Annotated in this window: 104 protein-coding genes, 1 tRNA gene, 1 other RNA gene and 1 riboswitch (2 of these 107 running past the window's edge); of the genes, 58 read left to right on the top strand and 48 right to left on the bottom strand. The window is 65.1% G+C overall.

The genetic code is table 11. The features are described from left to right. The 5 genes from ftsZ to IE126_RS02600 all read left to right on the top strand — a co-directional run. Window positions 1–795 carry the 3' portion of a cell division protein FtsZ gene (ftsZ, locus tag IE126_RS02620; RefSeq protein ID WP_108128278.1) on the top strand. It extends 855 nt beyond the left edge of the window, so only the last 795 of its 1,650 coding nucleotides appear in the window; its start codon lies beyond the left edge, outside the window; its stop codon occupies window positions 793–795. Between the two features lie 234 nt (window positions 796–1,029). Then, on the top strand, window positions 1,030–1,950 hold the full coding sequence (gene lpxC, locus IE126_RS02615; RefSeq protein ID WP_054301797.1) for a UDP-3-O-acyl-N-acetylglucosamine deacetylase: 921 nt from the start codon (window positions 1,030–1,032) through the stop codon (window positions 1,948–1,950). 162 nt (window positions 1,951–2,112) lie between these two features. Further along, complete coding sequence (locus IE126_RS02610; RefSeq protein ID WP_189380342.1) at window positions 2,113–2,964, top strand: outer membrane protein assembly factor BamD; 852 nt, start codon at window positions 2,113–2,115, stop codon at window positions 2,962–2,964. Between the two features lie 52 nt (window positions 2,965–3,016). Then, entirely contained in the window at window positions 3,017–4,660 is a 1,644-nt protein-coding gene (gene recN, locus IE126_RS02605) for a DNA repair protein RecN (protein WP_189380101.1), read from the top strand. 110 nt (window positions 4,661–4,770) lie between these two features. Further along, window positions 4,771–4,935, top strand: coding sequence for a DUF3563 family protein (locus IE126_RS02600; RefSeq protein ID WP_082400751.1), 165 nt, complete (start codon window positions 4,771–4,773; stop codon window positions 4,933–4,935). On the opposite strand, the gene IE126_RS02595 is transcribed toward IE126_RS02600, so the two are convergent. The 4 genes from IE126_RS02595 to IE126_RS02580 all read right to left on the bottom strand — a co-directional run bounded on the left by IE126_RS02595 (window position 4,936) and on the right by IE126_RS02580 (window position 8,193). After that, entirely contained in the window at window positions 4,936–5,337 is a 402-nt protein-coding gene (locus tag IE126_RS02595) for an SgcJ/EcaC family oxidoreductase (RefSeq protein WP_189380100.1), read from the bottom strand. It lies immediately after the preceding gene. After that, on the bottom strand, window positions 5,324–6,700 hold the full coding sequence (locus IE126_RS02590) for an FAD-binding oxidoreductase (RefSeq protein ID WP_189380099.1): 1,377 nt from the start codon (window positions 6,698–6,700) through the stop codon (window positions 5,324–5,326). Before IE126_RS02590 ends, IE126_RS02595 begins: the two co-directional genes overlap by 14 nt. 47 nt (window positions 6,701–6,747) lie before the next feature. Then, window positions 6,748–7,401: a DUF1638 domain-containing protein gene (locus IE126_RS02585; RefSeq protein ID WP_189380098.1), complete on the bottom strand. Its 654-nt coding sequence runs from the start codon at window positions 7,399–7,401 to the stop codon at window positions 6,748–6,750. Between the two features lie 99 nt (window positions 7,402–7,500). Continuing rightward, on the bottom strand, window positions 7,501–8,193 hold the full coding sequence (locus IE126_RS02580) for a corrinoid protein (protein WP_054301802.1): 693 nt from the start codon (window positions 8,191–8,193) through the stop codon (window positions 7,501–7,503). A 153-nt stretch (window positions 8,194–8,346) separates the two neighbouring features. Between IE126_RS02580 and IE126_RS02575 the strand changes: the two genes are divergently transcribed. Beyond that, entirely contained in the window at window positions 8,347–9,435 is a 1,089-nt protein-coding gene (locus tag IE126_RS02575; RefSeq protein ID WP_189380097.1) for a PA0069 family radical SAM protein, read from the top strand. On the opposite strand, the gene IE126_RS02570 is transcribed toward IE126_RS02575, so the two are convergent. Genes IE126_RS02570 through IE126_RS02560 form a run of 3 tightly spaced genes read right to left on the bottom strand, consistent with a single transcriptional unit; the run spans window position 9,417 to window position 11,211 of the window. Then, window positions 9,417–9,830, bottom strand: a complete 414-nt coding sequence (locus IE126_RS02570; RefSeq protein ID WP_229825189.1) for a DUF4260 domain-containing protein — start codon at window positions 9,828–9,830, stop codon at window positions 9,417–9,419. The genes IE126_RS02575 and IE126_RS02570 overlap by 19 nt on opposite strands. Then, window positions 9,823–10,836 carry a betaine--homocysteine S-methyltransferase gene (gene bmt / locus IE126_RS02565; protein ID WP_108128286.1) on the bottom strand — a complete coding sequence of 338 codons (1,014 nt, stop codon included), beginning with the start codon at window positions 10,834–10,836 and terminating at the stop codon, window positions 9,823–9,825. The genes IE126_RS02570 and bmt overlap by 8 nt, the downstream gene beginning before the upstream one ends. A 60-nt stretch (window positions 10,837–10,896) precedes the next feature. Beyond that, the gene (locus IE126_RS02560; RefSeq protein ID WP_108128287.1) at window positions 10,897–11,211 is read right to left on the bottom strand and encodes a DUF1476 domain-containing protein; all 315 of its coding nucleotides are present in this window, start codon (window positions 11,209–11,211) and stop codon (window positions 10,897–10,899) included. A gap of 193 nt (window positions 11,212–11,404) precedes the next feature. Between IE126_RS02560 and IE126_RS02555 the strand changes: the two genes are divergently transcribed. Both IE126_RS02555 and purS read left to right on the top strand, forming a co-directional pair. After that, window positions 11,405–12,181: a phosphoribosylaminoimidazolesuccinocarboxamide synthase gene (locus tag IE126_RS02555; RefSeq protein WP_054301858.1), complete on the top strand. Its 777-nt coding sequence runs from the start codon at window positions 11,405–11,407 to the stop codon at window positions 12,179–12,181. Window positions 12,182–12,193: 12 nt separating this feature from the next. Continuing rightward, window positions 12,194–12,433, top strand: a complete 240-nt coding sequence (purS, locus tag IE126_RS02550; protein ID WP_054301806.1) for a phosphoribosylformylglycinamidine synthase subunit PurS — start codon at window positions 12,194–12,196, stop codon at window positions 12,431–12,433. Between the two features lie 77 nt (window positions 12,434–12,510). Here purS and IE126_RS02545 read toward each other — a convergent pair whose 3' ends face one another. The 3 genes from IE126_RS02545 to IE126_RS02535 form a co-directional block, all read right to left on the bottom strand. Then, a complete protein-coding gene (locus IE126_RS02545) occupies window positions 12,511–13,890 on the bottom strand; it encodes a cytochrome P450 (protein WP_108128288.1) in 1,380 nt (459 codons plus the stop codon). After that, a complete protein-coding gene (locus IE126_RS02540) occupies window positions 13,887–15,134 on the bottom strand; it encodes a hypothetical protein (protein ID WP_189380341.1) in 1,248 nt (415 codons plus the stop codon). The genes IE126_RS02545 and IE126_RS02540 overlap by 4 nt, the downstream gene beginning before the upstream one ends. 102 nt (window positions 15,135–15,236) lie before the next feature. Beyond that, window positions 15,237–15,992: a cytochrome c biogenesis CcdA family protein gene (locus tag IE126_RS02535; RefSeq protein WP_054301808.1), complete on the bottom strand. Its 756-nt coding sequence runs from the start codon at window positions 15,990–15,992 to the stop codon at window positions 15,237–15,239. A gap of 136 nt (window positions 15,993–16,128) precedes the next feature. Here IE126_RS02535 and IE126_RS02530 point away from each other — a divergent pair, with 136 nt between their 5' ends. Beyond that, window positions 16,129–16,377: a sulfurtransferase TusA family protein gene (locus tag IE126_RS02530; protein ID WP_189380340.1), complete on the top strand. Its 249-nt coding sequence runs from the start codon at window positions 16,129–16,131 to the stop codon at window positions 16,375–16,377. A gap of 44 nt (window positions 16,378–16,421) precedes the next feature. On the opposite strand, the gene IE126_RS02525 is transcribed toward IE126_RS02530, so the two are convergent. After that, a complete protein-coding gene (locus tag IE126_RS02525) occupies window positions 16,422–19,274 on the bottom strand; it encodes an Rne/Rng family ribonuclease (protein ID WP_189380339.1) in 2,853 nt (950 codons plus the stop codon). Window positions 19,275–19,708: 434 nt separating this feature from the next. On the opposite strand from IE126_RS02525, the gene IE126_RS02520 reads away from it, so the two are divergent. Next, window positions 19,709–20,680 carry a calcium-binding protein gene (locus IE126_RS02520; protein ID WP_189380095.1) on the top strand — a complete coding sequence of 324 codons (972 nt, stop codon included), beginning with the start codon at window positions 19,709–19,711 and terminating at the stop codon, window positions 20,678–20,680. A 3-nt stretch (window positions 20,681–20,683) separates the two neighbouring features. On the opposite strand, the gene IE126_RS02515 is transcribed toward IE126_RS02520, so the two are convergent. From IE126_RS02515 to IE126_RS02495, 5 genes are all read right to left on the bottom strand, one after another. Further along, window positions 20,684–22,009: a sigma-54-dependent transcriptional regulator gene (locus IE126_RS02515; protein WP_054301810.1), complete on the bottom strand. Its 1,326-nt coding sequence runs from the start codon at window positions 22,007–22,009 to the stop codon at window positions 20,684–20,686. Between the two features lie 7 nt (window positions 22,010–22,016). Continuing rightward, window positions 22,017–23,780, bottom strand: a complete 1,764-nt coding sequence (locus IE126_RS02510; protein WP_054301811.1) for a sensor histidine kinase — start codon at window positions 23,778–23,780, stop codon at window positions 22,017–22,019. Between the two features lie 50 nt (window positions 23,781–23,830). After that, window positions 23,831–24,499 carry a phosphoribosylformylglycinamidine synthase subunit PurQ gene (purQ, locus tag IE126_RS02505; protein WP_108128290.1) on the bottom strand — a complete coding sequence of 223 codons (669 nt, stop codon included), beginning with the start codon at window positions 24,497–24,499 and terminating at the stop codon, window positions 23,831–23,833. Between the two features lie 131 nt (window positions 24,500–24,630). Next, window positions 24,631–24,984, bottom strand: a transfer-messenger RNA (tmRNA) gene (ssrA, locus tag IE126_RS02500). A gap of 54 nt (window positions 24,985–25,038) precedes the next feature. Next, window positions 25,039–26,085 (bottom strand): extracellular solute-binding protein, encoded by a 1,047-nt coding sequence (locus IE126_RS02495; RefSeq protein WP_189380094.1) that lies wholly within the window; start codon window positions 26,083–26,085, stop codon window positions 25,039–25,041. A 237-nt stretch (window positions 26,086–26,322) separates the two neighbouring features. On the opposite strand from IE126_RS02495, the gene IE126_RS02490 reads away from it, so the two are divergent. The 7 genes from IE126_RS02490 (at window position 26,323) to pepN (ending at window position 33,194) form a co-directional block, all read left to right on the top strand. After that, window positions 26,323–27,558 carry an aminotransferase class V-fold PLP-dependent enzyme gene (locus IE126_RS02490; RefSeq protein WP_189380093.1) on the top strand — a complete coding sequence of 412 codons (1,236 nt, stop codon included), beginning with the start codon at window positions 26,323–26,325 and terminating at the stop codon, window positions 27,556–27,558. 83 nt (window positions 27,559–27,641) lie between these two features. After that, the gene (locus IE126_RS02485; RefSeq protein WP_054301815.1) at window positions 27,642–28,103 is read left to right on the top strand and encodes an SspB family protein; all 462 of its coding nucleotides are present in this window, start codon (window positions 27,642–27,644) and stop codon (window positions 28,101–28,103) included. Between the two features lie 126 nt (window positions 28,104–28,229). After that, window positions 28,230–29,624 (top strand): class II fumarate hydratase, encoded by a 1,395-nt coding sequence (fumC, locus tag IE126_RS02480; RefSeq protein ID WP_054301816.1) that lies wholly within the window; start codon window positions 28,230–28,232, stop codon window positions 29,622–29,624. A gap of 192 nt (window positions 29,625–29,816) precedes the next feature. Beyond that, entirely contained in the window at window positions 29,817–30,002 is a 186-nt protein-coding gene (locus IE126_RS02475; RefSeq protein WP_054301817.1) for a DUF4169 family protein, read from the top strand. A gap of 46 nt (window positions 30,003–30,048) precedes the next feature. Beyond that, complete coding sequence (locus IE126_RS02470) at window positions 30,049–30,279, top strand: hypothetical protein (RefSeq protein ID WP_054301818.1); 231 nt, start codon at window positions 30,049–30,051, stop codon at window positions 30,277–30,279. Between the two features lie 86 nt (window positions 30,280–30,365). Next, window positions 30,366–30,587 carry a ribbon-helix-helix domain-containing protein gene (locus IE126_RS02465; protein WP_189380092.1) on the top strand — a complete coding sequence of 74 codons (222 nt, stop codon included), beginning with the start codon at window positions 30,366–30,368 and terminating at the stop codon, window positions 30,585–30,587. Between the two features lie 51 nt (window positions 30,588–30,638). Then, window positions 30,639–33,194, top strand: a complete 2,556-nt coding sequence (gene pepN, locus IE126_RS02460; RefSeq protein WP_189380091.1) for an aminopeptidase N — start codon at window positions 30,639–30,641, stop codon at window positions 33,192–33,194. 43 nt (window positions 33,195–33,237) lie between these two features. On the opposite strand, the gene IE126_RS02455 is transcribed toward pepN, so the two are convergent. Next, on the bottom strand, window positions 33,238–33,849 hold the full coding sequence (locus IE126_RS02455) for a transglycosylase SLT domain-containing protein (RefSeq protein WP_229825186.1): 612 nt from the start codon (window positions 33,847–33,849) through the stop codon (window positions 33,238–33,240). A 167-nt stretch (window positions 33,850–34,016) separates the two neighbouring features. On the opposite strand from IE126_RS02455, the gene gatB reads away from it, so the two are divergent. Both gatB and IE126_RS02445 read left to right on the top strand, forming a co-directional pair. Continuing rightward, window positions 34,017–35,528, top strand: a complete 1,512-nt coding sequence (gene gatB / locus IE126_RS02450) for an Asp-tRNA(Asn)/Glu-tRNA(Gln) amidotransferase subunit GatB (protein ID WP_189380090.1) — start codon at window positions 34,017–34,019, stop codon at window positions 35,526–35,528. A 155-nt stretch (window positions 35,529–35,683) separates the two neighbouring features. Beyond that, a complete protein-coding gene (locus IE126_RS02445; RefSeq protein ID WP_189380089.1) occupies window positions 35,684–36,073 on the top strand; it encodes a DUF4177 domain-containing protein in 390 nt (129 codons plus the stop codon). On the opposite strand, the gene IE126_RS02440 is transcribed toward IE126_RS02445, so the two are convergent. Together IE126_RS02440 and IE126_RS02435 are read right to left on the bottom strand one after the other, a co-directional pair. Continuing rightward, window positions 36,074–37,183 carry a pyridoxal phosphate-dependent aminotransferase gene (locus IE126_RS02440; protein WP_189380088.1) on the bottom strand — a complete coding sequence of 370 codons (1,110 nt, stop codon included), beginning with the start codon at window positions 37,181–37,183 and terminating at the stop codon, window positions 36,074–36,076. A gap of 37 nt (window positions 37,184–37,220) precedes the next feature. Beyond that, entirely contained in the window at window positions 37,221–37,553 is a 333-nt protein-coding gene (locus IE126_RS02435; protein WP_108128299.1) for a DnaJ family domain-containing protein, read from the bottom strand. Between the two features lie 119 nt (window positions 37,554–37,672). On the opposite strand from IE126_RS02435, the gene IE126_RS02430 reads away from it, so the two are divergent. Beyond that, the gene (locus tag IE126_RS02430) at window positions 37,673–39,301 is read left to right on the top strand and encodes an MFS transporter (protein WP_189380087.1); all 1,629 of its coding nucleotides are present in this window, start codon (window positions 37,673–37,675) and stop codon (window positions 39,299–39,301) included. A gap of 106 nt (window positions 39,302–39,407) precedes the next feature. Here the strand turns inward: IE126_RS02430 and IE126_RS02425 are convergent, their stop codons facing one another. The 3 genes from IE126_RS02425 to IE126_RS02415 form a co-directional block, all read right to left on the bottom strand. Continuing rightward, a complete protein-coding gene (locus tag IE126_RS02425) occupies window positions 39,408–42,515 on the bottom strand; it encodes a valine--tRNA ligase (protein ID WP_189380086.1) in 3,108 nt (1,035 codons plus the stop codon). Window positions 42,516–42,619: 104 nt separating this feature from the next. Beyond that, window positions 42,620–43,372 (bottom strand): VOC family protein, encoded by a 753-nt coding sequence (locus IE126_RS02420; RefSeq protein ID WP_054301827.1) that lies wholly within the window; start codon window positions 43,370–43,372, stop codon window positions 42,620–42,622. Next, complete coding sequence (locus IE126_RS02415; protein ID WP_054301828.1) at window positions 43,369–43,737, bottom strand: DUF1428 domain-containing protein; 369 nt, start codon at window positions 43,735–43,737, stop codon at window positions 43,369–43,371. The genes IE126_RS02420 and IE126_RS02415 overlap by 4 nt, the downstream gene beginning before the upstream one ends. A gap of 91 nt (window positions 43,738–43,828) precedes the next feature. Here IE126_RS02415 and IE126_RS02410 point away from each other — a divergent pair, with 91 nt between their 5' ends. Beyond that, a complete protein-coding gene (locus IE126_RS02410) occupies window positions 43,829–44,464 on the top strand; it encodes a winged helix-turn-helix transcriptional regulator (protein ID WP_189380085.1) in 636 nt (211 codons plus the stop codon). A gap of 75 nt (window positions 44,465–44,539) precedes the next feature. On the opposite strand, the gene IE126_RS02405 is transcribed toward IE126_RS02410, so the two are convergent. Continuing rightward, on the bottom strand, window positions 44,540–44,971 hold the full coding sequence (locus tag IE126_RS02405; RefSeq protein ID WP_054301830.1) for an Lrp/AsnC family transcriptional regulator: 432 nt from the start codon (window positions 44,969–44,971) through the stop codon (window positions 44,540–44,542). Window positions 44,972–45,185: 214 nt separating this feature from the next. On the opposite strand from IE126_RS02405, the gene IE126_RS02400 reads away from it, so the two are divergent. The 3 genes from IE126_RS02400 (at window position 45,186) to IE126_RS02390 (ending at window position 49,763) form a co-directional block, all read left to right on the top strand. Beyond that, window positions 45,186–46,331 (top strand): type III PLP-dependent enzyme, encoded by a 1,146-nt coding sequence (locus tag IE126_RS02400; RefSeq protein WP_054301831.1) that lies wholly within the window; start codon window positions 45,186–45,188, stop codon window positions 46,329–46,331. A 98-nt stretch (window positions 46,332–46,429) separates the two neighbouring features. Continuing rightward, entirely contained in the window at window positions 46,430–48,697 is a 2,268-nt protein-coding gene (locus IE126_RS02395) for a xanthine dehydrogenase family protein molybdopterin-binding subunit (RefSeq protein ID WP_189380084.1), read from the top strand. Beyond that, a complete protein-coding gene (locus IE126_RS02390) occupies window positions 48,684–49,763 on the top strand; it encodes a DUF2235 domain-containing protein (RefSeq protein ID WP_189380083.1) in 1,080 nt (359 codons plus the stop codon). Before IE126_RS02395 ends, IE126_RS02390 begins: the two co-directional genes overlap by 14 nt. Here the strand turns inward: IE126_RS02390 and IE126_RS02385 are convergent. Further along, a complete protein-coding gene (locus tag IE126_RS02385) occupies window positions 49,753–50,229 on the bottom strand; it encodes a PaaI family thioesterase (protein WP_108128366.1) in 477 nt (158 codons plus the stop codon). The genes IE126_RS02390 and IE126_RS02385 overlap by 11 nt on opposite strands. A gap of 108 nt (window positions 50,230–50,337) precedes the next feature. On the opposite strand from IE126_RS02385, the gene aguB reads away from it, so the two are divergent. After that, window positions 50,338–51,210, top strand: a complete 873-nt coding sequence (gene aguB, locus IE126_RS02380) for an N-carbamoylputrescine amidase (RefSeq protein WP_189380082.1) — start codon at window positions 50,338–50,340, stop codon at window positions 51,208–51,210. Here aguB and IE126_RS02375 read toward each other — a convergent pair. From IE126_RS02375 to gltX, 3 genes are all read right to left on the bottom strand, one after another. Then, window positions 51,207–51,926 carry a heparan-alpha-glucosaminide N-acetyltransferase gene (locus IE126_RS02375; RefSeq protein ID WP_054301835.1) on the bottom strand — a complete coding sequence of 240 codons (720 nt, stop codon included), beginning with the start codon at window positions 51,924–51,926 and terminating at the stop codon, window positions 51,207–51,209. The genes aguB and IE126_RS02375 overlap by 4 nt on opposite strands. A gap of 81 nt (window positions 51,927–52,007) precedes the next feature. Next, complete coding sequence (gene gltA, locus IE126_RS02370) at window positions 52,008–53,303, bottom strand: citrate synthase (protein WP_054301836.1); 1,296 nt, start codon at window positions 53,301–53,303, stop codon at window positions 52,008–52,010. Between the two features lie 77 nt (window positions 53,304–53,380). Beyond that, the gene (gene gltX / locus IE126_RS02365) at window positions 53,381–54,781 is read right to left on the bottom strand and encodes a glutamate--tRNA ligase (RefSeq protein WP_189380081.1); all 1,401 of its coding nucleotides are present in this window, start codon (window positions 54,779–54,781) and stop codon (window positions 53,381–53,383) included. A gap of 75 nt (window positions 54,782–54,856) precedes the next feature. On the opposite strand from gltX, the gene IE126_RS02360 reads away from it, so the two are divergent. Further along, window positions 54,857–56,965 carry a ComEC/Rec2 family competence protein gene (locus IE126_RS02360; RefSeq protein WP_189380080.1) on the top strand — a complete coding sequence of 703 codons (2,109 nt, stop codon included), beginning with the start codon at window positions 54,857–54,859 and terminating at the stop codon, window positions 56,963–56,965. On the opposite strand, the gene lexA is transcribed toward IE126_RS02360, so the two are convergent. The 7 genes from lexA to IE126_RS02325 form a co-directional block, all read right to left on the bottom strand. Beyond that, window positions 56,959–57,648, bottom strand: coding sequence for a transcriptional repressor LexA (gene lexA / locus IE126_RS02355; protein ID WP_054301839.1), 690 nt, complete (start codon window positions 57,646–57,648; stop codon window positions 56,959–56,961). The two genes, IE126_RS02360 and lexA, sit on opposite strands and share 7 nt — an antisense overlap. A 79-nt stretch (window positions 57,649–57,727) precedes the next feature. After that, complete coding sequence (locus IE126_RS02350; protein WP_189380079.1) at window positions 57,728–58,891, bottom strand: molybdopterin molybdotransferase MoeA; 1,164 nt, start codon at window positions 58,889–58,891, stop codon at window positions 57,728–57,730. Next, on the bottom strand, window positions 58,888–59,367 hold the full coding sequence (gene moaC / locus IE126_RS02345) for a cyclic pyranopterin monophosphate synthase MoaC (RefSeq protein WP_054301841.1): 480 nt from the start codon (window positions 59,365–59,367) through the stop codon (window positions 58,888–58,890). Before moaC ends, IE126_RS02350 begins: the two co-directional genes overlap by 4 nt. Before the next feature lies 1 nt (window position 59,368). Beyond that, a complete protein-coding gene (trpC, locus tag IE126_RS02340; protein ID WP_189380078.1) occupies window positions 59,369–60,181 on the bottom strand; it encodes an indole-3-glycerol phosphate synthase TrpC in 813 nt (270 codons plus the stop codon). Between the two features lie 53 nt (window positions 60,182–60,234). After that, window positions 60,235–60,876, bottom strand: a complete 642-nt coding sequence (locus IE126_RS02335) for a uracil-DNA glycosylase (RefSeq protein ID WP_189380077.1) — start codon at window positions 60,874–60,876, stop codon at window positions 60,235–60,237. Beyond that, a complete protein-coding gene (gene trpD, locus IE126_RS02330) occupies window positions 60,873–61,886 on the bottom strand; it encodes an anthranilate phosphoribosyltransferase (RefSeq protein ID WP_189380076.1) in 1,014 nt (337 codons plus the stop codon). Before trpD ends, IE126_RS02335 begins: the two co-directional genes overlap by 4 nt. After that, entirely contained in the window at window positions 61,883–62,464 is a 582-nt protein-coding gene (locus IE126_RS02325; protein ID WP_189380075.1) for an anthranilate synthase component II, read from the bottom strand. The genes trpD and IE126_RS02325 overlap by 4 nt, the downstream gene beginning before the upstream one ends. Window positions 62,465–62,954: 490 nt before the next feature. Here IE126_RS02325 and IE126_RS02320 point away from each other — a divergent pair, with 490 nt between their 5' ends. From IE126_RS02320 to IE126_RS02305, 4 genes are all read left to right on the top strand, one after another. After that, window positions 62,955–64,136 carry an aspartate aminotransferase family protein gene (locus tag IE126_RS02320; protein ID WP_189380074.1) on the top strand — a complete coding sequence of 394 codons (1,182 nt, stop codon included), beginning with the start codon at window positions 62,955–62,957 and terminating at the stop codon, window positions 64,134–64,136. Further along, window positions 64,099–64,638: a GNAT family N-acetyltransferase gene (locus tag IE126_RS02315; RefSeq protein ID WP_189380073.1), complete on the top strand. Its 540-nt coding sequence runs from the start codon at window positions 64,099–64,101 to the stop codon at window positions 64,636–64,638. Before IE126_RS02320 ends, IE126_RS02315 begins: the two co-directional genes overlap by 38 nt. A gap of 40 nt (window positions 64,639–64,678) precedes the next feature. After that, window positions 64,679–65,605 (top strand): ornithine carbamoyltransferase, encoded by a 927-nt coding sequence (argF, locus tag IE126_RS02310; RefSeq protein ID WP_108128314.1) that lies wholly within the window; start codon window positions 64,679–64,681, stop codon window positions 65,603–65,605. 192 nt (window positions 65,606–65,797) lie between these two features. Next, a complete protein-coding gene (locus IE126_RS02305; RefSeq protein WP_189380072.1) occupies window positions 65,798–67,078 on the top strand; it encodes a Hint domain-containing protein in 1,281 nt (426 codons plus the stop codon). A 4-nt stretch (window positions 67,079–67,082) separates the two neighbouring features. On the opposite strand, the gene hrpB is transcribed toward IE126_RS02305, so the two are convergent. Beyond that, a complete protein-coding gene (gene hrpB, locus IE126_RS02300) occupies window positions 67,083–69,536 on the bottom strand; it encodes an ATP-dependent helicase HrpB (protein ID WP_189380338.1) in 2,454 nt (817 codons plus the stop codon). 130 nt (window positions 69,537–69,666) lie between these two features. Between hrpB and IE126_RS02295 the strand changes: the two genes are divergently transcribed. The 4 genes from IE126_RS02295 to IE126_RS02280 are packed head-to-tail and all read left to right on the top strand — an operon-like array spanning window position 69,667 to window position 73,914. After that, complete coding sequence (locus tag IE126_RS02295) at window positions 69,667–71,079, top strand: cryptochrome/photolyase family protein (RefSeq protein WP_189380071.1); 1,413 nt, start codon at window positions 69,667–69,669, stop codon at window positions 71,077–71,079. A gap of 55 nt (window positions 71,080–71,134) precedes the next feature. Continuing rightward, complete coding sequence (locus tag IE126_RS02290) at window positions 71,135–72,346, top strand: SAM-dependent methyltransferase (protein ID WP_189380070.1); 1,212 nt, start codon at window positions 71,135–71,137, stop codon at window positions 72,344–72,346. 21 nt (window positions 72,347–72,367) lie between these two features. Continuing rightward, entirely contained in the window at window positions 72,368–72,811 is a 444-nt protein-coding gene (locus IE126_RS02285; protein ID WP_054301851.1) for a TrgA family protein, read from the top strand. Then, window positions 72,811–73,914: an NUDIX domain-containing protein gene (locus tag IE126_RS02280; RefSeq protein WP_268245789.1), complete on the top strand. Its 1,104-nt coding sequence runs from the start codon at window positions 72,811–72,813 to the stop codon at window positions 73,912–73,914. Before IE126_RS02285 ends, IE126_RS02280 begins: the two co-directional genes overlap by 1 nt. Window positions 73,915–73,926: 12 nt before the next feature. On the opposite strand, the gene IE126_RS02275 is transcribed toward IE126_RS02280, so the two are convergent. Then, window positions 73,927–74,883, bottom strand: a complete 957-nt coding sequence (locus IE126_RS02275) for a LysR family transcriptional regulator (protein ID WP_189380069.1) — start codon at window positions 74,881–74,883, stop codon at window positions 73,927–73,929. A 97-nt stretch (window positions 74,884–74,980) separates the two neighbouring features. On the opposite strand from IE126_RS02275, the gene IE126_RS02270 reads away from it, so the two are divergent. The 5 genes from IE126_RS02270 (at window position 74,981) to IE126_RS02250 (ending at window position 80,314) form a co-directional block, all read left to right on the top strand. Further along, window positions 74,981–76,312 carry an aminotransferase family protein gene (locus IE126_RS02270; protein WP_189380068.1) on the top strand — a complete coding sequence of 444 codons (1,332 nt, stop codon included), beginning with the start codon at window positions 74,981–74,983 and terminating at the stop codon, window positions 76,310–76,312. Beyond that, window positions 76,309–77,226: a BKACE family enzyme gene (locus IE126_RS02265; protein ID WP_189380067.1), complete on the top strand. Its 918-nt coding sequence runs from the start codon at window positions 76,309–76,311 to the stop codon at window positions 77,224–77,226. The genes IE126_RS02270 and IE126_RS02265 overlap by 4 nt, the downstream gene beginning before the upstream one ends. Next, the gene (locus tag IE126_RS02260; protein WP_189380066.1) at window positions 77,223–77,660 is read left to right on the top strand and encodes a GNAT family N-acetyltransferase; all 438 of its coding nucleotides are present in this window, start codon (window positions 77,223–77,225) and stop codon (window positions 77,658–77,660) included. Before IE126_RS02265 ends, IE126_RS02260 begins: the two co-directional genes overlap by 4 nt. Beyond that, on the top strand, window positions 77,657–78,670 hold the full coding sequence (locus IE126_RS02255) for a histone deacetylase family protein (protein WP_108128321.1): 1,014 nt from the start codon (window positions 77,657–77,659) through the stop codon (window positions 78,668–78,670). Before IE126_RS02260 ends, IE126_RS02255 begins: the two co-directional genes overlap by 4 nt. A gap of 300 nt (window positions 78,671–78,970) precedes the next feature. After that, a complete protein-coding gene (locus IE126_RS02250) occupies window positions 78,971–80,314 on the top strand; it encodes an NAD(P)-binding domain-containing protein (protein ID WP_189380065.1) in 1,344 nt (447 codons plus the stop codon). A 293-nt stretch (window positions 80,315–80,607) separates the two neighbouring features. Here the strand turns inward: IE126_RS02250 and glnT are convergent, their stop codons facing one another. The 4 genes from glnT to IE126_RS02230 are packed head-to-tail and all read right to left on the bottom strand — an operon-like array spanning window position 80,608 to window position 84,872. Continuing rightward, the gene (glnT, locus tag IE126_RS02245) at window positions 80,608–81,915 is read right to left on the bottom strand and encodes a type III glutamate--ammonia ligase (RefSeq protein ID WP_054301068.1); all 1,308 of its coding nucleotides are present in this window, start codon (window positions 81,913–81,915) and stop codon (window positions 80,608–80,610) included. Window positions 81,916–81,945: 30 nt separating this feature from the next. Further along, window positions 81,946–83,274 (bottom strand): FMN-binding glutamate synthase family protein, encoded by a 1,329-nt coding sequence (locus IE126_RS02240; RefSeq protein WP_054301002.1) that lies wholly within the window; start codon window positions 83,272–83,274, stop codon window positions 81,946–81,948. A gap of 9 nt (window positions 83,275–83,283) precedes the next feature. Then, window positions 83,284–83,973 (bottom strand): GltB/FmdC/FwdC-like GXGXG domain-containing protein, encoded by a 690-nt coding sequence (locus tag IE126_RS02235; RefSeq protein ID WP_108128322.1) that lies wholly within the window; start codon window positions 83,971–83,973, stop codon window positions 83,284–83,286. Window positions 83,974–83,975: 2 nt separating this feature from the next. Continuing rightward, the gene (locus IE126_RS02230) at window positions 83,976–84,872 is read right to left on the bottom strand and encodes a class II glutamine amidotransferase (RefSeq protein WP_054301004.1); all 897 of its coding nucleotides are present in this window, start codon (window positions 84,870–84,872) and stop codon (window positions 83,976–83,978) included. A 300-nt stretch (window positions 84,873–85,172) separates the two neighbouring features. On the opposite strand from IE126_RS02230, the gene IE126_RS02225 reads away from it, so the two are divergent. The 11 genes from IE126_RS02225 (at window position 85,173) to IE126_RS02175 (ending at window position 94,421) form a co-directional block, all read left to right on the top strand. Next, window positions 85,173–85,463: a hypothetical protein gene (locus IE126_RS02225; RefSeq protein ID WP_082400635.1), complete on the top strand. Its 291-nt coding sequence runs from the start codon at window positions 85,173–85,175 to the stop codon at window positions 85,461–85,463. Between the two features lie 3 nt (window positions 85,464–85,466). Further along, the gene (locus IE126_RS02220; RefSeq protein WP_054301006.1) at window positions 85,467–85,844 is read left to right on the top strand and encodes a hypothetical protein; all 378 of its coding nucleotides are present in this window, start codon (window positions 85,467–85,469) and stop codon (window positions 85,842–85,844) included. A gap of 3 nt (window positions 85,845–85,847) precedes the next feature. Next, window positions 85,848–86,018, top strand: coding sequence for a hypothetical protein (locus tag IE126_RS02215; RefSeq protein ID WP_170120537.1), 171 nt, complete (start codon window positions 85,848–85,850; stop codon window positions 86,016–86,018). A 1-nt stretch (window position 86,019) separates the two neighbouring features. Beyond that, entirely contained in the window at window positions 86,020–87,414 is a 1,395-nt protein-coding gene (locus IE126_RS02210; RefSeq protein ID WP_054301007.1) for an APC family permease, read from the top strand. Next, the gene (locus tag IE126_RS02205; RefSeq protein WP_189380064.1) at window positions 87,414–88,091 is read left to right on the top strand and encodes a hypothetical protein; all 678 of its coding nucleotides are present in this window, start codon (window positions 87,414–87,416) and stop codon (window positions 88,089–88,091) included. The genes IE126_RS02210 and IE126_RS02205 overlap by 1 nt, the downstream gene beginning before the upstream one ends. Further along, window positions 88,082–88,399 carry a hypothetical protein gene (locus IE126_RS02200; protein WP_108128324.1) on the top strand — a complete coding sequence of 106 codons (318 nt, stop codon included), beginning with the start codon at window positions 88,082–88,084 and terminating at the stop codon, window positions 88,397–88,399. The genes IE126_RS02205 and IE126_RS02200 overlap by 10 nt, the downstream gene beginning before the upstream one ends. 279 nt (window positions 88,400–88,678) lie before the next feature. Beyond that, window positions 88,679–90,361 carry an APC family permease gene (locus IE126_RS02195; RefSeq protein WP_054301010.1) on the top strand — a complete coding sequence of 561 codons (1,683 nt, stop codon included), beginning with the start codon at window positions 88,679–88,681 and terminating at the stop codon, window positions 90,359–90,361. 185 nt (window positions 90,362–90,546) lie between these two features. Further along, complete coding sequence (locus tag IE126_RS02190; RefSeq protein WP_054301011.1) at window positions 90,547–91,686, top strand: aminomethyltransferase family protein; 1,140 nt, start codon at window positions 90,547–90,549, stop codon at window positions 91,684–91,686. A gap of 105 nt (window positions 91,687–91,791) precedes the next feature. Further along, a complete protein-coding gene (locus tag IE126_RS02185; RefSeq protein ID WP_189380063.1) occupies window positions 91,792–92,400 on the top strand; it encodes a dimethylamine monooxygenase subunit DmmA family protein in 609 nt (202 codons plus the stop codon). Then, window positions 92,397–93,362: a PDR/VanB family oxidoreductase gene (locus IE126_RS02180; RefSeq protein ID WP_054301013.1), complete on the top strand. Its 966-nt coding sequence runs from the start codon at window positions 92,397–92,399 to the stop codon at window positions 93,360–93,362. Before IE126_RS02185 ends, IE126_RS02180 begins: the two co-directional genes overlap by 4 nt. A 9-nt stretch (window positions 93,363–93,371) precedes the next feature. Further along, window positions 93,372–94,421, top strand: a complete 1,050-nt coding sequence (locus IE126_RS02175; RefSeq protein ID WP_189380062.1) for a heme-dependent oxidative N-demethylase family protein — start codon at window positions 93,372–93,374, stop codon at window positions 94,419–94,421. A gap of 7 nt (window positions 94,422–94,428) precedes the next feature. Here IE126_RS02175 and IE126_RS02170 read toward each other — a convergent pair whose 3' ends face one another. After that, on the bottom strand, window positions 94,429–95,127 hold the full coding sequence (locus tag IE126_RS02170; protein WP_082400637.1) for a helix-turn-helix domain-containing protein: 699 nt from the start codon (window positions 95,125–95,127) through the stop codon (window positions 94,429–94,431). A gap of 77 nt (window positions 95,128–95,204) precedes the next feature. Here IE126_RS02170 and IE126_RS02165 point away from each other — a divergent pair, with 77 nt between their 5' ends. Continuing rightward, the gene (locus IE126_RS02165) at window positions 95,205–96,212 is read left to right on the top strand and encodes a GlxA family transcriptional regulator (protein WP_054301070.1); all 1,008 of its coding nucleotides are present in this window, start codon (window positions 95,205–95,207) and stop codon (window positions 96,210–96,212) included. Window positions 96,213–96,329: 117 nt separating this feature from the next. Here IE126_RS02165 and IE126_RS02160 read toward each other — a convergent pair whose 3' ends face one another. After that, a complete protein-coding gene (locus IE126_RS02160; protein ID WP_189380061.1) occupies window positions 96,330–96,719 on the bottom strand; it encodes a globin domain-containing protein in 390 nt (129 codons plus the stop codon). A 5-nt stretch (window positions 96,720–96,724) separates the two neighbouring features. Next, window positions 96,725–99,091, bottom strand: a complete 2,367-nt coding sequence (locus IE126_RS02155; protein WP_189380060.1) for a DUF1989 domain-containing protein — start codon at window positions 99,089–99,091, stop codon at window positions 96,725–96,727. A 122-nt stretch (window positions 99,092–99,213) separates the two neighbouring features. Here IE126_RS02155 and IE126_RS02150 point away from each other — a divergent pair, with 122 nt between their 5' ends. The 5 genes from IE126_RS02150 to IE126_RS02130 all read left to right on the top strand — a co-directional run bounded on the left by IE126_RS02150 (window position 99,214) and on the right by IE126_RS02130 (window position 105,182). Next, window positions 99,214–100,062, top strand: coding sequence for a DMT family transporter (locus IE126_RS02150; protein WP_189380059.1), 849 nt, complete (start codon window positions 99,214–99,216; stop codon window positions 100,060–100,062). Window positions 100,063–100,156: 94 nt separating this feature from the next. Beyond that, window positions 100,157–101,419, top strand: coding sequence for a sarcosine oxidase subunit beta family protein (locus tag IE126_RS02145; protein ID WP_108128331.1), 1,263 nt, complete (start codon window positions 100,157–100,159; stop codon window positions 101,417–101,419). A 10-nt stretch (window positions 101,420–101,429) separates the two neighbouring features. After that, window positions 101,430–101,717: a sarcosine oxidase subunit delta gene (locus tag IE126_RS02140; RefSeq protein ID WP_054301019.1), complete on the top strand. Its 288-nt coding sequence runs from the start codon at window positions 101,430–101,432 to the stop codon at window positions 101,715–101,717. Next, complete coding sequence (locus IE126_RS02135; RefSeq protein WP_189380058.1) at window positions 101,714–104,623, top strand: sarcosine oxidase subunit alpha family protein; 2,910 nt, start codon at window positions 101,714–101,716, stop codon at window positions 104,621–104,623. The genes IE126_RS02140 and IE126_RS02135 overlap by 4 nt, the downstream gene beginning before the upstream one ends. Then, complete coding sequence (locus IE126_RS02130; protein ID WP_108128333.1) at window positions 104,616–105,182, top strand: sarcosine oxidase subunit gamma; 567 nt, start codon at window positions 104,616–104,618, stop codon at window positions 105,180–105,182. Before IE126_RS02135 ends, IE126_RS02130 begins: the two co-directional genes overlap by 8 nt. 64 nt (window positions 105,183–105,246) lie before the next feature. Here the strand turns inward: IE126_RS02130 and cobF are convergent, their stop codons facing one another. Then, window positions 105,247–106,014 (bottom strand): precorrin-6A synthase (deacetylating), encoded by a 768-nt coding sequence (cobF, locus tag IE126_RS02125; protein ID WP_189380057.1) that lies wholly within the window; start codon window positions 106,012–106,014, stop codon window positions 105,247–105,249. A 51-nt stretch (window positions 106,015–106,065) separates the two neighbouring features. Continuing rightward, window positions 106,066–106,743, bottom strand: coding sequence for an energy-coupling factor ABC transporter permease (locus IE126_RS02120; protein ID WP_108128335.1), 678 nt, complete (start codon window positions 106,741–106,743; stop codon window positions 106,066–106,068). 36 nt (window positions 106,744–106,779) lie between these two features. Beyond that, window positions 106,780–106,997: riboswitch (cobalamin riboswitch) on the bottom strand. Between the two features lie 111 nt (window positions 106,998–107,108). Between IE126_RS02120 and xseA the strand changes: the two genes are divergently transcribed. Continuing rightward, window positions 107,109–108,710 (top strand): exodeoxyribonuclease VII large subunit, encoded by a 1,602-nt coding sequence (gene xseA, locus IE126_RS02115; RefSeq protein ID WP_108128336.1) that lies wholly within the window; start codon window positions 107,109–107,111, stop codon window positions 108,708–108,710. Window positions 108,711–108,967: 257 nt separating this feature from the next. Here the strand turns inward: xseA and IE126_RS02110 are convergent. Then, window positions 108,968–109,042, bottom strand: a tRNA-Asn gene (locus IE126_RS02110). A gap of 126 nt (window positions 109,043–109,168) precedes the next feature. Continuing rightward, the gene (locus tag IE126_RS02105; protein ID WP_189380056.1) at window positions 109,169–110,056 is read right to left on the bottom strand and encodes an MBL fold metallo-hydrolase; all 888 of its coding nucleotides are present in this window, start codon (window positions 110,054–110,056) and stop codon (window positions 109,169–109,171) included. 49 nt (window positions 110,057–110,105) lie between these two features. On the opposite strand from IE126_RS02105, the gene IE126_RS02100 reads away from it, so the two are divergent. Beyond that, window positions 110,106–111,407, top strand: coding sequence for an ATP-binding protein (locus IE126_RS02100; protein ID WP_189380055.1), 1,302 nt, complete (start codon window positions 110,106–110,108; stop codon window positions 111,405–111,407). Between the two features lie 3 nt (window positions 111,408–111,410). Here IE126_RS02100 and IE126_RS02095 read toward each other — a convergent pair whose 3' ends face one another. Beyond that, window positions 111,411–111,521, bottom strand: partial view of a CAP domain-containing protein gene (locus IE126_RS02095; RefSeq protein WP_189380054.1) — the end only. Its footprint extends 429 nt past the window's final position; the window shows 111 of its 540 coding nt (coding positions 430–540); its start codon lies off the right edge, out of view — the gene reads right to left on this strand; it ends in the stop codon at window positions 111,411–111,413.

Genomic DNA, 111,521 nt, shown 5'->3' with positions numbered 1-111,521 from the left:
ATCATCCGCGAAAAGGTGGACCCCGACGCCAATATCATCGTCGGCTCCACGCTCGACCCGGAAATGGAAGGCGCGATCCGCGTGTCGGTCGTGGCGACCGGCATCGACGCTTCGGCTTCGAACCGCGCCGAAACCCCGACCCGTCGCCCGATGGGCAGCGCTGCGCCCAGCTTCGCCCCGGCGCCCGAGCAGAAGCCGGAGCCGCGCGTCGAAGTCCGTGCCGCCGAGGCTCGCCCGGCTGTGACGGTGCAGGTAGTGCCCGCCCAGCAGGCCGCTGCGCCGGTCGCTCCGGCCCCGCAGCCGCAACAGGCCGCGCTGTTCGACACGCCCGCCGCCGGGTTCGAGCCGATGCACGAGGACGAGGCAGTGGACGACATGCCGCCCCCGGCCTACCGTCCGCAGCCTGCTGCGCCGCAACCGGCCCCGCAGTCCCGCAGCTTTGCCGCCCATGATGCCGATGCGGGCAATTTTGTTGCTCCGCGTCCGCGTGCCGCTGGTCAGCCTTCGCCCGAGGCGCTGGCCCGTCTGCAAGCCGCTGTCAGCAAGGCACCGCCCGCTGCACAGCGCCCGGCTGCGCCGCAAGCCCCGGCCGCCCCGGCGCGTGCGCAGGAAAAACCGCGCTTCGGCATCGGCTCGCTGATCAACCGCATGGCAGGCCATGCGGCGGAACCGGCAGCCGAACGTCCGGCGCCGCGTCAGCAGCCGCAGGTGCAGGCCTATGACGACGAGCCCGAGCTTTCGGCCGATCAGGAGCGGATCGAGATCCCGGCTTTCCTGCGCCGTCAGGCAAACTGACCCAGGGGCAGGTCACATTTTTTACACAAAAGGCCCGCGCAAGTGGGCCTTTTGTCTATTTAAAGCATGAGCTTAGTGCCGTGTCGGCGGAATGTCCCGCTGTGTTACGGCCAGTGTTACAACTCGTCACAATGTGTGAGTTGAGGTCTGATCCCATCGGAACTACCTAAACTGAGCGGTTTTGTGCCAGCCTTGGTGCAGTGCCGCGAGGGGAATAATCAAGGGTCACCTGACGTGCAGAACACGTTGAAATCCGCCGCTGTCTTTGATGGTCTTGGCCTGCATTCGGGCCAGCCGGTGCGCATGATCGTGCACCCGGCGGCCGAGGATTCGGGGATTCTGTTCCGCCGGACCGACCTGCCTGCCGCCGAGGCCGACATTCCTGCGCGCTGGGATGCCGTTGTCCCGTCGAAATTGTGCACACTGGTGGCCAATGTGGCCGGGTCCAGCGTTTCGACCATCGAACATATCATGGCCGCTCTTGCGGGATGTGCCATCCACAACGCCGTGATCGAGATTGACGGGCCGGAAGTGCCGATCCTCGACGGGTCGGCCGTGCCCTTTGTTGAAAAATTCCTTGAGGTCGGTCTGGTCGAACAGGCCGCCCGTGTACGTGCGATCCGCGTCCTGAAGCCGGTCGAAGTGCGCGAGGGGGATGCGGTTGCACGGCTTGAGCCCTCGGACATGCTGGAAATCGATTTCCGCATCGACTTTGCGGAAGCCGCGATCGGCAAGCAGACCAAGATGCTGAACATGGCGAACGGGGCCTTCGTGCGCGAATTGTGCGACAGCCGCACCTTCTGCCTTCAGGCCGATGTCGACCGGATGCGCGCCAACGGGCTGGCCCTGGGTGGCACGCTGGAAAATGCCGTGGTGTTTGAAAACGGCCAGGTGCTGAGCCCCGGTGGCCTGCGCCACGCGGATGAACCCGTGCGCCACAAGATGCTGGATGCGCTGGGGGATCTGGCGCTGGCCGGGGGGCCGATTCTTGGCCGCTACACCGGCATCCGGGCCGGTCACGCCATGACGAACCGCCTGCTGCGCGCCCTGTTCGCCGATCCGTCGGCCTGGATGTCGGTGGATTGCGGCACGGTGACGGGCTGCAAGCTGCCGGGCATGGGTGTGCATCCGGGCGATCTGCCCGTGCATCACTGACGCCGGGCGGATGCCGCGGGCTGGTGGCAAGAAAGGCGTTTTGCCTCTCCCGTTTTTCATGCTAGGACAAGCCGAACAGCCTTGGCGGGCCGCCGTCAGGGACCAAGCCGCGCGGGACTTTTGCCCGCAAGGGCCGGAAGTGACGAGGCAGATGTGCAAGAGATGACGGGCGGAAAATCGGGCGCGGCTGTTCTGGGCGGCCTGCTTCTGGTAGGTATGCTTGCCGGTTGCGGCGGGGGCGGCGGGGCTGCCAGCAAGGAAGTGCCGCTTGATACGCTCAGCGCGGAGCAGATTTACAAGAAGGGCGAGCTGACGCTGGAAGGCGAACGCAATCCCAAGAATGCCATCCACTATTTCACCGAGGTGGAGCGGCTCTATCCCTATTCCGACTGGGCCCGCCGTGCGCTGATCATGCAGGCCTTCACCTATCACAAGAACCGCGACTACGAAGAGGCGCGGCAGGCGGCACAGCGTTTCCTCGATTTCTATCCGGGTGACGAGGATGCGGCCTATGCCAAATACCTCATGGCGCTCAGCTATTATGACCAGATCGACGAAGTCGGCCGCGATCAGGGCCTGACTTTCCAGGCGCTTCAGGCGCTGCGCGAAGTGATCGAGCAGTATCCCGACAGCGAATATGCCCGTTCGGCGATGCTGAAATTCGATCTGGCCTTCGACCATCTGGCGGCGAAGGAAATGGAAATCGGCCGCTACTATCTGAAGCAGCGCCATTACACTGCTGCCATCAACCGCTTCCGCGTGGTGGTGCAGGATTTCCAGACCACCACCCATACCGCCGAGGCGCTGCATCGTCTGGTTGAAGCCTATCTGGGCCTTGGCCTGACGGACGAGGCGCAGACGGCAGGCGCGATTCTGGGCCATAACTACCAGTCCAGCCCGTTCTATGACGACAGCTACAAGCTGCTGACCAAGCGGGGGCTGGAGCCGAAGGCCAAGGGCAACAGCTGGCTGGCCAAGGTCTATCGCCAGATGATCAAGGGCGAGTGGCTGTAAGGGGGAGGGGGCCCACCCCTCTTCCGGTTCGGGCCCTTCTTTGGAACTGATGATGCTCCGCTCGCTCGACATCCGCGACATGCTTATCATCGACAGGCTCGCGCTGGCGTTCCAGCCGGGCCTGAACGTGCTGACCGGCGAAACCGGCGCGGGCAAGTCGATCCTGCTGGACAGCCTGGGATTCGTGCTTGGCTGGCGAGGCCGGGCCGAACTGGTGCGCGCTGGGGCCGAAAAGGGCGAGGTGACGGCGGTTTTCAATCTGGCGCCGGGCCATCCCGCCCATGCAGTGCTGGAGGAATATGGCATCGAGGCCGAGGACGAGCTGATCTTCCGCCGTGTGAACCATGCGGATGGCCGTAAGACCGCCTGGGTCAATGACCGCCGTGTGTCGGGCGAGGTGCTGCGGGCGCTGTCAGATACGCTGGTGGAACTGCATGGCCAGCATGACGACCGGGGTTTGCTGAACCCGCGGGGGCACCGGCAGATGCTGGACGCTTTCGCCGGGCTGGATCTGGCGTCCGCGCGCGCTGCCTGGGGCGCTCTGGGGCGGGCGCGGAAGCGGCTGGACGAGGCGCAGGCGGCGCTTGCCGCCGTGCAGGCGGAAGAGGATTTCCTGCGGCACGCGGTTGCGGAACTCGACAAGCTTGATCCCGAGCCGGGCGAAGAGGCGACGCTGGACGTCCGTCGCCGCACCATGCAGGCGGCCGAGAAAATCCGCTCCGATGTCGCGCGGGCGCATGAAGCACTGTCCGATCAGGGGGCCGAGGGTCTGCTGTTCGATGCGCTGCGCCGTCTGGAAGGGGCCGCCGATCAGGCCGAGGGCGCGCTGGAGGCTCCCTTGGCGGCGCTGAACCGGGCGCTGCATGAGTTGGCCGAAGCGCAGCAGGGTGTGGAACGCTGCCTGTCAGTGCTGGACGTCAACCCTGCCGAGCTTGAGGCGATCGAGGAGCGGCTGTTCGCCATTCGTGCGCTGGCGCGCAAGCATGGCGTGTTGCCCGACGATCTGGGCACCCACGCGATCACCCTGCGCAATCGTCTGGCGGCGCTGGATGGCGGGGCTGAAACCGTGGCGCGGCTGACGCGCGAGGTGACGCTGGCAGAAGATGCCTACGGGGCCGAGGCCGCGCGGCTGACCGAAGCGCGCAAGGCGGCGGCGGGGCGGCTGGATGCCGCCATGGCGGCGGAACTCGCACCGCTGAAGATGGAACGCGCGGTCTTTGCGACTGAGGTCGGACCGGGCGAGGCCGGGCCGGAGGGGCAGGATGCGGTGGCTTTCACCGTCGCCACCAATCCCGGTGCGCCCGCCGGGCCGCTTAACCGCATCGCCAGTGGCGGGGAACTCAGCCGCTTTCTGCTGGCGCTGAAAGTTTGCCTGACCGGCGACGCTCCCGGCATGACGCTGATTTTTGATGAGATCGACAGGGGTGTCGGAGGCGCGACCGCCGATGCCGTAGGGCGGCGGCTGAAGGCGCTGGCCGAGGGGGCTCAGGTTCTGGTCGTCACCCACAGTCCACAGGTGGCGGCTTTGGGGGCGCATCACTGGCGGGTGGAAAAGCGGGTCGAGGGGGACATGACGCTTTCGACCGTCACTCCGCTGGGCGCCGAAGCGCGGGTTGAGGAAATTGGCCGCATGCTCGCGGGCGATACCGTGTCCGATGCCGCGCGGGCGGCGGCGATGGCACTGCTCGACGGGTGATGCTGCGTTGCAGCAAGTGCAGGGCGGCAGGGCGCCGTTTGCAATTGTTCCGTCAGGTGTGCTGACCTATCTTGGGGTCAGGGAGGCTGAACCATCAAAAGGGTTTTGCCATGATGAACAAGATGTCCCGCTTCCTGCGGTCTTTCCGTATCCCCAGCACCGAGGAGCTGGAGATGGCCTATCTGGAAGGCGCGCGCGATCGCTACGATCTGGAATACCGGCAGCACGAGATCGACGCCGGTAAGTTCCGCCGCAATTTCGCTTACTATTACTGATCAACCCTCCGCCGCGCAGAATTGCAGCGCGGCGGCCCGCCAGCCTTGCGGGGTGATGATCAGCGTCGCCACCAGAACCACGCCTACGCGGCCCAGATCCGCGCCCTGCGGGTCGATCAGGCCGGACAACACGAAGCGTTGATGCAGCACGGCAATCTGCGGCCCCAGTTGCCGCAGCTTGGCCCGCCCCGTCACCAGACGGGCGCGGGCCAGCGTTCCGGCAAATTCGGCGGCGAAGGTCGTGGCGATGTCCTTGCGGCCCTCCGCCCAGCGGCCGGTCAGGCTGACCAGATCGCCGTCCTCGGCCATCAGATCGGCCAGCGCCTTGGCGTCCTGGGCCGTCCAGGCGCGGGCAAAGGCGCGGGCGAAATCATCGGCAGTGGTCGTTTCAGCCTTGGTCATGCGGCGGCACCAGCTTTCCGGGGTTCATCAGGTTCAGCGGATCAAGCGCGCGTTTCACCGCGCCCATGGCCGCCCAGGCAGGCCCGTGTTCGGCAGGCATGTAATCAAGCTTGCCCATCCCGATCCCGTGTTCGCCGGTGATCGTGCCTCCCAGTCGTAACGCACGATCTGCCATGCGCGCGGCCAGCGCCTTGGCGGTGGCGCGTTCGTCGGCCGAAGCCGGGTCGATCAGGAGGATGGCATGGAAATTACCGTCGCCGACATGGCCCAGAATCGGGCCGGGCAGGCCGCTGGCTTTGATGTCGGCGCGGGTTTCCTCCACGGCCTCGGCCAGACGGGAGATCGGAACGCAGACATCGGTGACGATGGCCGTGGCGCCGGGGCGGGCGGCAAGGCAGGCCGGATAGGCATTGTGCCGCATTTTCCACAGCGCATTGCGATCTTCGGTCTTTTCCGCCCAGCGGAAACCGGCAGAGCCGTGGCTGGCCGCAATCTCGCCAAAGCGCTGCGCCTGTTCGGCAACGCCTGCGGCAGAGCCGTGAAACTCCACCATCAGATGCGGCATTGCGGGCAGATCCTGCCTGGCATGGGCATTGCAGGCGGCAACGGCTGCGGTATCGAGAAACTCGATCCTCGCCATCGGAATGCCGCTCTGGATCGTTTCGATCACGCAATCGACAGCACCGGACATATCGGCAAAGCCGCAGACGGCGGCAGAGACCGCTTCGGGCTGGCCGTGCAGGCGCAGGGTCAGTTCGGTGATCAGCGCCAGCGTGCCTTCTGACCCGACCAGCAGGGCGGTCAGGTCATAGCCCGCGCTGGATTTCGGCGCGGCGCTGCCGGTGCGAATGACAGTGCCATCGGCCAGCACCGCCTCCAGCCCCAGCACGGCTTGTCGCATCGTGCCATAGCGCACCGCAGTGGTGCCCGAGGCACGGGTAGCCGCCATCCCGCCCAGCGTCGCATTGGCGCCGGGATCGACCGGAAAGAACAGCCCCGTCGCGCGGAGTTCGCGGTTCAGATCCTCGCGGGTGATGCCGGGCTGCACGCGCACCAGCATATCTTCGGGGCGCAACTCGACGATGCGGGTCATGCGGGTGAAATCGACGCAGATCCCGCCATGAAGGGCCAGCGCATGCCCCTCCAGCGAGGTGCCAGCACCCCAGCCCACCACGGGCAGGCGATGGGCGTGGCAGATCCGCAGGATCGCCGCGACCTCCCCGGTGGTTTCCGGCCAGGCCACGCCCTCGGGCGGGCCGGCGCTGACATGGGTTTCGCTGTGCGCATGGGCGTCGCACTCGGCGGCGCTGCGGCTGTAGCGGGGGCCCAGCAGGGCGGACAGTTCGGAATGCGCGTCATTCATGCCGCGACATTAGGCCTGGGCCTCCGCGAGGGGAAGGGGGCGCCACCTCAGCGCGCGGCAATCCGCTCGATTTCCACGGCCAGATCGCCGTATCCGGTGAAGCGCCGTTCATAGGCCAGACCCAGCCGCTCCGCCGCCTCTTGCGCCCTGGCATCCAGAACCGGGTCGTCTGTCTGCGCCTGATAGACCAGCTTGTCGTAATTGCCGAACATCATCTGGATCAGTTCGGGGTGTTTGTCGAAGCCCATGGGCCGCCAGACGAAGGCATCGAACTGCCGGACAAGGAAATCGGTCAGGTAAAAGGCGGTGATCTCGGTCTCGGCGATTTCGGCGAACCGCGCGTTGCCTTCAAAAAACGAATAACAATGCGGGCCTGCCAGCATCTCAACACCCAGTTGCTTGCACTTTTCCTGCAAGAGACCGCCTGTACCGCAATCGGCGTACAGGATGAAGACCTGCTGGTAGGCGCCCTTTGCTTCGGTGACTGCGCGCTCCACAGCGGCGGGAATGCGGTCGGGCCAGAGATGCAGGTTGGCGGGCAGGCATTGCAGATCCAGATGATCCCAGCCTCCCGCACGTTTCACCGCCAGCACCTCATGCGCCAGTGCGCCACAGGCGATCAGCAGCACGCGGCCCGCGTGCGCCTCGGGCGCAAGCCCGGCCTCGGTCAGGGTGATATCGTCGGGCAGCGTGACGGTCATCGCGGGCTCCGTATCTGACAGAGATATGGGGACTGGCCCCGAAACGAAAAGGCCCCGGACGTTCGCACGCCGGGGCCTTGATCCGCAGTGACTGCGGGATCAGAGCGTGTTGTGCTTGCGCGCAACCATGGTCTTTGCGGTTTCCACCGCCACGGCCGCGTCGCGGCAATAGGCGTCGGCACCGATCGCCTTGCCGAATTCCTCGTTCAGCGGTGCGCCACCGACCAGAACGATGTAATCCTCGCGCATGCCCTTTTCCTTCATCGTGTCGATCACGACTTTCATGTAGGGCATTGTGGTGGTCAGCAGGGCCGACATGCCGAGGATGTCGGGCTGTTCTGCTTCCAGCGCCTCGAGGTATTTCTCGACCGAGTTGTTGATGCCCAGATCCAGCACCTCGAACCCGGCGCCTTCCATCATCATGCCGACAAGGTTCTTGCCGATGTCGTGGATATCGCCCTTCACGGTGCCGATGACCATCTTGCCCATGCGCGGCGCGCCGGTTTCGGCCAGGAGCGGCTTGAGGATCGCCATGCCCGCTTTCATGGCGTTGGCTGCCAGAAGCACTTCGGGAACGAACAGGATACCGTCGCGGAAGTCGGCGCCGACAATGGTCATGCCAGCGACCAGCGCCTTGGTCAGCACGTCATAGGGGGCCCAGCCGCGTTCCAGCAGGATGTTCACGCCCTCTTCGATCTCTTCCTTCAGACCGTCATAGAGGTCGTCATGCATCTGAAGGACAAGCTCTTCGTCATTCAGCTCGGACAGGATGATATCGTCTTCGTCGGCCATCGGCGCGCTCCTGCGGAAAGTGTTATCGCTTCAATGCGACGGAAGCGACGCGGGGACTTTTCGCTTTGCGACATCGGGCTGAACAAAGACGACAGCGGCCCGAATCGTCGGACGGGGGGTTGCGATTTGTTCGCTTTATGTTCTAATTCGGAAATGACCGGAAAAGACACCACCCTCAGGCCGGAACTGCGTCTGCGTGCGCGTGGCGCCCTGGCGAATGAAAGCGGCCGGTTTGAACCCGGACGCCGCGTGGCGGAAGATGATGGCTGGGATCTGATCGAGGAGGAGCGGCTGCTGGAAACCGAGGTGCAGGTGGAACGGCCGCGTTCGGCCCTGAACTGGAACAAGTCGCCCGATCTGCCCTTTGACCGCAGCGTAAACCCCTATCGTGGCTGCGAGCATGGCTGCATCTATTGTTTCGCCCGTCCGACCCACGCCTATCTGAACCTGTCGCCGGGGCTGGATTTCGAGACCCGGCTGATCGCGCGTCCCGGTATTGGCGCGGTGCTGGAACGCGAGATCGGCCGCAAGGACTATGTCGTGGCGCCGCTGGCGCTTGGCACCAATACCGACCCCTATCAGCCCGTGGAAAAGACCTATCGGGTCACGCGCGAGGTGGTGCAGGTGATGCATGACTGGCAGCACCCTCTGGCGATCACCACGCGCGGCGCGCTGATCGAACGTGACCTGGACCTGCTGGCGCCCATGGCTGCGCTGGGGCTGGCGCGGGTGGGGATCACCGTCACCACGCTGGATGCAGGCCTGGCCCGCGCGATGGAGCCGCGCGCACCCACACCTGCCCGGCGGCTGGAGGCGATCCGCCGTCTCAGCGTAGCGGGGGTGCCGGTGCGCGTCATGGTGGCGCCGGTTATCCCTGGCCTGACCGACCCGGAGCTTGAGGCGATCCTGTCCGCCGCCCGCGATGCCGGGGCCGTGGCGGCGAGCTGGATCATGCTGCGCCTGCCGCTGGAGGTGGCCCCTCTGGTCGAGGAATGGTTGCGTGCGCGGGTGCCGGGCCGGGCCGAAAAGGTGCTGGCGCGCATCCGCGAATTGCACGGCGGCAAGCTTTACGATGCGCATTGGGGGCGCCGCATGCGGGGCGAGGGGATCTGGTCCGACCTTGTGGCGCAGCGTTTTGACAAGGCGGTGGCGCGGCTGGGGCTGACCGTGCCGCAACCGCCGCTGCGCCGCGACCTGTTTCGCCCGCCACCGCGTGCGGGTGATCAGTTGTCGCTGTTCTGAACGGGACGGGCTTTGCCGATACGCCCCAGATGGGTGAAGCCAAAGCCCCGCGTCTCTTTCAGCCCGTAACCCAGCATCCGGTCGAAGCCGACATGCGCGAGCCAGAGCAGCCCAAGACTTGCCATCAGGTCAGTCTGGAACCAGTTGCCCAGAGCCAGCAGCAGCGCCCCCAACCCATAATTGTGAACGCAGTTATAGCCGAAGGCCCCGATGCGCGGCCCGGCCAGATAGGCAAAAAAGCTCAGGTCCGGGGCAAGGAACAGCGGCAGAAGCGTGACCATGGGCAGCGGCTGTGGCCCTGTGAAATATAACAGAAGGGCGCAGAGGAATACCCCCGCGCCCTCGGCTTTCTGCCAAAGGATCGTGCCCCGGTCGCAGATGCGCCGGTCAGCCACGCCGCCCGCGCCGCTCACGCCGCGCGCTGCCCGCATCCTCGCCCGTGCCGTCCGACGCGGAGGAGAAGCCGCCCAGATGCGCAGAGATATCCTCCAGCGTCGGGCGCGGGCCCTTGGGGCGGCTTTCCAGCGCGGCACGCATGGCGCGCAGATGCTCGGGCATGGTGCCGCAGCAGCCGCCGATGATGCGCACACCGGCATCGCGCGCCAGCACGGCATATTCGGCCATCAACTCGGGCGTGCCGTCATAGACGATGGCGCCATCCTTGTATTTCGGGATGCCGGCATTGCCTTTGGCGATCACCGGACGCTCGGTGCCCTGGGCGAAGAAACCCAGAACGGTGCGCATGAGGTCGGAGGCCCCCACGCCGCAATTGGCACCGAAGGCCAGCGGCGGGTTCGGCAGCTTTTCCACCAGCGTCGCCAGATCGGCCGAAGTCACGCCCATCATGGTGCGGCCCGCGGTGTCAAAGCTCATGGTGCCGCACCAGGGCATATCGGCACGCGCTGCTGCCTCTGCGGCGGCCTTGAATTCTTCGGGGGCCGAAATGGTTTCCACCCACAGAACATCGGCGCCGCCTTCCTTCAGGCCTTCGGCCTGTTCGTGGAAGATCTCCACCGCCAGCTCATGCGTCAGGCTGCCCATCGGTGCCATGATCTCGCCGGTCGGACCGACCGAACCCGCGACGACAACGGTGCGGCCCGAGGCATCGGCGATCTCGCGGCCAAGGGCGGCACCCACGCGGTTCAGCTCGCGCACGCGGCCCTGCGCCCCGTGCAGCTTCAGACGGCTGGCATTGCCGCCGAACGTATTGGTCAGAAAAATATCGGACCCGGCTTCGACCGCGCCACGATACAGCGCGCGGATGTTCTCGGGCTGATCGGTGTTCCACAATTCGGGGGCATCACCCGAGGACAGCCCCATGTTGAACAGGTTGGTGCCGGTTGCGCCATCGGCCATCAGCCAGTCGCGCGACGCCAGAAGGCGGGAAAGTGCGTCGGTCATATCGCCTCGCAAGGGTAGGCTGCCCGAACGCCGGGCAGCCGGGAAATCGGAGATAGGGAATTACTGTTCCGACATCAGCTGCGCCTTGGCGACCGGCAGCAGCTCGGCGAGCTTGGCGCGGATCGCATCGGCGCTGGCGCGGTCGCCCAGATCTGCGGACAGCTTGCGCACCACATCTTCGGAGCCCGCTTCCTCGAAATCGGCGGCGACGATGGTCATCGCATATTCGGCGGCCTCGTCACCCGATTTGCCCAGCAGCCCGGCAGCCCAGAGGCCGGCCAGCTTGTTGCGGCGGGCTTCGGCCCTGAACTGCATGTCGGCGTCATGGGCGAATTTGGCTTCGAATGCCTGTTCGCGGTCGTCGAAGGTGGTCATGGCAAGGCCCCCTGAATGAATTGGTTCCGGTTTCCTTCCATATGCCCGCCCGTGGCCCCTGCCGCAAGGGCCGAGAGGAGGGACCGGGCGGGCGATGGCGCTAAACCTTGCGGCGGCGCGGCGCTTCCACTATGACGCGCGCAGACGGGCGGGGGTGCAATACCTTCCGCCCCAGCGCGATTCGGGAAAGTTCATGGCACGTCGGAAGAAGGTCTACGAAGGCAAGGCGAAGATCCTTTACGAAGGGCCGGAGCCGGGCACCCTGATCCAGTATTTCAAGGATGATGCCGCCCAGTCCGAACAGGCACCTGCTCAGGGGGCCGAAGGGAAGGGGCTGGAAGGCAAGGGGGTGCTGAACAACCGCCTGTCCGAATTCTTCATGGCCGGGCTCAATGCCATCGGCGTGCCGACGCATTTCATGCGGCGGCTGAACATGCGCGAACAGCTTGTCCGCATGGCGGAAATCCTGCCGGTGGATGTGGTGGTGCGCAACTTCGCCGCAGGCGATATCTCGCAACGCCTTGGCATTCCCGAAGGCACCGCCCTGCCGCGGCCGATCGTGGAATATTACTACAAGGACGAAAAGCTCGGCTCTCCCATGGTCGCCGAAGAACATATCGTCGCCTTCGGCTGGGCCAACCAGCAGGATCTGGACGATATGGTTGCGCTGGCACTGCGGGTGAACGATTTCCTGTCGGGCGTGATGCTGGGTGTCGGCGTTCGGCTGATGGATTTCCGCATCGAAGTCGGCCGGATCTGGGAAGGCGATTACATGCGCCTGATCGTCGCCGATGAGATCAGCCCCGACAATTGCCGCCTGTGGGATCTGCGCGGGCTGGAAACCCCGGACCGCGAAGGGCAGGTGCGCGAGCCCGGTCCGCTGAATGATGTCTATACAGAACTCGCACGGCGGCTGGGCGTTCTGCCCTCCAACGTGACCCATACCACCAAGCCGACCCTCATCAACTGAAAGGCCCTGACGATGAAAGCGCGTGTGACCGTGATGCTGAAAACCGGCGTTCTGGATGTGCAGGGCGAGGCCGTGCGCCGCGCGTTGGGTACGCTCGGCTTCGAAGGGGTCGAGGCGGTGCGTCAGGGCAAGGTGATCGAACTGGACCTGACCGCGACGGATCGCGCCAGGGCCGAGGAAGAGGTGAAGGCCATGTGTGAGAAGCTGCTGGCCAATACCGTGATCGAGAAATATTCGGTCGAATTGATCTGACGCCGGAGGGACGTGCAAATTTCTTTCTGAAGAAATTTGCAAATCTTTTCGGGAAAAGATTTGCGGCGCGCGGGCGGTCAGCTCGTGCGCCGTTCCAGTTTCAGCCAGATTCCATTGGCAGACCGTACCGTCAGATGCGCGGCGGGCACCGGCACGCGGTCGGGTAGGGCGGTCAGGCGGAAATCGCGCAGCACCATTGCCAGCAGGAGCGGCCCTTCCACCATGGCAAAGCCCGCGCCGGGACAGACGCGCGGCCCGGCTGAGAAGGGGATATAGGCATGGCGCAGCCCCTCGCGCCCGTTTTCCGTCTCAAACCGTGCGGGGTCGAAACCGTCGGGATTGTCCCACAGCCGTTCATGGCGGTGCAGGTGCCATGGTGACAGCACGATCTGCGCGCCAGCCGGGGCCTCGCGGTCACGCAGGCGCACCGGGCAGCGGGTTTGCCGCACCATCATCGGCACCGGCGGGTAAAGTCGCATCGCCTCGCGGAAGACGGCGCGGGCGAGTTTCAGTCGCCCCATCACGGTGAAATCCGCGGTTTCGCCCAGTTGCTCCTGTGCTTCGGCTGCCAGTCTTTCCTGCCAGTCGGGGTGTGTCGCCAGCAGATAAAGAGCCCAGGCGAGGGCAGAGGCCGAGGTCTCATGCCCCGCCAGAAAGAAGATCGCCACCTGATCCACCATTTCGGCGGTATCAAAGCGTGAGCCGGTCTGCGGGTCTGGGAAGGTCATGATCTTGGTTGCCAGATCATCCGGCGCGGTGCCCGTGGCGATTTCGGCGGCGCGGGCCGCGGTGAGGCTTTCGATGAGCTGGCGGATACGGGCGGCCGTTTGGCGGGTGGTACGGCTGTGAAAACGCGGCATCCAGCGCGGCAGCGGCAGGAAGGCCGCGAGGTTCAGGATCGGCTGCTCCTGCTGGTGGCGGCGGAACTCGTGGAACACTGCACTGGCGGTCGCATCCTCGATGGGAATGGAAAACAGCGTGCGGAAAATGACGTCGGCGGCGGCGTGGCTGGCCTCGAACTCCATCTCTACCGGCTTGCCATCGGCGCGGGGGGCGAGCCGGGCCAGCATCGCCTCGGCCGCGGCGCGCATGGCGGGGAAGGTATCGCGCAGGCGGCCGCCTTCGAAGGCGGGGTCGATGATGCGGCGCTGGCGTTCCCATGTCTCGCCATTGGTAACGAAGACAGAATTGCCCAGAAGCGGGGTCAACCCCTCGCGGATGCGGTTGGATTTCGGGAAATCGCGGGGACGCTCTTTCAGCACCAGATCGACCAGTGCCGGGTCGTTGCACATGTAGCTGCGAAAGAACGGGGTGCGGAATTCGGCCATCCATGCCCGGTAAAGCCGGGCGGGCTGGGCCGAGAGGATGTCGCGCCGGAACAGCCGCAGATAGCGCCACAGCGACACCCGGTCGGGGCGGGCGGGCGGCTTCGGGGGCAGGGGCGGTGCTGCGGTCATGCCACCGTGGTAAAGCGGTTGGCGGCACGGTCAATGCGGCTTTTCGACTCGGGCCGTCCGGCAAACCTGTCCGCCAGCGTCAGTGGCCCGGCGGTGACGCGGAAATAGTCGTAATCCCAGGGGGCGCCGGGCAGGTTGTCGAAGGCGCAGAGGTACTGGAAGTGCAGCCGGAAATAGCGCCGCTTCAACGCCGCCCAGGTTTCGGGCTTCAGGGTCTGCGTGAAAGCTGCGGAATAGATGCGTGGCCAGATCTGTTCTTCGGGTGCCACGCCCGACACCGCCACCGGATCGCAGAGCGCGAAGGCGCAGCCGTCGCCGGGGGCCGTCACGTCGATCCATGTGAGTTCGGGGCGCGTGGAAAGAAAGGCCAGATCGCCGCGCAGGCGCTTCGCCTCGGGCAGGTAGCTGACCATGGGCACCACCTGGCCCAGTGACAGGAAAGACAGCACAGGGCGCTGCTCCGGCAGCCCCTCGCGGATCAGGTCGGCAAGAATCGACACCGCCAGATGCGCGCCCGAGGAATGGCCGACCACCAGCACCTCGTCATAGGGGCCGGTCAGAGCCTCGGCAATGGTGTGGCGAAAGGCCGTCATACGGGCCTCAAGCTCCGGCGGGTTGGCGCCTTTCGACTGGGCCGAAAAAGCATAGTCGTGCATCAGGTAATAGGCATAGAACTTGCCGTCCTTGCGCTTGAACCAGCGCAGGATCAGCCCGGCCACTGCGAGGCCCAGGGCAAAACCGCCGATCCGCCCCGGCCAGCCGGGCAGCACGCTACGGGTGATCCACCACAGAGCGCCCCCGACGGCCAGCGCCAGCACCAGTTGCAGCAGCAGCGCAACGATGGGGTAAAGTGCCGCGATGATCGGCCCCCTGCGCAGCCGCATCAGCCGGAACAGCGCGCCGGAACCGATATAGGCCCACGCGGTGCGTACAAGCTGCACATAGGTCGCCGGGATCGAATTGCGCATCGAATGCCGCACGATGTCCGACCAGACCAGCACCTCGATATCAGCTTCGACCGGCTGCCCCTCGACCGTGGCCCGCACCTGCCAGCCATAGGGGCCGCGCACGCGTTTGGGCTTCAGTTCCAGCGTATTGCCGGAGAGGGTGGCCTGTGCCGCGCCTTCCTTGCGGTATAATTCGCGGTAGCGGCGCGGATGGATGGGATCGTAGCCGGGAATATAGAAAACCCGACGGCGGAACGTGCCACCATCCTTCGGGTCGTTCGGCTGATCATCCTGCATATCGCGCATCCGCATCCTCCGGCGGGCAGCCTGCCGGGCCAATCTGGCGAAAATAGGGTAGCGGCTGGGAGGACAAAGGCCAAGCCCGGCGGGGCAGGCGGGTCAGCCCAGCGTGGCGAGGAAGGGGAAAGTATCCAGCAGCCAGAACGAGAAATCCGACAGCGCGCCCGTCACCAGTGCCAGCCCCACGAGGACCAGCAGCAGGCCCATCATCCGCTCGATGGTCTTCATGTAGGGTTTCAGGCGGGTCATCACGCCCATCGCCCGCTCGATGAAAATGGCGGCCAGCAGGAAGGGCAGGCCCAGACCCAGCGCATAGACCGCCAGCAGCGCAGTGCCGCGCGCCAGATTGGCCTCGTTCGCGGCCAGAGAGAGGATGGCGCCCAGTTGCGGGCCGATGCAGGGGGTCCAGCCGAAGGCGAAGGCAAGACCCAGAAGATAGGCCCCGGCGGCCGAGCCGCCCCGGTCGCCCGCATCCAGCCGTGCCTCGCGGTCAAGGATCGGAATGCGGAACAGGCCAAGGAAATGCAGGCCCAGCACGATGACCACCGCGCCCGAGATGCGGGCGAAGATTTCCTGATTTTTCAGGAAGAAAGCACCGAAGGCCGAGGCGGTGAAGCCCAGAAACAGGAACACGGTCGACAGGCCCAGCACGAAGAACAGCGCGGGCAGGATGATGCGGCGGCGTGCGGCGGCCTGGCCGTCGCGCAGCTCGGGCATGGAAATCCCACCCATATAAGCAAGGTAGGGCGGCACGATAGGCAACACGCAGGGGCTGAGGAAGGACAGAATGCCCCCGGCCAGCGCCACGATCATGGCGGGCAACAGGCCCGCGTCAAATATGTCGATGCCGAACATGAGGTCTCCGTCCTGTCGGGATGGTGATAGACCAAAGCCGCCCGGTCGTCACCGGGGCGACTCGTCGCGGTGCATCACTAAGCCGTCAGATGCGTTTCATCTGGTGCGGATGCGCGCGCGGGTCTATGCCGGGCGCATGGAATATGATGTCGATCTGGATTGCGAGGGGCTGTTGTGCCCGCTGCCGGTCTTGCGGGCGCGCAAGCGGCTGATGGCGCTGCGGCCCGGACAGGTGCTGCGCGTGCGGGCGACCGACGGCATGGCCGCCGTAGACCTGCCGCATTTCTGCACCGGCGCGGGGCATGCCTATCTTGGCGCGGTGCCCGAGGGAGGCGCCACCGCCCATTTCATCCGCCGAGGAGAGAACCGGCCCGAACCGGAATGAAAAACGCCGGGCAGATGCCCGGCGTTCTGGTCTTTTCGGTTGTGTCAGCGGTTCACCGACCACCAGCCGCTGCGCTTGGGCCGGTCGTCGTCGGCTTCGGGCGCCTCTGCCTCGGCTGGGTCCGCCTGAACGGCGGCAGCGGTTTCCAGCGCGCCGGGATCGGCTTGCAGCGCGGGATGCTCCGGTGCGGCGACCGGCGCCGGTTCGGTTTGAGCCGGTTCGCTCGTCACCGCCACAGCGGCGACGGGGATTGCGGCAGCGGCGGCTTCTGCGACAGCCGGAGCTTCGGTCTGCGGCGCTTCGGCAGCCGCGGGCTCTTCCCCGGTTGCGGCCTTGGCCTTTGCCTTGGCGCTGCTGCTGCGCGAGCCAGTGCTGCGGGGCTTGGCGGCGGGTTTGGTCTTGACGGGTTCGTCCGCCTCGGCCGGTGCCGCAGCCTCACCCTCTGAGGGCACTTCCGCTTCGGCAGCCTTGGCCTTGGCCTTGGACTTGCTGCGCGAGCTGGTGGTCTTCTTCGCAGCAGGCTTCGCCTCGCCGTCCTTCGCAGGGGCCTTGCGGCTGCGCGTGGTCTTGGGCTTCTGCGGTGCAGCCTCGGCCGGGGTCTCTGCGGCAACGGTTTCGGCAGCTTCGGTTGCCTCTGCGGCCACGGGAGCAGGAGCTTCAGCCGGAGCTTCCGGCGTCTCGGTCAGCGGCTCGGGTTGCGAAGCGGCAGCTTCGTCCTCGGCACCTTCCTCGTCTGCGCCTTCATCGGCGGCGTCGTCCCCGGCTTCTGCCTCGGACCCGCCTTCCTTGTACTTGGAGCCACCCCGACGGCGCGAACGGCGGCGGCGCTTCTTCTTCGAGCCACCCTCGCCATTCCCTGCGCCTTCTTCCCGCGCCTCGGTCTCGGCTTCGGCTTCCGCCTCGTCCAGATCCTCGTCCAGCGGCAGTTCCGGATCGTCCTCGTCCTCATCCACCGGGGCGCCCATCAGTGCGGCATTACCCGAGATCACCGAAGACGGTTCGGGCACCATGCGGGTGGCGGTTTTGAACTTTTCGATGCTGTAATCGGGCGAGATCAGATGCGGGTCGGCCTCCAGCCGGACCGCCATGCCATAGCGCGCCTCGATCAGCGCGATATGTTCGCGCTTGTGGTTGATCAGGTAGTTGATCACCGCGACCGGCGCCTTCAGCAGCACCTCGCGGCTGCGCTTGCGGGTGCCTTCTTCCTCCAGCGCGCGCAGGATGGTCAGCGCGAGGCTGTCGTCAGACCGGATCAGGCCGGTGCCGTGGCAATGGGCGCAAGGCTGGGTCGTCGATTCCAGCATGCCGGGGCGCAGGCGCTGGCGGCTCATCTCCATCAGGCCGAAGCCCGAGATGCGACCGACCTGAATGCGCGCGCGGTCGGTTTTCAGCTTGTCTTTCAGGCGCTTCTCGACCGCGACATTGTTGCGCCGCTCTTCCATGTCGATGAAGTCGATCACGATGAGGCCCGCAAGGTCGCGCAGCCGGAGCTGGCGCGCCACTTCGTCCGCCGCCTCAAGGTTGGTCTTGAGCGCCGTATCCTCGATCGAGCCTTCCTTGGTGGCCCGGCCCGAGTTCACGTCGATCGCCACCAGCGCCTCGGTGACGCCAATCACGATATAGCCGCCGGATTTCAGCTGTACGACCGGGTTGAACATGCCCGAAAGGTAGCTTTCCACCTGAAAGCGCGCGAACAGCGGCATCTGATCGGTATAGCGCTGCACCACCCGCGCATGGGCAGGCATGATCATGCGCATGAAATCCTTGGCGGTGCGGTAGCCGGTTTCGCCCTCGACCAGGATTTCCTCGATCTCGCGGTTATAGAGGTCGCGGATCGAGCGTTTGATCAGATCGCCTTCCTCGTAGATCGGGGCGGGGGCGATGGATTTCAGCGTCAGTTCGCGAACCTGTTCCCACAGGCGCATGAGATATTCGTAATCGCGGCGGATTTCCGGCTTGGTGCGCTTGGCGCCCGCCGTGCGGATGATCAGGCCGGCGCCTTCCGGCACCTCCATCTCGCCCGCGATTTCCTTCAGCTTCTTGCGGTCGGCGGCATTGGTGATCTTGCGGCTGATGCCACCGCCACGCGCAGTATTGGGCATGAGCACGCAGTAGCGGCCCGCGAGGCTGAGGTAGGTCGTCAGCGCGGCGCCCTTGTTGCCGCGTTCTTCCTTCACCACCTGCACCAGCATGATCTGGCGCACCTTGATGACTTCCTGGATCTTGTAGCGGCGCTGGCGCGGTTTACGCGGCGCGCGGATTTCTTCGGTCACGTCTTCTTCGGCAACCGATTCAATCTCGTCATCGACGGGGGCTTCGGCCTCGTCCTCGGCGGCGGTCTCGGTTTCCGCGCTGTCGGTTTCGGGGGCGGTGTCGAAGGTGGGTTGGTCATCCGCTTCGCGGCTTTCAGCGGCAACGGGTTCCGCTGCGCTGAACAGTGCATCCGCGCCGGTTTCCTCGCCCAGATCGACGACATCCATGCCCGTGATCTGCGGGGCCTCGGCATGCACAACGGCATCAGCCACAGCGGCTTCGGCTTTCGGGGCAGGGCGTTTGTGCGAGGACGGCCGCTTGCGGCTGCGGTTCTCTTCCTCTTCCTCGGCGCGGGCGAGGGCGCGCTCTTCCTCGATCAGCGCCTTCCGGTCTGCGACGGGGATCTGATAGTAATCGGGGTGAATTTCGGCGAAAGCCAGAAATCCGTGGCGGTTGCCGCCGTAATCGACGAAAGCCGCCTGAAGCGAGGGTTCCACCCGCGTGACTTTCGCGAGGTAGATGTTCCCCTGAAGCTGACGCTTGTTTACCGTCTCAAAGTCGAATTCCTCAACCTTGTTTCCGTCCACCACGACAACCCGGGTCTCCTCCGGGTGCGTGGCGTCGATGAGCATTTTCTTGGCCATGGTGTTCCATTGCGCCATGGCCCGTCCACCCCTCCGTCGGGGGTACCGTGGAAGATGCGGGCGGGCAGATGGCGGCTTGTAAGGGCGTGGCTGCGGCATGCGCAGGCCGCAGGCAGGCGCGAAAGCCCCCCGTCGGTCATCAGTGCATCAGGCGCGCGGCTCATCGCGGTTCGTAGTCCCGGGTGACGAAGCACCCAAATGATGCGCCGGGCACCAGGGCGACCGGCGAATTGGCGGCCTTTCGGCCAGTGATTTCTGCGGGGATCAGCGCTGTCGGACCCTTGGCCCCACCCGCGCTTCCGGCAGCGAAACTGGTTTGCGGGGCTTCGCATGTAACGAAATGGCACCCGTCGCGTGACAATAAGGGGAGGTGCCCTCAAAATACAATGGCAAAATTGCCGGGGATTCGATCCGGGCGACAGCGGGGGTGGACGATGGTGCAACTGTTCGTGGCGGGGGATCAGGTGGTCGCCAACAATGGCCATTTGCAGATCCTGCGCCGTCTGGCGGGGGAATGGGTGGAAATCGAGGTGCAGCCGCAGGGGTTTCTGGCCTGGGGTAACTGGGATTTCCGGCCGGCAGGACAGCCGCACAACCTGCCGGAAGAGGGCGAGCTTTATGGGCGTTTGCCCTTGCCGTTGCGCCCCGCGCAGGATGGCGCGCATGTCTGGGAACTGCTGGTCAGGCTGCGCGATGCGCTGGCTGAAAGTGGCGCGGGGACCGATTTCATCCTGACCGAACAGAACAGCAATTCCTACATTCGGACGCTGCTATACATCATCGGGGACGGGCGCGACTGGTCGGCGAAGTTCGGGGACGTGGGGCTGACCGCCTTTCCGGGCTTTGCCCGTAACGTGCTGTTCGGGGTGGAGGTTGACGGCGAGTGGCAGCGTGGCCTGTCGCTGGATGTGACCGGGACTGTCGGGAATGATGTGATTCGTGCCGGATTGGCGCGGGACCGGCTGTCAGGCGCGGCGGGGAACGATACGCTGGTCGGCTCGGGCGGGGCCGATACGCTGTCGGGCGGGGCCGGGGCGGATGTGCTGCGTGCCGGGCGCGGAGCGGATGTGGTGACGGGGGGCGCCGGGGCGGATCTGATCGGCCTTGGCCGCGACGTTGCGCGCGATACCGTGGTGCTGCGTGCGGTGTCGGACAGTGCGACAGGGGCGGCGGACAGTCTGAGCGGCTTCGACCCTTCCCGCGACGTCATCGACCTGCGCCGGATCGACGCTGACACCGACCTGCCAGGCAATCAGCCTTTGCATTTCGGGCCCGGCGCCGTCTGGTTCGATACCGATGGCGCCGATACCCTGCTGCGGGCCGATGTCACCGGCGACGGAGCGGCGGATCTGGAAATCCGCCTGCTTGCCGTCACCGGGCTGAGTGCTGACGATCTTCTGCTGTAACGCTCAGGTATAATCCGAGCGCTGAAGCCCGTATTTCGCCATTTTCTCGTTCAGCGTGCGGCGCGGCAGGCAGAGTTCCTCCATCACCGCGACAATGCTGCCCTTGTGGCGACGCATGGTGTTGTCAATCAGCATCCGCTCGAAAGCATCCACATATTCCTTCAGCGGCTTGCCCTCTGTGGTCATCGCCGGGCCTGCCGCCTCGTTATCCGCCATCAGAAGCGAGGCGATGGAGCCGGAGCCGCGTCGGTTTTGCAGCACCGCCCGTTCTGCGATGTTCACCAACTGGCGCACATTGCCTGGCCAGGGAGCCTGCAACAGTTGCGCGGCCTCCTGCGCGGTCACCGGCGGGGCGTCACAGCCATATTCCTCGGCGAATTGTTCCGACATGCGGGTGAACAGCGTCAGAATGTCCTCGCCCCGCGCGCGCAAGGGCGGCAGCACGATGGTCATGGCGCCCAGCCGATAGAACAGATCGCTGCGCAGAAGTTGCTCCAGCGTCTTGTCAGGGGCGTGTTCGTTGCAGATGGCGATGACGCGGGTTTCCGGCGGCGTGCCCTGATCGTTGATCATGGTCAGCAGGCGCGATTGCAGCGCGTGGCTGAGGCTTTCGATATCTTCCAGACACAGCGTCCCACCGCGCGCCTCTTCCACCAGCGGCACGCCATCTTCGGTCGGGCCGAACAGCTTGGCGGCAAGCTGATCTTCGGACCAGGCCGCGCAGGAGACGGTGACAAATTTCTTTGACGCCCGCGGCCCCACGGCATGCAGCGCATGGGCGACCAGCGTCTTGCCGGTGCCGGTTTCGCCGTCAATCAGCACATGGCTGTCGGCCTGACCGAGATCGAGAATATCCTCGCGCAGCCGTTCGATCGCGGGGGAGGCACCGATCAGCTTCTTCATGATGGTGGAGCCGTCGGACAGTTCCTTGCGCAGTGCCCGGTTGTCCAGCGTCATGCGCCGCGCGTGAGTGGCGCGCTTTGCCAGTTCGGTCATCCGGTCGGGATTGAACGGCTTTTCCAGAAAGTCGAAGGCGCCCAGACGCATCGCCTCTACCGCCATGGGCACGTCGCCATGGCCGGTGATCATGATGACCGGAAGCGCGCTGTCCATCCCCATCAGGCGTTTGAGGAAGGCCATGCCATCCATGCCGGGCATGCGGATGTCTGAGACGATCACGCCCGGAAAATCGCCGGTAATGGCGGCGAGGGCATCCTCGGCGCTGCCATAGGTTTCGGTGTCGAACCCCGAAAGGGCAAGCCACTGGCTGATCGACTGGCGCATGTCCGCCTCGTCATCCACGATGGCGATCTTCATTGCACGGGCCATTTGGTCCTCATTCTGCTGCCCTGGCTTCGCCGGTCAATATGGGAAGCTGCATTTCGAATACAGCCCCCCCGCCGTCCGCATTCCGCGCGGTCAGCCGGCCGCCAAGGTCGGTGACGATCCCCGAGGAGATGGCAAGGCCCAGCCCCACCCCCTCGCCGGGTTTCTTGGTTGTGTAGAAAGGCTCGAACACGTTTTCGAGTTCCTTGATCCCGTGCCCGTTGTCGCGCACGTTCAGGATGGCGGTTTCGCCTGCCGACAGCAGCAGGTCGATCTGCGGCTGCCGGGTTTCCTTCGTGGCGTCCAGCGCATTGCGCAGAAGGTTGATGATGACCTGTTCCAGACGGATCCGGTCGGCCATCACCATGACGGGCGTGCGGGGCAGGGTGCGGGTGATGCGCACGGTGCGCGCCTTCAGTTGCGGTTCCATCATCGCCAGCGCGTTGGAGACAGAGTTGCGCAGGTCCACCGGCTCGAACGCCTCGCCGCCCTTGCGGGCATAGGATTTCAGCTGCCGGGTGATCGCGCCCATGCGGTCGATCAGATCGTCGATGCGCTGGAAGGAAGACAGTGCCTCCTCCGGCCGTTTGCGTTGCAAGAGCAGCCGCGCGCCCGCCAGATAGGTTTTCATCGCGGCAAGCGGCTGGTTGAGCTCGTGGCTGACGGCCGCCGACATCTCGCCCAAGGCGGCAAGTTTCGACGATTGCGCCAGCGTCAGTTCCGCCACGGCAAGGTTTTTCTGTACCTTCTCGCGCTCCGCGATCTCGCGTTGCAGCCGGGCGTTCAGCAGCCGCAGTTCCGCGCTTTCGCGCTGATAGGTGACGCTGCGCGACCAGGCGCGGCGTGACAGCATGTAGAAGGTCACGGCCAGCAGGATGGCAAAACCCATGATTTCCAGCGCGATGACGCCATTCACCCGCTCGCGCACCGAATCGTAGGCGGTATAGGTGATGATGCGCCAGCCGCGGAAGGCGACGCGGGTTTCGGTCTTCATCACCGCCTCGCCGCTGAGATAGGCGTCCGGCGGTTCCTGCGCCCAGTCGGCGGCGCCCTGGAGCGCGCGGCGGATGGCAGAGGGCGCATCCCGCGCCTCCAGCGCGCGGGCCAGCGGCAGGCCACGCCAGCGGGGTTCGGTGGCCAGAAGCACCGTGCCCTCGCTGTCGGTCACCAGAACCGCATCCTGCAACCCGGCCCAGGCGCGTTCATATTTCATCAGATCGACCGCGACGACGATGACGCCCAGAACCTGATTGTCAGACCGGACGGCGCGGGAATAGGTGAAATCGAAGCCCGGCGTTTCGCGCGGGGCCACGGTGAAGATCGTGTCTTTGGCCCGCTGCGCCTCGATATACTGGGGCGCGCTGCGCAGGTTGGCGCCAAGCTGGTTGCGGTTGGTCGCGCCGACGATCCGTCCCTCGGCATCCAGAAGGATGATCGAGGCGGCGCCGATCTCGCTTTGAAACGAGATGAGGCGGGCGGAGGTGGCGGAATATTCCTTCCGCGTCAGCGCGCCGATCAGTTCGGGGTCGCGCGCCAGCAAGAGCGGCACCACCGAGGTGCGCTGCAACTCCGAAATCATGTTGCCGGAGTAAAGTGCCAGCCGCAGTTCGGCCCGGTTGCGGGTGACTTCGGTAAAGCGTTCCGACAGCCAGCGGTTGGTGACCAGAACCACAACGGCGCCGAAGATGACCAGCAGCAGCACGACAAGCTTCAGGCGCCAGGAAATCCCGGCGTTTTCGGCTTTCATCTCGGGCTCGGGTGCGGCGTCCTGCATGATCGGCGCAGTCTAGGCGCGGCGCCGGGGGGCCTCAAGGCCGCAGCGCGTCAGGCCAGCGCCATCTTGCCGACCAGCGCCGCAAACAGCGCCGCGCCATCGGCCCCGCCCTGCGCGGCCTCGACCGCGCGTTCGGGGTGGGGCATCATGCCCAGCACGCGGCGGTTGGCCGAAAGGATACCCGCGATATCCTCCATCGAGCCGTTGGGATTGGCGGTGTAGCGGAAGGCCACGCGATCCTCGCCCTTCAGGCGCGCCAGCGTTTCGACATCGGCGGTATAGTTGCCATCGTGATGCGCGACCGGGAAGCTGACCTTCTGGCCGGCGCTGTAGCCTGCGGTAAAGGCGCTGTCGGTGGTGGCCACGGTCATCTCTACCGGCTTGCAGATGAATTTCAGCCCCGCATTGCGCATCAGCGCGCCCGGCAGCAGGTGCATTTCGGTCAGCACCTGAAAGCCGTTGCAGATGCCGATAACATAGCCGCCCCGGTCGGCATGGGCCTTGACCGCGGGAGCGATGGGCGATTGCGCGGCAATCGCGCCGCAGCGCAGATAGTCACCAAAGGAAAAGCCACCGGGCACGCCCACGACATCGACGCCCGCAGGCAGTTCGCTGTCCTTGTGCCAGATGCGCACGACCTCGGCCCCTGCCTTTTCGAAGGCGACGGCAAGGTCGCGGTCGCAGTTGGAACCGGGGAAGGTGACGACGGCGGCTTTCATTGGGCGATCCTTTCAGGGGCAGGCCGCAGGGCAGTAAAAGCGCGGCGGCCGAGGATGCGCAGCCCATAACGCAAAGCCCCTGCCGCTTCCAGCCCCTTCGCGGGCGGATGCTGCGGAAATGAGAAGGGAAAGGTGCCGGATTCTGTTGCCAGGCTCCGGCGGGCCCCGCCTTAGGCGGCTAAGCGTAAGGACTTAAGTTTCGGTTACCCGAGCTGCTTACGCAGCCAGAGCGACCGGAGCACGGTTGTCGTTGGCAACTGTACTTTTGGACCGATAACGGTGGTACCTCACCGAGCGAAAGCTGGCCTCTTTAGACGTCCGTCGATCCTGTTTCGGCCCCCGCCACGCCCAACGAGCGGTGAATGGTGGAGCCGCCGGGTACCGCCCCCGGGTCCGATCCGTTTATTACAGGTGCGTTTATCGCCATAGTCCGGGCGAACCCGAACGCGCCAGATATAGGCGGGGCGGGGCGGGGGCGCAAGCGGCGCAATGAAAAAGGCCCGGTGGATGCACCGGGCCTTTCGCAAGGATGGCGTGGATCAGAAGCCCGCCTTGATCGCCTCGAATTCCTCGATCATCTTGGCGCGCATCTCTGCCGGGACCGGGGTCTGAGCCAGAATCGGCCCCTCGACCGGATCGACGTAAGCCGCCTTGAGCTCCTCGGCCGGGATTTCCTTCATCGCGGCGTCGTTCGACAGCGCATAGCCCAGCTCTTCCAGCAGTGCCGGAGCCGACGAGGGCGCCAGCAGGCTGTTGATGAAGTCATAGGCCTTGTCTTCCTTGCCGGGCGCGTCCTTCATGTTGACGTAGCCGCAGAACCAGGTCGTCGCGCCCTCAGTGGGGGTGCGCTGGAAGCCGACCGGGAAATCCTCGGCCTTCAGCGTCGCCACGCCGTCGTTCCACGACCAGGCCACCAGAACCTCGCCCGTGGCCATCAGTTGTGCCATTTCGGCCGGGTCGGACCAGTAGGCGCGGACATTCGGATGCACTTCGCGCAGCCAGTCGGCAGCGGCCGTGAACTGCTCGTCCGTCACATTGTCCCACTGGGTCAGGCCGGTGGCGAGGAAGGCCAGAGACCACACATCGTCGGTGCTGTCCGGCAGCGAGATGCGGCCCGCGTATTTCGGGTCCTTGAACACCTGAAGCGAGGCCACATCGGCCTCAGGCACTTCCTTGGTGTTGTAGGCGATAGCGGTGTAAGCGTAATCGGTCGGGATGAACCAGACGCCCGCGTCATCCTTGAAGATGGGCGAGTTCAGCAGGCGCGGCGCGATATTGCCGAATTCCGGGATCTTGGCCGGGTCCCACGGTTCGATCAGCCCGGCGTCGCGATAGCGCCCGACATGGGCGGCGCAGGGGTGGACCACATCGGTCTTGAACCCGGACGAGGCCTTCTGGAACGCTTCGTCATCATCGGCGAAGAAGCTGTAGGTGGGTTTGTCGCCATTCTTGGCGACATAGCTGGTCAGAACGCCGTCGATTTCCCAGCCGGCCCAGTCGAGCACGGTGAACTCCGGGTCGGCGGCAAGGGCGGGCGCGGCCAGCAGGACGGCGGCACTGGACAGGATAAGGCTGCGAAAGGTCATGGGTGTTCCTCGGCTGTTGGTCACGGCCCACTCCCCCAAGCGGCCATGTCGGGGACGAAGCTAAGCGAGGGGATTCGGTGTCTCAAGCGGAAATTCCGCTTCCGGGGTCTGGGGTTGCGAAAAAATGCGCATTTTGATCAAAAAATCGGCGCAGGCGGTGCCGGGTGAAGGCTGTGGCGCTTGCGGTGTCTGCGGCTCTGGGTCAGGATCGCGCCGGAACATCAGCAAGAGGGTGATATGCCGCTGGATATTGATTTCGTGCGCCGCCAGTTTCCGGCGTTTCAAAGCGCGGCGCTTCAGGGGCAGGCGTTTTTCGAGAATGCGGGCGGTTCCTACACCTGCAAGCCGGTGATCGACCGGCTGTTCCGCTTTTACCATGACCGGAAGGTGCAGCCCTATGCGCCCTACGAAGCCAGTCAACTGGGCGGGGCCGAGATGGATGAAGCCCGTGCGCGGCTTGCCGCGATGATGGGGGTAGAACGGGACGAACTGTCCTTCGGCCCCTCGACCAGCGCCAATACCTTCGTGCTGGCCAATGCAGTACGGCAATGGCTGCGCGGCAAGAAGGCCGCTATCGTCGTGACGAACCAGGATCACGAGGCCAACAGCGGGGTCTGGCGCCGTCTGGCGGACGAGGGCATCGAGGTGCGGGAATGGCGGATCGACCCGCAGACCGGCCATCTGGACCCGGCCGCGCTGGCGCCGCTGCTGGAGGACGGCCGCGTCAAGCTGGTCTGCTTCCCGCACTGTTCCAACGTGGTGGCCGAGATCAATCCGGTGGCCGAAATCTGCGCCATGGCGCATGCGGCGGGGGCTTTCACCTGTGTCGATGGCGTCAGCTACGCGCCGCACGGCTTTCCCGACATGGCGGCGCTGGGGGCGGATGTCTACCTGTTTTCCGCCTACAAGACCTATGGCCCGCATCAGGGCATTATGGTGATCCGCCGCAAGTTCGGGGAAACCCTGCCCAATCAGGCGCATTTCTTCAATGGCGGTACGCTTTACAAGCGCTTTACCCCGGCCGGGCCGGATCATGCGCAGGTCGCGGCCTGTGCGGGGATGGCCGATTATATCGACGCGATTTACACCCACCATCATGGCGAGGCGGCGCATGCCACGCCGCTGGCGCGCAACAATGCGGTCCACGCGCTCATGCGCGCACATGAGGAAGAGGTTCTGCAACCGCTGCTGGATCATCTGGCCGCGCGCAACGATCTGCGGCTGATCGGCCCGCGTCAGGCGGCTGGCCGCGCACCTACAGTCGCCGTTGCGCTGGACCGCCCGGCCGAGCCGGTGGCGGCAGCGCTGGCCGCGCATGGCATCATGGCCGGTGGCGGCGATTTCTATGCCGTCCGGCCGCTGGAGGCCCTGGGCGTCGATCTGTCCCGCGGCGTGCTCCGGCTCAGCTTCGTGCACTACACCACCGCCGCAGAGGTGCAGAAACTGATGGGCGCACTGGACCGCGTGCTCTGACCCTTGCGTGGAAAGGGGCGGGTAAGCCCCTTTCCAACCGCGCGACCCGGCCCTATGGTGGGGGCAAGACGAGAGGGGACCGAATGGCGCGCACGATCGACTATGGCAACCTGATGCACCGCGCGATGCGGGGTCTGATCCAGACCGTGCTGGAGGATGTGGCCGAACATGGTCTGCCCGGTGCGCACCATTTCTTTATTACCTTCGACACCAATCATCCGGGCGTCGAGATCGCCGACTGGCTGCGTGCGCGTTACCCCGATGAAATGACCGTTGTTCTCCAGCACTGGTTTGAAAACCTTGTGGTCACGCCCGAAGGGTTTTCCGTCACGCTGAACTTCGGCAACAGCCCCGAACCGCTGATTATCCCCTTCGACGCCGTGCGCACTTTCGTCGATCCTTCGGTCGAATTCGGCCTGCGTTTTGAAACGCATGAGGACGAAGACGACGAAGAGGATGAGGAAGACGGCGAGGAAGAAGCCGCCGCGCCGGAAGAACGCCCGCGCGAGGCCGAGGTTGTCAGCCTCGACAAGTTCCGCAAGTAATCCGGCATTTTGTCGGGTCTTCTTCGGGCCGGAATTTCCGGCCTGTTAGCGGTATACATCCGTATACCAATTGATTTCGCGCGCGGTGCCGCCTAGAAGAAGCCAACCTTTCAAGGAGGCTTGCCCATGACCGCCACCCGCACCGAAACCGACAGCTTTGGCCCGCTGGAAGTTCCTGCCGATAAATACTGGGGCGCACAGACGCAGCGTTCCATCATCAACTTCCCGATCGGCTGGGAACGTCAGCCGGTGCCGATCATCCGGGCGCTGGGCGTTATCAAGAAGGCCTGTGCTCTGGTGAACAAGGCGCAGGGCGACATGCCTGCCGAGCTGGCCGACGCCATTGCCGCCGCCGCGACCGAAGTGATCGAGGGCAAGTTTGACGACAACTTCCCGCTGGTGGTCTGGCAGACCGGCTCGGGTACCCAGTCGAACATGAACGCGAACGAGGTGATCTCGAACCGCGCGATCGAGATGCTGGGCGGCGTGATGGGGTCGAAGAAACCCGTTCACCCGAACGACCATTGCAACATGGGCCAGTCCTCGAACGACACCTTCCCGACCGCGATGCATGTCGCCATCGGGATGCTGGCGCGTGACGTGCTGCTGCCGGGGCTGGAAAAGCTGCATGCTGCGCTGGCTGCCAAGGCCGAGGAATTCAAGGACATCATCAAGATCGGCCGCACCCATACGCAGGATGCGACGCCGCTGACGCTGGGTCAGGAGTTTTCGGGCTATGCCAAGCAGGTGGAGCGCGGGATCGAGCGGGTGAAGATGTGCCTGCCGCATATCTACGAACTGGCGCAGGGCGGCACCGCCGTCGGCACCGGGCTGAACACCCGTGTGGGCTGGGATACCCGTGTGGCCGCGCAGATCGCCGACATCACCGGGCTGCCCTTTGTCACCGCGCCGAACAAGTTCGAGGCGCTGGCCGCGCATGACGCCATGGTCATGTTCTCCGGCGCGCTGAAGACGGTGGCGGCGAGCCTGTTCAAGATCGCCAACGACCTGCGCCTCCTGGGCTCCGGCCCGCGCTCGGGTCTGGGCGAACTGATCCTGCCGGAGAACGAGCCGGGCTCCTCGATCATGCCTGGCAAGGTGAACCCGACACAGGCCGAGGCGCTGACCATGGTCTGCGCGCATGTCATGGGCAATGACGCTGCCGTTGGTTTCGCAGGTTCGCAAGGGCATTTCGAGCTGAACGTCTACAACCCGATGATGTCCTACAACGTGCTGCAATCCATGCAGCTTCTGGGCGATTCGGCTTCGGCCTTCACCGACAATATGGTGGTGGGCACGCAGGCGAATGTGGCGCGCATCGACAAGCTGATGAAGGAAAGCCTGATGCTGGTGACGGCGCTGGCGCCGACCATCGGCTATGACAATGCCACCAAGGTCGCCAAGACCGCGCACAAGAACGGCACGACGCTGAAGGAAGAGGCGATCGCGCTGGGCTTCGTGGACGAAGAAACCTTCGACCGCGTGGTGCGCCCCGAAGACATGATCTCGCCGAAGGGGTGAGATGAGGTCGGGCGCGTAAGGCGCCCCCGATGAAACGCTCCGGTGGAGCGTTTCAAGCATCGAACGCCCGCGCACGCTTGCGCGGGCCGGAAGAGGATCGTCTCGGCATTTGCAGGCCAAGCGCTTGCATTGCGCACGAACCGCGAGAAAATGGAGCCGGGGCCATGCCCCGGTCCCGTCAGGAGGAAAGCCATGGCCGAAGTCGTGAACCTCAATCGTTTCCGCAAGGCAAAGGCGCGGGCAGAGGCGCGCGATGAAGCGGATGCCAATGCCGCGAAGTTCGGTCGCAGCAAGGCGCAGAAGGCGCGCGAGGCGGCGGACGCCGAACGGGCGCGGGCCGAACTGGATGGCAAGAAGCGCGAGACGGATCAGGATTAACCTCGCATTAAGTCAGATCCGAGAGGATCGGTGGCGGAGGTGCCCGATGATCCCGACCCGTATTGCCCCCGACGCCGACCGATGGATCGTGCAGCTGTTTTCGGCCCGTGCGGTGGCGGAAGGCGGCATCATCCGTCGCAGTATCGCCGATGTGGACCGGCTGGTCGGCCGTGACCGCCTGCTGCACGAGGTGCGACGACGCGGTTACCGGCTGGTGGAAAACGCCGGGCAATTCGTGATCTTCTGCAACCGCGACCCGATCCGGCTCTTGCACTGACCGCGCCGCCGGGCGCAAATTTCTTGCGAAGAAATTTGCAAATCTTTTGCCGCAAAAGATTTGTCCCAAGCCCCGAGGTGCCCGCGATGTCCGCCCGTCCTGCCAAGCATTCCCTGACGCTGCGGGGCCATCGCACCAGTGTTTCGCTGGAGGCCGAGTTCTGGCTCGGGTTCCGCGAACTTGCCGCCGCGCGGGAGATGGGCCTGAACGAGTTGGCGGCGGAAATCGACGAAAGCCGTGAGGGCGATATCGGCCTTGCTTCAGCGATCCGCCTTGCGGTGTTGCGGCATTACCAGCAGCGTGGCTGACGGTTGCGCCTGCCGCGCCATCGGGTAGCCTTCACGACGAAGGAGACCGCCATGACGCAGCAGACCACCGTTTACCTGGCCGACTACCGCCCCTACAGCCATCCACTCGACCGGGTGGAGTTGACCTTCCGGCTGGCGCCGCAGGCGACGCGGGTTGTCGCGCGACTGCATTTCCGCCCTGATCCGGCGCGCAGTCCCGGCGCGGATTTACGGCTGGATGGCGAAGGTCTGCGGCTGATCCGCCTTGCGCTGGACGGCACCCCGCTGGATTGCCAGCCCGACGACACCGGCCTGACGCTGCCCGCCGCGCTTTTGCCTGCCGATCCTTTCGTTCTGGAAACCGAGGTCGAGATTGCCCCCGTGGGCAATACCGCGCTGGAGGGGCTTTACATGTCGAACGGCATGTATTGCACGCAATGCGAGGCGGAAGGTTTCCGCAAGATCACCTACTACCCCGACCGCCCGGATGTCATGGCGCGGTTTCATGTGCGGATCGAAAGCGATCTGCCGGTGCTGCTGTCAAACGGCAATCCGGCGGGGCAGGGGCCGGGATGGGCCGAATGGGATGACCCTTGGCCGAAGCCAGCCTATCTGTTTGCGCTGGTCGCGGGGGAACTGGTAGCGCTGCCTGATCATTTCCTCACGGCCTCGGGCCGCGAGGTCGCGCTGAATATCTGGGTGCGCGCGGGCGACGAATCGCGTTGTGCCTATGCGATGGATGCGCTGAAACGTTCAATGCGCTGGGATGAGCAGGTCTACGGCCGCGAATACGATCTGGATGTGTTCAACATCGTCGCTGTGGACGATTTCAACATGGGCGCGATGGAGAACAAGGGGCTGAACATCTTCAACTCCAAGCTGGTTCTGGCCTCACCCGAGACTGCGACCGACACCGATTATGAACGGATCGAGGCGGTGATCGCGCATGAATATTTCCACAACTGGACTGGAAATCGCATCACCTGCCGCGACTGGTTCCAGCTGTGCCTGAAAGAAGGGCTCACCGTATTCCGCGATCAGCAGTTCTCGGGCGACATGCGGTCGCATGCGGTGAAGCGGATCGAGGATGTGCAGGCGCTGCGCGCGCGGCAGTTCCGCGAGGATCAGGGGCCGCTGGCCCATCCGGTGCGGCCTGACAGCTTTGTCGAGATTAACAATTTCTACACCGCCACCGTTTACGAAAAAGGGGCCGAGGTCATCGGCATGCTGAAGCGTCTGGTGGGCGATGCGGAATATGCCCGTGCGCTGGATCTCTACTTCGCGCGCCACGATGGCGAGGCGGCGACGATAGAGGACTGGCTGAAGGTGTTCGAGGATGCGACCGGCCGCGACCTCGGGCAGTTCAAGCGCTGGTATACCGAGGCAGGCACCCCGCGTCTGACGGTGGAGGAGGAGTGGAAGGACGGTATTTACTCACTGACGCTGGAACAGCATCTGCCGCCGACACCGGGGCAGCCGGTGAAAGCGCCGAAGGTGATTCCGGTGGCTGTGGGCCTGCTGAACCCGAACGGTGACGAGGTGCAGCCGACCACCGTTCTGGAGCTGACCGAAACACGGCAGAGCTTCCGCTTCGAGGGGCTTGCCAGTCGTCCCGTTGCCTCAATCCTGCGCGGCTTCTCGGCGCCGGTGGTACTGGACCGCGCCGTCAGTGCGGCGGAGCGCGCCTTCCTGCTGGCGCATGACACCGACCCGTTCAACAGGTGGGAGGCGGGGCGCGCGCTGGCGAAAGAGGTGCTGGCCGATCTGGCAGCAGGCGCCCCGACCGTGGGTCCTGACTGGCTGGAGGCGATGGTGCGGCTGGTGCAGGACGACAGCCTTGATCCCGCATTCCGCGCCCTGGCGCTGCGCCTGCCGGGGGAGGATGACATGGCCGCGACCCTGGCGGCCGCAGGCAAACAGCCCGACCCGGCAGCACTTCATACGGCCCGGCGGCGCATGGCGGCGGCGTTGGCCGGGGCGCTGGCCCCGGCCTTGCCCGGGCTGATGGAGGCGACGCAGATCACTGGCGCCTTCTCGCCCGATGCGGTTCAGGCGGGCAAGCGGGCGCTGCATAATGCCTGTCTTGGGCTGCTCAGCCTGCGCGACGGAGGCGCGGCCGCAGAGGCGGCCTTTGCCGCCGCGACCAACATGACCGACAGCCTTGCCGCGCTTGCGGCGTTGCTGGAGATCGGGCGTGGCCAGCCGCAGCTTGACGCCTTCGGGGCGCGCTGGCGCGGGGACCGTCTGGTCATGGACAAATGGTTCATGGTTCAGGTGCTGCATGCCGCCCCCGACCAGACCGCGCGAACGGTCGAACGCCTGACCGCGCGGGCCGATTTCGACTGGAAGAACCCCAACCGCTTCCGGTCGGTCATCGGCGCGCTCAGCGCCAATCACGCAGGGTTCCATTATCAGGATGGTGCCAGCTACCGGCTGTTGGCCGACTGGCTGCTTCGGCTGGACCCGAAGAACCCGCAGACGGCGGCGCGTATGTCCACCGCTTTCGAAACTTGGCGGCGCTACGATTCGGGGCGTCAGGGGCTGATCCGGGCTGAACTGGCCCGCATCCTCGCCACCTCCGGTCTCAGCCGCGATCTGGGCGAGATGGCGGCGCGCATGGCGGGCTGAGCTAAAGGTCCATCCGGGGGGCTGATGCCCCCCGACCGGGTCATCAGCCTTTCTGGCAGTAAATCTGCTGGCTGATCCAGTTGCGCATTTCCGCGCGCGTATTCGACTTGCGGAAGGGCATCCAGTCGCGTCCGATTCCGCGATTGCCGCCGCCGACGGCCATACCGTCCCGCTGCACATGGTAGGCCATCATCTCGACCGCGCAGTCCAGATTGGCAGTCCCGTTCTTCAGCGCCGAGGCCGACGTGGCCTCGCAGCCGTAGTTGCGTGCAGAACGCGGCGAAATCTGCATGATTCCAATATACTTGCCGCCACCGCCGACTGCTGCCGGGTTGTGGCTGCTTTCATATTTCCCGACCGCTGAAATCAGCCCGGCCCAGAAGGCGCGGCGCTGCGGCAGGGGCGCGTCGCTGTAGGCCGGACACCAGCTGTCGATATCTGCGGGAACGCGATCGGCCAGAACCTCATCTTCCTGTGCCACGGCCATCAGGGTATTGGCTGTCCATTCGGCGGCTTCCGGGCGGTGGTCCCAGCGCATCGGGGGCGGTTCCGCCGCGCGCGAGACCAATTGTGCGGCCTCGGTCGTGCAGCCTGCCAGAGCCAGTGCGACGAACGCGCCCTGCATACCCCGGATGATCGCAGTTTTCCCCAGCATCCCTTGCCCAAGGTGGCATCGCCCCCAGCGGCGACAGGCGTTATTTGCCTGCGCAACCGCCCTCCGGGCAAGCGTGCTGTACGGACATGCGCGAAAATCCGCCCGCAGCGCCTTGCCGCGCTGCGTGGCGCTGCCTATGAAGGGGGCAAGTTTGCAAGGGGAAACCGATGCTCGACCTGACCTATGAAGCGCCGAAACCGAAGGTGATCGCCGGGGCGAAACACGACTGGGAACTGGTGATCGGGATGGAGATTCACGCCCAGGTTTCTTCGAACGCCAAGCTGTTTTCCGGCGCCTCCACCGCCGTGGGGGCCGAGCCGAACAGCAATGTCAGCTTCGTTGATTGCGCCATGCCGGGCATGCTGCCGGTGATCAATGAATATTGCGTCGAACAGGCGGTGCGTTCGGGGCTGGGGCTGAAGGCCGCGATCAACCTGCGCTCGGCCTTCGACCGCAAGAATTACTTCTACCCGGACCTGCCGCAGGGCTATCAGATCAGCCAGCTTTACCACCCGATCGTGGGCGAGGGCGAGGTGCTGGTGGAGATGGGGCCTGGCGTGGCGCGACTGGTGCGGATCGAACGCATCCATCTGGAACAGGACGCCGGAAAGTCGATTCACGACATGGACCCGAACATGTCCTTCGTCGATTTCAACCGCACCGGCGTCGCCCTGATGGAGATCGTCAGCCGCCCCGACATTCGCGGCCCCGAGGAAGCGGCAGCCTATGTCTCCAAGCTGCGGCAGATCCTGCGCTATCTGGGCACCTGCGACGGCAACATGCAGAACGGCAACCTGCGCGCGGATGTGAACGTGTCGGTCTGCCGCCCCGGCCAATACGAGAAGTATCAGGAAACGCAGGATTTCTCGCATCTGGGTACGCGCTGCGAGATCAAGAACATGAACTCGCTGCGCTTCATTCAGGCGGCGATTGATTACGAGGCACGGCGCCAGATTGCCATTCTGGAAGATGGCGGTTCGATCACGCAGGAAACCCGGCTTTACGATCCTGACAAGGGCGAAACCCGGTCGATGCGGTCGAAGGAAGAGGCGCATGACTATCGCTATTTCCCCTGCCCGGATCTGCTGCCGCTGGAAATCGAGCAGGCATGGGTCGATGACATCGCCGCGCGGATGCCCGAGCTGCCCGATGCCAAGAAAGCGCGCTTCATGGGTGATTTCGGCCTGACTGACTACGATGCCAGCGTCCTCACCGCCGAGCTGGATTCGGCTGCCTTCTTTGAGGCCGTGGCTCAGGGGCGCGATGGCAAGCTGGCGGCGAACTGGGTCATCAACGAACTGTTCGGCCGGCTGAACAAGGAAGGTCACGCCATCGGCGACAGCCCGGTCACGGCTGCGCAACTGGGTGGCATGCTTGATCTGCTCTCGAAGGGCGAGATCACCTCGAAAATGGCCAAGGATCTGTTTGAAATCCTGTGGACCGAAGGTGGTGACCCCGCCGAGGTGGCGGCGGCGCACGGCATGAAGGCGGTCACTGATACCGGCGCCATCGAGAAGGCGCTGGACGATCTGATTGCCGCCAATCCGGCGCAGGTGGAAAAGGCCAAGGTCAATGCCAAGCTCGCCGGGTGGTTTACGGGTCAGGTGCTCAAGGCGACCGGGGGCAAGGCCAATCCGGCGGTGGTAAACGAGATGGTGGCCAAAAAGCTCGGGCTCTGACGCAAGGGCTGGTAGACAGGAAGGGGGCGGACACCAGATCCGCCCTTTTTCTATTTCATCCCTGCCCATCGGCCGCTTTGTGCCGGATTATCTTTCAATCGCTTGGACTTGCACGCGGAATCTGACATTCTGCGCGAAGTTTGCGGGAGGCACGCATGCAGCAGTATGAATTCAAGGTCATTCCGGCGCCGCGCAAGGCCGAAAAGGTCCGGGGTCTGAAATCGGTCGAAGACCGTTTCGCCCATGCGCTGATGCAGCTGATGAACCGGCTGGGCGCCGAGGGCTGGGATTATGTCCGGGCTGATGTCCTGCCCTGTGATGAACGGGTGGGTCTGACGGGCAAGGCCACCAATTTCCACAACATGCTGGTGTTCCGCCGTCCGGTTCGGGCCGAAGCGGTCGCGGCGCTGCCCGAGGTGGCCGAAGTTGCTGCGGCGATGCCCGCGCGTCTGACCACGCATACGGAGGAAGGCCGGGCGCCTGCCGTTGGCCCGGCACGTCCGCAGGAAAAGCCTTCCGACAAGCCTGAAATCGCCGCCGAGTGATCAGCCACGCGCGGCGGCCAATGCCTCGGGCAGGGCAGCCGCGAACTTGTCCATCAGTGCGGCGGGGCCGCAGCTGACGCGGATGCAGCGGTCATGTGGCGCAACGAAGGGCATGCGGATGAAGATGCCGCGCGCCGCCAGTTCACGCACGACCGCGCGCGCGAAATCGCCATTGGCACCGCAGTCGATGGTCACGAAATTCGTGGCCGAGGGCAGGGGTGTCAGGCCGTTGTCGTGCGCGATCACGGTGAGACGGTCGCGGGATGTCGCGACTTCGTTCCGCACATGGGCCAGCCAGTCCTGATCGGCCAGCGCGGCGAGTGCCCCGGCCTGCGCGATGCGCCCCATGCCGAAATGATTGCGCACCTTGTTGAAGGCCGAGACCAGCCCCGGCGCCGCGATGGCATAGCCGACACGCAGCCCCGCCATCCCATATCCCTTTGAAAAGGTGCGGAAGCGGATCACGCGCGGGTCGTCTGCGTCGATCCGGGCCTCGGTCCCCGGCGGCGCGAGGTCGATATAGGCCTCGTCCAGCACCATCAGAACGCCCTCGGGCAGCCGGGCCGCCATATCGGCGATCACGGTGCCGGGATGGTGCGAGCCCATCGGGTTGTCCGGGTTGGCGATATACAGCAGTTTCGGCTGAACCTCCGCCGCGCGGGCCAGCAGCGCCTCTGGGTCTTCATGGTTGCCGGTATAGGGCACCTTGTGCAGCAGACCGCCAAAGCCCGCGACGTGAAAGTTGAAGGTCGGATAGGCACCATCCGAGGTGACCACGGTATCGCCCGGTTCCACGACCAGTCGCACCAGATAGCCCAGCAGCCCATCAATCCCTTCGCCCACCACGATATGATCCGGCGTCACGCCGTGATGCGCCGCCAGCGCGCCCCGCAGATCGTGGTTTTCCGGGTCGCCATACATCCAGACATCCTGCGCTGCTGCCGCCATTGCGGCGATGGCGCGGGGCGAGGGGCCGAAGGCGTTTTCATTCGCGCCAAGCCGCGCGGTGAAATGGTGGCCCGAGGCGCGTTCTGCGGTTTCCGGTCCGACGAAGGGCACGGTGGCGGGCAGCGACTGAACGAGCGGGGTGTAACGCGGGGACTGGGTCATGGCCGCATATCAGCCGGAAACCGGCCGCCCTGCAAGATCAGCCTTTCATGAAGGCGCGCCGCGCCTCTTCGGCCATGGCCTGCCGCATTTGCAGATCGGCCAGAACCCGCATTGCCGCCTTGCGTTCGGCCTCGTCCACCAGCGTGGCAAGATGCGCCTGCTGGGCGAGGACCTGCTTTTTCAGGGTGATTTCCTCGGGCAGCGCACCGGCTTCGGCCATGATGCGAAACCCCACAGCCTCGCCCGCCGAAACGAAGGCATCGCCGGGCCGATCAGGCAAAGGCTGCCCCTCACCCTTCAGGCCCGAAAGCTTCCCTTCGGCGCGGGCTTTCATCATCATCCGTTCGGCAATGCGGTTCAGCCATGTCATGCGCAGATTCTGGGCCTGCCCGGACGCAAAGGCAAGACCTGCGACAAAGGGTTGCACCCGGCGGCGAAACGGCGCGATATGGCGGCATCCCCGGATAACGTGTCGCCCGAGGCCTGACAGTGATCGAACGCAGACCGACTTTCGCCCCTTTCGCCAACCCCGACTTCCGCCTGCTCTGGACTGCAACGGTGATTTCGCAGCTTGGCGGACTGATCCAGACGGTCGGGGCGGGGTGGCTGATGACCTCGCTGACCGACTCGCATCAGCTGATCGCGCTGGTTCAGGCCTCGAACACGCTGCCGATCATGGTGCTGTCGCTGATCGCAGGCGCGCTGGCCGACAATTTCCCGCGCCGCATCATCCTGATCTGGGCGCAGGTCTTTCTGTTTACCGCCTCGGTGGCGCTGTCGGTCGTGGCCTTCTGGGGCACGATGACGCCCTGGCTTCTGCTGTCTTTCACCTTCCTGATCGGTTGCGGCACGGCGCTCTACAATCCGTCCTGGCAGGCCAGCATGGGCGATATCGTGGAACGCGAGGATCTGCCGCAGGCCGTCAGCCTGAACTCCATGGGGTTCAATATGATGCGCTCGGTCGGACCGGCGATCGGGGGGGCGGTGGTGGCGGCGTTCGGTGCGGCTGCGGCCTTTGCCATCAATGCTGCGAGCTATCTGCCGCTGCTGGGCGCGCTGATGCGCTGGCGCCCGGCCTATCCCGAACGGCGGTTGCCGCGCGAATCCCTGCGGGCGGCGCTGTCGTCGGGGCTGCGCTATGTGGCGATGTCTCCGAACCTGATGCGGGCCATGGCGCGGGCGGGGCTGTTCGGCTTTGGGGCCTGCGCGGTGCTGGCGCTGCTGCCGATGGTGGCGCGCGATCTGCTGCACGGCACCGCGCTGACCTACGGCATCACGCTGGGCGCCTTCGGCTTTGGCGCCATCGGCGGGGTGATGCTGAACGGACCGCTGCGGGCACGGCTGAAGAATGAAAGCATCGTGCGCGGCGGCTGTCTGGTCTTTGCCGTGGGGCTGGTCGCGCTGGGGCTGAGCCGCAGCCTGTGGCTGACTGCGCCCGCGCTGCTGATCTGCGGCGGCGCCTGGGTCATGTCGCTGTCGCTGTTCAACGTGACGGTGCAATTATCCTCTCCGCGCTGGGTGGTCGGGCGGGCGCTGTCGTTCTATCAGACGGCGGCCTTTGGCGGCATGACAGTGGGCGCCTGGGTCTGGGGCGCGGTGGCGGATGCGGGCGGCGTCAGCCTTGCGCTTTACTTCGCCGCAGGCGCGCTGGTGCTGGCCGCGCTGTCGGGGCTGTGGCTGGCGGTGGGCGAGTTCGGCGGCCTCAGCCTTGATCCGGTGGGGCCGTTCAATGCGCCGCCGCTGCGGCTGGATCTGCGGGGGCGGTCGGGGCCGATCATGGTGATGATCGACTATCGCATCGCCGAGGAAGATGTGCCTGCGTTTCTGGAGGTGATGCAGGAACGTCGCCGCATCCGTCGCCGTGATGGCGCGCGGGCCTGGGCGCTGCTGCGCGATCTGGAAGACCCCGATATCTGGGTCGAAAGCTACCACGTCGCGACCTGGGTCGAATATATCCGGCATGTCGAACGGCGGACGAAGGCCGATCTTGCCAATCTGGAGCGGCTGCAAGCCCTGCACCGAGGGCCGGGCAAGCCGGTGGTGCACCGCATGATCGAGCGGCACAGCATCCCGCAGCCGGGCGAGATGGTGTTGAAACCGGGGCCGGATCTGCCGTGACGGCGGTGGGGGAACTGGTTGCGTGAAAAGGGAAGGGGGCTGTCTGCCCCCCTCTGCGCCTTGCGGCGCATTCACCCCCTGAGGATATTTTCCGACAGAAAATGCCTCAGCCGATCTCTGCCAGACGGGCGACGGCGGCGGCGACCTTGGCGGCCTCGTCTTCGCGGGCGTCCAGATTGGCGCGGGCCTCGTCCACCACCTCTTCCTTGGCGGAGGCGATGAACTTCGGATTGTCGAGCCGCGCCTTCAGCCCCGCGATTTCTTTCTGGAGTTTCTCAAGCGCCTTCACCAGCCGCGCCTTTTCGGCGCCGATGTCGATGATGCCTTCCAGCGGGATGGCAAAGCTGGCGCCCTCGGCCGCGATGGACAGCGCACCTTTCGGGGCGGTGGCGGCATCCGCCAGGCTTTCGATGCGGGCGAGCCGTTTGATGAGCACTTCGTTGCGATCCCAGGCCGCGCGGGCGGCGGTATCCATCGTCAGCGCCAGCATGTCGAGCTTCAGCCCAACCGGCACATGCATCTGCGTGCGGGCCGAGCGGATATCGTCGATCAGCCCGGTGACCCAGGTCATCTCGCGGTCGGCTTCTGTGTCGATCAGTTCGGCACCGAAGGACGGCCAGTCGGCATGGACCAGCATCCCGTCGCGTTTGCCGGTGGTGGACCAGAGTTCCTCGGTGATGAAGGGCATGAACGGATGCAGCAGGATCATGGACTGATCCAGCACCCAGCCCATTGTCGCGCGCGTCTCGGCCGCCTGATCCCCGTCGAACAGCGGTTTGGCGAATTCGACATACCAGTCGCAGACCTTGCCCCAGACGAATTTGTAAAGCACGTCTGCCGCCTGATCGAAGCGGAAATCATTCAGCGCCGCGTTGACCTCGGCCAGCGCCTTGGCGGTTTCACCGATGATCCACTTGTTCGCGGTGGCACTGGCCTGCGGGGCGGTGGCCTGGGTCGTGTGACCCTCCCACACGCCGTTCATCTCGGCGAAGCGGCAGGCGTTCCAGAGCTTCGTGCCGAAGTTGCGGTAACCGGCGATGCGCTGGGTATCAAGCTTCAGAACGCCACCAAGCGAGGCCATGGCGGCATTGGCGAAACGCAGCGCATCGGCGCCGTATTCGTCGATGATTTCCAGCGGGTCAATGACGTTGCCCAGGGATTTGGACATCTTCTTGCCCTTGGCGTCGCGCACGAGGCCATGCAGATAGACGGTGTGGAAAGGGATATCATCCACCACCGCCAATTGCATCATCATCATGCGGGCGACCCAGAAGAACAGGATGTCCTGGCCAGTGACCAGAACGCTGGTCGGGAAATAACGCGCCAGTTCCGGGGTCTGTTCGGGCCAGCCCAGCGTGCCGATGGGCCAGAGGCCCGAGGAGAACCAGGTGTCGAGCACATCGGCGTCGCGCCACACCGGATACACCAGATGCGTCGGGTCTTGCGTCAGGTTGTAATCGGCCAAAGCCTTCGCCAGTGCCTCGACCGCCGCATCACGGTTTTCCACCTCGACCACGCGGGCATGGTTCAGCGGCGCGGGCAGGGGCGCGAGGTCATCCATGAAGCGTTGGGCCACAGCCTGAAGGTCATGGGCACAGTGGTAGACCGGATCGGCATGGTTAAAGGCGCCATCGGCGAGCAGGCGGAACAGCTCCACCTCGTCCAGCGCATTGTCGCCCTCGTCATCGCGGAAGCCGGTCGGCCAGACATCCAGCCCATACCACACCGGGATCTGGTGACCCCACCAGAGCTGACGCGAGATGCACCAGGGCTCGATATTCTCAAGCCAGTGGTAATAGGTCTTTTCGCCCGATTCCGGGATGATCCTGACCTTGCCCGAGCGCACCGCCTCCAGCGCGGGTTCCACGATCTTTGCGGTATCGACGAACCACTGGTCCGTCAGCATCGGCTCGATCACGACTTTCGAGCGATCCCCGAATGGCTGCATGATCGGTTTGTTCTCGACCACCGGCTCCAGCCGCAGATGCTCCGATCCCGTCTCCGGGTCGGTTTCCCTGATCATCACGGTGACAGCAAGGCCGATGACATTGATGTCGGCGATCACCGCCTTGCGGGCCTCGAACCGGTCCATGCCGCGATATTTCTCGGGGACGAGGTTCAGGCTGTCCACTTCGGATTCATTTGTGGGGGAACCGGCCGCGATTTCGCGGGCGCGGATCACCGCCTCGGCATAGGGCGCCCCGTCGGCGCGCATCCGGCCACGGGTATCCATCAGCCGGTAGCAGGGCAGGCCCGCGCGCTTTGCGACCTGATAATCGTTGAAATCATGCGCGCCAGTGATCTTCACCGCGCCCGAGCCGAAATTCGGATCGGGGTATTCATCGGTGATGATCGGGATCAGACGGTCGCACAGCGGCAGTTTCACCATCTTGCCGACGATGGGGGCATAGCGCGTATCCGAAGGATGCACCGCGACCGCGCCATCACCCAGCATGGTTTCGGGGCGGGTTGTCGCGATGGAAATGTAGTTCCGCTTCTCGCGGAAGGTCACATTGCCGTCTTCGTCCTTCTCGACATACTCATAGGTCTCGCCGCCCGCGAGTTCGTATTTGAAATGCCACATATGGCCCGCGACCTCGATATTCTCGACCTCAAGGTCGGAAATCGCGGTTTCAAAATGCGGGTCCCAGTTCACGAGGCGTTTGCCGCGATAGATCAGGCCCTTGCGATACATATCGACAAAGACCTTGATCACGGCATCATGGAAATTGCCGGTCTCGCCTTCCGGCGCACCGGGGGCGCCGGACATCGTAAAGGCTTCGCGGTCCCAGTCGCACGAGGCGCCAAGCCGCTGCAACTGGCCGATGATCGTGCCGCGCGATTTGACCTTTTGCTGCCAGACCCGTTCGAGGAACTTCTCGCGCCCCATTTCGGCGCGCGAGGGTTCCTGGTTCTTCGCCATTTCCCGTTCTGTCACCATCTGCGTCGCGATGCCCGCGTGATCGGTGCCGGGTTGCCAGAGCGTGTCATCGCCGCGCATGCGGTGCCAGCGGGTCAGGATGTCCTGCAACGTATTGTTGAAGGCATGGCCCATATGCAGGCTGCCGGTCACGTTGGGCGGCGGGATCATGATGGAGAAGGCAGGCGCGCCCGGCTTGGCATTGGCACCGGCCCGCCCGGCCTTGCCGTCGATCCATTGCTTCGAAATGCGCGCTTCGGCCTCGGTGGCGTTGAAGGTCTTTTCCATCGGCATGATCGTTCCCCTTTTCGTTGCCAAGGGATGTAGCCAATGCGCCGCCCGAGGGGAAGGGGCGCGACGGCCGGTTCCGGCCGCCGCGCGTGTTTTCCGGCTGTGGCTCAGGCGCCGCCGACCAGCGCGAAATGCGCGCCGCGGCTGTCCTGCGCCATGCAGATGAAAGCGCCGCCGGGCACTTCTTGCGGGCCATGCAACACCTGGCCGCCCAGTTCGGCAATCTGTGCCATCGCGGCCTTGATCGAGGGCGCACCGAAATAGGGCAGCCAGTGCGAGGGCACCCCCTCGCTTTGCAACCGCATCATGCCGCCAATGTCGCGACCTTCGCGGGCGAAAAGCTGGTAATTGCCCATCTCGCCCATCGGCATGGCCGTTGAAGGGGTCCAGCCCAGCAGCGCGGTATAGAAGGCAAGGCCCGCCTCGGGGTCCGTGCTGTGCAATTCGTGCCAGTTGCCGTGGCCCTGTTTCATCTGGTCAAAGGCCGCGCCCTGCTGCCCCTCCAGCGGTTGAAGCAGGCCGAAGGCGGCGCCCTGCGGATCGACAACAATGGCAAAAATGCCGGTGCCGGGGATCGGCTCGGGCGCGCGGAACACCTTGCCGCCAAGCGCAGTCACCTTGTCGCAGGCAGCGGCGCAATCCCCGACCGCGAAATAGACCATCCAGAACTCTGGCATCGGCGTGTCGGGTTCCATCATGCCCGCCACCATGGCGCCGTCGCGCAGAGCCAGGATGTAGGAAAAGCCTTCCATCCCGGCATCCTGAAAGTCCCATCCCAGAAGCGGGCCATAAAACGCCTGCGACCGGGCAACAGCGCCGGTGGTCAGCTCATACCAGCAGGGGGCGCCGTGTGCGCTCATTTCGCTGCTCCTTCCATCAACAGCGGGGTAAAGCCGCCAAAGATCATGCGCTTGCCATCAAAGGGCATATTGGTGAATTCGGCCGGATCTTCCTCGGCCAGCTTCATCATCTTCTCGTAGGCGCGGCCGCGGGTTTCCTTGTCGGGCCAGATCATCCAGCACAGCACCACGGTTTCATCCTCTTTGGCCTCGACCGCGCGCAGGAAATCGGTGTGCTTGCCGGGTGGTACGTCGTCCCCCCAGCCAACGACCAGCGACAGCGCGCCTTCATCGCGGAAGTAAGGCCACCATTTCGCTTCGTGGTCGCGATAGATCTCGCGGTCTTCGGTTTTGACCGGAATGACGAAACCGTCAATGTAAGCCATGCGTGCACCCTCCAGACACTTGCAGGGCCAAGGGTGGCGGGTGTAGTTATGAAAAGCAACTAAAAGTTATATAAACTAACCAAGGGGCGCGATGTCATCGGGGCGAAGCTATGAGGAAGGCTGTATCGCGGCCCATGCGCTGGATCTGATCGGGGATCGCTGGGCCTTGCTTGTGGTGCGCGAGATGATGCTGGGCCCGCGCCGTTTCGGCGCTTTGCGCGAGGGGCTGCCGGGGATCAGCGCCAATGTCCTGACGCAGCGGCTTGAAGGGCTGGAGGCGGCGGGCGTGGTCACGCGCGAGCAGATGCCGGAACCCGCCAAGGTGCAGCTTTACCGGCTGACAGAAGCGGGGCTGGCCCTCTGGCCGGTGCTGCGGGCGCTGTGCATCTGGGGCGCGCGCCAGCCGGGGCACGACCCGCGCCTGTTCATCAGCCCGACCGCGCTGATGCTGTCGATGCGCGCCACCTGCGCAAGGGCGCGGGCAGGCGAGCACCGGGTGGCGATGCGTCTGGGGGAGGAGAGCTTCACCATCCGCACCGGGCCGGGCCGCTTCAAGGTGGAGCGCGGCAATGGCCCCGCCACCTTGCAGTTCAGCGGCGGCACCAATGCGATGGCGGCGGCGATCTATGGCCCGCAGCCACTGACTGCCACGGCGCAGGGTATGATCGGGTTCGAAGGTGACCCCGAGGAAGGGCAGGCCTTCGTCGACCTGTTCACACTCCGCTGAAGCCGCGCGCAAAAGTTTTCAGGAAAACTTTTGCAAATTTCTTTGGAAAGAAATTTGCGCCAGGCGCAGCCGGGGTCACACCGCCCGGTCGAATTTCGTCGACAGATGGATCAGGCTTTCGGAACTGACCACGCCGGTCAGCGCCCCGATCTGGTCCAGCACCTGATCAAGCACTTGCGTCGAAGGCGCGGCCACCTGTAAAAGAAGGTCATAGCGGCCCGAGGTGGTAAAGACCCGCTCGATCTCGGCAATCGACTTCAGCCGCGTCAGAATCGCCGCCTGGGCGCGGGGTTCTATGGTCAGCAGCACGCTGGCCCGCAACCGGCCCTGCCGCGCCGCCTCGCCCAGTTTCAGCGTGTATCCGGCGATGACGCCGGTGGTCTCCAGCCGCTCCAGCCGCGCCTGCACGGTGGAGCGGGCGACCTTCATGCGTCGGGCCAGTGTGGCCACCGACATGCGGGCATCCGCCCCCAGCAGCCCGATTATGTTGCGATCCAGTTCGTCCATGCAATTCGCCCGGCTATTTCGTCATTCTGTCACCGATACACTAAGTTTTTGTGGTTTTCATCGGTGAAGTTGTGTCCCATATGCGCATTCCACGTTTTCAGGAAAAGGGCGGCTCATACGCACCTGGCCTGGTTGTAATGACCGCGCAGGTGCTGGCTCCCGGTGGGAACCGGGCAATGGCCGCTTGCGTTCTGTTGGCAGAAGGGACACGCCGATGGGACTTTCCAAAACGATCTGGTCCAACCCGACCGAATATATCCGTACCGTGCAGCCGGAGAATCCGGTGCTGTTCTTCTCGCCTGCCGTGTTGCAGGCGGCAGCGCGCCGCTTCATCGACGGCTTTCCGGGCATGGTGACCTATGCGGTCAAGACCAACCCCGCTGATGTGGTGATCGAGAATCTCTCGGCCGCCGGGGTGCGTGGCTTTGACGTGGCCAGCCCGAACGAGATGCGGCTGGTGCGGCGTATCGCGCCGGATGCGGCGATGCATTACAATAACCCCGTGCGCGCCCGCGCCGAGATTGCGGTGGCGGTCGAGATGGGGGTGAAAAGCTATTCCGTCGATTCGGCCTCGGAGCTGGAAAAGCTGATCGAGATGGTTCCGGCTGAGGGCTGTGAAATCTCGGTGCGTTTCAAACTGCCGGTGGCGGGCGCGGCCTATAACTTCGGCGCGAAGTTCGGTGCGACGGTGGAACTGGCGGCGGAACTGCTGAAACGCGCGGCCGAGGCGGGGTTCATTCCCTCGCTGACTTTCCATCCCGGCACGCAATGCACCGACCCGCATGCCTGGGAGGCTTACATCCGCGCGGCCGCTGACATCGCGCAGGAGGCGGGCGTGACCGTGGCGCGGCTGAACGTCGGCGGCGGTTTTCCGAACCACCGCCTGCAAGCCGTGGTGCCGCAGATCGAGGAAACCTTTGACCTGATCGACCGCGTGGCGACCGAAGCCTTTGGTGACCAGCGTCCGATGCTGGTGTGCGAGCCGGGCCGGGGCCTCTGCGGCGATGCCTTCACACATATCGCCAAGGTCAAGGCGGTGCGCGACGGGCAGCATGTGTTCCTCAACGATGGCGTCTATGGCGCGCTGGCCGAGTTGCCGCTGGTGGGCGTGATAGACCGGATCGAGGTGGTGGATGCCGTCGGCAAGCGCCGTGACAGTGAACTGGCCTCGCGCATCGTCTTTGGCCCGACCTGCGATTCGGTAGACCGGATTCCCGGCGAGCTGATGCTGGCCGAGGACATTGCCGAGGGCGATTATCTGGTAATTCACGGCATGGGTGCCTATTCGCTGGCCACCAACACCCGCTTCAACGGCTTTGGCGAACTGACCATCGCGACGGTGCTGTCGCTGAAGGTCTGAGTGCGGCCTCTGTCTTTCAGGACAGTCTTTCAAAACATCGCGCGCCCGGCTGGACTTGTCCCGCCGGGCGTTTACCATTCCGTTGACAGGACAAGGGGATGGCGATGTTTGGCAAAGCGCAGGGGCGGCTGGAGGATCAACGGTTTCTGACTGGCAAGGGGCGCTATGTGGAGGACATCGTGCCGGAAGGCGCTTTGTGGGTGGCCTTCCTGCGCAGCCCGGTGGCGCATGCCGAAATCCGGTCGCTGGATGTAACGGCGGCAGAGGCGGCACCGGGCGTTCAGCTGGTCCTGACGGCAGAGCGTCTGGCCGGGGCGGGGGTCGTTCTGGGCATGCGCGGCTATCGCGTGACGCAGCCTGACGGCAGCAAGGGCGCCGGACCGGAGCGGCCCGTTCTGGCGCTGGGACGGGTGCGGCATGTCGGCGAGGCGCTGGCCATGGTGGTTGCGGAAACCCCCGATCAGGCGCGCGACGCAGTGGAGATGATCGAGGCCGACCTGCGCGATCTGCCGGTTGCGCTTTTCCCCGAGGGCGGGCCGACCATCCACCCCGAGGCACCGGGCAATCATGCCTTCACCCATGAGCAGGGCGATGGCGGGGCGGTGGAGGCGGCGCTGGCTGCCGCCGCGCATCGCATCCGGTTTACCACCCGCCACAACCGCATTGCCCCGGCGTCGATGGAGCCGCGCGGTGCCTGGGCGGAATGGGATGGCACCCGGTTGCATCTGGCGGTGAACGGGCAGGGTGTCTGGGGCCAGAAGGCGGAACTTGCCCGCCAGCTTGGCCTGCCGGCGGATGCGGTGCGGGTGACCAACCCCGATGTCGGCGGCGGCTTCGGCATGAAGGCCATGCCCTACCCGGAATATATCTGCCTTGGTGCCGCCGCGCGGATGCTGGGCCGTCCTCTGCGCTGGATGGCGGATCGTGGCGAATCCATGTTGTCCGACAATGCGGGCCGCGATCTGGAGGCGACCTCGGAACTGGGGTTCGACGCCGATTTCCGGCTGGTGGCCTGCCGCGTCAATCTTGTGTCAAACCTTGGCGCCTATAACTCGCAATTCGGGCAGGGCGTTCAATCGGAGATGTTTGCCAAGGTGCTGAGCGGGGTCTACGACGTGCAGGCGGTGCATTTGCGGGCGGAGGGGGTCTATACCAACACCACCCCGGTTGATGCCTATCGCGGCGCGGGGCGGCCCGAGGCGATCCTGACGCTGGAACGCGCCATGGATGCCGCCGCGCGGGAGCTTGGCCTGCCGCCCGAGGACCTGCGCGCACGCAATGTGATCAGGCAGTTCCCTTACAGCTTCTGGAATGGCGAGGTGATCGACAGCGGCGATTTCCCGCGTCTGCTGGCGCGGCTGGCGGCGGAATCGGATGCGGCAGGGTTTGCCGCCCGGCGGGCGGATTCGGCGGCGCGCGGCTTGCTGCGTGGGCGGGGCATGGCGCTTTATGTCGAGGCGATCATGGGCGCGCCCGAGGAAACCGCCACGGTGGAATTTACCGAAACCGGGGTGATCCTTTACGTTGGCACACAGTCGAACGGGCAGGGGCATGAGACGGTCTATACCCGCATGCTGGCCGACCTGACCGGCCTGCCGGAAAGTGCCATTACCGTGGTGCAGGGTGACAGCGACCGCATCGCACGCGGGGGCGGCACTGGCGGCTCCCGCTCGGTCACCGTGCAGGGCACGACGATGCGGGCTACGGTCACCACCATGACCGATGCCTTTGCATCCTGGCTGGCGGAACGCGAAGGCGTGCCTTTCCGCTATGCTGATGGTGTGCTGAAGGCCGAGGGGCGTAATCTTGCCTTCACTCTGATCGAAGTTGCCGATCAGGCGCGCGCCGCAGGTCGGGCCGACCTGCTGCGCCATTCCGCGACGACCAGGCTGGAGGGGCGCAGCTTCCCCAATGGCGCCCATGCCGCCGAGGTGGAGATCGACCCCGAAACCGGCGCGTTGCGGCTGGATCGTTATACGGCGGTTGATGATTTCGGCACGCTGATCGCGCCGGAACTGGTGCAGGGGCAGGTGCAGGGCGGGGTGGCGCAGGGCTTCGGTCAGGCGGTGATGGAAGAGACGGTTTTCGACGCACAGGGGCAGTTGCTGACCGGCAGTTTCATGGATTACGCGCTGCCGCGCGCTTCGGACCTGCCGTTCATCCGCTTCGCCTCGGAACCTTCGCCAACCGCCACCAACCCCCTGGGCATGAAAGGCTGTGGCGAGGCGGGAACGGTGGGTGCCCTGCCGGTGATCGCCAATGCGGTGGCCGATGCGCTGGCGCCGCTGGGCGCGCGGGTGGAAATGCCCTTCACCCCGGCGCGGATCTGGGCCGCGCTGGCGGAGGCGCGCGATGCGTCTGATTGACCGTCTGCGCCACTGGCTGCGCCGTCATCCGGTGGTGCAGACTGATCCGCCCGACCCGCCGCCGCCCGGTGCGCGACGCGGCGTGGTGGATCATGTGATCATCCTTGACGGTACGCTTGCCTCGCTGGAGCCGGACAGCCACAGCAACGCGGGCTTTGCCTACCTGTTGCTGCGCGAACCGGCGCCGGGCAATCGCCGATCAGTCTATTATGAACCCGGCCTGCAATGGCAGAACTGGCGGCAGACGCTGGATGTGATGCAGGGGCGCGGCATCAACCGGCAGATCCGCCGCGCCTATGGCTATCTGGCGAGCCACTATCGCCCCGGCGACCGCATCTTCCTGATGGGCTATTCCCGTGGCGCCTATGCGGTGCGCAGCCTTGCCGGGGTGATCGACCGGGTGGGCCTGCTGACCCATGACAACGCGACCGAGCGCAATGTGACGCTGGCCTATCGCCACTATGAACGCGGACCGGACAGCGCGGCGTCACGCGCCTTTGTGACCCGCTTCTGCCATCCGGCGGCTCCGATCCAGATGGTCGGGGTCTGGGATACGGTGAAGGCGCTGGGCCTGCGGCTGCCGGGCCTCTGGATGCTGACCGAACGCCGCCACGCCTTCCACAACCATCAGCTCGGGGCCTCTGTCCGCCATGGCTTTCACGCACTGGCGCTGCATGAAACGCGCGAGGTGTTTGAGCCGGTGCTCTGGACCTGTCCGCCGGGATGGGAGGGCAATGTCGAACAGGTCTGGTTTCGCGGCAGCCATGGCGATATCGGCGGCCAGATCGGCGATTTCGAGGCCGCGCGCCCACTAGCCAATATCCCGCTGGTCTGGATGCTGGAAAGGGCGGAGGCCTGCGGGCTGAGCCTGCCGCCCGGCTGGCGCGCGCGGTTTCCCTGTGATCCGGCAGCACCGATGGTGGGCACATGGCGTGGCTTCGGCGGGGCCTTCCTGTTGCGCCGCCCCCGGATCATCGGGCGCGACAGATCGGAAAGGGTTCACCCGACGGCGCTGTCATCGGTGCCAAAGCGCGCGGGCTTCTGGCGCCGCGCCTTCACGCCATGATGATGCAGGTGGTCGAGCCGGTGGCATAAACCTTCCCGTCCTCCAGACCCCGGATGGTGCCATGCGCCACGGCGGTGGACCGGCCTGCGTGATCTAGCAGCGCCTCAGCCTCGACCTCCATCCCGACGGGCAGGGCACGGGTGATATTCACCTTGTATTCCAGCGTTGTATACCAGCGCCCCTGCGGCACGCCGGTCATCACCGCGCAGCCCAGAACGGTATCCAGCACCGTGCCATACCAGCCGCCATGTACGGCACCGAACGGATTGGTGTGCTGAAAACCCGGCGTGCCACGCACCAGCACGCGGCCCGGCTCCACCTCGGTGATCCGGCAGCCCATCACCCCGGCGATGGCGGGATGTGGCAGATCGCCTGCCAGCACCTTCTGCATGAACTCCAGCCCCGACATCGACAGCAACGTGTCGCGGCTGGGCAGATCGGCGGGGGTGCGGGCGATGGGGGGCATGTCGGTCATAGCCGGTTTCTTGCAAGCCGCACGCCGCCTGTCGAGAGGGCTTGCGTGCTGCGAGACGCTGCGTCACTTTGATATGGCAATTTGATCAAAGAGGCTGTCATGTCCGCGCTGACCCTAGCCGCCACGCAATTCGCCTGTTCCTGGAATCTGCCTGCCAATGCCGACCGGGCCGAGGCGCTGGTGCGGCAGGCCGCCGGGCAGGGCGCCGGCGTCGTGCTGATTCAGGAGCTGTTCGCCGCCCCATATTTCTGCATCACGGAGCGGCCGGAATATTTTGCCCTCGCCGCCGAGGCTGAGGGGCATCCGCTGATCGCGCGGTTTTCGGACCTTGCGCGCGAGCTGGGCGTGGTGCTGCCGGTGTCGTTTTTTGAACGCGCAGGGCAGGCCTTCTTCAATTCGCTGGCGCTGATCGACGCCGATGGCAGGGTGCTGGGCATCTATCGCAAAAGCCATATTCCGCAGGGTCCGGGCTATGAGGAGAAGTTCTATTTCTCTCCCGGCGATACCGGCTTCCGGGTGTGGGAGACGGCGGCGGGGCGGCTGGGCGTCGGCATCTGCTGGGACCAGTGGTTCCCTGAATGTGCCCGCGCCATGGCACTGATGGGGGCCGAGGTGCTGCTTTACCCGACCGCCATCGGCTCTGAGCCGCCGGCGCCGGGCTATGACAGCCAGCCGCATTGGGAAATGGTCATGCGCGGCCATGCGGCGGCCAATATCCTGCCGCTGGTCGCCTCTAACCGCATCGGCACGGAAACGGCGCCGGAAGGCGTGGATGTGACCTTCTATGGATCGAGCTTCATTTCCGATCATCGTGGGCAATTGCTGGCGAAGGCCAGCCGTGACACCGAGGAAATCCTGACGGCCACGGTAGATCTGGCGGAAATCGCCGCACTGCGGGCGAGCTGGGGGCTGTTCCGGGATCGCAGGCCCGGGCTTTACGCGCCGCTGATGTCGCTGGACGGACGCAGCTAGCGCAGGATCTGCGCCGCCAGCCAGACAAGGCTGATCAGCACCGGCTGATGGATCAGGTAGACCGCCAGACTGTGCCGCCCCGGCCAGGCAAGCCAGCCCAACCCTTCGGGTGAAATCTGTGCCAGCCGGGGCAGGACGGGGGCGATCAGCCGGGCAATACCCATTCCGGCCAGGAACGGGCCGAACCACGGCACCAGCGGCTCGAAATCCATCGTATAGGTCGGCAATGTCGTCAGGCCCAGAAACCGAAGGGCGGGCGCCTGCCATTCCAGCAGCGGCGGCAAGGGCCATGCGGCCCAGACCACGGCGAGGCCAAGCGCAAGGTTGACCAGCCCCGGCAGGCGCAGGAACACGAGGCCCAGCAGGCTGGCCACCGCGATGCTGTGCAGAATGCCGAAGAAGATCCAGAAATCAGGCATGGCGATACGGGTGGCCAGCGATACCAGCGCCGCTGCCGCCGCGATCTTGCCCCAGCGGCGCCAGAAGGCGGGCCATCGGATGCCCTGCCCATGCGCCAGCCACAGTCCCATTCCGGCGAGGAACAGGAATGACCCCGCCACGATCCGTGCGTGATAGTAGAAAAAGCCGCTGACCGCCGTGCCGGGCGGCACGAAGCCAAACATTTGCAGGTCGAACACCAGATGGAAGGCCGCCATCCCCAGCAGGGCGAGCGTGCGGGCGCTGTCGATCAGCCAGAGGCGGGGTGTCTGCGTCATGCCCTCTTTTCACCTGCTGTGTCGCCGCCTGCAAGCGAAAGGGCGGCCCGAAGGCCGCCCCTGTTTCGCGTTTCGCCGGTCTCAGCGGTGATGCACATCCACATAGTCGCGGAAGGTCGGCCCGGTATAGAGCTGACGCGGGCGGCCGATCTTCTGCGTCGGGTCGCCGATCATCTCTTTCCACTGGCTGATCCAGCCGACGGTGCGGCTCAGCGCGAAGATCGGGGTGAACATCGAGGTCGGGAAACCCATCGCATCGAGGATGATGCCCGAATAGAAGTCGACGTTCGGGTAAAGCTTCTTCTCGATGAAGTAGGGGTCTTCCAGCGCGATGCGCTCCAGTTCCTTGGCGACTTGCAGGGTCGGGTTGTTCTCGATCCCCAGCAGGCCCAGCACCTCGTCGGCGGATTCCTTCATCACTTTGGCGCGCGGGTCAAAGTTCTTGTAAACCCGGTGGCCGAAGCCCATCAGACGGAACGGATCGTTCTTGTCCTTGGCGCGGGCCACATATTCCGGGATGCGATCCACGGTGCCGATCTCGCGCAGCATTTCCAGGCACGCCTGGTTGGCGCCGCCATGGGCCGGCCCCCACAGACAGGCGATGCCGGCTGCGATGCAGGCGAAGGGGTTGGCGCCCGACGACCCGGCCAGACGCACCGTCGAGGTCGAGGCGTTCTGTTCGTGATCGGCATGCAGCATCATGATCCGGTCCATCGCCTTCGACAGCACCGGGTTCACCACATAATCCTCGCAGGGCACAGCGAAGCACATGTGCAGGAAGTTCGCGGCGTAATCGAGGCTGTTCTTCGGATAGACGAAGGGCTGACCCACCGAATATTTGTAGGCCATTGCGGCGATGGTCGGCAGTTTGGCGATAAGCCGCATCGCGGCCACTTCGCGCTGCCACGGGTCATTGATGTCGGTCGAGTCGTGGTAGAAGGCCGACATCGCGCCGACCACACCCACCATGGTCGCCATCGGGTGACTGTCGCGGCGGAAGCCCCGGAAGAAATAGTGCATCTGCTCGTGCACCATGGTGTGCCGGGTGATGCGGGTCTCGAAGTCCTTCATCTGTGCAGCATTCGGCAGTTCGCCGTTCAGCAGCAGATAGCAGACTTCAAGGTAATGCGATTTCTCGGCCAGCTGGTCGATCGGATAGCCGCGATGCAGCAGCTCGCCCTTGTCGCCGTCGATATAGGTGATGGCGCTGTCACAGGCGGCGGTCGAGGTGAAGCCCGGATCGTAGGTGAACACGTCACCTTCACCGTACAGCTTGCGGATGTCGATGACATCGGGGCCAATCGTGCCCGAATGGATCGGCAGGTCGATGACCTTGTCGTCGAATGTCAGCGTCGCGGTCCTGTTGGTCTCTGCCATCTCTACATCCCTCTGCGTTGCTGCCCGGCGCCGTGAGGGCGCCGTGGCCAAATCTTCGGGCAGGGAGGGTGCGGCAATCAGGCCGCGGCATCCTCCAGCCGCGCAATCGTTTCGTCCTGACCGATGACAAGCATCATGTCATAGACGCTGGGGCTGACCGTGCGTCCGGCAAGGGCGGCACGCAGCGGAGCAGCCAGCTTGCCGAAGCCCAGCCCGTGTTCGGCTGCGGTCCCGGTCAGAATGGCTTCAAGATCTTCCTTCGTCCAGCTAGCATTTCGCAGGCGCGGCGTCAATGAAGACAGTATACCACGGGATACCGGATCAAGCGCCTTCTCGGCAGCCTCGTCGCGCGCCACAGGGCGGGTGGTCAGAATATACCGCGCCTTTTCAAGAAGTTCCGGGAAGGTCTTGGCACGTTCTTTCAGGCTGGACATACCCGCCAGCATCAGGCCGCGTTGGTGTTCGGACAGCGCCGGAAGGTTTGCGACGGCCAGATAGGCCTCCAGTTCATGCAGCAATGCAGCATCGTCGCTGGCCGCGATATGCTGGCCGCACAGATTCTCCAGCTTCTTGAAATCCAGTCGGGCGGGTGCGCGGCCGATTCCCTTCAGGTCAAACCATTCCATCGCCTGTTCGCTGGTAAAGAACTCGGCATCGCCATGTGCCCAACCCAGTCGGGTCAGGTAATTGCGCATGCCCGCGGCGGGGTAACCCATGGCCTGATATTCCTCGACGCCAAGTGCGCCGTGACGTTTTGACAGTTTCTTGCCATCCGGTCCGTGGATCAGCGGAATATGCGCCCAGACTGGAACGGACCAATCCATCGCGTCATAGATCATCTGCTGGCGGGCCGCGTTCACAAGGTGGTCATCGCCCCGGATCACATGGGTCACACCCATGTCGTGATCGTCGACCACCACCGCCAGCATATAGGTCGGCGTCCCGTCCGAGCGCAGGACGATCATGTCATCCAGCGTCTCGTTCTTGATGACGACGCGGCCCTGCACCTGATCATCAATCACCGTCTCGCCTTCGCGCGGTGCTTTCATGCGGATGGCGAAGGGCCGGTCTGGATACGTCGCCGGATCGGCGTCACGCCAGGGGCTTTGAAACACTGCATAGCTGCCCTTGGCTTCGGCTTCGGCGCGGAAGGCCTCAATTTCTTCCCTCGTGCTGAAGCATTTGTAGGCTGTGCCGCGCGCAAGCATGGCATGCGCCACCTCGGCATGGCGGTCGCGCCGCTCGAACTGGCTGATGACGTCGCCGTCCCAGTCGAGGCCAAGCCATTCCAGCCCGCGCAGGATCGCCGCCGTCGCCTCGGGGGTCGAGCGTTCGCGGTCAGTATCCTCGATCCGCAGCAGGAACTTGCCTCCCCGGCCACGGGCAAACAGCCAGTTGAACAGCGCCGTCCTGCCGCCGCCGATGTGCAGATAACCCGTGGGCGAGGGGGCAAAGCGGGTGACGACGTGTCCGGTCATGCGACTTAACCTTTCGGAAACCATTGGCGCGCTAGCGTTGGGCATCTGATAGGCGAGCGGAGGCCCGGAAACAAGGTGGCGGTGCGCGGGGGCATCCTGGGGCGGCTGGCGGGAGCGGTGGCCGATGCGCGGGGTATCCTGTTTCCCTGGGTGCCGGTCTTTCTTGGCGCCGGGATCGGCTTCTGGTTCGCGCTGCCGGTGGAGCCGGGGCTTGCAACTTATCTCGTGGCAGGCGGTCTGGTTCTGCTCATGGCCGGTCTGTGGCGCTTCGGGCCGGAGGCGGCGCAACCGCTCTGGGTGGCCGTGGCCTGCCTGACACTTGGCGGCATCGTGGCTGGCGTGCGCGCGCATCTCGTTGCCGCGCCGGTGCTGGAGTTCCGGTATTATGGTCCGATCGAGGGGCGTATCGTCGCGCTGGACCGCTCGCAATCCGATGCGCTGCGGCTGACGCTGGACAATGTGCAGCTTTCAGAGGTGGCGCCGCGCCGCATACCGGCGCGCGTACGCATCGCCTTGCAGGTGGCGCCCCGGTTTGCCCCCGCACCCGGGCAATGGGTGCAGATCACCGCTCATCTTGCCCCGCCGGGCGATCCGGTCGAACCCGGCGGCTTCGATTTCCGCCGCGTGGCGTGGTTTCAGCGGCTTGGCGCAATTGGCTATTCTCGTCATCCGCTGCTGATGCTGGCCCCGCCGGGCCGAGGCGAGCAGGGGCTGAACCGGCTGCGCGCGGCGCTGTCAGCAGGCATTCAGGCGCGAATCCGGGGCGATCCGGGGGCTTTTGCCGCCGGGGTGATGACAGGTGATCGCTCCGGCTTCAGCCGCGCGGCGATCGAGGATCTGCGCGCCTCCAGCCTTGCGCATCTTCTGGCGATCTCGGGCATGCATATGGCCTTTCTGATCGGATTTGTCTTTGCGCTGATCCGGGGCGGGCTTGCGCTGGTGCCGCACATTGCCCTGCGGCTGAACACAAAGAAGGTTGCCGCAGCCCTGTCGCTGCCGGTGGCGATCTTCTACCTGCTTTTGTCGGGCGCCAATGTGGCAACCGAGCGGGCCTGCATCATGATCTGCGTCATGCTGGGCGCCGTGCTACTGGATCGGTGGGCCCTGTCGCTCCGCTCGGTGGCGATCTCGGCAACGATCCTGCTGTGCCTTCGCCCGGAGACCCTGCTGACGCCGGGGTTCCAGATGTCCTTCGCCGCGACCACCGCGCTGGTGGCGGGGTTTGGCGCCCTGCACAGCGCGCTGACAGGTGGTCTGGTCCCGCGATGGGCGCTGCCAGTCCTTACACTGGTCCTGTCTTCGGCGCTGGCTGGGATCGCAACGGCCCCCTTCGCCGCCGCTCACTTTAACAGAATCGCAGATTATGGGCTGCTGGCCAATGTGTTGACCGTGCCGGTCATGGGCATGGTGGTGATGCCCGCCGGTGCGATTGCGGCCCTGCTTGCCCCCTTCGGTCTGGCGGATCTGCCGCTGATGGTCATGGGGTGGGGGGCGCGCTGGATTTTATATGTATCCCATATGGTTGCTGGCCTGGATGGGGCCGTGACGCCAGTTCCGGCACCGGGGCCGCTGGCCCTGCCGCTCATCGCTCTGGGCGGCATCGGGATGGCGGTGGGGCGGCGCTGGTTCCGGCTGCCCGGCGTTCTTGCCATCGCGCTCGGCCTGGGCGTCTGGACGCAGGCAGAGCGTCCGGCGCTGTTGATTTCACCGGATGGATTGCTTGTTGGCCTCTATGGGCCGCAGGGCAGGGCCCTTTCCGCTGCGCGCGGGGCGGGCTTTGCCGCGCAGAACTGGCTGGAGAATGATGGCGATCTTGTCTCGCAGCCAATCGCGGCGAAACGGGAGGGTTTTACCGGCCCTGCGTCAGAGCGGCGATTTTATCTGGGCGAATGGAGCGGGGTTCATCTGCGCGGCAAGGGCGCGGAAGAAAAGCTGCCCGCTGCCTGCGCAGCCAATGATCTGGTTATCACTGCCGCGCAGATCGCCACACCGCCGGAGGGATGCATCGTGATCGACATCGGGCAGCTGCGCCGCAGCGGAGGCATTGCGCTTTCGCCTGATGGCGACCGGCTGCGCCTGCAACCGGCCCGCGATACCACCCGCATCTGGCACGGGAAACACGCGCAGACGATGGCGGCGCGCTGGTTGGACCGGCCTGTGCGCCCGCTGGCGAAGGGTCAGTAGCTGCGGATCAGCCCGACAAGGCGGCCCTGCACCTTGACCATGTGATCGGGAAACACACGCGTTTCATAAAGCGGGTTTGCCGCTTCCAGCGCGATCATGTTTCCCTTGCGGCGGAAGCGTTTCAGCGTCGCCTCGCTGTCTTCAACCAGCGCCACCACGATATCGCCATTCTCGGCCGTGCCCTGTTCGCGGATGACAACGATATCACCATCGTTGATCCCGGCCTCAATCATCGAATCGCCCTTGACCTCAAGCGCGTAATGCTGGGCGCTGCCGGAGAGCATCCCTCCGGGCACAGCAACGTGATGCGAGATTTCAGAGATCGCCTCGATCGGAACGCCCGCCGCGATGCGGCCCATCACGGGCAGCTCCACGGCGTGCACCTGCACCGGAATGGCCGTGGCGGGTTGCGGGGCAGCAGGCCGGTCACCGGCAATCACGCGGGGAGTGAAACCCGGCTTCTCCATCGCCTCGGGCAGTTTGACAATTTCGATGGCGCGGGCGCGATGGGCAAGGCGGCGGATGAAGCCCCGTTCCTCCAGCGCGGTGATCAGGCGGTGAATGCCGGACTTGGACCGCAGGTCCAGCGCCTCCTTCATTTCATCGAAGGAGGGCGGAACGCCATCCCGATCCATGCGGACGCGAATGAAATCCAGCAATTCCAGTTGCTTGCGCGTGAGCATCGGGCAAATCCTTCCACCAGGGTCAAGGGTGTTTGCCTTATGTTCTGCCCGCGTTCCCGATTTGTGTCAAGGCCTTCCGTCAGATTGGCAGGTAATCGGCAGCCTCTCCCGCCTTGCGGGCGCCGTCTCCCAGGGGCCTGATCAGCAGCGCATTCGCTTCGGCCAGTACGCTCAGCAAAGCGGAATCCTGACGGTCGAAGGCGGTGACGACCCCATCTTCGATGCGGGCACGCATGTAATGGGTGCGCGGCCCGGTCGGGGCGACATCCGCGCCCAGCACGGCGCGGCGCGGCGCGGGGGCCGGTGCCGGCTCGCCCTGCATGGCCCGCAACAAGGGCAGCAGGAAGAGATGCGCGCAGACGATGGCAGAGACCGGATTGCCGGGCAGCCCGAGCATCGGCATGCCGTTCAGCCGCCCGGCCATCAGCGGTTTTCCGGGGCGCATGCTGATCTTGTAGAAGGCGCGTTCCATGCCAAGATCGGTGGCAACCTTCGCCACAAGGTCATGGTCCCCGACCGAGGCACCGCCGATGGTCACCACCAGATCTGCGCCTTCCGCCAGCGCGAAAACCGCCCGCAGGCTGGCCTCGGTATCGCGGGCGATGGGCAGAAGCCGTGCCTCGGCGCCAACACCTTCGGCCAAGGCTTTGATCGCAAAGGAGTTCGAGGCAATGATCTGATCAGGGTCGGGGGTGTCACCGGGCATGACCAACTCGTCCCCGGTGGCGATAATCGCCACCACTGGCCGTCGGTGGGCAGGCACTTCGGCCAGGTTCATTGCGGCCAGAAGCGCCACGTCAGAGGCAGAAATCCGGCGCGGTTGCAGCCGGAAACCCGCCGCGAAATCATCGCCTGCCTGCCGGATATTCGCATTGGCGGAGGCTGTGGCGATTACAATGTCATTGCCGTCGCGGGTGACATCCTCTTGCAGCACCACCTGCGTGGCTCCGTCCGGCACCGGGGCGCCGGTGAAGATGCGCGCCGCCTCACCCGGCCCCACCGATCCCGCAAACCCGTGACCAGCGGCGGATTCGCCGATCACACGGAAACGCGCGCCTGTCGCGGCCGGACCCTGCACTGCATAGCCATCCATGGCTGAGGACGCGAAAGGCGGCTGGGTGCGTCGGGCTTCGGCAGCTTTGGCCATCCAGCGACCTGCCGCTGCTGCCAGCGGCACGGTTTCCACCGGCATCGGGGTGGCAAGGGCCAGAACGCGGGCCAGCGCTTCCTCAACCGAAATCATGGCGTGGCCTCGAAGCGGCCGGATTTTCCGCCTTCCTTGAGGATCAGGCGTATGCCTTCAATCTGCATGGACTTTTCGACTGCCTTCACCATGTCATAGACGGTCAGGCAGGCGACAGAAACGGCGGTCAGCGCCTCCATCTCCACCCCGGTCTGGCCGGTGGTCTTGACCGTCGCCTCGACCTGAATGCCGGGCAGCGCGGGATCCGGGGTCAGGTCGACCGCGACCTTGGTGACGGGCAGAGGATGGCACAGCGGGATCAGATCGGCAGTTTTCTTCGCCCCCATGATGCCCGCCAGCCGCGCCACGGCCAGAACATCGCCCTTGGCGGCGCGGCCCTCGGTGATCAGTGTCAGTGTTTCGGCCGTCATCCGCACCGCGCCGCGGGCCACCGCAAGGCGCGAGGTCACCGCCTTGTCGGAGACGTCGACCATATGCGCATCGCCCTTGGCGTCGAAATGCGTCAGGCCGGACATGTCACATCCCCCCTTCGGATTTCAGCGGATTGGCAAGGATCGCGCGTGTCGCGGCGGTCACGTCTTCCTGTCGCATCAGCGCCTCGCCGATCAGGAAGCAACGCGCGCCATAGCGGGCCATGTCGGCCAGATCCTCGGCGGTATAAAGCCCGCTTTCCGACACGATCAGCCGGTCGGCCGGAACGCGCCGCGCCAGATCGCGCGTGGTGTCCAGCGTGGTTTCGAACGTGTGCAGGTTGCGGTTGTTGATACCCAGCAGCGGCGATTTCAGCCGCGTGGCACGTTCAAGCTCCGTCCGGTCATGCACCTCGATCAGCACATCCATGCCAAGGTCGAAAGCGGTCTGTTCCAGATCCACCGCTTCGGCATCATCCAGCGAGGCCATGATGATCAGAATGCAATCGGCCCCCAGCGCGCGGGATTCGACGACGCTGTAGGAGTCATAAAGGAAATCCTTGCGCAGACAGGGCAGCTTTACTGCCTCGCGCGCGGCGGCGAGATAGCTGTCGTCGCCCTGAAAGGACGGGCCGTCGGTCAGCACCGAAAGGCAGGTGGCGCCACCCTCTTCATAGGCGCGGGCAAGGGCAGGCGGGTCGAAATCGGCGCGGATCAGACCCTTGGAAGGGCTGGCCTTCTTGATTTCGGCAATCAGGCCATAGCCCGAAGTCGCGGCATCGCGCAGGGCGCGGGCAAAACCGCGCGGGGCCGGGGCGGCCTTGGCGGCGGCTTCCACCTCGGCCAGAGGCTGCGCGATCTTGCGGGCGGCAACATCTTCCAGCTTGTAGGCTTTGATGCGGTCGAGAATGGTGGTCATGGCGATCTCCTTCCCAGTGACTTAGCGCGCCGTGGCGGCGTTGAAAACCCGGCTCAGGCCGACCAGTCGACCGGCGTGCCGCCGGTGCACGCGAGCCAGCAGTTTACCTGACTGAACGGTTTCGAGCCGAAAAAGCCGCGATAGGCCGACAGGGGGGAGGGGTGCGCGCTTTCAAGGAACAGGTGCCCGTCTCGCGGCAGCTTTGCACAAAGTTTTTGCGCAGGCCCACCCCAAAGGACAAAGGCGCGCGGCCCGTCGGCAGCGGTGGTGGCCAGCACCTGCTGCACCAGCGCTTCCCAGCCCCAGCCCTTGTGGCCATTGGCCTGCCCCTGCGGCACGGTCAGTACGGCGTTCAGCAGCAGGACACCCTGTTCGGCCCAGCCGGTCAGATCGCCGTCGCATTTTGCGACGCCCAGATCGTCGTGCAACTCGGTCAGGATGTTCTTCAGCGAATGTTGCGGGGCCGCGCCGGGCGGAAAGCTGAAAGCAAGGCCGGTGGCGCGGCCCGGTGTGGGGTAGGGGTCTTGCCCGAGGATCACCACACGCACCCTGTCACGCGGCGTCAGATCCAGGGCGCGGAACGGTGATTGCGGCTGCCAGCCGGGCGTGACGCTGAGCCGTGCGGCCAAGGCGGGCCAGTCGTCCCGAAAGAACGGAAGATCCGCCCAGCTTGCAGGGATGTCGAGGCCGCTCACCCGTTGGTCAGCGCCACCAGCGCCTCGACCTTTTGCAGCGCACGGCCACTGTCGATGGCCTCGCGGGCCATTTCCACGCCCTCGGGCAGGCCAGTCGCGCGCCCTGCCACCACCAGCGCGGCGGCGGAGTTCAGCAGAACAGCATCACGATACGCACCTTCCTCGCCCTCCAGCAGGCGGCGGAAGGCCGCGCCGTTTTCCTGCGGCGTGCCCCCGAGGATCGCCTCGAACGGATGGACCGGCAGGCCCGCATCCTCGGGGCTGACCTCGAATTCGCGGATTGTACCGTTTTCCAGCGCGGCCACAGAGGTCGGCCCGGCAATGGAGATTTCATCGGTCCCGTCTGAACCGTGGACCAGCCAGGCCGCCTCTGACCCCAGTGTCAGCAGGGTTTCCGCCATCGGGCGCAGTAGCGCGGTGCTGAATGTGCCCGTCAACTGCCGCTTCACACCGGCGGGGTTGGTCAGCGGTCCGAGGATGTTGAAGATGGTGCGGGTGCCCAGCTCGGCCCGCACCGGCCCGACATGGCGCATCGCCGGATGATGCATCGGCGCCATCATGAAGCCGATCCCGGCTTCATGCAGGCAGCGTTCTACTACATCGGGGCCGATCATCACGTTGAGGCCCATTTCCGAAAGCGCATCCGCCGCGCCGGATTTGGAGGAAAGGTTGCGGTTGCCGTGCTTGGCCACGACGACCCCCGCCGCCGCCGCGACAAAGGCCGTCGCGGTGGAGATGTTCAGCGTGCCCTTGCCATCGCCGCCGGTGCCCACGATATCCATGGCGCCCGTGGGCGCGCTCACCTTGTGGCATTTGGCACGCATCACGCTGGCGGCGGCGGCATATTCATCCACCGTCTCGCCCCGCGTGCGCAGCGCCATCAGGAAGCCGCCCATCTGTGCGGGCGTCGCCTCGCCCTCGAACAGCGCGGCGAAGGCGGTTTCGGCCTCGGCGCGCGTCAGGGCGCGGGTCGCGGCGGTGCCGATCAGCGGCTTCAGCCGGTCGCTCATGCCGACACCTGCGCGCGGTCAAGGAAGTTCTTCAGCAACTGGTGCCCGTGCTCGCTGGCGATGCTTTCGGGGTGGAACTGCACGCCTTCGATAGGCAGCGTCTTGTGACGCAGGCCCATGATGGTGCCATCCTCAAGCCAGGCCGTGACCTCCAGACAATCCGGCAGGCTCTCGCGTTCCACCACCAGCGAGTGATAGCGGGTGGCAAGGAAGGGGGAGGGCAGGCCGCTGAACACGCCTTGCCCGCTGTGATGCATGGTGCCCATCTTGCCATGCACGATCTCGTGGCAGCGCACGACGTTGCCGCCGAACGCCTCGCCAATGGTCTGGTGTCCAAGGCAGACACCCAGCAGCGGGATCTTCGCCTCGGCGGCGGCGGCGGTCAGCGCAAGGCAGATGCCCGCCTGTGCCGGGTCGCAGGGACCGGGGCTCAGCACAATCAGATCAGGGCGCAGCGCCATGGCGGCCTGCACATCCAGCGCATCGTTGCGCCTGACCACCACATCGGCACCAAGCTCGCCCAGATAATGCACGAGATTGTAGGTAAAGCTGTCGTAGTTGTCGATCAGAAGCAGCATCCGGCCGTAACCCATGTATCGCGTTGGGTTCCTTCCATGGTCGTCTGCCGCGATACCCGCAAAATATCTGCCTGCCTGGCCCATACCCTGCCGTCCCGACTTCGGCCCCGAGGAACGTCAGGGAAGCTTATCGTTCATCAGAAGGCGCGGGGCAACCGTGTTCGCGCCCGTCGCGGGCTGGCAGAAAGTCTGCACGGTGACAGCAGCGCAGGGGCCTGTGCGCCTGCCCACCCGGGATTGCGGTGGCGGCGGCTGCAAGACGCTTGCCAGCCGTCCGGCCTTGCGCTATCGCAACGGCATGAATGCACGGATTCGCCCTTTCCAGCTTCCCCGACGCCGACGCAACCGCGTCTGACGTCGCTTTCGCGCGTTCTGCTTCCGGGTGCGACCCGGAAAATCCGGCCCCCCTCTCCCTACATGACACCCTTGCGTTGACATGGGCATACGCCTTTGGCACCCCTATGGCCTCGCATCCGCCTGAGGATTATCCATGATTACCTCCGTCCTGCCGACCTACAACCGTGCGCCGCTTGCCTTCGTGAAGGGCGAGGGAAGCTGGCTTTTCACCGAGGACGGGGGGCGTTACCTCGATCTGGGCTCGGGGATTGCCGTCAATGCGCTGGGCCATGCCCATCCCGAGCTGGTAAAAACCATCAGCGAACAGGCGGCAAAGCTCTGGCATGTGTCGAACGTCTATCGCATCCCGGAACAGGAGGCGCTGGCCGACCAACTGGTCGAGCACACCTTTGCCGACACCGTTTTCTTCACCAATTCCGGCACCGAGGCGGCGGAACTGGCGATCAAGATGGTCCGCAAATACTGGTACGAGAAGGGGCAGCCCGATCGGATCGAGATCCTGAGCTTTGATGGCGCCTTCCACGGCCGGTCGACGGGCGCCATTGCGGCGGCGGGGTCGGAAAAGATGGTCAAGGGCTTCGGCCCGCTGATGCCGGGCTTCCGGCAACTGCCCTTCGGCGATCACGAGGCGCTGCGGGCGGCGATTTCAGACCGCACGGCAGCGGTGATGATCGAGCCGGTTCAGGGCGAGGGCGGCATCCGCACGCTGCCCGACAGCTGCCTGAAAGGACTGCGTGACCTCTGTGACGAGACCGGCGCGCTTCTGGTCTTTGATGAGGTGCAATCTGGCATGGGCCGCACCGGCAAGCTGTTCGCGCATGAATGGGCGGGCGTCACCCCCGATATCATGATGGTCGCCAAGGGTATCGGCGGCGGCTTCCCGCTGGGGGCGGTACTGGCGACCGAAAACGCCGCTTCCGGCATGGTGGCAGGCACCCATGGGTCCACCTATGGTGGCAACCCGCTGGCCTGCGCGGTGGGCGGGGCTGTCATGCGCATCGTCTCGGACCCTGCGTTCCTGGCCGAGGTCAACCGCAAGGCGGGCCTGTTCCGTCAGGGGCTTGAGGCGCTGGTGGCGGAACATCCCGACGTGTTCGAAAGCGTGCGCGGGCAGGGGCTGATGCTTGGCCTGAAATGCAAGGCGCCGGTCGCGGATCTGGTGAAGGCGGGCATGGCGGAACATCTGCTGACCGTCGCCGCATCCGACAATGTGGTGCGGCTGCTGCCTGCGCTGAACATCCCCGACGCCGATATTGCCGAGGCGCTGAAGCGGCTGGATGCGGCCGCGGCCGCGCTGTCCGGTCATGCAAGCTGAGGCGGATTACAGCTTTCCGCCGCTGACGCGGTCGGATTACGCGCGGATGCGCGGCTGGCTGGACCAGCCGCATGTCCGCGCCTGGTGGGGCGACCCCGACACTGAAATCGCGCTGATCGACGCCGACATCGACGGCGACACCGCCGATTTGCGGCTGGTGGCCTATCAGGGCAGGCCCTTCGCCTATGTGCAGGATTACCCCGCCCATCACGACCCGATGCCGCAATATGCGGAATTCCCGCCCGGCACCCGTGCGATGGATACCTTTCTGGGCGATCCGGGGATGCTGGGGCAGGGCCATGCCGCGCGCTATCTGAACCTGCGCGCAGCCGATCTGCGGCGGCGCTATCCGGCGGTGGTCATCGATCCCGACCCGTCGAACGAGCGCGCCGTGCGGGCGTATCGACGAGCGGGCTTCCGTGCCATCCGCACCACGACGGGCGAGACGGGCAAGCCCGTGCTTGTCATGGCATTCGATCCGACATTCCCTTCCCTTTGGTAAGATACGCAAGCGGGCGGAAGCCCGTCAGAAAGACCGACAGATGAACCACTTCCTTGATATTCACACCACCTCCGCCACCGATCTGCGCGCGATGATCGACAATGCGCGTGCCATGAAGATCGCCCGCGCCGGGCGTCCCAAGGGCACGCCGGACGATGACCAGCCGCTGAAGGGCCGCATGGTCGCGCTGATCTTCGAAAAGCCCTCGACCCGCACCCGTGTCAGCTTTGACGTTGGTGTGCGCCAGATGGGTGGCGAGACGATGGTGCTGTCGGGCAAGGAAATGCAGCTTGGCCATGGCGAGACCATCGCCGATACCGCGCGGGTGCTGTCACGCTATGTCGATCTCATCATGATCCGCACCTTTGAAGAGGCGACGCTGCAGGAGATGGCGGAACATGCCACGGTTCCGGTCATCAACGGGCTGACCAACCGCACCCACCCCTGTCAGATCATGGCCGATGTGATGACCTATGAGGAACATCGCGGCCCGATCGCCGGCAAGAAGGTCGTGTGGTGCGGCGACGGCAACAATGTCTTTGCCAGCTTTGCTCATGCCGCCGGGCAGTTCGGCTTCGATCTGGCCTTCACCGGGCCTGAAACACTCGACCCCGAGCGGGTCTGGCTGGATTTCGCCGCCTCGAAAGGTCATCCGGTCACGGTGGAGCGTGACCCCTACAAGGCGGTCTCGGGCGCCGATCTGGTGGTCACCGATACCTGGGTCAGCATGCATGACCCCGAAAGCGCGAAAGAGCGCCGCCACAACCAATTGCGCCCCTATCAGGTGAATGAGGATCTGATGGCGAAGGCCAAACCGGATGCACTGTTCATGCATTGCCTGCCCGCGCACCGCAATGACGAGGCGACCAGCGCCGTAATGGACGGCCCGCATTCGGTGATTTTCGACGAGGCGGAAAACCGGCTGCATGCGCAGAAGGCGGTCATGCGCTGGTGCCTGGGCGTCTGACCGGCGCCATTGTTCCCCCGTTTGCGCCAGTGACCGGGGGGATTGTTTCCGGGTCGCAACAATTCCTGCCATTGGCTGCGGATTATGATGGCTTGGCGCAAAATTGCCCCGAATGCGCCGCATCCGATCCGTGAGGCCGCCCGATTTCGGCTGTCCTGTCGTTTCTGAGGCAGAAACGGACGGAGGCCGAAAATGGCCACGATCAATACAGGTTTGGGCGGGCCGCAGGGCGTGGGCGAAGGCAGCTTTCGCGGCAGCGCGCTGACGGCGGGAAATTATGATGACGGCTCGATCCAGGTGAACATCACCTCGGTTTTCGGTGCGTCGGGCATCAACTATTTCGGGACCAATTATACGTCCCTTTATATCAACACCAACGGGCTGATCACCTTTCAGGCGCCGGTCACTGCCTATACGCCTTCGGCGCTGTCCGCGCTGCCCTATCCGGCCATCGCGCCGTTCTGGAGTGATGTGAACATCACCAGCGGCACGGCCAACGGCACCAACAACATTTATTGGGACCTGGACCCGTCCAGCGGCCGCGTCACGATCACATGGCTGGATGTGCGGGCCTACAGCGGCGCCACCTCGGCGCGGAACACCTTTCAGGTGGTCCTGCAACATACCCACGACGGCAATTTCGAGATCGACATGATCTACCAGAAGGTCCAGTGGACCAACGGGTATACCGGCGTGGCGCAGGTGGGCATGACGGATGGCGGGTCGCGCGATTACATCGTTCCCGGCTCGGGCAATTCCTCGGCTTTGACGAACTATCCGAATGCCGGGCTGGACCCGGGCGAACCGAACGGTGTCTGGTCGACACGTTTCCTGAACGGCAATCCGGTGTGTTTCGAAGCGGGCACCCGCATCCACACCCCCGGTGGGCTGCGGCTGATCGAGGATCTGCGCGCCGGGGATCGCGTGATGACGCTGGATGACGGGCCGCAGATCTTGCGCTGGACCGGCGGCGGCATGGTCTGTGCCGAGGGCGAGGCGCTGCCGGTGCGCATCGAGGCCGGGGCGCTGGACAATGACGGTGACCTGAGCGTTTCGGGGCGGCATCTGCTGTTGCTGCACGGGGCCGATTGCGAATTACTGTTCGGCGAATATGAGGTGCTGGCAGCGGCGCGCGATCTGGTGGGCCTGCCCGGTGTCAGCCGCGAAACCCTGCCACGCCGCTTGCGCTATTGTCATCTGCTGCTGGACCGTCATCAGGTGCTGCTGGCGGAAGGCACCGGGGCGGAAAGCCTGCATCCGGGTCCGCAGGCCATGGCCGCATTGCCAGAACGGGCGCGGGCGGCCCTGCATGAAACTTTCCTTCCGTGGGAGCTGGAGCGTCTGGCACGCCAGCCCGCCGCGCGGCGGGTGCTGCGCAGACACGAGGCCCGGCTGCTGGTGATGCAGCGGGCAGGGTTGCGCGGGCCGGGCCTCAGGCCGGTGCCGGTTCCTGCGCCCTGGCTGGCGGCCTGACGGCTCAGGTGCCGCGCGGTTTTGCCCGTGTTGTCGGATCGGCCTCGCGCGGGTTTTCGGGCCAGGGGTGGCGCGGGTAACGGCCACGCATGTCGCGCCGCACATCGGCATAGGAATTGGTCCAGAACCCCGGCAGATCCGCCGTCACCTGCACCGGCTTGCCACCGGGCGACAGCAATGTGATCTTCAGCGGCAGCCGTTTTGGTCCCACCGTCGGATGCACCGTCACCCCGAACAATTCCTGCAAGCGCACCTCGATCCCCGGTGCCTCGCCGTCATAGTCGATGGGCACCGGCCGCCCCAGCGGCGTCTCGAAATGCGGCGGGGCGAGGCGGTCGAGCATCTGCACCCCCTCCCATCCCAGCGCGCTGCGGATCGGCTCCACCAGATCGAGGCCGCGCAGATCGGCCTCTGTGCGCTTGCCGGTCAGATAGGGCAACAGCGCCTCCCCCGCCAGCAGTGCGGGTTCCGAGATATCGGGCAGGTCGGCCCCGTCGCGGCGACAGAGCGCCGCCCGCACCATCAGCCGCCGTGCGGCTGGAGAGGGCGTGAGGCCGATCAACCGCAAACCGTCGAGCGCCGCACGCGCCAGCGCCTCCGGCGGCGCGTCGGTCCAGTGCCGGTCGTCCAGCACGCAGGCGCCGAAACACTCCTGCCGCCGCGCCACCACGCGGCCCTCGCGTCTGGACCATTCGCAGATGTCGCGCCACACGATCTGATCGCCATGCACCGCGCGCAACTCCGCCTCGGTCAACGCGACCGCCTGCCGGATCGTGGCCTCGCGCAGGTCGCCGTCCAGATCGGTGGCGACCAGAAGCCGTGCGCCCGACAGCGGCTGACCGGCAGCCATCGCCGCGCCCTTGCCGCCCGACAGCACCCAGCGCGGCGCCTCGCCCTTGCGGCGCAGGCCCACGCGGTCGGGATAGGCCAGCGATGCCATCTGGCCAAGGCTCAGGCCCTTCGGTGCCTCGGGGACGGCACGGGCCAGCCGCTTCGCCTCGGTGCGGATGCGCTCCACCGTGCCGCGATGCACGGTGCGGCCCTCACGCTCCATCCGGGCCGGGTCTTTCACCGCCGCCATGCGCAACGCCAGATCGGCGGGGGCATCGCGCAGCGGGTCGCGTTCGGCCAGCAGGGCGGCCAGTGTTGCGGCCTCAATCCCGCCGCCCGCGCGGATCAGCATGTGGGCCAGACGCGGGTGCAAGGGCAGTGCGGCGATCTGGCGGCCGTGGTCGGTGATGCGCCCGTCCTTCAGTGCCTCCAGCCCGGTCAGAAGCGCCTGGGCCTCTCCCAGCACGCCCGGATGCGGCGGGGTGAGGAAGGGCAGGTCGGTCGATCCCCAGACCGCAAGCTCCAGCGCGAGGCCGGTCAGGTCGCCCGCCGCGATTTCGGGCGGGGGGAAGGGCAGCAGTCCGCCTTCCTCGCCCTTCGACCACAGCCGGTAGCAGACCCCCTCCGCCACCCGGCCGGCGCGGCCCCGGCGCTGTTCGGCCTCGGCCCGTGTCACCCGTTCGGTGACCAGCCGCGCCATGCCCGAAGGCGCATCGAACCGCGCCCGCCGCGCCCGCCCGCCATCGACCACCACGCGGATGTCGGGGATGGTCAGCGAGGTTTCCGCGATCGAGGTCGCCAGTACGACCTTGCGCAGACCCGCCGCCGCCGGAGCCAGTGCCGCGCGCTGGGCCGCGAACTCCATCGCGCCGAACAGCGGGCGGATGTCGCAGCCCTTCAGGCCCTTCAGCAGGGCCTCGACCCGCCGGATCTCACCCTCGCCGGGCAGAAAGACCAGCACGCCGCCCTCGGGGCATTCCTCCACCGCCTGCACGACCAGTGCGGCCAGCGCCTGATCGAAGCGCGCGCGCGCGTCCAGCGGCCGGGGCAGCCAGCGGGTTTCCACCGGAAAAGCGCGGCCTTCGCTGGTGATCATCGGCGCATCGCCCATCAGCGCGGCGACAGGAGCGGCATCCAGCGTCGCCGACATGACCACCAGATGCAGGTCGTCGCGCAGCGCGCCCCGCACCTCCAGCACCAGCGCAAGGCCCAGATCGGCATTCAGGCTGCGTTCGTGAAACTCGTCGAAGATCACCGCACCGATACCATCAAGCCCCGGATCGGTTTGCAGCATCCGGGTCAGGATACCTTCGGTCACCACCTCGATCCGGGTGGTTTTCGAAACCTTCGCCTCGCCCCGGATACGGTAGCCGACGGTCTGGCCCACCGGCTCGCCCAGCGTTTCGGCCATGCGCTCTGCTGCGGCGCGGGCGGCAAGGCGGCGGGGCTCCAGCATGACGATGCGACCGGGGCAAAGGCCGGAGGCCAGCATAGCCAGCGGAACCCGCGTGGTCTTGCCCGCACCGGGCGGTGCCTGCACCACCGCCATGCCGCGCGCGGTCAGCGCCGCGACCAGATCGGACAGAACGGCATCAATCGGCAGGGCGGGGGGCGGCAGGATGGGCATGGCCCCAAGGACCAGATCACCGCGCGCGATGCAAGGGGCGTCAGTGCTGGAGGCTTCAGCACTGGGCAAGGATGATCCGCTACCCTAGGTCATACCGTATGACAAGGGAAACGGAGTAGCCTGACCTGCCATGACCGATACCCCCCTGATCCTGTGGTTCCGCCGCGACCTGCGGCTGGCCGATCACCCGATGCTGACCGCAGCGCTGGCCACCGGGCGACCGCTGATCCCGGTCTTCCTGCTGGACCCCGAGACCGAGGCCATTGGTGCTGCGGCGAAATGGCGGCTGGGCCTGTCGCTCGCCGATTTTGCGACGCGACTGGAGGGCGTGGGCAGCCGGCTGATCCTGCGGCGCGGGGCGGCGCCCGAGGCGCTGGCGCGGCTGATCGCGGACACCGGCGCCACGGGAGTGATGTGGAGCCGCGCCTATGATCCGGCCTCCATAGCCCGCGATACGGCGGTGAAAACCGCGCTGAGGGCGGCGGGGTACGGTGCCGAAAGCCATCCGGGTTTCCTGCTGGCCGAGCCCTGGCAGGTGGAGACCGGGCAGGGCGGCCCCTACCGCGTTTATACCCCATTCTGGAAGGCGCTGCGCCAGCGCGACATCGCACCCCTGCTGCCCGCGCCGAAGCAACTGCCGCCGCCCGAAAGCTGGCCCACTTCGGACCGGCTGGAGGATTGGCAGATGGGGGCCGCCATGCGGCGCGGCGCGGCAGTCTGCCTGCCGCATCAGGCCGTGGGGGAGGCGGCAGCTCTGACCCGGTTGGACGACTTTCTGGACCAGCGCCTTGCCCGCTATGCCGAGGCGCGGGATTTTCCGGCTACGCCCGCCACCTCGCGCCTGTCGGAAAACCTGACCTATGGCGAAATCGCCCCCGCCCGCATCTGGCATGCCGCCATGCACCGGCTGGATGCGGGAGACAGTGGCGCAGGCAAGTTCCTGTCGGAACTGGGCTGGCGCGATTTTGCCTGGCATCTGATCTATCACTTCCCGGCGCTTGCGACCGAGAACTGGCGCGAGGAGTGGGATGGCTTCCCCTGGCGCGGCGACAGTGCCGATGCCGAACGCTGGCGCCGGGGCCTGACCGGCGAGCCCTTCGTCGATGCCGCGATGCGCGAGATGTATGTGACCGGCACCATGCACAACCGAGCCCGGATGATTGCGGCCTCTTACCTGACCAAACATCTGATGACCGACTGGCGGGTGGGGCTGGCGTGGTTTGCCGATTGCCTGACCGACTGGGACCCGGCCTCCAACGCGATGGGCTGGCAATGGGTGGCGGGGTCAGGGCCGGATGCCGCGCCGTATTTCCGCATCTTCAACCCGGCGACGCAGGCGGAAAAGTTTGACCCGAATGCCGTCTATCGGCGCCGGTTTATCGCCGAACTCAGCCGCACACCCCCGGCTGACGCGCTGTCCTATTTCGATGCGGTGCCGCGAGCATGGGCGCTTTCACCCGATTCTGCCTATCCGAAGCCCTTGATTGCGCTGGATAAAGGCCGTCAGCGCGCGCTGGATGCCTATGCCGCACGAAAGGCTTGAGTGACAGCCGCGCTTGGGGAATCATCGGCACTGTATGATCCGGGGAGATGTAAGGATGACCACCTTGCTGACGACCGAAGGCCAGCCCGACCTGCCGCGCTATTTCGGTCAGGTAATGAAGGTGCTGGAAAAGCTGCGCGTGGGGCGGATGGAGTTTGTCCTGCCCGATGGCCGCCGCTTTCGGGCAGAAGGCGCCGCGCCCGGCCCGGTGGCCGAGGTGCAGGTGAAGAACCCGGATGTTTTCGCCCGGCTGATCCGCGAGGGGGATCTGGGCTTTTGCGACGCCTATCTGGACGGCGACTGGGATACGCCCGATCTGCAAGCCTTCATGGATCTGGTGCAGGCGCCACCGAACAACGGGGTGAATGACGGTTTTCCAGGCATGGGCCTCGTGCGGTCCTATGAGCGGATGCGGCACTGGCTGCGCGGAAATTCGAAACGGCAGGCCAAACGTAACATCGCCTATCACTACGATCTGGGGAATGATTTCTACCGGCTATGGCTCGACGATACGATGACCTATTCCAGCGCCCTGTTCCGCAGCGGGCAGGAAAGCCTTGAGGCGGCGCAGGAGGCCAAATACGCCTCGATGTTGCAGCAGATGGGCGCAAGGCGCGGCGATCACCTGCTGGAAATCGGCTGCGGCTGGGGCGGATTTGCCGAACATGCGGCGCGGGCGGGCATGGGGCTGACCTGCCTGACCATTTCAAAGGAACAGCACGATTTCGCGCAGGCCCGGATTGCCCGCGCGGGTCTCTCTGACCGGGTGGAGATCCGGCTTCAGGATTACCGCGATGAACGCGGCCAATATGACGGTATCGCCTCGATCGAGATGTTCGAGGCGGTGGGCGAGAAATACTGGCCTGTCTATTTCGGTGCGGTGCGCGACCGGCTGAAACCGGGGCGCAATGCCACGCTGCAAATCATCACCGTGCCCGATGCCCGCTTTGCGGCCTATCGCAAAACTGTGGATTTCATCCAGAAATACATCTTCCCCGGCGGCATGCTGCCTTCGCCCGCCGCGCTGGCGCAAGAGGTCGCGGCGGCGGGGCTGGCGCTGAAGGGCCATATCGAATTCGGCGAAAGCTACAGCCAGACGCTGCGGCGCTGGCATGACACGTTCAATGCCCACTGGCCCGAGGTGCGGGCGCTGGGCTTCGATGACCGCTTTCGCCGCATGTGGAACTTCTACCTGACCTCTTGCGCTGGCGCCTTTCACGGCGGAAACTGCGACGTGACGCAGATCACGGTGACGCGGCCCGGCTAGAGGCCGCGCGGAAAGGGACAGATGCCGACGGCAGGCAAGCTTCTGGGCGCGATATTCTTTGCGGCGCTGGCCTATCTGACGGCCGAACTGTTCAAACCCTCGGTGCCAGAAGGCACCTCTTTCGGTAATTTCAGCCTGTATGTCGCGGCAATCGGGCTTGGCAGTGGCTGGTTTGTTATGGGGCCGCGCGCGCCGGAGGGGGGCATGGCACAGGCGATCAGCGCGGGTTTGCAGGCGGCGCTGACGACGGCTTTCTTTGCGCTGCTGGGCTTCGGCATCTACCTCATGCTCGGCAAGGCGCTGCGCAAGATGTACAAGGGCCCCTTCGAGGCGATTACCGGCGTGTTCGAACTGATGGTGGAAAACCTGTTTCTGGTGCTGACGTCGCCGCAGGTCATGGCGGCCCTGTTGGTGGGTGGCCCGCTGTGCGGCATTGCAGTGCATAAGCTGGTACGGCGGCGCTGATGGATTTGTTCTTTTACGGCACGCTGTGCCACCCGCCACTGCTGGAGGCGGTTCTGGGCCGCGCTGTGGTTACTGAACCTGCCACCCTGCCGGGGTATGAGGTGCTCTGGTCCGCCGAGGGGGCGTGGCCGGTGATCCGGCGCGGCGCAGGCGCGGCGCAGGGGCGGCTGATGCGCAATGCCACGGCCGAAGATGTGGCGCGGCTGGATTTCTACGAAGGCGGCTTCGGCTATCGCACCGCTGCGCTGCCGGTCGCGGCGGCGGGGGCCTCGACCGCGCTGGTCTATCTGCCACCCGATGCGGCGCCCGTGGCGGGGCCGTGGTCGCTGGCGGACTGGGTGCGCGACTGGGGCGCGGTGGCGGTGGTGACCGCGCGTGACGTGATGGCGCTGATGGGCCAGCGCGAGGCGGCCGAGGTGGTGCGGCGTTACCGGCTGATGCTGGTGCGGGGCGCCAGCCGGTTGCGGGCCGTCGAGGCGCCGCCGGTCACGCGGCGGCATCGGGCGACGGCGGGCGATGTGGTGGTTGACCGCTTTCGCCAGCCCTATGCCAATTTCTTCGCCATCGAAGAATACGACCTGCGTTATCGCCGCTTTGACGGTCGCATGAGTGAACAGATCAACCGCGCGGTCTTTGTCTCGGGCGATGCGGTGACTGTGCTGCCCTATGATCCCGTGCGCGACCGGGTGCTGCTGATCGAACAGTTCCGCGCCGGTCCCTACGGGCGAGGCGATCCGCAGCCCTGGCTGCTGGAGGCCATCGCGGGACGCATCGACCCGGACGAGACGCCGGAACAGGCCGCCCGGCGTGAGGCGGTGGAGGAAGCGGGCCTGCAACTGGGCGCGCTCGAGAAAGTGGGCGCCTATTACCCTTCGCCGGGGGCAAAAAGCGAATACCTCTATTCCTATGTTGCGCTTTGCGATCTGCCCGACGGGGTGGAGGGCGTGTTTGGCGTCGAGGGCGAGGCGGAAGATATCCGCGGGCATCTGGTCAGCTTCAAGGAATTCATGGCGCTGGTCACCTCGGGTGAGGTGGACAACGGGCCGCTGCTGGTGACGGCGCTTTGGTTGCAGCGCGAAAGGGCGCGGCTGCGCGGGGCTTAGCCCGGTGGCGGATCAGGGGCCGTAGATGCGCTGCTCGGGCGGGGTTTCCGCCAGAAGTGTATCGAGGATGGCCAGAAACGCCGCCTCGGCCCGGTTCCGTCGTGCGCGCGGGTTGCGGGCCAGATAGACGTCGATGGCGGGCGGATCGTCCTGCGGCGGCAGGCGCCACAGGCGCCCGGCGCGCAGATCCTCCTCCACCACATGCAACGGCAAAGGCCCGATCCCGAGGCCCGCAAGGATCATCCGCCGCACCTCCTCCAGATGGGTGGACTGGCCGACCGGGCCGGAAAGCCCGGCCCGCTGGCGCAGTTCAGTCACGGCGGCCAGCGCATCGCCCATGCGATCGGTCTGGAAACTGACGGCGGTGTGGCCCGCGAGGTCCGCCAGTGTCAGGCCGGACCGGGCATAAAGCGGGTGCGGCGGGCCGCAGAACAGACCGAAGAACTCGCGATAGAACACTTCGGTTTGCAGGTCGCTGCGCGGTTCGGTCATCAGACAGATGGCAAGGCTGGCCTGGCCCTCGGCCAGTCGTGTCAGCGCCTCGCGTGAGGGCAGGATGTCGATGGACAGCGTGGCCTTGGGGTGAGCCGCGTGAAACCGGCGCAAAGCCGCGTCCAGCAGGGGCGAGACAACATGCGAGGCCAGTGCTAGCGTGACCTCGCCCGCCACTGCGCCCGAGGCTTCTGCCATCGCCTCGGCCCCGCGCAGGATGGCGGCGCGCACGGCCTGCGCCTCGGCCAGCAGGGCCATGCCCTCGGGCGTCAGGGTGAAACTGCCCGCGCTGCGGTCGATCAGCCGGTGGCCGGTGCGTTCCTCCAGCCGTTTCAGCGCCTGGCTGACCGAGGGTTGCTTCAGCCCCAGCCTTTCGCCCGCCCGCGTTACCGACCCGGCCTCTGCCAGCGCGAGAAAGACCCGCAGCAGGTTCCAATCGAGGTCACGGGCGAGCTTTTCGGCGGGGCTGAGGCGCATGTCATTCACTGTATCAATGATGCGGATTAAAACAATCCATTTGGAGAATGCGGTGCCATGCGCCATCCTCAGGGTGAACCTCGCCCGGAGACTGATGATGAGCCACCTGTTCTACCTTTCCACTGCTGCGCGGCCCGTGCTGGACCGTGCCGAAGGGATCTACATGTGGGATACTTCGGGGCGGCGGTTCATCGACGGGTCGTCGGGCGCGATGGTCAGCAATATCGGCCATTCCAACCCTGCCGTGCTGGCTGCGATGCGGGCGCAGATGGACAAATCCACCTTCGGCTACCGGCTGCATTTCGAAACCGAACCGGGTGAGCAACTGGCCGCAAAGGTTGCCGCGCTCAGCCCGGAGGGGATGGAGAAGGTATTCTTCGTCTCCGGCGGGTCGGAGGCTGTGGAAAGCGCGATGAAGCTCGCCCGGCAATATGCGGTGGTCACCGGGCAGGCAAGCCGGTGGAAAGTGATCTCGCGTTTCCCGTCCTATCACGGATCGACGCTGGGGGCGCTGTCGGTGACGGGTTACGATCCGCTGACCGATCCTTTCCGCCCGATGATGGTGGAGATGCCGAAGATCCCCGCGCCGCGCGCCTATCTTGACGGTCTGGACATGGATAACCCCGCCACCGGCGCGCATTACGCGGCGATGCTGGAGGACCGCATTCTGTCCGAGGGGCCAGAGACAGTGCTGGCCTTCATCCACGAACCCGTCGGCGGCGCCTCGACCGGGGCGCTGGTGCCGCCCGCGGGCTATATGCAGGCGGTGCGCGCGATCTGCGACAAATACGGCGTGCTGCTGATCCATGACGAGGTGATGAGCGGCGGCGGCCGCGTCGGCACCTTCCTTGGCGGCGACCTTTGGGGCGTGGCCCCGGATATCATTGCGATTTCAAAGGGTTTCGGTGCGGGCTATGCGCCGCTTGGTGCCATGATCGCGCAGGATCGCATCGTGCAGGCGGTGCAGGATGCGGGCGGTTTCCTGCACGGCCATACCTATGCCGGCAATCCGCTGGCCTGCACGGCGGGCCTTGCCGTGCTGACCGAGATTGAGCGGCAGGATATGATGGGCAACGCGCGCAAGGTGGGGGCTGTTCTGAAACAACGCCTGAAGAACCTGATGCAACGCTATGGCTTCATTGGTGATGTGCGGGGTGAGGGCCTGTTGCTGGCCTTCGAGTTTGTTGCCGGTCGCGAAACAATGGCGCCACTGCCGCGCGAAATGAAGGCCTTCGATGATCTGGTCGAACGTGCCTATGCCGAGGGGCTGATCATCTATTCCCGCCGCACGCGCGGTGGTTATGAGGGTGACCATTTCCTCGTTTGCCCGCCGATGATCACGACCGAGGCACAGGTGGACGAGATCATGGAGAAACTGACCCGTGCGCTGGATGGGTTCGCGGATGCTCATGCGGGAGCATTGGCATGAAGATCATCATCTCCTGCGCTATCACCGGCTCGATCCACACACCCAGCATGTCGCCCTATCTGCCGTTCCGGGCCGAGGATATTGCGGCGGAGGCAATCGGCGCGGCCAAGGCGGGTGCTGCGATCCTGCACCTGCACGCCCGCGACCCCGAGACGGGCCGCCCCTCTGCCTCCCCGGCGCATTGGAAGGGATTTCTGCCTGCGATTTCAAGTTCCTGCGATGCGGTCCTCAACATGACCACCGGCGGATCGGCGGTGATGACGCTGGATCAGCGGCTGGAGGCGCCGCTGACTTTTGCACCGGAGATGTGCAGCCTTAACATGGGGTCGATGAATTTCGCGCTCTATCCCATGGCTGCGAAACCCCGCGACTGGCGGTTCGACTGGGAAGAGCCGTTCCTGCGCGACTCCGACGATCTGGTGTTCAAGAATACCCCGCGCGACATCGCAGGCGTCTTGCAGCGCATGGGCACCGAACGCGGCGCAAGGTTCGAGTTTGAATGCTATGACGTAAGCCACCTTCACATGCTGCGCCACTTCGTTGACCGCGGGCTGGTTGACGGGCCGATCTTCCTGCAATTTGTCATGGGCGTTCTGGGTGGTATCGCGGCAGAACCGGAGCATCTGATCCACCTGCACCAGACAGCGCAGAAACTGTTTCCGAAGTTCGAATGGTCGGTGCTGGCGGCGGGACGGCGGCAGATGGAATTCGCCGCTATCGCGGCGGCGATGGGCGGGCATGTCCGCGTCGGGTTGGAGGACAACCTTTACCTCTCGAAAGGCGTACTGGCGAAATCCAACGCCGAACAGGTTGAAAAGGTGCGCGGCATTGTCGAGGCGCTGGGCCGCAGTCCCGCCACGCCCGACGAGGCGCGCGCACTGCTGGGCCTGAAGGGACGGCAGGTCTACGCATGATCCGCGCCGCGACGGTTGAAGATGCCGCAAGGGTCATGGCGGGTCTGCAAGCTCTGGCCGCCGACATGGGTGATCCGTTCCGCACGACCGGGGCGCAGGTGGCTGCCGCCCTTGCCAGCGGTGCGATCCGTGCCGAGCTGGCCGATCACGGCCTAGCGCTCTGGTCGCCGTTCCTTTCCACCACGCGGGGGCGGATCGGGGCCTATGTCTCAGACCTCTGGGTCGGGGCAGAGGCGCGCGGGCAGGGGCTGGGCCGCCAGTTGCTTGCCGCCGTTCGTAACCGGGCCGAGGCAGAATTCGGGGCCAGCTTCCTGCGCCTTGCCGTCTATGACGATAATCCGCGTGCGCGGGTCTTCTATGACCGGCTGGGGTTCACCCCGAAAGCCGATGAAATCTGGCTGACGCTGGAAGGCGCGGCCCTGGAGGCAGTATGAAAGCGTTTCTCGATGACCGGCAGGCCGGGCATGACCCGCAGATGTTCATGGCAAACGGCACGCGCCTGCCGAACCCGGAAAAGCCCGAACGCATCGCAGTGCTGAAAGCCGGGGCCGAAGCGGCAGGCGCCCGCTTCGCGCCACCGCGCGATTTCGGCATGGGGCCGCTGGCGGCGGTGCATACGGCCGAATACCTCGCCTTCCTGCAAACCATCCACCCGCGCTGGAAACGGATCGAGGGTGCGGCGGACGAGGTCATTCCGAATATCCACCCTGACCGCCGCAGCGCCAATTATCCGAAATCCGCCGTGGGGCAAGCTGGATGGCATCAGGCCGATACCGCCTGTCCCATCGCCGCTGGCACATGGGAGGCGGCCTATTGGTCGGCCCAGACCGCGCTGAGCGGTGCTGAATCCGTGCTCGCAGGTGAAACCACCTATGCGCTCTGCCGCCCGCCGGGGCATCACGCCTTTGCCGATCTGGCGGGCGGCTTTTGTTTCCTCAACAATTCCGGCATTGCCGCTGAATGGCTGCTGCGCAAGGGCCTGCGCCCGGCGATCCTTGATGTTGACGTGCACCACGGCAATGGCACCCAGGGCATGTTCTATCACCGCCGCGACGTGCTGACCGTCAGCCTGCACGCCGACCCTGACCGCTTCTATCCGTTCTTCTGGGGCGCCGCGCAGGAACGCGGCGAAGGCGAGGGGCTGGGCTACAATCTCAACCTTCCGCTTCCGCGCGGCACGGGCGACGCCGATTACCGCGCGGCTCTTGCCACGGCGCTGGCCCGCATCCACGCTTTCGGCGCGGATGTCATCGTTATTGCCCTGGGCCTCGACGGCCATGAGGATGACCCTTTTCAGGGCCTGAAGATCACCACCGAAGGCTTCACCCGCATCGCGGCCGACATCGCCGCCACCGGCCTGCGCCTCCTCGTGGTGCAGGAAGGCGGCTACCTGCAACCGAAGCTGGGCGCCAATCTGACCGCCTTCCTCAAGGGCCTTGCCTGAGCTCTCATCCTGGCGAAAATGTCTCGGGTGTGAGCCTCGCAGGCGGGAGGGGACGGGCAGTCCCCCTGGGCATATTGACACGGTCGTCGGTGCCAGATCCGCGGCAGCCGGCACGAGGGGGCTCGATGCCCCCGAGGGCCGGGCCCCTTGCCGGCAGCGGTCAAATATTGCCGAAAACTTGGGCGATGCGACAGATTTGAATTTCCTGACAGGAAGAATATTTGACACATAGGGCAGAATCTCTTTAGCTATCAGGCAACGAGGGCCAGAGCGGCCCCGCGCACCAGCAAGGAGAGCCATATGTCCAAACGTGTCGCCGTGATCGGAGCCGGGCCTTCGGGTCTTGCCATGCTCCGCGCCTTCCAGTCCGCCAAGGCCAAAGGAGCGGATATCCCCGAAGTCGTCTGTTTCGAGAAGCAGGGCAACTGGGGCGGGCTGTGGAACTACACCTGGCGCACGGGACTTGATGAGCATGGCGAGCCGGTGCATTGCTCGATGTATCGCTACCTCTGGTCGAACGGCCCGAAAGAGGGTCTCGAATTCGCCGACTATTCCTTTGAGGAACATTTCGGCAAGCAGATCGCCAGCTATCCGCCGCGCGCCGTGCTGTTCGACTATATCGAGGGCCGGGTGAAGAAGGCTGGCGTGCGCGACTGGATCCGCTTCAACACCACGATCCGCATGGTGCGCTATGACGAGGCGAAGGGCACCTTCACCGTCACCGCGCATGATCTGGAAAACGACCGGATGTATGACGAGGAATTCGACAATGTGGTCGTGGCCTCAGGCCATTTCTCGGTGCCGAATGTGCCGGAATATCCGGGGTTCGACAAGTTCAACGGCCGCGTTCTGCATGCCCATGACTTCCGCGACGCGCGCGAATTCGCGGGCAAGGATCTTCTGCTGCTGGGGTCGAGCTATTCGGCCGAGGATATCGGTTCGCAATGCTGGAAATATGGTGCGAAGTCGATCACGGTCGCCTATCGCAACGCGCCGATGGGCTTCAAATGGCCCGAAAACTGGAAGGAAGTGCCGAAGCTGGAGCGGGTGGATGAAACCACCGCCTATTTCGCCGATGGCACATCCAGGAAGGTCGATGCGATCATCCTCTGCACCGGCTACAAGCACCACTTCCCGTTCCTGCCGGATGACCCGCGCCTGAAAACCGCGAACCGGCTGGCGGCGGCTGACCTCTACAAGGGCGTGGTCTGGGTGAACAATCCGAAGATGTTCTACGTCGGCATGCAGGACCAGTGGTTCACCTTCAATATGTTCGACGCCCAGGCCTGGTGGGTGCGCGATGCCATCATGGGCCGCATCGCCGTGCCGACCGACAAGGCCACGATGCTGAAGGATGTCGAGGCGCGCGTGGCCGGCGAGGATGCCGGTCAGGATGCGCATGACGCGATCCATTATCAGGGCGATTACGTCAAGGAACTGATCGCCGAGACCGATTACCCGTCCTTTGATGTGGACGGCGCCTGCGAGGCCTTCTTCGAGTGGAAGGACCACAAGAAGGAAGACATCATGGGCTTCCGCAATCACGCCTATCGCTCGGTCATCACCGGCTCCATGGCGCCTGTCCACCATACGCCCTGGAAGGATGCACTGGAGGACAGCATGGAAAGTTATCTGCGGAACTGAACCCCCTTTCACCCGCAGAACTGGACCCCGGAGGCAGCTCCGGGGTTTTCTTTTGCGCTGTCCTGAAGCCGGGTGCCGGCCCACGGGGCATCGAGCCCCGTGGGCCGGCATTGCCATGGCCTGCGGATCCGGCGGTGCGGTGATCCGGCCGGTGTGGTGGTGGGGAGGGAGGCGTCTTGAGTATTTGGGCAAGAAGCAAGGGGCAGGGTCGTCTGGTGGGGCGTTTGGCTGGGCTGTGGAAATGACTGCGGCCCCGGCAGGGTGCCGGGGCCGGAGACAGGTTTTGCGCGGGATCAGACGTCCAGCGTGTTCTCGTGTTCCCAGCGCGAGAAATGAGAGACGAAGCTGTTCCATTCCTGCTGCTTCAGCTTCAGATAGGCGGAAGAAAACTCCTCGCCCATCATCGATTTCAGCGTCTTGTCCTTATCATATTCGCGCAGCGCATCGAGCAGGTTCAGCGGCAGTTTCGGCGCGCCTTTCACGGTATGGCCCTGCTGATACATGTCGATGTCGTAGCGACGCCCCGGATCGGCATTGGTGCGTACACCGTCCAGACCGGCGGCAAGGATGATCGCCTGCATCAGATAGGGGTTGGCGGCGCCATCGGGCAGGCGCAGCTCGAACCGGCCGGGGCCGGGGACACGCACCATATGGGTGCGGTTGTTGCCGGTCCAGGTGACGGTGTTTGGCGCCCAGGTCGCGCCCGAGGAGGTGCGCGGCGCGTTGATGCGTTTGTAGCTGTTCACCGTCGGGTTGCAGATCGCGGCCAGCGCCGAGGCGTGCTTCATGATGCCGCCGAGGAAGTGGCGGCCCTGATCGCTGAGGCCCAGTTCCTTGCTGTTATCAGCGAAGGCGTTCTTCTTGCCGTCGAGGCTCCAGACCGAGATATGGGCATGGCAGCCCGAGCCGGTCAGGCCCTTGAAGGGTTTCGGCATGAAGGTGGCGCGCAGACCGTGCTTTTCGGCCACCGATTTCAGCATGAACTTGAAGAAGCTGTGCTTGTCGGCGGTGGCGAGCACGTCATCGTATTTCCAGTTCATCTCGAACTGGCCGATCGCATCCTCGTGGTCGTTCTGGTAGGCTTCCCAGCCGAGTTCCAGCATGTAGTCGCAGACTTCGGCGATCACATCGTAGCGGCGCATGACCGCCTGCTGGTCGTAGCAGGGCTTTTCCGCGGTATCCCACGGGTCCGAGATCTGGTCGCCTTCCGGGGTCAGCAGGAAGAACTCCGGCTCGACCCCGGTCTTGACGCGCAGGCCTTCCTTGGCGGCCTCGTCGACCAGACGGCGCAGCACGTTGCGCGGGGCCTGGGCAAGCGGCTTGCCTTCCATCACGCAATTGGCGGGAACCCAGGCGACTTCGCGCCGCCAGGGCAACTGGATGACCGCCTCGGGGTCGGGGACCGCCATCATGTCGGGATGGGCGGGGGTCAGGTCCAGCCAAGTGGCGAAGCCGGCAAAGCCGGCTCCGTCTTCAGCCATGTCATTGATCGCCTGCGCCGGAACGAGCTTGGCCCGTTGCCCTCCGAAGAGGTCGGTGTAGGAGATCATGAAATACTTGACGCCCTTGTCCTTTGCCCATTTGGCAAGGTCTTTCACCATCATTTAACTCCCTGTTCTATCTTTTTATTCTCAGAAGCCGCCGTTGCGGCCGGGGATCCAGCTGGTCCCCGCCAGCGGCACGCCTGCCATGGCGGCGGATTCGATCGTCAGTGCACAGAGATCCTCGGGTTCGAGGTTGTGCAGATGGTTCTTGCCGCAGGCGCGGGCGATGGTCTGGGCTTCCAGTGTCATCACCTTGAGATAGTTCTTAAGCCGGCGCCCCCCGAGGATCGGGTCGAACCGCTTGAAGAGGTCCGGGTCCTGGGTGGTGATCCCGGCGGGGTCCTTGCCCTCGTGCCAGTCGTCATAGGCACCGGCGGTGGTGCCGAGCTTCTGGTACTCGGCCTCCAGCGCCGGGTCGTTGTCGCCCAGGGCCACAAGGGCCGCGGTGCCGATGGCGACGGCATCAGCGCCCAGCGCCATGGCCTTGGCCACATCGGCGCCGGTGCGGATGCCGCCGGAGACGATGAGCTGCACCTTGCGGTGCATACCGAGGTCTTGCAGGGCCTTCACCGCCTGCGGGATGCAGGCGAGGATCGGCATGCCGACGTTTTCGATGAACACGTCCTGCGTGGCGGCGGTGCCGCCCTGCATGCCGTCCAGCACCACGACATCGGCCCCGGCCTTCACGGCCAGCGCGGTGTCATAATAGGGGCGGGCGCCGCCGACCTTCACATAGATCGGTTTCTCCCATTCGGTGATCTCGCGGATTTCAAGGATCTTGATCTCCAGATCATCCGGCCCGGTCCAGTCGGGGTGGCGGCAGGCCGAGCGCTGGTCGATGCCCTTGGGCAGGTTGCGCATCATGGCCACGCGGTCGGAGATTTTCTGGCCCAGCAGCATGCCGCCGCCGCCGGGCTTCGCGCCCTGACCCACCACGACCTCGATCGCATCGGCGCGGCGCAGGTCGTCAGGGTTCATGCCATAGCGCGAGGGCAGGTATTGATAAACCAGCGTTTTCGAATGCCCGCGCTCTTCCTCCGTCATGCCACCGTCGCCGGTGGTGGTCGAGGTGCCGGCCTCGCTGGCGCCACGGCCAAGCGCCTCTTTCGCCGGACCCGACAGGGCGCCGAAGCTCATGCCCGCAATGGTGATCGGGATGTCGAGGTGGATCGGCTTCTTGGCGAAACGGGTGCCGAGCCAGATGTCGGTGGCGCATTTCTCGCGGTAGCCTTCCAGCGGATAGCGCGAGATCGAAGCGCCGAGGAACAGCAGGTCGTCGAAATGCGGCAGGCGCCGTTTGGAGCCGCCGCCCCGGATGTCATAGATGCCGGTGGCCGCGGCGCGGCGGATTTCGGCGTTCACATCGTTGGAGAAGGTCCAGCTCTGCTTGGGCGGGGTATGCGGAAAATCGGTCATTCTGGCGCCTCAGTAGGCCGACGCATTGTCGACGTTGAAATTGTAGAGCTTGCGGGCAGAGCCGTAGCGCTTGAACTCTTCGGGCTTGGCCAGGTGATCGGCCTCGCCGCGCTTCAGCAGGTCGGCCAGAAGCTCCAGATGTTCGGGGCGCATCTCTTTCTCGATGCAGTCGGCGCCCAGTGATTTCACACTGCCGCGCACGAAAAGACGGGCCTCGTAGAGCGAGTCTCCCAGCGCGTCCCCGGCATCGCCCAGCACGACCAGATTGCCCGATTGCGCCATGAAGCAGGACATGTGGCCGATGTTGCCATGCACCACGATGTCGATGCCTTTCATCGAGATGCCGCAGCGCGAGGCCGCATTGCCCTTGATGACCAGCAGGCCGCCGCGGCCGGTGGCACCGGCATATTGCGAGGCGTCGCCATCCACGATGACGGTGCCCGACATCATGTTTTCGGCAACGCCGGGGCCGACAGAGCCCTTCACCCGCACGGTCGCCTGCTTGTTCATACCGGCACAGTAATAGCCGGTCGAACCTTTCACCGTCACGTCGATGGGGGCATCCAGCCCCACCGCGATGGCATGTGAACCCTTGGGGTTCACGATTTCCCAGGCGGTCTGGTTGGTGGTGCCGTTCAGGCCGTGAAGCGTCTGGTTCAGCGCGCGCAGGCCCTGCGCGGCGAGGTCGAATGTCTGCATGTTCAGCGTTCCCAGAAGTAGACGGTGGCGGGCTCCGGTTCCCAGACACGGGCATTGTCGATGCCCGGCAGGTTGACCAGCGCGCGATATTCGGAACCGAAAGCGACATACTGATCGGTTTCGGCCATGACGGCGGGCTTGCAGGCAATCGGGTCGCGCACGACGCCGAAACCGTCCTTGGTGCCCACGACGAAGGTGAAGAAGCCGTCCAGATCGTCGAGACCCGATTCCAGCGCCTGACCGAGGTTCTGGCCTTCCTTCAGCTTGTGGCTGACATAGGCGGCGGCGACTTCGGTGTCGTTCTGCGTCTCGAAGGTCATGCCCTGGCGGATCAGCTCGCGGCGCAGGCCGTTGTGGTTGGACAGCGAGCCATTGTGCACGAGGCACTGGTCAGACCCGGTCGAGAACGGGTGCGCGCCCATGGTGGTCACGGCCGATTCGGTGGCCATGCGGGTGTGCCCGATGCCATGGGTGCCCTGCATGTGGGCCACGTCGAAGCGGGCGGCCACATCCTTGGGCAGGCCGACTTCCTTGTAGATTTCAATGCCTTCACCGGCGCTCATCACCTTCACGTTCGGGGCGATGTCGCGGATTGCATGGCGCGCCGCTTCCAGCCGGTCGGAAGGCAGATCCAGCACCGCATGGGTGTCTTTCTGCGCAAGCCGGACATGGCTTCCGATGGCCTTGCCCAGCTTGTCGGCCAGATCCGCGAAATCGCGGTCGGGATCGGCCGATTGCACGGTGAGTTTGGCATGGCCATCCTTCCCGCGCGAATAGATCGCGATGCCGGCGCTGTCAGGCCCGCGATCCGTCATGGTGATGAGCATATCCGTCAGGAGTTCGCCAAGCCGGGGCTCCAGCTTGGGGTCCTTCAGGAACAGTCCGACAATACCGCACATGGTGTCGACTCCTTGATGGGCGAATTTCCATCACGCTAGCACCGGATTTTTCACCTTTCAACTGGTAAGAAACAAATTTTCATCCGGGGGAATGAAGGGCGGAAATGGCAAGATTGTCGTCGCATTCACCGCCCTGAAATCCAGTGATTGATCAATTTTTGGGCGTTGTTCGCATCTGTCGATGGTTTTCTTGACAGAATGTCGCAGGGAGTGTTTCCTCGTGGAAAAAATAATTGCCGGACAGAAAAGCTCGCCCCGCGCGACCGGCGCTTGAAAGGGGAAAAACAGGGAGGAATTGACGTGTCTGATCTGACGAGACGGATCGAGACCATGCACCGTCGCGACGTGATGGTTGCTTGGGCTTTCGTTCTGGGACTTTGGTTCTCCATCATCTTTGTGGCGCTGGCCACCTGGGCGCTGGCCCCCACGGGCGGTGCGCGTATCACTCTTCTGATCGGCGGTGCCATCGTGCTGCTGTTCAATACCGCTGCCATCCTCGCCATGCTGCGCCATTACCGCGAGGACCGCGATTTCATGTACGGGCTGGACATCAAGTTCCTTGATGCCGCCCGCGATGCGAAGGGGCGTTAAGACATGGCGCGTTATACCCCCCCGACGCAGGGCAAGCTTGGCCAGATCATCGACGTGATCGTGCTGCTGATTATGGCCATCGGTGCGCTTTACATCCCGCTGTGGATGGGGCTGGCCGGATCTGCCGTGACCTCGACGGCAGTCGAGAATCCGACCTGGGAAAGCCTTGGCCAGAACGAGACCATGGTGGCGCAGTGGGAAAAGCTCGGCTTCGCCGATGCTGCCTCTGCCGCCGAGATGATCACCGCGCGATTCGACTACAGCTTCTCCGTCGGGGCGCTGCTGGCGATGATCGTGGTCATCGTGGGCTATTACGCGATCCTGCTGCGGTTTTCCGAAAAGGAATACCGCGAGGTGATCGCCGAGAAGTTCGAGGAATAAGCGATGGATCTTTGGGACGTTCTTGAACTTGCAGCCTGGGGCGCCTCGGCGCTGTTCGGGCTGTTCATCGTGATCGACTGGATCAGGACCGACAGCACCTATTCGGAAGACATGCTGACTTCCTCCCGCGAAGGCGAGCTGGAGGCCATGACCGAAGAAAGCCACCGGGGGTAAAATGGCACAGACGGATACAACCGAACACGTTGGCCTTGCCCGGGTGCTGGGTCCGGCCCATGTCTGGGCGCTGGGGGTCGGCATCGTTCTCGTCGGCGAATACATGGGCTGGAACTTTGCCGTCGGCAAAGGCGGGGCCTATGCGGCGCTGATGGCCTGCTGGTTCGCGGGCATTCTTTATACCTGTGTCGCCATGATCGATTCGGAGGTGACATCGACCGTCGCCGCCGCCGGCGGGCAGTATACTCAGGCGAAACACATCGTCGGGCCGCTGATGGCCTTCAACGTCGGCCTTTACCTCGTCTTCGCCTATACGATGCTGGAAGCCGCGAATGCAATCACGGTGGGTTTCCTCGTCGATACCGTCGCCACGATGAGCGGGCACGAGGGCGGGCTGGACCAGCGGCCCTTCATCATTCTCGCGATCATGTTCCTTGCATGGCTGAACTATCGCGGCGTGCTGGCGACGCTGACCTTCAACCTTGTCATCACCGCCATCGCCTTCACCGCCATCATCATCCTGTTCCTCAGCACCTCGGGCATTCTGGGTGTGGGCGAGATGAATCACGCGGCGCTGATGTCGGGGCAGGCGGCCATGCCCTATGGCTGGCTTGGCGTGCTGGCGGCGATGCACTTCGGCCTGTGGTATTACCTCGGGATCGAGGGCACCACCCAGGCCGCCGAGGAAGTGCGCAGCCCCGCGCGTGCGCTGCCCTTCGGCACGCTGGCGGGGGTGATGACGCTGGCCATCGCCGCCACGCTGACATGGTATGTCTGCGCGGGTCTGATGCCCTGGGAGTATCTTGGCCAGTCGGGCGTGCCGCTGTTCGACGCGGCGCGACTGTCGGGGTCGACCTTCCTGATGGTGCTTCTGGGAATCGGCACGCTGTTTGCCACGCTGGCCTCGGCCAACGGCTGCATCAATGATGCCAGCCGCGCATGGTTCGCCATGGGGCGCGACAAGTATCTGCCGGGCTGGTTCGGCGCGGTGCATCCGAAATACCGCACGCCCTATCGCGCGATCATCTTCCTTGTGCCCATCGCGCTGATCTTCGCGCTGGGGGCACCGCTGGATCAGGTGATCACCTTCTCGATCCTGTCGGGGCTGCTGGAATACACCTTCATGCCGCTGAACATCATCCTGTTCCGCCGCAAATGGCCGCTCGACACCATCAAGCGGGGCTATGAACATCCGTTCCACCCGCTGCCTGCCATGGTGCTGCTGGGGCTTTGCGGTCTGGCCTTCTTCGCGGTGTTCCTTGGCTATGGTACGCAGCTGGTGGCGATGATCGTGTTCTATATCGTCGTGTCGCTGTGGTTCCACTTCTGGCGCTACCGCTTCGTCAACCGGGGGGCGCAGTTCACCATGCCCTGGCCGAAGCCGCGGGGGTACTGATGGCGCTGGGACTTCTGGTTCTGGCACTGGGCGGGGGGCTGGTCTGGCTGGCCCTCCGTCTGCGCGCCGCCGCCCCTGACCGCGCAGCCACGCGGGCAAGGTATTTCGATGCCGTCCTGCCGGGGCTTGAGGGCGCGCGGCGGGGCAGGGCACCCACCGGCTTTCCCCGTGTGGCGGGCCGGATGGGCGGGCTTGAGCTGGACCTGCAAGTCGTGCCCGACAGCCTGACCTTCCGCAAACTGCCCGCGCTGTGGCTTCTGGTTACCGCGCTGGAGCCGCTGCCGCTGTCGCAGCGCATCCATCTGATGACCCGTCCGCGCGGGGTGGAGCCTTTCTCCAACATCGCGCGCCTTCCGGTGCAGACGGCTCTGCCGCCCGGATTTCCGGCCGATGCCATGCTGAAAAGCGAGGCACCGCTGACCGCGGACGAGGCCGCCCTGCTGCGACTGCATCTCGACCTGTTCGATGATCCGCGTGTGAAGGAACTGGTTCTCGCGCCGGAGGGGCTGCGGATCGTCTGGTTGGCTGACGAGGCGGAGCGTGGGCGCTATCTGCTGTTCCGCGAGGCTGAACTGGGGCAGGAGCCGCTGGCGCCGCACGCCCTCTCGCCCCTTGTGGCGCGGCTGCGGGCAATCCGGGCCGATATCCTGCGCGAAGGGATGCGGAAATGCGCCTGACCCCGCCGCCGCCCGATCCGCGCAAGGTGCTGGCCGCCGCCATCATGCTTCCGGGCGCGGGGCAGGTCTGGAACGGCGAGCCGCAGCGCGGGCTGATCTTTCTGTTCTTCATCTTTCTTCTGGGCGGTTTCACGGCCTTCACCGCCGGACCCGACATCTCCTTTGTCGGCCGTTTTGCTGGCGGGTTTTTCGTCTGGGCCATGGCGATCATGGATGCCTATCGCCGCGCGCGGATTCGATTCGAGATCTGGCGCCATGCCAACCGGCAGGCTACCGCCGCGCGCGCAGGTGCCGAAACCGCATCATAGGACAATCCCGCTGCCGTTTTTTCGGGCGTGCCATTGCTGCGCGCCTCACGCGCTTGGCGAGTCGAAGAAAAAAATTTTCATCTAAAGCAAAAAACGCTTTGTGCGGCGGTCGGGGTGCGACAATCTGTGCAAACCGCGCGGCCGGGCAGGGAGCTGCCCGCCGGATCGGACGAAAGTCGATACCGCCCCGCACCGGGGCGGCTGCTTACAGGAACCGGCCGAAGGATCGCACGCAAGATGCGAGGCGCCGGGGCGAAACAGGGAACAGGGAGTATTCTCATGGCTCAGGAGAAAGGCTCGGGCGAACTCGTTCGGGCACTTGACTGGAAAGGCGCCTTCTGGGTGGCGGCAGGTGTGCCGCCGCTGGTGCTGTTTTCCATCGGCGGGATTGCAGGCGTGGCCGGTAAGGCGGCTTTCGTCGTCTGGATGATCTCGATGGTGATGGGCTTTCTGCAAAGCTTCACCTACGCGGAAATGGCCGGCATGTTCGGCAACAAATCGGGCGGGGCCTCCGTCTATGGGGCAACGGCCTGGCTGCGCTATTCCAAGCTGATTGCGCCCTTGTCGGTGTGGTGCAACTGGTTTGCATGGTCGCCGGTGCTGTCGCTGGGCTGTGCCATCGCGGCAGGCTACATCCTCAACGCGCTGTTCCCCATTCCCGCGGCAGACAGCCAAGTCGTGCTGGACTGGATGGCCGCGAATGCGGGCAAGACGGCGGAGGATGCGGTTGCCGCACTGACGCCTGCGCTCCGCAACTGGGAAGCCTTCAGCATCGGCATTCCGGGGCTGGGCAATCTGCACTTCAACTCGACCTTCGTGATCGGTGTGATCCTCATGCTGATCATCTTCGCGATCCAGCACAAGGGCATCGCCTCGACTGCGAAATCGCAGAAGGTGATGGCGCTGATCGTGCTGATCCCGCTTCTGCTGGTGGGCCTTGTGCCGATCCTGACCGGCGCGATCGACAGCATGAACGTCACCAACATCGTGCCGCCGACCGCCGCCTATTCGGGCGAGGATGGCGCCTGGGATATCGGTGGCTGGACGCTGTTCCTGGGGGCCATGTATATCGCCGCCTGGTCGACCTACGGCTTTGAAACCGCCGTCTGCTACACGGCCGAGTTCAAGGACCCGAGGACCGATACCTTCCGCGCGATCTTCTATTCCGGTCTGCTGTGCATCGTGTTCTTCTTCATGATCCCCTTCGCCTTCCAGGGCGTCCTGGGCACCAGTGGCATGCTGGCACCGGGGATCGTGGATGGCACCGGCATCGGCGAGGCGCTGGGGGGCATGGTCGGCGGGGGCCGCGTGGTGACGCAGATCTTCGTGATCCTGATGATCCTCGCGCTGTTCCTGGCCATCATGACCGCCATGGCGGGGTCTTCGCGGACGCTTTATCAGGGCTCGCGCGATGGCTGGCTGCCGCGCTATCTGGGGCATGTGAACGAGCACGGCGCGCCGACCAGCGCGATGTGGACCGACCTTGGCTTCAACGTCTTCCTTCTGGCGCTGGCCTCGGATGCGACGGGCTATTTCTACGTCCTCGCCATCTCGAACGTGGGCTACATCACCTTCAACTTCCTGAACCTGAACGCGGGCTGGATTCACCGGATCGACTCGGGTCACATGGAACGCCCGTGGAAGGCGCCGACCCTGCTGATCGGGGTGAACACCTGCCTTGCCTTCGTGAACGCGCTGTTCCTTGGGGCCGGGGCAAAGGTCTGGGGCTACTCCAATGCCCTGATCTCGGGTGCCATCTTCGCGGCGCTGATTCTGCCGGTGTTCTGGTTCCGCCATTACGTTCAGGACGGCGGCAAGTTCCCGAAGGAAGCCTACGAGGATCTGGGTCTGGCCGAGGGCGAACTGGGCGAACGCAAGGCGGGGATACTGCCCTATGTCGCCCTGATCGCCGGGGTCTGCGTGGTGCTGTGGGCCAACTGGTTCTTCCAGCTGCCTGAATAAGCGGCAGGCATGTCTGCGGGAAGGCGGGGCGGTTGCCCCGCCTTTTCCATTTCCGACCTGTTCAGGGGCAGCCGACAGGAAAATTACCTAACAGGAAAGTTTTTTGCACAAGATTGTTGATTTTGGGGGCGAGTCGGTTTCAACTGTTGCCAACCATCAAGAACAGGCTCTGACAGGAGGACTGCATGACCAATTCGTGGCGTTTCTCGACGCTCGCCGACCGGCACCGCGCGCTCGGCTCCAACCTTGAAGACTGGAGCGGGATGGGCACCGCCTGGTCCTATGAAAAAGGCGACCCGGATGCCGAATACATGGCCATCCGCACCAAGGCCGGACTCATGGATGTGTCGGGCCTGAAGAAGGTCCATATCACCGGCTCGGCAGCCAGCCATGTGATCGAACGCGCGACCACCCGGAACGTCGAAAAGATCATGCCCGGCCGGTCCGTCTATGCGACCATGCTGAACGACGGCGGCAAGTTCGTCGACGACTGCGTGATCTACCGCACCGGCCCGAATGCCTTCATGGTGGTGCATGGCTCCGGTCAGGGGCATGAACAGCTGACCATGGCCGCCACCGGCCGCGATGTCGCGATCCGCTTTGATGACAACCTGCACGACCTGTCGCTGCAGGGCCCGCTGGCGGTGGACTATCTGGAAAAGCATGTGCCGGGTATTCGCCAGCTTGGCTACTTCAGCCATATGCAGACCTCGCTGTTCGGCAAGCCCGCGATGATCTCGCGCACCGGCTACACCGGCGAGCGCGGGTATGAGCTGTTCGTGCGCGGGCAGGATGCGCCGATGGTCTGGGATCGCATTCTGGAAGAAGGCGCCGACATGGGGATCATCCCCTGCCGGTTCACCACGCTGGATATGCTGCGGACCGAAAGCTACCTGCTGTTCTTCCCCTATGACAATTCCGAGATGTATCCGTTCGACGACCAGCCGGGCGGTGATACACTGTGGGAACTGGGGCTGGACTTCACCGTCTCGCCGGGCAAGCAGGGCTTCCGGGGGGCGGAAGAACATTACCGCCTGAAGGGCAAGGAGCGCTTCAAGATCTGGGGTCTGAAGCTGGAAGGCAAGAACGTCCCCGGCAATGGTGCGCCGGTCTATCGTGGCAGCCAGAAGGTTGGTGTCGTGACGCAGGCGATGTATTCGCCGCTGAACGACTGGACGGTGGCCATCGCCCGTCTGCCGGTCGATTGCGCCAATGAAGGGACGAAGCTGACCGTCAACTGCGCCACCCATGGCGAGATCGGGGCGACGACCCATTCGATGCCGTTCTTCGATCCCGACAAGAAGCGCCGCACCGCGAAGGGCTGAACCCCGGTATCCCCCCGGCTCCTCCGGCGTCAGGCGCGAACGGCGCCGGCGGAGCCTCCGGCGGGGATATTTGGCCCAAGGTAAAAGCAGCAGGTGAAGACACACATGAGCAAGACCGATTTCGGACCTTCGATCAAGTCACGCCCCGTCTATGGCGTGCTGTCGCCGCGTCCCGGCTCCAGCCATCTGATCGTGGCGGACGGCGAGGGCGGTGCGGCGGTGGAGGCGCTGTTCGCGCAGGCGCCCGAGATGAAAGCGAAAGCGCATCTGATCTATATTCCCGGCGCCAATGGCACCGACATGAGCACGGTGATGGCCGCCCTGGGCGCCGGACAGTATAACCGCGCGCCGACCTATGCCTCGGTCCGGTCCCGCATCGTCAAGGTGCTGGGCGACGGCCATATGGGCCTGCAGGTCTATGCGACCGGCACCGAAAGCCTGATGGGGCAGGTGCAGCGCGACGCGATGGAGGCCGGGCTGCCACATGACGCGGTGCAGACCGAACATCGCGGCTCGCTGGCGCGGCGGGTGCAATGCGTGCATTGCAAGGGCATCACCGAGAATGTGACGACCGATCCCTTCGTCTGTTCGCATTGCGGGCTGAACCTTTTCGTGCGCGACCATTACTCGCGCCGTCTGGCCGCCTTTCAGGGCGTGAACATCGACGCGGAAGACCCCGGTGAGGTTCCGCCTGCCGAGGAGCGTTTCAAATGAGTGTGGGGGCAGCGAAAATTCCGGTCGTCGTGACCGAGGTGGTCGAGGTCAACAGCCTGATCAAACGCTTCCGCTTCGTGCGCGAGGACGGCGGGCAGATGCCCGGCTTTTCCGGCGGCGCGCATACGGTGGTGGAAATGGATGATGCCGGAACCCGGCGTCTGAACCCCTATTCGCTGATGTCCGATCCGGGCGACCGTTCGGGCTATGAAATCTCGGTCCGGCGCGACGATACGGGGCGGGGCGGTTCGGCCTATATGCACCGCGAGGTGCGGCCGGGGATGAAGATGCTGATTTCCCCGCCGGTGAACCTGTTCGGGCTGGACCTGCGGGCGAAGAAACATCTGATGATCGCGGGCGGTATCGGTATCACGCCTTTTCTTGCGCAGATGGCGCAGCTTGATGCGATGGGCGCGCGGTTCGAACTGCATTACGCCGCCCGCGACCGCGAGCTGGGCGCCTATATGCCGGAGCTTTCGGCGCGCTATGGCGACCGGGTGCACCGCTATTATGATGCCGAGGGGCAGGCGATTGACCTGACCACATTGCTGGCCGGGCAGCCGCTGGGCACGCATCTTTACGTCTGCGGCCCGAAGGGCATGATCGGCTGGGTTCTGAAAACCGCCGCCGATCTGGGCTGGCCTGCCGGGGCGGTGCATTCCGAGGAATTCCTCGCCCCGCCCGTCGGCGTGCCTTTCACCGTGGAACTGGCGGTCAGCGGCAAGACCATCACCGTCGGCGCCGCGCAATCGCTGCTGGAAGCCATCGAGGCGGCCGGGGTCGATGCACCCTATCTGTGCCGGGGCGGGGCCTGTGGCCAGTGTGAAACCCATGTCATCGCCTGCGAGGGCGAGATCGAGCACAACGACCATTGGCTGACCGATGACCAGAAGGCGGGCTGCCGCCATATCATGCCCTGCGTCTCGCGCTTCAAAGGCGCGAAGCTTGTGCTGGAACGCTAGGAGACCGCGATGAGCCTCGACGATTTCTTCCACGATGAGACCTTCTTCGGCGATTACACCTTCAAGAACTCGCCGCGCGCCATCAAGCGCTTTCCCTTCCCGTTCCCCGAAGACGACTACATGTATTCGGTGAACATGGAGCCGCATGTGCCGGGCCGTCCCGGCTCGGTCTTCGAACATACGTTCGATGTCGACGAGCATTATGTGGCCGAGATGCGCGACCGCGCCCGCGTGTTGCGCGACGATCCGCTGCGCTGCCAGTCGCTGCCGCATATGACGCTGGCGGGCTGGGATCTGCTGGAGCTGATCATGGAAAGCTTCGCGCGGGATTATCCGCAGTGGTTTTCGCTGACGAAGAACGGCAATCAGTGGCACTGGATCAACCGGCCGCTGAACATCGACCAGAAGTTCACCTTCCTCGACGAATCCACGCTGCCCTGTGGGCCGATGGAATACATCACCCGGCAGGCGCAGGGCGATTTCACGCTTCAGGACCAGCGCAACGACAATCTGTGGATCGAGGCGGGCATGGTGACGACCCAGGCCGACTGGAGCCTGGATTTCGACATCGGGATGAGCTTTCACGAATGGCACGCGCCGGTTCCGAAGGCGCATGAGATGGGCGTGTTCGATCGGGCGCTGAAATTCCTGCTGCAACTTCAGCATGGTGCGCCGGTGCGGCGCTTCAACTGGACCATGACGGTCGATCCGCTGCTGGACACCAGCCCCGAGAATTATCCCAAATGGGGGCCGGGCAAGACGACGCTGACGAAGGAAAACATCGGCCAGCGTCAGCATCTGCGGGTGGAATTGCAGACGCTGTTCCGGCTGCCGCGCTCGAATGCCATTGCCTTCCCGATCCGCTGCTATCTGTGCAGCTTCGAGGATCTGGTGACGCAGCCGAAATGGGCACGTCGCCTGCACCGGGTGGTGCGTGACCTGCCGGATGAACTGGCGACCTACAAGGGCTTCATCCGCAACCGGCCGCTGATGGTGGATTACCTGTCGCAGTTCGACGACGGCGCGCCGACCTCGCCGGGCTGGTGGCCCGACGAGTAAGGCTGCCTCAGGGCTGCGGGTAAGAGATGACCGACAGATAGCGGGCCGGCAGTTTCACCAGAACCTCCGGCCCGTGTGGGGCATCGGCATCGAAGAACAGACTGTCGCCGGGCTGCATGTGGAACAGCTGGTCGCCGTGGCGATACATCACCTCGCCTTCCAGCATGTACAGCAGCTCCACGCCGTCATGCTGGAAAGTGGGGAAGGTGTCGGATTCCTCGGTCAGCGTGATCAGATAGGGTTCGACCAGAACCCCCGACGAATTGGAGCCGATATGGCCGAGGAGATTGTACTGATGCCCCGCACGGGTGCCGCGCCGCTCGATCTCGATATGGTCGCCGGCCTTCACATGCTGGACCTCGCGGCGTTCCTCGAACCGGCGGAAGAAGCTGGTGATCGGGGTGGAAAAGGCGTGGCTGAGAATTTGCAGCGTGGTCAGAGAGGGCGAGGTGATGCCATTCTCGATCTTCGACAGCATGCCGATGGACAACCCGGTGACCTGAGCCAGATCGGCGACGGTCATCCCCTGCTGGCGGCGGAAGGCGCGGACCTCGCGGCCGATGGCGGCCTCAAGGTTGCGGTCGGCCACTTCGCGCAGACGGTGCGGGTCTTGTTCGAAGGCGGGCTTAAGCCGGGCCAGGGCCGCGGCACCGTTGCTGTCGGGCAGGGCGTGTTCGTCGGGGGTTTCCGTGGAACTGTCAGTCATCAGGCACCTTCTACGAATAACGGCTGGTTTCACTATAGTGAAAAAATCATGGGTTCAACGAAAATAATGAGGGCATGATGGCACAAGCTGCGGTTCCGGCCCGACTGGGCTTTCTGCTGATGGAGGGCTTTCCGATGGCCTGCCTGACCTCGGCCATTGAACCCCTGCGCGCGGCGAATGAAATCACCGGGCGGCGCGAGTTCCAGTGGCGGCTGGTGGGCGAGGACGGCACGCCCGTCCGGTCATCGGCCGAGGTGCGGTTTGATCCCGACATGGCGCTGGCCGATGCCGAGGGCTTAGATTACCTGATGGTGCTGGCAAGCCCCACTTCGCGGTTTGAAAATCCGCGCCGGGCCTACGGGCAGCTGCGCTGGCTGGATCGGTCGGGGATCGTGCTGGGTGGCTTTTCCGGCGGGATATTTCCGCTGGCAAGATCCGGGTTGATGGAGGGCTACCGCTGTTCGGTCCACTGGTGCTACGAGGCGGCCTTCAAGGCGGAATTCCCCGAGATCACAGCCAGCGGCAGCGCCATCCTGCGCGACCGGCGCCGCTATACCGTATCGGGCGCGGGGGCGGTGTTCGACCTGATGCTGCGGCTGATCGAGGAGCGGCTGGGCCGTGACGCGATGACCGAGGTGGCTTGCTGGTTCCAGCATCCCTTCGTGCGGGACGAGGACGCCAGCCAGAAGGTGCCGGTGGCAAAGCTTGGCGGCACCGATGACATGCTGCCCGGCCCGATCCGCGAGGCGATCCGCATCTTCGCCGAACATATCGAAGATCCGATCCAGATTTCCGATGTGGCTTCGGCGGTCGATCTGTCGGAACGGCATCTGGAACGTTGCTTCAAACAGGCGACGGGGCAAAGCCCGCTGAAATACTATCGCCTGATGCGGCTGAAGAAGGCGCGGCAGCGGGTGCTTTATTCTACCGATACCATCACCGAGATTGCGCAGAGTGTGGGCTACGCCAGTTCCACCCCCATGGCGCGGCATTATGCCGAGGCTTTCGGGGTGAACCCGCATGACGAGCGGCGGCGGCTGAACGGGCTGCGCGGTCTGGCAGGGGCGATGCCGCCGCGCGACTGAAGGTTGTTAAATTGAGCGCGGCCCGGTGGGCCGCGCGCGCCTGCGTCTCGCCGACCGGGCTGCGCCCGGATCGGCTCGGGCGTGCCTCCGGCGGGGATATTTATGCCAGGATAAAGGTCACTGTGGGGTGCGGTTGACCAGCGCCGTGGCCGCGCGGCGCAAGGCTGCGCGGATACGGTCCACACCTGCGCCGCTATGGCCGCAATCGGCAAGGGCGCGGTCCATCAGCGCCAGCCAGTCTTCGGCATCGCCCGCCGTGATCGGCACATGGTCGTGCAAAAGCCGCAGGTTCATGTGGCCGTGCTTTTCCATGTAATGTTTCCGGCCCCCGAGGAAGCCGGACAGGAAGTTCACCTGTTCCTCGCGCACATGTGCAAGGCCATGGCCCTGAAAGTGCATCGACATGATGCGCGCACCCTGGGGATCGGTTTCGATCAGATCGTAGAAGCGGTTGACGAGGCGCTTGAGCGCCTCCTCTCCGCCAAGATCATCCAGGGGCGTGCGCATCGCCGTCAGCTTTGCGGGCGGGTTTTCTTGGGGTCGTAATGGCTCAGCGGCACGATGACTGCGGGCAGGCGCTTCTGCTGCCCGTCGAGCTTGCCGACCTCGACCTCGGTGCCGACCGCCGCATGAGCGACATCGACGCGGGCGAGGGCGATGTTCTTGCCCAAGAGTGGTGAACGCATGGACGAGGTGACGACACCGACCTGCGCGCGGCCAACATGGATGCAGTCGCCATGGCCGACATCGACATTCGAGTCGATGTCGAGACCGACGAATTTGTGGATCGGGTGCTCCTTGCGGCGGATCAGCGCCTCGCGGCCGATGAAATCATCCTGCTTGGATTTCAGCGGCACGGTGAAGCCGATCCCGGCCTCGAACGGGTCGGTCTGGTCGCTGAAATCATAGCCGGCGAAGATCAGCCCGGCCTCGATGCGCACCATATCCAGCGCGCCAAGGCCCATGGGACGCAGGCCGAGGTCGGCGCCATGTTCCCAGACCGCATCCCAGACGGCGGCGCCGTCTTTCGGGTGGCAGAAGATTTCAAAGCCGAGCTCGCCCGTATAGCCGGTACGCGAAACCACGACCGGGGCGCCGTCGGGGCCGCCGATGCGGGCGATGGTGAAGCGGAACCAGCCTAGTTCCTGCACCGTCGGCTGATGCGGCGGGGTCCAGATGAAGCGGCTGAGGATTTCGCGGCTGTTCGGGCCCTGAACGGCGAGGTTGTGCAACTGGTCGGTTGAGGACCGGATCATGACCTGAAGGCCAAGCTTTTCGGCCTGTTCACGCAGCCAGACCCCACCGTAATCATCGCCGCCGATCCAGCGGAACTGATCGCGGCCCAGACGGAACAGGGTGCCGTCGTCGATCATGCCGCCATGTTCATAGCACATGGCGGAATAGACCACCTGACCAACGCTGAGTTTCTTCACGTCGCGCGTCAGCGTCCATTGCATCAGCGCCTCGGCGTCGGGGCCGGTGACCTCAAACTTGCGGAGCGGCGACAGATCCAGCACCACCGCCTTTTCGCGGCAGGCCCAGTATTCTTCGAGCGTGCCGTTGGACGAGAATACCTGCGGCAGCCAGTAGCCCTTGTATTCGATCATGTGCCGGGTTTTCGCCTCGGTGCGGGCGTGGAAGGCGGTTTCCTTGGTCATGCGCGGCTCCGCGTCGGGGGTCGGTCGATAGGCGATGGCGCGGCTGAACTTTTCCTTGCCGTCATAGGTACGGACATGGATGTCGGTCAGGTTCCAGCCATTTGCGGGGGAGGTATCATCGGGGCAGGCGGACGAGACGCAGACGATATCGGTCAGCGCCCGAAACAGGACGTAGTCGCCCGGACGGCTCCACGGTTCGTCCGAGATCAGCACGCCATGGGCGTCGATCGCGGTGTTGAAGAACAGGTTTACCGCCATCCAGCCGGGGCGCGCCGTCACGCCATAGGGCGAAAGCGCGCCGTTGAAATTGTCAGAGCAGTTCACATGGCCCGGATAGCCGATGTCGTCATAGTATTTCGAGGCGCAGGCCATGGCGAAGGCGTCGTGGCGGCCGCAGGTATCCTGCACCACCTCGATCAGCGGCAGCCAGTCCTGATCGTAGTATTTGGCATGCAGGCCGGGCATCGAATAGGCGTGGCCCATCAGCGTGCGCGAGGTGGTCACGTCCAGCGCATGTTCCAGCCCCTTGTCGAGCTTGCGGGCCGAAAAGCACTGGAAATCCGTGCATTGGCGGCCATCGACATCAAGGATCTGGATATAGTCGCCTGCCTTGACGAAATAGGCCTGCGCGGTGGCGGATTTCACCCGAAGGTCCAGCACCGGATCGGCCAGCGGATCGGGGAGGTCAAATCCCGGTGCACGCTTCAGGCTGCTGCGGCGCAGGGTGACGACAATGGGCGTCGCGGTATCCTGCTCGCCCGGAACCATCGCGGTGCCGGGGGCTGCGACGATCAGCACACCGTCGGCCTGTGCCGTAAAGGTTTCCTCGGTTCCTGCCGGGGTGTCGGTGCCGAAAAGTTGCACGGCACCGGCTTTCGTCAGGTCGATGCCACGGCGTTCGATCCCCAGACGCAACCCGCCCATACCAGAGCCGCTGCCTGTCAGCAGCGCCTTCAGCCCGCGTGCATCAGAATTGGCGGTCGCGCCAATCAGGCCGGCGTCTATGCGGCCCCGGCTGTCAGCGGCCACCAGTTCGGCCACCTGACCGCCCTCGGGGTTCTGAACCGTGATCCTGTCGCCGGTGGCGACGGGGATGAGCCAGGCACCCATGCCCGGAATTTCGTGCCGTTCCTCGCCACTTTGAGCCCGCACGTTCAGGGGCGTCAGGATGCGCGAGGGGCGCGGCGGGCCGGGGCGGACTTGCGGATAGGTGTCGAGCATGAGAGCCTCCTGTCTCGCGGGGGCGATTGCCGTTCTGGAAAATAAGTTTATCCTGAGGAAATCTTTTCGCAAGCCTGCAATCTGCCGGTTCGCAGCTTTTTCCACCATAGCCGGAGGCGGGGATGGCGTCACTTCTGTTCGGTCTGGTCGCGGCCCTGTGCTGGGGCCTGCATGATTTTCTGGTCCGCAAGGTCAGCCAGACCGCCCCGGCGACCACGCTTCTGGTGCTGGTTCTGCTGTTTGGCACGCTGTTTCTGGCGCCTTTCGCCATGATCGAGTCGCATCCGGCGGGGGCGATGCGCGGAATGGGCTTTGCCATCGGGTCGGGGGCAGCTTTCGTCATGGCCTCGCTGGGGCTGTATCGTGCCTTTGCCATCGGGCCGGTCGGGCTCGTGGCGCCGATCTGTGGTGCCTATCCTTTGGGCAGTCTGGCGCTGGCCATGGCCGGGGGGCGCACGGTTTCGGGGTCGGAATGGCTGGCGGTGCTGCTGGTGGTGGCGGGAATCGCACTTGTGGCAGGGCAGGGCGGCAGCCATGGCGCGGCTGCGGCAGGCGGGCGGAGGCAGGCGATTCTCTGGGCGCTGATGGGGGCGGCCGGATTCGCGCTGACCTTTCATCTTGGCCAGACCGCCGCGCGCGTGATGGGGGAACTGAGTGCGACGCTGATCGCGCGTATCGTGGCGCTGGCGCTGGTGTCGGCGGCGCTGGTCGTACAACGCCAGAGCCTCGCGCCCGCCTTGCCGAAATGGCCTGTCCTGGCCCTGATGGGCGCGCTGGATGTGGCGGCGCTGGGGCTGGTGCTGGCGTCGGGCGGTCTGACGCATCCTGAATATGCGGCGGTGTCCTCGTCGCTGTTCGGGGTGGTCACCATCCTGCTGGCCTGGCGCTTCCTCGGGGAAAGGCTTGGCCCGGTGCAGGGCGCGGGGGTGGCGGTGGTCTTCGTCGGAATAGCCCTTTTGGGGGCTGGGTGATCGCCTGTCTATTCTGAAAGGGCCGATGTCGGAAACGGATGAGGTATTCGGCGCGTGCGGCGCGATAGTTGCGGCAGGCACCAAGGAGATCCCAATGTTCGGAACAGGGCGCTATTCGGGCTGGCGCGTGGTGAAAGAAGCCTTGACGGGTCACAAGGGTTGGGGGCCGGCATGGCGCGACCCGGAACCGCAGGCCGCATATGACTACATCATCATCGGCGGCGGTGGGCATGGCCTTGCCACAGCCTATTATCTGGCCAAGGAGTTCCGGCAGGCGCGCATTGCCGTGCTGGAAAAGGGCTATCTGGGCGGCGGCAACGTCGGGCGGAACACCACGATCATCCGGTCGAATTATCTGCTGGACGGCAACGAACCCTTCTACGAGTTCAGCCTGAAACTGTGGGAGGGGCTGGAGCAGGACTTCAACTTCAACGCCATGGTCAGCCAGCGCGGGATCATCAACCTGATCCACACCGATGCGCAGCGCGATGCCTTCACCCGGCGCGGCAATGCGATGATCCTGAACGGCGCCGATGCGGAGCTGCTGGACCGCGAACAGGTCCGCGCCATGTATCCGTTCCTGAATTTCAACAATGCCCGCTTCCCCATCAAGGGTGCGCTGATGCAGCGCCGGGGCGGCACGGTGCGCCATGACGCGGTCGCCTGGGGCTATGCCCGCGGGGCGGATTCACGCGGCGTCGACCTCATCCAGAACTGCGAGGTCACCGGCATCCGCACCGAACATGGCCGCGTCACCGGCGTCGACACCACCCGCGGCTTCATTGGCGCGAAAAAGGTGGGTGTGGCGGTTGCCGGCAATTCCTCGCGCGTGATGGCGCATGTGGGGATGCGGCTGCCGATGGAAAGCCATGTGCTGCAAGCCTTCGTGTCAGAGGGGCTGAAGCCGCTCATCGACGGGGTGATGACCTATGGCGCTGGGCATTTCTATGTCAGCCAGTCCGACAAGGGTGGTCTTGTTTTCGGCGGCGACATCGACGGCTACAACACCTATGCGCAGCGCGGCAACATGCCCGTGGTGGAGGATGTGGCCGAAGGCGGCATGAGCCTGATCCCGATGATCGGCCGGGCGCGGCTGCTGCGCACCTGGGGTGGCATCATGGACATGTCGATGGACGGCTCGCCCATCATCGACAAGACCGACATCGAGGGGCTCTATTTCAACGGTGGCTGGTGCTACGGCGGCTTCAAGGCCACCCCGGCCTCGGGCTGGTGCTTCGCGCATCTGCTGGCAACCGACCGCCCGCATGAAACTGCCACGGCCTATCGGTTTGATCGCTTCCGCAAGGGGCTGATGATCGACGAAAAGGGCCAGGGCGCCCAGCCGAACCTGCACTGAGGACCGATCCATGATCATCAACCATCCGATCCTCGGGCCACGCGACTCGCAGGAATTTGTTTATCTGGGGGATGCGGCGCTGATCGACCGGCCTGATGGGCTGGCCGAAGGCGCGCTGGATACCTTCCACGACTATCTTTACCTGCGCGACAACCCGGCAGGGCTGCATCGTGAGCTCTGGTATCACGAACAGGGCGACCGTTCGTGGCTTGTGGTCACGCGCAACACGCTGACGCATGAGATCACGCAAGTGGAACTGGCCCGCGATGTGGCCCGCGCGCGGGGGCGCAGCAAATGACCCAATCGAACCGCATTCCCGGCGGTCAGATCGACCGTTCGCGCAGCCTGAGCTTCACCTTCGACGGCGTGACCTACCAAGGCCACCCCGGCGATACGCTGGCCTCGGCGCTGCTGGCCAATGGCCAGCGCCTGATGGGGCGCAGCTTCAAATATCACCGTCCGCGCGGTCCCATCTCGGCCGGTTCCGAAGAACCCAATGCGCTGGTGGAACTGCGCGGCGGTGCCCGTCGCGAGCCGAACACCCGTGCCACGGTGGTGGAACTGTTCGACGGCTTGAGTGCCGAGAGCCAGAACCGCTGGCCCAGCCTGAAATTCGACGCCATGGCGGTGAATGACCGGCTGTCGAATTTCTTCACCGCCGGGTTCTATTACAAGACCTTCATGTGGCCCAAGGTGTTCTGGGAAAAGCTTTACGAGCCGATCATCCGCCGTGCCGCCGGTCTGGGCAGTCTGTCGCGTGAGGAAGACCCTGATCAATATGACAAGGGCTTCCTGCATTGCGATCTGCTGATCATCGGTGCCGGGCCTGCCGGTCTGATGGCCGCGCTGACCGCCGGTCGCGCAGGCGCGCGGGTTATCCTTGCGGATGAGGATTTCCGCATGGGCGGCCGCCTGAATGCCGAAACGCATGAGGTTGGCGGACTCGCGGGTGCCGACTGGGCCGCGCAGGCGGTGGCGGAACTGCGCAGCATGGCGAATGTGCGCATGATGCCGCGCACCACGATCATCGGCGCCATGGACCACGGTATCTATGCGGCGGTGGAACGCGTGTCGGATCACCTGCCCGTGCCGCTGCCGGGCAAGCCGCGCCAGATCCTGTGGCGGATCTATTCGCGTCGTGCCATCCTTGCGGGCGGTGCCACCGAACGCCCCATCGCGTTTGAGAACAACGACCGCCCCGGCATCCTGCTGGCCGGATCGCTGCGCGCTTATGCGAACCGCTGGGGTGTCGCGGTCGGGCGCCGGGTCGCTGTCTTCACCAACAATGATGACGGGCTGCGCACGGCCTCTGACCTCAAGGCCAAGGGGATGGAGGTCCGCGTGATCGACGCCCGCAAGGGCGAAGAGGTGGTCGATACCGCCGGTCGTCTGGGGCTTTCCTCGGTCACTATCCACAGCGGCGGGCGGACCGAAACCTTCGCCTGCGAGGCGCTGGCGGTTTCGGGGGGCTGGAACCCCAACGTCAACATCGCTTCGCACCATCGCGGTCGCCCGGTCTGGAATGACACCATCGCGGCCTTCGTGCCGGGGCAGGGCGATATTCCGGGGCTGGAGGCGGCAGGCGCCGCCGCAGGCCGCTTCTCGACCCGCGCGGCGCTGGAAACCGGCGCAGCGGCGGCCGAAGGCGCGCTGGCCGATCTGGGCCGCAGCGCCCCCGCCCGTGATTTGCCGACGGCCGAGGACGGCCCCTATGCCATCACGCCGAAATGGTATGTCGGCGGTGGCAAGGGCCGGGCATGGATCGACCAGCAGAACGATGTGACGCTGAAAGATGTGAAGCTCGCGCATCAGGAAAACTACACCTCGGTCGAGCATCTGAAGCGCTATACCACGCTGGGCATGGCTACCGATCAGGGCAAGACCGGCAATGTGCTGGGCCTTGCGGTGATGGCGAGCCTCACCGGCAAGTCGATCCCGCAGACCGGGACCACGGTCTATCGCCCACCCTATACGCCGGTTGCCATGGGCACGCTGGCGGGCCGCTCTCGCGGGCAGGAGTTCAAGCCCAAGCGTCTGACCCCCAGCCACAAATGGGCCAGCGAACAGGGCGCGGTCTTTGTCGAGGTCGGCCAATGGCTGCGCGCGCAATGGCTGCCGCGTGCAGGCGAAACCCAATGGCGCGAAAGCGTGGACCGCGAGGTTCTGGCGACGCGCAAATCGGTTGGCATCTGCGACGTGACCACGCTCGGCAAGATCGACATTCAGGGCACCGATGCCGGGGCCTTCCTTGACAAGGTCTATGCCAATACCTTCAGCACGCTGGCCGTCGGCAAATGTCGCTATGGGCTGATGCTGCGCGAGGATGGCATCGTCTATGACGACGGCACCACGGCGCGGCTGGGGCAGAATGAATATGTGATGACCACCACCACCGCCAATGCGGTTCTAGTGTTCCGCAATCTCGAATATGCCCGGCAGTGCCTCTATCCCGACATGGATGTGCAGCTGATTTCCACCACCGAGGCCTGGGCGCAGTTCTCGGTCGCCGGGCCGAATGCGCGCAAGCTGCTGCAAAAGCTGGTGGATCAGGACATCTCGGATGCGGAACTGCCCTATATGGGGTGCCGCGAGATCACGGTTTGCGGCGGGCTGCGGGCGCGGATCTTCCGCATCAGCTTCTCCGGGGAACTGGCCTATGAAATCGCGGTGCCGACCCGTTATGGCGATGCGCTGATCCGTGAGCTGGTGGAACAGGGCCGCGAATTCGACGCCGTTGTCTATGGCACCGAGGCGCTCGGTGTCATGCGGGTCGAAAAGGGCCACGTCGCAGGGAACGAGCTGAACGGCCAGTCCACCGCGCTGAACATGGGTCTGGGCAAGATGGTGTCGAAGAAGAAAGACAGCATCGGCATGGTGCTGAGCCAGCGCGAGGGCATGAATGACCCGAACGGCTATCGTCTGGTTGGTGTGAAACCCGTCGATCCGGCACAGAAGCTGACCGCTGGCAGCCATTTCCTTGAGAAAGGCGCGGCGCCGGTGATTGCCAATGATCTGGGCTGGCTCACCTCGGTGGTCTATTCACCGCATCTGGGCTGTTCCATCGCGCTTGGCTACCTGAAGAAGGGTGACGAGCGGCGCGGCCAGCGCCTGCGCTCGGCCAACCTGCTGGCGGGGGCCGAGGTCGAGGTCGAAATCGTGAGCCCGCATTTCTTTGACCCGGAAGGAGAGCGTCTCCGTGGCTGAGCATCGTCTGAAACCCCTCTGCCCGCTGGGGGGCACCAGCCCGGCGCGGGCCAGCATCGGCCCGGTCACGCTGACCGAGGTTGTTGATGTGGCGCTGGCCTCCGTCTCGGCCCGCCTGGGGCGCACGGCGGAAGTGGCGGCGTCTGCTGCTGCGGCCGGCATCCCGCTGCCCGGTCCGGGCCGGTTCGAGGCCCGCGCGCCTTTCGCGGCTTTCTGGCTGTCGCCCGACAGCTGGATGGTCGAGGCACCCTTTGCCACGCATGAAGACAGCCGCGCGGCGCTGCTGCCGGTGTTCGGTGATGCGGCCTCGATAACCGAACAGACCGACGCCTGGGTGCGGATCGACGTCACCGGCGAAGGGCTGCCCGCGCTGTTCGAGCGGCTGTGCAACGTCGATCTGGCCACCGCGCAGGAAGGTGCCGCGACCCGCACCATTCTGGAGCATATGGGCGTCTATGTGGTGAAGCGGGGCGCCGCGCAGGTCAGCGTGATCGGGGCGCGCTCTTCGGCCGCCGCCCTGTGGCACGCGCTGGACACCGCCGCGCATTCGGTGTTCTGAACGGCTTCGCGGCCCCTCCGGGGGCCGCGCGCAAATCTTTTGAGGAAAAGATTTGCAAATTTCTTCAGGAAGAAATTTGCGCCTGGCCCCGGCGGCGCAGCAGGTAAATATCCATGATCCAGCCATGTGCGGCGCGGGCCTCGGCGCGGGCGGCAATGATGCGTGGGCCAGCGTCAATCAGCGGGCCATGGTCGGTAATCTGAAGGCGCATGCCGGCATAACCCGCCCACCAGATCTGTATGCCTTCCGGTGGCAGGCTCTGGAATGAACATTCGCCGTCCAGCATCACCACACAGGTATCGACGCCAGCCGGAAAGCCGGTTTCGCGCAATTGGCGCCCGGTGGTGATGGTGACGGGGCCGTCGATCTCGTTCAGCGGGATGGCATGGGCGGCAGTCAGCGCCTGGATTGAGGTAATGCCGGGGATGACCTCGATGTCCGGGCGCGGGTTCAGCCGGGTGGCGATGCGCAGGGTGCTGTCGTAAAGCGAGGGGTCACCCCAGACCAGCAGCGCGACGCGCGTCGCGCCGGGGTGGGCCGCGATACTCTCCACCCAGCGGGCGGCGATGGCATCATGCCAGTCTTCGACCCTTTGGCGGTAATCGGCAGTTGCGGCGTCTCGCGTCGGATAGTCGAATTCGGCAATGCGGGTCGCGGGGTTTTCCAGCACCTCGGCGAGGATCTCGCGCCGGAGGTCGGCCAGATCGGCCTTCGCGCTGCCCTTGCGCGGCAAGAGGATCAGATCAGCACGGTTCAGCGCGCGGATGGCTTGGCGCGTCAGGTGGTCGGGATTGCCGCTGCCAATTCCGACGAGGCTGAGGTGAAGGGTCATGGTCGCTCGGTCAAAGAGGCCGCCGCCCGGCTTTGGGCGGCGGCAGAAAGATCAGGCGGCGGCGTGCAGGCGTTGGGTCACAAGGCCGGAACCCGCAAGGCCCTTGATGGCCTTGGCGGCTGCCAGAACAGCCAGATCCACCAGCGGTTCCACCGCGACGACCAGCATGTAGGCGGCCCCGAAGGTCGAGACCTGCGCCATGGCCTCGGCGCTGAAGCCCATGCCGTAGAAAGCCCAGAAGGCGACCCAGGCGACGATGCCCGCCTGATAGGCGGTCGACAGCGCCAGCGCCTGCCCGTAGCGCAGATCGACATAGGCGGTGCCGGGGGCGATGACGCGCCGCGCCAGTGCCTGAAGGCCGAACAGTGGCACCAGCAGGGTGGTGACGTTCATCCCGTATTGCGGCAGGTCGAAGGGGGCGAAGAACATCCCCTGGATCAGCAGGCCAAGCGCCAGCCCGATGGCCGCCGGAGCGGCGCCGAACAGCAGGAACAGGGTCGAGCCAAGGATGAGATGCACCTCGGATACGCCGACGGGCACATGGGGAAGCACCTCGAAGAAGGTGAAGGTGGCGGCGGTGGCCAGCACGCTGCGCGCCAGCAGTGACACGGCGCCCTGTTCGCGGATCGCGGCAAAGGCGGTTTTCAGCGTGTAAAGCCCGGCGGTGGCGGCGGTGGCGGCACCAAGCATCAGCTTGGCCCCGGAAACGAGGCCCGGTTCGATATGCATGATCTGTCTCCTCTGGCCGTCACACCCGACGGCCGTGGTTTCGGTTCATGCAAGGCCGGTCTCCTGGCTTGCGGGTCGTGGCGCGTCCCGGCCTTCCCGGTGCCTTTGGGGCACCAGTGGCGGATGGGGGCGCTCTCCGCTCACAGTCGCGGGGGCGGCCGGGGCTTCGGGCGCCTGACTGGGTTCGCCCTTCCCCGTTCCCGATTGAGTCCGGTGCTTGGCACCTGATGGACACCTTGCCGCCTCGTTCTGTGGCGAAAGGGCGCTTGCGTCAAGCGGGCTTTGCGACGGTCTGGTGCGCTTTGCGACGGGCGGGCGGGGCCGGGGCGGTTGCGGGCCGCGCGGGCTTGGGGCAAAACGGTGTCATGGACCTGTTCGAAGACCCCCAGCCCCAGCAGGGCAACCAGCCCGAATATACCGTGTCGGAGCTTTCCGGCGCAGTGAAACGCATGATTGAAGGCGAATTCGGCCTTGTCCGCGTGCGGGGCGAGATCGGGCGAGTCTCGCGCCCGTCCTCGGGGCATATGTATTTCGACCTGAAGGATGACCGTTCGGTCATTGCCGCCGTCTCCTGGAAGGGGCAGGTGGCACGGATGCAGGTGCGCCCTGAAGAGGGGATGGAGGTCGTGGCCACCGGCCGGATGACCACCTTTCCGGGCCAGTCGAAATACCAGCTGATTGTCGAGGATGTGGCCCCCGCAGGGGCCGGTGCCCTGATGGCCATGCTGGAAAAGCGCCGCGCCGCCTTGCAGGCCGAGGGGCTGTTTGACCCCGCGCGCAAAAAGCCTGTCCCTTATCTGCCCGGCGTGATCGGGGTGGTCACATCGCCCTCGGGTGCGGTGATCCGCGACATCCTGCACCGGCTGCGCGACCGCTTTCCCCGCCATGTCCTGATCTGGCCGGTGGCGGTCCAGGGGGAGAAATGCGCAGCCGAGGTGGCGGCGGCCATTCTTGGCTTCAACGCGATCGAACCCGGCGGCCCAGTGCCGCGGCCCGATCTGCTGATCGTGGCGCGGGGCGGTGGCTCTCTGGAGGATCTGTGGGGATTCAACGAGGAAATCGTGGTGCGGGCGGCGGCGGCCAGCCGCATTCCGCTGATTTCCGCCGTGGGGCACGAAACCGACACCACGCTGATCGACTTCGCGGCTGACCGCCGGGCGCCAACGCCGACCGCCGCCGCCGAGATGGCGGTGCCGGTGCGGCTGGACCTGCTCGCCGCGGTCGATGGCTTCGGGGCGCGTCTCAGCCGGGCGATGGCGCAGGGGGCCGAGCGGCGGCGGGTGCGGTTGTCCGATCTGGGCCGGGCGCTGCCCCGGCTCGACATGCTGCTGGGCGGGCCGGGCCAGCGATTCGACGCGGCGGTGCAACGGCTGGGCGGCGCGTTGGGGCTGATGGTCACCCGCAAGCGTGGCGCCTACGAGGCGCGTGCCGGGCGCCTGCGTCCCGAGGCGCTGCGCGCCCTGATCGCGGGCCGGGCCGAGCGGCTGCAGGTGCTGACCGCCCGCGCGGATACGGGAATGGAGCGGCGGCAGGAGCGCAGCCATGCGGGCCTCGATAAATGGGCCTCACGGCTCGCGCCCGCGCTGGCGCGTCTGCTGTCCGGAGCCAAAACCCAGATTGCCCGCGACCGGGATCGTCTGGGCGTTCTGGCAAGCCGACTGGAAACCGCACCTGCACAACGGTTGGCCCGCGCCACAGAACGGCTGGACGGGCTGGAGCGGATGCGGAAGACGCTGGGCTATCAGGCGACACTGGCGCGGGGCTATGCCGTCGTACGGGCCGGAGGCGCCGTCATCACCAGTGCCGAACTTGCCCGCGAGGCCGCCGCGCTGGAGATCGAGTTCCGCGACGGCCGCGTCACGACCGGCCCCGGCACCTCCGTGGCGCCATCCGCCGAAGGCCCCCTGCGCACCCCCCGCAAGCCCCGTCCCCGCGAGGAGGGGCCGGATCAGGGCAGCCTGTTCTGACGCACAGCTCGCCGGACTGCCCCGGCAACCCCGTGGGCCGATGGGCGCAGGGAGTCCTCCGGGGCATCTTGCGCGAGGGGCCGGAGGCTGGAGGCGCGTACAGCCGCATCGGACGGCGCAGATGATGTGATCGCGCCCGACGGCACCAATCCTGCTGGCCTGGCACCGCAGGCCCTTAAGCCTAACTTCCGCAGCCTTCAGAACCACAAAAGCCTCCTTGCGGGGGCTTTGTATGTAGCTGAAATCCTAGGGATTTTTGGCTCCGGCGGTAGGGATCGAACCTACGACCAATTGATTAACAGTCAACTGCTCTACCGCTGAGCTACGCCGGAACACGAGGCGGTGTATAGCTTCGGGTTTCGGGGGTCGCAAGAGGGGTATTGCAGAAAAATGACGGGGTTGGAGCAGAAAGTTTTCCAGGGCCGATGTGTGGCGTTCTCGGATGGGTCAGGCGCTGGTCAGGAGCGGGTGAAGGTCGCGGAATGCAGCGTGGGCCGGTCGGCTGTGATCTGCTTTCTGTGAGACAGATCAATGAGATGGGCCAGAAGGTTGCGGCGGGCTGCGGGCTGGAGGGCGGGGGATACGTCGCTGTAGACCCGTGCCGTCAGCGCATCGAGACCCGCGGGACCCTGGGTCAGGGCCTCCAGAATGGCGGTTTCGCGGGCGCGGCGATGGGTGGTCAGTTCGGAAAGGCGCGCGGCGGGGGTCTCGACGGGCAGGCCATGCGCCGACAGAAACCGCCGCCAGGGCCGCGCGGCCAGACGGTCGAGCGAGGCCATGTAATCGGTCATATCGCCTTCGGGGGGCGAGACCAGTGAGGGCGCCCAGCCCATGACGTGATCGCCCGTGAACAGAAGCCCGTCCAGCGCGAAGGCCAGATGGCCCGCCATATGGCCCGGCGTATGCAGAACCTCCAGCTGCCAGTCTCCACCCGGGATGAAGTCACCATCCGCCAGTTGCACGTCGGGGGTAAAGCCGGTGTCGATGCCCTCGCCGCCGCCCAATCCGGTGATTCCCGCCATGCGGGGCGACAGGCCGGTGCCAGCCGGGCCGAATCCCAGCACCGGGGCGCCTGTCGCCTCGGCCAGCGGCCGCGCCAGCGGCGAATGGTCAAGGTGCGGATGGGTCACGAGGATATGGCTGACCCGCTCGCCGGGGGCGAGGGCGGCCAGAATCGCCGTCAGATGTTCGGGCAGGGCGGGGCCGGGGTCGATCACCGCCACCGCGCCCTCACCGATAATGTAGGTATTGGTTCCCCAATGCGTCATGGGCGAGGGGTTGGGGGCCAGCACCATCCTGACCCCGGCCTCGGGGCGGATTACCTCGCCGGGTGTCCATGGCTGCATTGTCGCTCTCCTCTTTCGCGGGGCGCGGGCTGCGGCTAGGCTGGGCGGCATGAGCTTTCGCCTGAAATCCATCCTGCCCCGTGGCCTTTACGGCCGCACGCTGCTGATCCTGATCGTGCCCATCGTCACGATCCAGCTTGTCGTGTCCATAGCCTTCATCCAGCGGCATTTCGAACGGGTGACTTTGCAGATGACCGGCGGGATCGCCGTGGAGCTGCGTCTGGTGCTGGACCGGATGGCCGCAGGTGACCGGGTCGGGGCCGAAATGGTGGCGTCGGAACTGGGGTTTGGTCTGGGTCCGGCGGCACCGCCGCTGGAGGGGCTGCGCTACGATGCGCTGGATCTTTCCGGGCGCGTGGTGGCCGAAACCCTGCGTGATGAGGTGCCGGGGTTTCTGGGCGCCGATCTGACGCGCGAAAGCGGCCGCGTGATCGCAGATTTCGCCACGCCTGACGGGCCGGTGCGAGTGGTGATCGACCGGCGCCGCACCTCGGCCACCAATCCGCATCAGCTTCTGGTGCTGATGATCGTCACCTCGGCTGTGATGACACTGATTTCCTATCTGTTCCTGCGCAACCAGATCGCACCGATCAAGCGGCTGGCGCAGGCGGCTGAGGCGTTCGGCAAGGGCCAGCACATCCCCTATCGTCCGCGCGGGGCGACCGAGGTGCGGGCGGCGGGGGCGGCGTTTCTGGATATGCGGGCGCGGATCGAACGCTCGATCGAAAGCCGGACGCGGATGCTGTCGGGGGTCAGCCACGACCTGCGCACGCCGCTTACGCGGCTGAAGCTGGGCCTGTCGATGCTGCCCGAAGATGACGAGACCGATGCGCTGCTGGGCGATGTGGCCGAGATGCAGCGGCTGGTGGATGAGTTTCTGGCCTTCGCGCGGGGCGATGCCACCGAAGAGACCGAGGCGGTTGACCTGCCGGCCCTGCTGCGGCGTGTGGCCGACAATGCTGAACGCGGCGGGCAGCGGGTGGAACTGCGGGGATGCGACGGCTCGCTGACGCTTCGGCTGCGGCCGCAGGCGGTGACGCGGGCTATCGAGAACCTGTTGAGCAATGCCGCCCGCTTTGGCACCCGTGCGCGGCTGAGCCTGCTTGTTGGCGAGCGCAGCGCGCGCATCGTGGTCGAGGATGACGGGCCGGGCATTCCGATGGAGCGGCGTGACGAGGCGGTGCAGCCCTTCGCCCGGCTGGACGGCGCGCGCGACCCCAATCGCGGCGGCGGCGTGGGTCTTGGCCTGTCGATTGCCGCCGATGTCGCGCGCAGCCATGGCGGCGCGCTGCGTCTGGGAGAAAGCGAGGATCTGGGCGGGCTGAAGGCCGAACTCGCGCTGGCGCGCTGAGGCTCAGCGGGGCAGGGCAAGCTCCAGCACCCAGGCCGAACGTGTGCCCTGCGCCAGCCCCAAAGCGGCCTCGGTCACGCGCGGGTCCAGCAGATTGGCGCGATGGCCGGGTGA

It is taken from the genome of Gemmobacter nanjingensis (genome assembly GCF_014652195.1).
Taxonomy (GTDB): Bacteria; Pseudomonadota; Alphaproteobacteria; order Rhodobacterales; family Rhodobacteraceae; genus Gemmobacter; species Gemmobacter caeni.
This window is presented reverse-complemented; position numbering and strand designations above follow the sequence as displayed.

Excerpts from the sequence above, each read along its gene's own strand:
- IE126_RS02610 (WP_189380342.1), top strand. The coding sequence starts at position 2,113 with ATGACGGGCGGAAAATCGGGCGCGGCTGTTCTGGGCGGCCTGCTTCTG.
- recN (WP_189380101.1), top strand. The coding sequence starts at position 3,017 with ATGCTCCGCTCGCTCGACATCCGCGACATGCTTATCATCGACAGGCTC.
- IE126_RS02600 (WP_082400751.1), top strand. The coding sequence starts at position 4,771 with ATGATGAACAAGATGTCCCGCTTCCTGCGGTCTTTCCGTATCCCCAGC.
- IE126_RS02595 (WP_189380100.1), bottom strand. The coding sequence starts at position 5,337 with ATGACCAAGGCTGAAACGACCACTGCCGATGATTTCGCCCGCGCCTTT.
- IE126_RS02590 (WP_189380099.1), bottom strand. The coding sequence starts at position 6,700 with ATGAATGACGCGCATTCCGAACTGTCCGCCCTGCTGGGCCCCCGCTAC.
- IE126_RS02585 (WP_189380098.1), bottom strand. The coding sequence starts at position 7,401 with ATGACCGTCACGCTGCCCGACGATATCACCCTGACCGAGGCCGGGCTT.
- IE126_RS02580 (WP_054301802.1), bottom strand. The coding sequence starts at position 8,193 with ATGGCCGACGAAGACGATATCATCCTGTCCGAGCTGAATGACGAAGAG.
- IE126_RS02575 (WP_189380097.1), top strand. The coding sequence starts at position 8,347 with ATGACCGGAAAAGACACCACCCTCAGGCCGGAACTGCGTCTGCGTGCG.
- bmt (WP_108128286.1), bottom strand. The coding sequence starts at position 10,836 with ATGACCGACGCACTTTCCCGCCTTCTGGCGTCGCGCGACTGGCTGATG.
- IE126_RS02560 (WP_108128287.1), bottom strand. The coding sequence starts at position 11,211 with ATGACCACCTTCGACGACCGCGAACAGGCATTCGAAGCCAAATTCGCC.
- IE126_RS02555 (WP_054301858.1), top strand. The coding sequence starts at position 11,405 with ATGGCACGTCGGAAGAAGGTCTACGAAGGCAAGGCGAAGATCCTTTAC.
- purS (WP_054301806.1), top strand. The coding sequence starts at position 12,194 with ATGAAAGCGCGTGTGACCGTGATGCTGAAAACCGGCGTTCTGGATGTG.
- IE126_RS02545 (WP_108128288.1), bottom strand. The coding sequence starts at position 13,890 with ATGACCGCAGCACCGCCCCTGCCCCCGAAGCCGCCCGCCCGCCCCGAC.
- IE126_RS02540 (WP_189380341.1), bottom strand. The coding sequence starts at position 15,134 with ATGCAGGATGATCAGCCGAACGACCCGAAGGATGGTGGCACGTTCCGC.
- IE126_RS02535 (WP_054301808.1), bottom strand. The coding sequence starts at position 15,992 with ATGTTCGGCATCGACATATTTGACGCGGGCCTGTTGCCCGCCATGATC.
- IE126_RS02530 (WP_189380340.1), top strand. The coding sequence starts at position 16,129 with ATGGAATATGATGTCGATCTGGATTGCGAGGGGCTGTTGTGCCCGCTG.
- IE126_RS02525 (WP_189380339.1), bottom strand. The coding sequence starts at position 19,274 with ATGGCCAAGAAAATGCTCATCGACGCCACGCACCCGGAGGAGACCCGG.
- IE126_RS02520 (WP_189380095.1), top strand. The coding sequence starts at position 19,709 with ATGGTGCAACTGTTCGTGGCGGGGGATCAGGTGGTCGCCAACAATGGC.
- IE126_RS02515 (WP_054301810.1), bottom strand. The coding sequence starts at position 22,009 with ATGGCCCGTGCAATGAAGATCGCCATCGTGGATGACGAGGCGGACATG.
- IE126_RS02510 (WP_054301811.1), bottom strand. The coding sequence starts at position 23,780 with ATGCAGGACGCCGCACCCGAGCCCGAGATGAAAGCCGAAAACGCCGGG.
- purQ (WP_108128290.1), bottom strand. The coding sequence starts at position 24,499 with ATGAAAGCCGCCGTCGTCACCTTCCCCGGTTCCAACTGCGACCGCGAC.
- IE126_RS02495 (WP_189380094.1), bottom strand. The coding sequence starts at position 26,085 with ATGACCTTTCGCAGCCTTATCCTGTCCAGTGCCGCCGTCCTGCTGGCC.
- IE126_RS02490 (WP_189380093.1), top strand. The coding sequence starts at position 26,323 with ATGCCGCTGGATATTGATTTCGTGCGCCGCCAGTTTCCGGCGTTTCAA.
- IE126_RS02485 (WP_054301815.1), top strand. The coding sequence starts at position 27,642 with ATGGCGCGCACGATCGACTATGGCAACCTGATGCACCGCGCGATGCGG.
- fumC (WP_054301816.1), top strand. The coding sequence starts at position 28,230 with ATGACCGCCACCCGCACCGAAACCGACAGCTTTGGCCCGCTGGAAGTT.
- IE126_RS02475 (WP_054301817.1), top strand. The coding sequence starts at position 29,817 with ATGGCCGAAGTCGTGAACCTCAATCGTTTCCGCAAGGCAAAGGCGCGG.
- IE126_RS02470 (WP_054301818.1), top strand. The coding sequence starts at position 30,049 with ATGATCCCGACCCGTATTGCCCCCGACGCCGACCGATGGATCGTGCAG.
- IE126_RS02465 (WP_189380092.1), top strand. The coding sequence starts at position 30,366 with ATGTCCGCCCGTCCTGCCAAGCATTCCCTGACGCTGCGGGGCCATCGC.
- pepN (WP_189380091.1), top strand. The coding sequence starts at position 30,639 with ATGACGCAGCAGACCACCGTTTACCTGGCCGACTACCGCCCCTACAGC.
- IE126_RS02455 (WP_229825186.1), bottom strand. The coding sequence starts at position 33,849 with ATGCTGGGGAAAACTGCGATCATCCGGGGTATGCAGGGCGCGTTCGTC.
- gatB (WP_189380090.1), top strand. The coding sequence starts at position 34,017 with ATGCTCGACCTGACCTATGAAGCGCCGAAACCGAAGGTGATCGCCGGG.
- IE126_RS02445 (WP_189380089.1), top strand. The coding sequence starts at position 35,684 with ATGCAGCAGTATGAATTCAAGGTCATTCCGGCGCCGCGCAAGGCCGAA.
- IE126_RS02440 (WP_189380088.1), bottom strand. The coding sequence starts at position 37,183 with ATGACCCAGTCCCCGCGTTACACCCCGCTCGTTCAGTCGCTGCCCGCC.
- IE126_RS02435 (WP_108128299.1), bottom strand. The coding sequence starts at position 37,553 with ATGACATGGCTGAACCGCATTGCCGAACGGATGATGATGAAAGCCCGC.
- IE126_RS02425 (WP_189380086.1), bottom strand. The coding sequence starts at position 42,515 with ATGCCGATGGAAAAGACCTTCAACGCCACCGAGGCCGAAGCGCGCATT.
- IE126_RS02420 (WP_054301827.1), bottom strand. The coding sequence starts at position 43,372 with ATGAGCGCACACGGCGCCCCCTGCTGGTATGAGCTGACCACCGGCGCT.
- IE126_RS02415 (WP_054301828.1), bottom strand. The coding sequence starts at position 43,737 with ATGGCTTACATTGACGGTTTCGTCATTCCGGTCAAAACCGAAGACCGC.
- IE126_RS02410 (WP_189380085.1), top strand. The coding sequence starts at position 43,829 with ATGTCATCGGGGCGAAGCTATGAGGAAGGCTGTATCGCGGCCCATGCG.
- IE126_RS02405 (WP_054301830.1), bottom strand. The coding sequence starts at position 44,971 with ATGGACGAACTGGATCGCAACATAATCGGGCTGCTGGGGGCGGATGCC.
- IE126_RS02400 (WP_054301831.1), top strand. The coding sequence starts at position 45,186 with ATGGGACTTTCCAAAACGATCTGGTCCAACCCGACCGAATATATCCGT.
- IE126_RS02395 (WP_189380084.1), top strand. The coding sequence starts at position 46,430 with ATGGCGATGTTTGGCAAAGCGCAGGGGCGGCTGGAGGATCAACGGTTT.
- IE126_RS02390 (WP_189380083.1), top strand. The coding sequence starts at position 48,684 with ATGCGTCTGATTGACCGTCTGCGCCACTGGCTGCGCCGTCATCCGGTG.
- IE126_RS02385 (WP_108128366.1), bottom strand. The coding sequence starts at position 50,229 with ATGCCCCCCATCGCCCGCACCCCCGCCGATCTGCCCAGCCGCGACACG.
- aguB (WP_189380082.1), top strand. The coding sequence starts at position 50,338 with ATGTCCGCGCTGACCCTAGCCGCCACGCAATTCGCCTGTTCCTGGAAT.
- IE126_RS02375 (WP_054301835.1), bottom strand. The coding sequence starts at position 51,926 with ATGACGCAGACACCCCGCCTCTGGCTGATCGACAGCGCCCGCACGCTC.
- gltA (WP_054301836.1), bottom strand. The coding sequence starts at position 53,303 with ATGGCAGAGACCAACAGGACCGCGACGCTGACATTCGACGACAAGGTC.
- gltX (WP_189380081.1), bottom strand. The coding sequence starts at position 54,781 with ATGACCGGACACGTCGTCACCCGCTTTGCCCCCTCGCCCACGGGTTAT.
- lexA (WP_054301839.1), bottom strand. The coding sequence starts at position 57,648 with ATGCTCACGCGCAAGCAACTGGAATTGCTGGATTTCATTCGCGTCCGC.
- IE126_RS02350 (WP_189380079.1), bottom strand. The coding sequence starts at position 58,891 with ATGATTTCGGTTGAGGAAGCGCTGGCCCGCGTTCTGGCCCTTGCCACC.
- moaC (WP_054301841.1), bottom strand. The coding sequence starts at position 59,367 with ATGTCCGGCCTGACGCATTTCGACGCCAAGGGCGATGCGCATATGGTC.
- trpC (WP_189380078.1), bottom strand. The coding sequence starts at position 60,181 with ATGACCACCATTCTCGACCGCATCAAAGCCTACAAGCTGGAAGATGTT.
- trpD (WP_189380076.1), bottom strand. The coding sequence starts at position 61,886 with ATGAGCGACCGGCTGAAGCCGCTGATCGGCACCGCCGCGACCCGCGCC.
- IE126_RS02325 (WP_189380075.1), bottom strand. The coding sequence starts at position 62,464 with ATGCTGCTTCTGATCGACAACTACGACAGCTTTACCTACAATCTCGTG.
- IE126_RS02320 (WP_189380074.1), top strand. The coding sequence starts at position 62,955 with ATGATTACCTCCGTCCTGCCGACCTACAACCGTGCGCCGCTTGCCTTC.
- IE126_RS02315 (WP_189380073.1), top strand. The coding sequence starts at position 64,099 with ATGCGGCCGCGGCCGCGCTGTCCGGTCATGCAAGCTGAGGCGGATTAC.
- argF (WP_108128314.1), top strand. The coding sequence starts at position 64,679 with ATGAACCACTTCCTTGATATTCACACCACCTCCGCCACCGATCTGCGC.
- IE126_RS02305 (WP_189380072.1), top strand. The coding sequence starts at position 65,798 with ATGGCCACGATCAATACAGGTTTGGGCGGGCCGCAGGGCGTGGGCGAA.
- hrpB (WP_189380338.1), bottom strand. The coding sequence starts at position 69,536 with ATGCCCATCCTGCCGCCCCCCGCCCTGCCGATTGATGCCGTTCTGTCC.
- IE126_RS02295 (WP_189380071.1), top strand. The coding sequence starts at position 69,667 with ATGACCGATACCCCCCTGATCCTGTGGTTCCGCCGCGACCTGCGGCTG.
- IE126_RS02290 (WP_189380070.1), top strand. The coding sequence starts at position 71,135 with ATGACCACCTTGCTGACGACCGAAGGCCAGCCCGACCTGCCGCGCTAT.
- IE126_RS02285 (WP_054301851.1), top strand. The coding sequence starts at position 72,368 with ATGCCGACGGCAGGCAAGCTTCTGGGCGCGATATTCTTTGCGGCGCTG.
- IE126_RS02280 (WP_268245789.1), top strand. The coding sequence starts at position 72,811 with ATGGATTTGTTCTTTTACGGCACGCTGTGCCACCCGCCACTGCTGGAG.
- IE126_RS02275 (WP_189380069.1), bottom strand. The coding sequence starts at position 74,883 with ATGCGCCTCAGCCCCGCCGAAAAGCTCGCCCGTGACCTCGATTGGAAC.
- IE126_RS02270 (WP_189380068.1), top strand. The coding sequence starts at position 74,981 with ATGAGCCACCTGTTCTACCTTTCCACTGCTGCGCGGCCCGTGCTGGAC.
- IE126_RS02265 (WP_189380067.1), top strand. The coding sequence starts at position 76,309 with ATGAAGATCATCATCTCCTGCGCTATCACCGGCTCGATCCACACACCC.
- IE126_RS02260 (WP_189380066.1), top strand. The coding sequence starts at position 77,223 with ATGATCCGCGCCGCGACGGTTGAAGATGCCGCAAGGGTCATGGCGGGT.
- IE126_RS02255 (WP_108128321.1), top strand. The coding sequence starts at position 77,657 with ATGAAAGCGTTTCTCGATGACCGGCAGGCCGGGCATGACCCGCAGATG.
- IE126_RS02250 (WP_189380065.1), top strand. The coding sequence starts at position 78,971 with ATGTCCAAACGTGTCGCCGTGATCGGAGCCGGGCCTTCGGGTCTTGCC.
- glnT (WP_054301068.1), bottom strand. The coding sequence starts at position 81,915 with ATGGTGAAAGACCTTGCCAAATGGGCAAAGGACAAGGGCGTCAAGTAT.
- IE126_RS02240 (WP_054301002.1), bottom strand. The coding sequence starts at position 83,274 with ATGACCGATTTTCCGCATACCCCGCCCAAGCAGAGCTGGACCTTCTCC.
- IE126_RS02235 (WP_108128322.1), bottom strand. The coding sequence starts at position 83,973 with ATGCAGACATTCGACCTCGCCGCGCAGGGCCTGCGCGCGCTGAACCAG.
- IE126_RS02230 (WP_054301004.1), bottom strand. The coding sequence starts at position 84,872 with ATGTGCGGTATTGTCGGACTGTTCCTGAAGGACCCCAAGCTGGAGCCC.
- IE126_RS02220 (WP_054301006.1), top strand. The coding sequence starts at position 85,467 with ATGGCGCGTTATACCCCCCCGACGCAGGGCAAGCTTGGCCAGATCATC.
- IE126_RS02215 (WP_170120537.1), top strand. The coding sequence starts at position 85,848 with ATGGATCTTTGGGACGTTCTTGAACTTGCAGCCTGGGGCGCCTCGGCG.
- IE126_RS02210 (WP_054301007.1), top strand. The coding sequence starts at position 86,020 with ATGGCACAGACGGATACAACCGAACACGTTGGCCTTGCCCGGGTGCTG.
- IE126_RS02205 (WP_189380064.1), top strand. The coding sequence starts at position 87,414 with ATGGCGCTGGGACTTCTGGTTCTGGCACTGGGCGGGGGGCTGGTCTGG.
- IE126_RS02200 (WP_108128324.1), top strand. The coding sequence starts at position 88,082 with ATGCGCCTGACCCCGCCGCCGCCCGATCCGCGCAAGGTGCTGGCCGCC.
- IE126_RS02195 (WP_054301010.1), top strand. The coding sequence starts at position 88,679 with ATGGCTCAGGAGAAAGGCTCGGGCGAACTCGTTCGGGCACTTGACTGG.
- IE126_RS02190 (WP_054301011.1), top strand. The coding sequence starts at position 90,547 with ATGACCAATTCGTGGCGTTTCTCGACGCTCGCCGACCGGCACCGCGCG.
- IE126_RS02185 (WP_189380063.1), top strand. The coding sequence starts at position 91,792 with ATGAGCAAGACCGATTTCGGACCTTCGATCAAGTCACGCCCCGTCTAT.
- IE126_RS02180 (WP_054301013.1), top strand. The coding sequence starts at position 92,397 with ATGAGTGTGGGGGCAGCGAAAATTCCGGTCGTCGTGACCGAGGTGGTC.
- IE126_RS02175 (WP_189380062.1), top strand. The coding sequence starts at position 93,372 with ATGAGCCTCGACGATTTCTTCCACGATGAGACCTTCTTCGGCGATTAC.
- IE126_RS02170 (WP_082400637.1), bottom strand. The coding sequence starts at position 95,127 with ATGACTGACAGTTCCACGGAAACCCCCGACGAACACGCCCTGCCCGAC.
- IE126_RS02165 (WP_054301070.1), top strand. The coding sequence starts at position 95,205 with ATGGCACAAGCTGCGGTTCCGGCCCGACTGGGCTTTCTGCTGATGGAG.
- IE126_RS02160 (WP_189380061.1), bottom strand. The coding sequence starts at position 96,719 with ATGCGCACGCCCCTGGATGATCTTGGCGGAGAGGAGGCGCTCAAGCGC.
- IE126_RS02155 (WP_189380060.1), bottom strand. The coding sequence starts at position 99,091 with ATGCTCGACACCTATCCGCAAGTCCGCCCCGGCCCGCCGCGCCCCTCG.
- IE126_RS02150 (WP_189380059.1), top strand. The coding sequence starts at position 99,214 with ATGGCGTCACTTCTGTTCGGTCTGGTCGCGGCCCTGTGCTGGGGCCTG.
- IE126_RS02145 (WP_108128331.1), top strand. The coding sequence starts at position 100,157 with ATGTTCGGAACAGGGCGCTATTCGGGCTGGCGCGTGGTGAAAGAAGCC.
- IE126_RS02140 (WP_054301019.1), top strand. The coding sequence starts at position 101,430 with ATGATCATCAACCATCCGATCCTCGGGCCACGCGACTCGCAGGAATTT.
- IE126_RS02135 (WP_189380058.1), top strand. The coding sequence starts at position 101,714 with ATGACCCAATCGAACCGCATTCCCGGCGGTCAGATCGACCGTTCGCGC.
- cobF (WP_189380057.1), bottom strand. The coding sequence starts at position 106,014 with ATGACCCTTCACCTCAGCCTCGTCGGAATTGGCAGCGGCAATCCCGAC.
- IE126_RS02120 (WP_108128335.1), bottom strand. The coding sequence starts at position 106,743 with ATGCATATCGAACCGGGCCTCGTTTCCGGGGCCAAGCTGATGCTTGGT.
- xseA (WP_108128336.1), top strand. The coding sequence starts at position 107,109 with ATGGACCTGTTCGAAGACCCCCAGCCCCAGCAGGGCAACCAGCCCGAA.
- IE126_RS02105 (WP_189380056.1), bottom strand. The coding sequence starts at position 110,056 with ATGCAGCCATGGACACCCGGCGAGGTAATCCGCCCCGAGGCCGGGGTC.
- IE126_RS02100 (WP_189380055.1), top strand. The coding sequence starts at position 110,106 with ATGAGCTTTCGCCTGAAATCCATCCTGCCCCGTGGCCTTTACGGCCGC.